The sequence below is a fragment of the Micromonospora sp. A202 genome (assembly GCF_006715105.1).
In the GTDB taxonomy this organism is placed as follows: Bacteria; Actinomycetota; Actinomycetes; order Mycobacteriales; family Micromonosporaceae; genus Micromonospora; species Micromonospora zamorensis.
In genome coordinates, this window is sequence record NZ_VFMP01000001.1 from 506,258 (window position 1) to 619,231 (window position 112,974).

A 112,974-nucleotide genomic window follows, 5' to 3' on the forward strand; every position below is an offset into this window, starting at 1 on the left:
GGCGCGCCGCGGCGTTTCGGAGATGGCGACCCGCAGAGCGGTGACCGCCTCGTTGATCTCGTCGGCGTCGGCCACCCCGTCGGCGGCGAGGTGCGCGGCGATGGCGTCCGCCGCGACCGACACCTCGCGGCCCCGGGCGACGGTGCCGCCGAGCATGCCCGGCTCGGGCAGCGCGTCCAGCACCGCCAGCGAGACCGGCTCGGCCGGGTCCGGGTATGCACGCAGGGCTGCCGGGTAGAGCTCGCGCAGGACCTCGCGCAGCGCCACGGCGGCGGAGTGTCGGCCGGTGGCCAGGGCGGCGTGCGCGGCGAGCACCGGCTTGTAGCCGGCGAGATCCCGGGGTGCCGGCAGGGTGACCGCGGAGAGCGCGCCCGCCTGCAACGCGCGGGCCAGACCGACGGCCCGTCGTTCGGCCGGAGGCGACTGCATCTCCTCCAGGGAGTCGTCGTCGGCGAACCGCTCGGCGAAGTCGTCCACCGAGTCGTCGTCGGCGATCGCCAGGGGCCGACCCGCCGCGCTCAACAGCGAGATGACCGTGTGGTCGTCGCTGTCGGCGGCGATGGCCGCACCGCTCGGCCCGCCCGACCGCTCCACGAGCAGCGCGACGAGCTGGGCGTAGCCAGCGGCCTCGTCGCTGATCTCGCAGACATGCAGCAGACGGCCTGCGTCGTCGACCACAGCGGACGTCAGCGTCGAACCGGCGGAGGCCGGTCGGTCAGCCGGATCCGCCGAGGCCAGACCGCAGTAAACGCGCACGAGCGCCACGGCGTCGTCCTCCTCCCGGGACAGGTCTTTCCTCTGCCAGCAACTGATGCTCCCCGGTACGGGTCAGTCGCGCCAGTCCACCACCGCAGAGATCTTGCCGACAATGGTGCGCCAACCCAAACTCGCGGTCTGCGCACCGATCTTCTTCAGCCGCCGCCGACCCATGAAAGCGCCGATCCCACCGTTGGCGGTGGCACGCAGCGCCTCGTCCAGGTCGTCGAGGCTGGAGCCGGCGGAGAGCATGTCGAGTACCGCAGGCAGCCGCAATGCGTACGAGAGGTCACGCGCGACCTCGCCGGCCTCGATCAGCAGGGTCGAATCCCAGGAGTCGTGCCCGCCGCGCAGGTTCTCCACGACGAGGTCGAGCTCGTAGGTGTCCTCGTCGAGGGGCGCGATATCCGCGGGCTCCACCCGTTCGGACAATTCATTCCAGCTGTCCAGTTGGGACAGATCGTTTGGCGCACCGGACCGGATGAAACTGACCAACGACTCTGGGGTCTTGAACAGCAGCAGCTTGCCCTGGTTGCTGAGGAAGACCGGCACCTCCTCGTCGTCGGCCTCGTCCGTGGCGTCCTCGTCGGCCTCGGCCTCGTCGTCGGCCGCGTCGGTGTCGGTGTCGGTGGCGCCGTCGCGTCGGCGGCGCTTCGACTCGTCCTCGTCGTCGGCGAACTCCTCGGCCAGGTCCTCGTCGAGGATGACGACGGTCTCGTCGTCCTCTTCCTCCTCGATCACCTGACGTCGGGCGAGGAACGGGTCGTCCAGGTCGCGCTCGGTCACGTCGGTCGGGGTCAGCGAGCTGGCCGGCCGGTATGCCCGCAGCGTGAAGCCGGTGCCGGCGGGCAGGGCGATCTCCACCGGGTCGATGCGCAGCTCGTCCCAGAGTGCACGGTCGACCGAGGCCGAGGGGCCGTCGGTCTCATCTGGCTCGACCGCGCCGGTGGTGTCGTCGAGCTCGGGCTCGTCGGCGTCGGGCCGTTGGGGCGACTGGCGGGCCACGCTGACCTCCGTGTGCTTCGGGTTGCCCACCCGCCGGGGTCTCTGACCGGCGAGTGACTCTGGGCACATACCCTAGTCGGCGGCCCTGGGTGACCGATGCCCGCACCCCGGTGGCCGGCTGGCGCACGGATTCGACCTGCTGGTGGTGGGCGCTGGCGATCTGACCGTTCGACAAGTAGCGTAGCTACGTATGAAGGCCCAGGCGTTGCACGGCCATCTCGACGCTCTGCTGCTCGCCGTTCTCGAACAGGGCGCGCTGCACGGCTACGCCATCATCGAGGCGTTGCGCGCGCGCAGCGACGGCACTCTGGATCTGCCCACCGGCACCATCTATCCGGCGTTGCGTCGGCTGGAACGCGCCGGGCACGTGGCGAGCACCTGGAGCACCGTCAACGGCAGGGAACGGCGGACGTACGAGCTCACCGATTCCGGCCGGGGAGCGTTGGCCGGGGAGCGCGCGGGTTGGCGCGACTTCCAGCTGACCGTCGGCCGGTTCCTCGACCCCGGCAGCCCGCCCACCACCCCGGCCTGATCCCGGTCGAGCTGGCGACCACCGGCGGGACCGGGGCACCCGCGACGTGGCTCAGTGGGCCGTGCTGGCGAGCGACTCCGCTCGGCGGGCGGTGGCCTGCAGCCAGCCGCGCACCGCACGGGCCAGTGAGAAGTACGCGCCGCCCACCAGCACCGCGCCGATGATCATCGGTGGCCAGCGCAGCGCGTCGTCCCAGAGAGTCATCGACCAGGCGAACAGGGCGCAGCCGGCGATCATGGCGAGAGCCAGCATGGCGGTCAGGCCGGCGCCCACCGCGCGTTGCACCAGGGCCAGACCCGGACGTGTCGAACGGGCGCTCGCCGCGACCACCAGCAGACCGGCCACTGCCAGCAGCAGCGAACCCATCCAGATCCAGTCGACCGAGCTGGCGAGCAGCTGGTAGCCGGCCGGTGGACGGGGGCCGCTGCTCCAGCTCGACCCCCGCCAGGTCAGATCCCCGGCGACCACCCCGACCCCGGCGATCGCCAGCATCCGCAGGGAGAGCCCGCGCAGAGCGCCCACCGCCAGCTCGGCCTGCCAGGAGGGAAGGACCTGCGCCGGCGAGCCGAACTCGACCACGGCCCGGCGCTGCGCCTCCGTGGACGGCACACCGCTCTCCCGGTACGCCTCCACGGCGTCCAGCAGCCCGTGCCGGGCCTCGGTGAGCAGGTCGGACTTGAGTCGCGCCGGCCCCTGCAACCGGGCGGCCAACTCACGCAGGTGCTCGTCGACCAACACGTCCTCACGCTGCGGCATGGCACCACCCTGCCACGGGTCAGGGAGCCCTGACGTCGGGGAGAACCCTGGTCCGTCCCCGAGCCCCGGTCAGGGGGCGAGGGCCAGGTAACCCCGTTCGGCCGCAGCCTGGAGCAGCCACTGGTCCCGGTACCAGCCCGGGGCGGCGACCAGGTCGGCGTGCCGGCCGCGCTGGATCACCCGGCCGCCGTCGAGGACGACGATCTCGTCCAGCTCGGCCAGCCCGCTGAGCCGGTGGCTGATCAGCAGAACCGAGTGCCCGGCGGGGGTGGCGGCGAGAGCGGACGCGAGCACCGCGTCGGCGGCGGCCGGATCAAGACCTTCGGTGGGCTCGTCGAGCACCAGCACCGGCGGCGCGGCGAGCAGGGCCCGCGCGAGCGCCAGCCGCTGCCGCTGGCCACCGGAGAGCTGCCCGCCCTCCTCGCCGACCAGCGTGTCCCAACCCGCCGGCTGGGCGCGTACCCAGTCCAGCAGGCCCGCGGCGGCGGTTGCCGCCGTCAGTGCCTCCTCGTCGGCCCCGGCCCGCCCGAGCAGCAGGTTCTCCCGCACCGTGGCGTGAAAGACGTACGCCTCGGCCAGCAGGCCGCCGACCGCCCGCGGCAGTGCCTCCTCGGCGTACGCCGAGAGGTCGTGACCGTCGAGGGTGACCCGCCCGGACACCGGTTGGACGGTGCCGGTCAGGACGGCGGCCAGGGTGCTCTTCCCGGCGCCGCTCGGGCCGACCACCGCGATCCTCCGCCCCGGCGGCAGGTCCAGGCTGACGCCGTCGAGGGCGGGTGCCGCACCGGCCCGGTACCGCACTGTCACGTCGACGAAGCGCAGCTCGTGGGGGCCGACCAGGTCCGTCATGCCGGCCGTGGGCGGGGAAGCCGGCGTGCCGGCGTCCAGCAGGTCGGCCACCCGGGCCAGACCGGGCCGCAACTGCGTCCACTGCCGGGCCGCCGTGACCAGTGCCAGCGTCACCTCGACGGCGGCCAGCGCGCCGACGGCCAGGACACCCACCAGCACCCCCGACACGTCGGCGGCCAGCGCTGCCAGCACCACCGCCGCGGCGGTCAGCCCGGCGGTCAGCACCCCGGCCGCGTCCACCGCGAACCCGGTGGCGGCCAGCCGACGTTCCAGGCGGGCCAGCCGGCGGGCCCGCTGCGAGGCCGCACGCAGTGTGACGTCGGTGGCCCCGAACGCGGCCAGCTCGGCTGCGCCGTGGGTCAGGTCGATCGCGTCGGTGGCCAGTGCGCCGCGCAGGGGTGCCACCTGGGCCGCGCTGCGGCGGGTGACAGCGGTGGCCAGTGCGGGCAGTGCCACCCCGGCGACCAGCAGCCCCACGGCGAGCGCACCGGCGGCAGGTGGTGAGATCAGCGCCGCCACGCCGACCGCCAGCACACCGACCAGGGCCGCCGCCGAGCCAGGGACCAGCACACGCAGCAGCAGGTCCTGGACGGCCTCGACGTCGGAGACCAGCCGGCTCAGCACGTCCCCCGAACGGTGCGCGGCGCCACGCCGGGCGGCGAGGGTGGCGAAGACCCGGGCCCGGACGTCGGTGATCATGCGGAGCACCGCGTCGTGCCCGGCGAGCCGTTCGGTGTAGCGGAACACGCCACGGCTGATCGCCAGCGCCCGGACCGCGACGATCGCCACTGTGAGCCGGTCCAGCGGAGGCTGGCCGGCGGCGCTCATCAACAGCCAGGTGGCGGTGGCCATCAGGGCGAGCCCGGCGAACTCGGTGGCGGCCGCGAGCAGCCCGGCACCGACCAGCCGACCCAGGTACGGGCGGGCCAGCCGCAGCACGGCGCGCTCGGCGGCGGTCCGCCGGCCCGATGCCACGCCGGCGACCGCGTCCGGCCCGTGTTCCGCGCTCATCGGGTCGCCTTCCCGGTCGGTTCGGGCGTCAGCTCGGTGACCCGACCGTCCTCGACCCGCAGGATCCGGTCGGCGTCGGCGAGCAGCGCCGGTCGGTGCGCGACCAGGAGCGCGGTGCGCCCGGCGACCAGGCGGCGGGTGGCGTCGAGCACCACCGCCTCGGCCGCGGTGTCCAGGCGGGCGGTGGGTTCGTCGAGCAGCACCACCGGGGCGGACCGCAGAAACGCCCGGGCCAGCGCCACCCGCTGCCGCTGCCCGCTGGACAGCCCGTGGCCGCGTTCGCCGAGCAGGGTGTCCAGGCCGTCCGGCAGACCGGCCACCACGTCGTCCAGAGCGGCGTCGTGCACCGCGGCGGCGAGCGCGTCGGGCGTGGTGTCCGGTGCGCCGAGCCGGATGTTGTCGGCCAGCGAGGCGGCGAAGAGATGGGCCCGCTGCGGCACCCAGGCGAGTTGCCGACGCCAGGCGTCCGGGTCGGCGGTGGCGAGGTCGACCCCGTCCACCGTGATCCGGCCGCTGGTCGGGGTCACGAAGCCGAGCAGCAGGCCGAGCAACGTGCTCTTGCCGGCGCCGCTGGGCCCGATGATGGCGACCCGTTCGCCGGCTCGGATGGTCAGGGTCACGTCACGCAGGGCGGTGGTCCGCTCGTACGCCACGGTCACCCCCTCGAACCGGATGTCACGTCGCGCGTCCGGGACGGTGGCGCCCTCGGCGGCCCGGGGAGCGGTGGGCGCGGCCGAGATGGTCAGCGCCTCGTCCAGCGCGGCGAGCCCTTCCATGCTGGCGTGGAAGCGGCTGCCGGCGGCCCGCAGTGGCAGGTACGCCTCCGGGGTGAGCAGCAGCACCAGCAGCGCTGTCTGCAGGGCCAGCCCGCCGCCGAGCAACCGGATGCCGACCGGCACCGCGACCAGTGCCACCGAGAGGGTGGCGACCAGCTCCAGCACCAGCGCGGAGAGGAACGCGATCCGCAGCGTCTTCATGGTGGCGACGCGGTGCCCGTCGGCCATCCGGCGCACCACCTCGGTCTGTGCCCGGGCCCGCCCGAACGCGCGCAGCGTGGGCAACCCGGCGACCATGTCCAGGAAGTGCCCGCCGAGCAGCGAGAGTCGCCGCCACTGCCGTTCGGTGGCGGCCTGGGCCTGCCAGCCGAGCAGCGCGCCGAAGACCGGGATCAGCGGCAGGGTCACCGCGATGATCACCGCCGAGCTCCAGTCGGCGAAGACGACCCGGGCGAGCACCGCCAGCGGCACGGTGACGCTGAGCACCAGCTGGGGCAGGTATCCGGTGAAGTAGGCGTCCAGCGCGTCCAGCCCGCGCCCGGCCAGGGTGGCGATCTGACCGGCCCGCTGCCCGGCCACCCAGCCGGGGCCATGTCGGCCGACCGCGCCGAGCAGGTCGGCCCGCAGCGTCGCCTTGACCGTGGCGGCGACCCGCGCCGAGACCGTGCCCTGTGCCCAGACCAGCGCCGAGCGGGCAGCGACCGCGACCATGAAGGCGCCCAGCGCCGGCCGATCCAGTCGACCGTCGATCGCCGTGGCCAGCACCGCCGCGAGGGCGGTGGCCTGCGCCACGATCAACCCGGCGGCGAGCACACCGAGGAGCGCGAGCACGGCAAGATCGCGCCGGGCCGCAGGGACCCGGCGCAGCAGACGCGGGTCGAACGGACGGCGTTTCACCAGTACACCGGTGCCCTGCCGTCGGTCCGTCCTCGGAAAACCCACCAACACATCGCCTGGAAGCCTAGTAGGGCCGGAAGTAGCGGCAGCGCCACCCAGCCGAGGAGCCGCAGCGTCGGTGCGCTCGCAGCGGCGTCGGTCACTGTCAGCGAGGCGCCCGGGTCGGTCGTGGACACCAGCACATAGGGCCAGAGAGCCGCCCCGACCAGCACCACCGGCAGCGCCAGGGCAGCGCCGGTTGCGGCCAGAGCCCACCCCGGCCGCCGCCGCGCCAGCGCCGCGCGGGCCGCCAGCAGCGCCGCCGCGAGCAGCAACGGCAGGAGTACGGCCACCGCCGGCCGCTGGACGGCGTCGCGTACCCGGGAGGAGAGCAGGCCCACGACGGTGGCCAGGGCGACCGCGGTGAGCGCCACCGGCACCAGCCGGCGGGCCGTGCGGCCCACCACGGCGGCGGCGTCGGCCGACAAGCGCAGCGCGAGGAAGGTCGCTCCGTGCACCGCGACCAGTGCGACCATGGCCAGCCCGACGGTGGCTGCGAACGGGGTGGCCAGGTGCGACACCCCGGCGACGTGCCCGTCGGCCTGACGGGGCACGCCCTGGAGCAGCGCGGCGAGCACCACCCCCCAGCCCACTGCGGCGAGTGCGCTGCCGATCATCACGACGCGGTCCCAGCCCGCGCGGATCCGTTGGTCGGCGGGCCGGCTGCGCAGCTGCACCCCGACGGTGACGAGGATGACGCCGACCAGGGCACCGGCCACGGCCGGATAGCAGCCGGAGAGCAACTCGCCCTCCAGCACCGGGAACGCGCCGAAGAGGATGCCCACGGCGGCCACCAGCCAGACCTCGTTGCCGAGGAAGAACGGGCCGAGCGCGGTGAGCGCCTCCCTCCGCAGAGCGGGGCCGCCACCGCGGGCGAGCAGCAGCCCGACGCCGTAGTCGTAGCCGGCGAGCACCAGGTAGCCGGTGAAGAAGAGGCCGAGCAGGGCGTACCAGGCGAGGTCCACGGTGTTCTCCTCAGTTCCTCGGTGCCTCAGACGAGCGCGGGTTCGGGGTGGGTCGACTCACTCGGCGGCGCTGGTGGGCGGCCGAGTGCCGGATCGGCCGCGCCCCGCGCCGCGTGCCGGGCGAGCAGCACCCAGTTGGTGACGGCGAGGGTGCCGAGCAGCAGGCTGAACCCGATCAGCGAGGCGAGCATCACCGGTGCGCCGACCGGGGACACGGCCTGCTCGGTGGGGAGCAGCCCGTACGCCACCCAGGGCTGGCGGCCGACCTCGCGGGCGATCCAGCCGAGGATCACCGCGACGAACGGCAGCGGCAGGGCGAGCAGGACCAGCCAGAGCGGGAAGCGCAGCCGGATGATCCAGTCCCGGAAGAGCAGGGGGAGCAGCAACCAGACGCAGCCGAGGGTGAAGCCGATCAGGATCATGAAGCCCAGCCCGACGCTGGCCAGCACCGGTGGCGTGTAGTCGCCGGGGCCGAACCGGGTGGTCCAGTCGGCGATCAGCGCCTGCGCCTCCGGGCTCTGGCCGCCGAACTTGGTCGGCTGCACGCCGCCGACCGGGCCGAACTGGGCGAAGCCGAAGCCCTGCACCAGGCTGATCGCCAGCGCCGAGGTGACCAGGCCGATCCGCAGCGAGGTGCGGAAGAGCACGAAGTCGGGAGTACGCCGGATCAGGTGCCAGGCGCTGACCGCCGCCATCAGCATCCCGCCGACCAGCAACGCGGCCGAGACCACGTGCCCGAACGCCATGCCGAGGCTGGGGTTGGAGAGCAGCGCGCCAAAGTCGGTGAGGTGGGCGATGCCGTCGCGCACCTCGTAACCGACCGGGTGTTGCAGCCAGGAGTTGGCCACCATGATCCAGAACGCCGAGGCGTACGCGGTGATGGCCACGCCCCAGAGCAGCGCGAGATGGACGCCCTTGCCGAGCCGGTGCCAGCCGAAGATCCACATCCCGAGGAACGTGGATTCGAGGAAGAACGCCACCAGCGTCTCGATGGCCAGCGGCGCGCCGAAGACGTTGCCGACGTAGCGCGACAGGCCGCTCCAGTTCAGCCCGAACTGGAACTCCATCACGATGCCGGTGGCGATGCCGAGCACGTAATTGATCACGTAGAGCTGGCCCCAGTAGCGGGTCAGCCGCTCCCACTTCGGGTTGCCGGTGAGCACCCAGGCGGTCTGCATCCCGACCAGCAGGGTGACCAGCCCGAGCGTGACGACCACGAAGAGGAAGTGGATCGAGGTGGTGGTGGCGAACTGCAGGCGGGCGAGGAGCAGGGTGTCCATGGCCGGCTCTCCGTAGTGTTGGCTCCCTTGTCGTAGCCACCCTACACGTAGCTTCTCTACACGTCCGTCTACTACGTAACGTCGTAGAACAGAGTACTACGGCACGTAGTAGTCATGGGTTTGGAAGATCGCGCGCTTGCGGCGGGACACGGCGGCGCGGCGCCCAGGCGGGGGCGCGGCGTGTGACGTGCTGGGGTCAGGTCAGGACAGGAAGAGGGTGATCGGGAGGGCGGCCAGCGTGCTGGCCACCGCGAGGGCGGTGGCGCCGAGCACCCGGGGCGGCCGGTCGGTGACCAGGAGGCGCTGGACCCGTACGTCGAGATCCCGATCGCCCATGCCCAGCGCGCCGGCCGGGGTGATCCGGTGACCGGCGGCGGCGAAGCGGCGCAGCGCTCCGGCCAGCGGCGCTTCCGCGTGCAGCTCACACGCCTTGTCGTCGGCGCGCATCTCGACCAGCAGGGCGACCCGTTCGTTGGCGTCGCGGACCCAGCCGAACCACGGCAACGCCCGGCACAGCGCGGTGAACGGCAGCAGCACCAGATCGTGCCGCTCGTGGGCGTGCGCGCGCTCGTGGCTGAGCACCGCGGCCAGCTCGGCGCGGTCGAGCAGGCTCAGTGTGCCGGCGCTGACCACCACCTGCGGCTTCACCCCGGGCAGGCAGTATGCGGCGGCGCTCGGATGATCCAGCACCAGCGCGCCGGGGGCGGCCGGATCGTCCCGGGCGACCAGGGAGAGCAGGTCCCGGTGCCGGCGCTGGGCGCGTACGGTGCCGTGGATGCTGCGGACGGTCGTGGCGACCAGCACCGCGCCGATGCCGAAGCCCACCCCGACGCCGGCGAGGTGGAAGGTGTTCACCCCGATCGGCAGTGTGCCGTGGGCGAGGTCGTTGGCCAGGGCGAGCAGCGCGCTGCCGGTCGGCAGGTCGTACGCGCTCAGCCCGAGCGCCATGGGCAGGCCCATCGCCGAGAGACCCACCGCCAACCCGACGGCCTGCCAGCAGATGATCGCCACCCGAGGGCTGCGCCACGTCCAGGTGGAGCGGGCCAGCACCTGAGCCGTCAGGTAGCAGGCCAGCATGGTGGCGGCGAAGTGCACGGCGTACGCCATGGCGTGGGTCCTACCGCTCCGCTGCCTCGCCGGCGGTTCGCCGGCCCGTCGGCCCGTCGAGGCGGTCGGTCAGCTCGGTGTCGCCCGGGTCGCCGCTGGTGGAACCCGGACCGGTCAGGCCGGCCTCGGTCCCCAGGGCCGCCCGCAGCACCTCGGCCTCGGTGCCGGTCACCGAACGGGCGAACCGCACGAGTGCGGCGTCCCGGCTGCCGCCCAGGTCGAGGGCGTCGAGCATGAGCTGAGCGATGTGCGCCTCACGGCTCGCCGCCGGCCGGTAGCGCCAGGCCCGACCCTCGCGCTCCCGCTGCACCATGCCCTTGCCGGCGAGCCGGTCCAGCACGGTCATCACAGTGGTGTACGCCAACTCGCGGCCGTCGAGCGCGTCGGCCACCTCGCGCACGGTCACACCGTCCGACGTGCCGGGGACCACGTCCCACAACACGTCCATCACCGCACGCTCAAGATCGCCCAACCGAGTCACGAAGCAATCCTACCCCCGGTAGTAGACCCCCCACGCCCCCGAGCCCATCCCACCCCGACCCCGACCAGGACCGCCGGACCCCCGGACCGCCCGAAGATCCGCACAAGAGCAGGGATATTGCTGCCTCCAAGGCGCTGGAGGCAGCAACATCCCCGAAGTTGCGCAGATCTTGACCGCGCCCACCCAACCCGAGGCAGGACCCGTGTGCTGGCCCACCCGACGAACCCGGCCCACGTCAGGTTTTCCGGGGGAGCCCGCCCACGCAGGGATCAAGCCTGACCGCCCGGAGTGGGCGGGCTCCCCCGGAAAACCCAAAGGGCCGAAAAAACGATCACACCCCCTTGGGATGCCACACAGTCTTCGTCTCCAGCAGCGCGGTCATCCGAGCCAGACCCGGGTCGACGGACCAGTCGTGGTCGGCCGGGGCCGGTCGGAGCACCCGCTTGAGGTTCTCCGCCGCCCTGACCTCCAGGTCGGTGGCGAGCGCGGTGTCGGTCACCCCCGTCAGGTCGATCGCGTTGACGTCCATGTGCGCCGCCAACGCCGGCGCGGTCTCGGTGATCGCGCCGGTGAGGATGTTGACCACCCCGCCGGGCAGGTCGGAGGTGGCCAGCACCTCGGCCAGCGTCACCGCCGCCAGTGGCTCGGAGGGCGATGCCGCCACGACCACCGTGTTGCCGCTGACGATCGCCGGGGCGATCACGCTGACCAGGCCGAGCAGCGCCGGGCGCTCGGGGGCGACGACGGCGATCACGCCGGTCGGTTCGGGCGCGGAGATGTTGAAGTACGGGCCGGCGACCGGGTTGGCGCCGCCGTACACCTGGGCGAGCTTGTCGGCCCAGCCGGCGTACCAGACCCAGCGGTCGACGGCGGCGTCCACCTCGTCGCCGGGCACACCCAGGGCGACGAACTGCTCGCGACGGCCCTCCAGCATCTCGGCGGCCCGGTAGAGGATCTGACCCCGGTTGTACGCGGTCGCGCCGGCCCAGCCCTTCACGGCGGCGCGGGCGGCGACCACCGCGTCCCGGGCGTCCTTGCGGGAGGCCAGTGACACATTCGAGGACTGCACGAGATACGACCGTCCCGACTCGCTGCGCGGGAACTTCCCGCCGATGAAGAGCTTGTACGTCTTACGTACTGCGACCCGCTCAGACATTGAGGTAGCCCTCCAGCCCGTGCCGGCCGCCCTCGCGACCGTAACCCGACTCCTTGTAGCCACCGAACGGCGAGGTGGGGTCGAACTTGTTGAACGTGTTGGCCCAGACCACACCGGCGCGCAGCCGGTCGGCCATCCACAGGATCCGGGAACCCTTGTCGGTCCAGATGCCGGCCGACAGCCCGTACGGCGTGTTGTTGGCCTTTTCGACGGCCTCGGCCGGGGTGCGGAACGTGAGCACCGACAGCACCGGGCCGAAGATCTCCTCGCGGGCGATCCGGTGGGCCTGGGTGACCCCGGTGAAGATGGTGGGCGCGAACCAGAAGCCACGGTCGGGTAGCTCGCACGGCGGTGACCAGCGCTCGGCGCCCTCGGCGGACCCGGCGTCGGACAGCTCGCGGATCCGCTCCAGCTGGGCGGCCGAGTTGATCGCGCCGACGTCGGTGTTCTTGTCCAGTGGGTCGCCGACCCGGAGCTGGGCCATCCGCCGCTTCAGCGACTCCAGCACGCGGTCGGCCACGTTCTCCTGCACCAGGAGTCGGGAGCCGGCGCAGCAGACGTGCCCCTGGTTGAAGAAGATGCCGTTGACGATGCCCTCGACGGCCTGGTCGATGGGCGCGTCGTCGAAGACGATGTTGGCGGCCTTGCCGCCCAGTTCCAGGGTGAGCTTCTTGCTGGTGCCGGCGACGGATCGGGCGATGGCCCGGCCGACCTCGGTGGAGCCGGTGAAGGCGACCTTGTCGACGCCTGCGTGCTCGACCAGTGCGCGGCCGGTGTCGCCGGCGCCGGTGACGATGTTGACCACACCGGCCGGCAGGTCGGCCTGCTGGCAGATCTCGGCGAAGAGCAGCGCGGTGAGCGGGGTGGTCTCGGCGGGCTTCAGCACCACCGTGTTGCCCGCGGCGAGCGCCGGGGCGATCTTCCAGGCCAGCATGAGCAGCGGGAAGTTCCATGGGATGACCTGCGCGGCCACGCCGATCGGCCGCGGGTTGGCACCGAAACCGGCGTGCGGAAGCTTGTCGGCCCAGCCGGCGTAGTAGAAGAAGTGCGCGGCGACCAGCGGCAGGTCGACGTCCCGGGACTCCCGGATCGGCTTGCCGTTGTCCAGGGATTCCAGGACGGCCAGCTCGCGGGAGCGCTCCTGGATGAGTCGGGCGATCCGGTACAGGTACTTCGCCCGGTCCCGGCCCGGCATCGGACCCCAGACCTTGTCGTACGCCTGGCGGGCGGCACGCACCGCGCGTTCCACGTCCTGAGCGCCGGCCTCGGCGATCTCGGCCAGCACCTCCTCGGAGGCGGGGTTGATCGACTTGAAGCTGCCACCGTCGGTCGGATCGACGAACGCGCCGTCGATGAACAGCCCGTACGAGGGTTTGAGGTCCACCACCGAGCGGGACTCGGGGGCGGGGGCGTATTCGAACATCGGCTATCAGTCCAGGGTGAAGTAGTCGGGACCGGAGTAGGTGCCGGTCGTCAGCTTGGTGCGCTGCATCAGCAGGTCGTTGAGCAGGCTGGACGCGCCGAAGCGGAACCAGTCCGGGTCGAGCCAGTCCGGGCCGACGGTCTCGTTGACCATCACCAGGTACTTGATCGCGTCCTTGGTGGTCTTGATGCCACCGGCGGGCTTCACGCCCACCTGCCGCCCGGTGGCCGCCCGGAAGTCACGGACAGCTTCCAGCATCACCAGGGTCACCGGCAGTGTCGCCGCGACCGGGACCTTACCGGTGGAGGTCTTGATGAAGTCGCCGCCGGCCAGCATGGCCAGCCAGGAGGCCCGCCGCACGTTGTCGTAGGTGGCCAGCTCGCCGGTCTCCAGGATCACCTTGAGGTGGGCGTCCCCGGAGGCCTCCTTGGTGGCCACGATCTCGTCGTAGACCTCCTTGTAGCGCCCGGCCAGGAACGCACCCCGGTTGATCACCATGTCGATCTCGTCGGCACCGGCCGCGACGGCGGCCCGGGTGTCGGCCAGCTTGATCTCCAACGGCGCCTGGCCGGACGGGAACGCGGTTGCCACGCTGGCCAGGTGCACGCCACTTCCGCGCAGCACCTCCGCCACGTGCGGAACCATCGCCGGGTAGACGCAGACCGCGCCGACGTGCGGGCAGGACGGGTCGGCCGGGTCCGGGCGCAGCGCCTTCGCGGCGAGCGCGCGCACCTTGCCCGGGGTGTCCGCCCCCTCCAGGGTGGTCAGGTCCACCATCCGGATCGCCAGGTCGATCGCCTGGGCCTTGGCGGTGGTCTTGATGGATCGGGTGCCGAGCTGTGCCGCCCGCTGCTCCGCGCCGACCTGGTCCACGCCGGGAAGCCCGTGCAGGAAGGTCCGCAGAGCGGTCTCGGATCGTCCCAGCTCGGAGAGCTCCGACCGGGCCGACGTCGTTGTCGCCGTCATGCCGAGAAGTCTACGCACCGGACGGACGAGTGATCTTGGTCACGGCGGGCTCGGCGTGAGCGGCGTCGCTGGTCCGACCGCACCGTCACCACGGCGCCGAACGGACCGGTAGGTTGAGCGATCGTGGACGTACACGTCATTGACCACCCGCTGGCCCAGTCTCGGCTGACCGCCATGCGGGACGCGCGCACCGATTCCTCGACGTTTCGGGCGGCGCTGCACGAACTGACCACCATGCTGGTGTACGAGGCGGCGCGCTCCTTCCCCGTCGAGCGGTACGAGGTGCAGACGCCGGTCACCGGCACCGAGGGCACCCGGCTGGCCAACCCGCCGCTGCTGGTGCCGGTGCTGCGGGCCGGCCTCGGCATGGCGGACGCCGCACTCGGCCTGCTGCCCGAGTCCTCGATGGGCTTCGTCGGCCTGGCCCGCGACGAGGAGACCTACGAGCCGCGCGCGTACATGGAGTCGCTGCCTCGCGACCTGTCCGGGCTGCCGGTGCTGGTGCTCGACCCGATGCTCGCGACCGGTGGCTCGCTGGAGCATTCCTGCCGGTTGCTCGCCGACCGTGGCTGCACCGACATCACAGTGCTCTGCGTCCTCGCCGCCCCGGTCGGCATCGAACGGCTGGAACGCTCCGGCCTGCCGTTGCGCCTGGTCACGGCCTCGATCGACCAGGGGCTCAACGACAGCATGTTCATCGTTCCCGGGCTCGGGGACGCCGGCGACCGCCAGTTCGGCGGCATGCCCCGGTTCTGAGTTCGACACCCGGTGGGTGCCGGGTCTGGCGGGTCCGTGCGCGGTGGTGCGCGGACCCGCTACCGTCTCGGGCCATGACTGGTGTTGCGCTCGCCGAGGAGTTGCTGCTCCTCGCCTACGACGACACGACCGGCAAGGCGACCATGCCGCGGATCAGCCTGGACCTCGGCATGGCCGCCGCGGTGCTGGTCGAGCTGGCCATCGCCGGCCGGATCGCGTACGCCGAAGGGTCGTTGACCGTGGCCGACCCGACGCCGACCGGCGAACCGGTCGCCGACGAGGTGCTGAGCCGGATCGCGGCCGACACCCCGCACACCCCGGCCTCCTGGGTGCAGCGCCTGCGGCACGGCCTGCGGGACCGGATCCTCGGTGACCTGTGCAGCCAGGGTGTGGTCCGCGACGTCGACGAGACCGAGCTGGGCTTCATCCACGTGCACCGTTACCCGGTGGTGGACGCCTCCGTCGAGGCGGAGACCCGGCAGCGCCTGGCCGAGGCCCTGACCGGCGCGGCGGCCCCGGACGAGCGGACCGCCGCGCTGGCCACTCTGGTGGTGGTGCTGCGGATGGAGTCGGCGCTCGGGGTGGACGGTGAGACCGCCGCCGACGCGCGCCGCAGGCTGGAGGCGATCGCCACCGGCGCCGGCTTCTCCGGCGAGGTGAGCACCGACGACTCGGTGGTCCGCCCGTCGGTCGGCCTGGTCGTCGCGGCCCTGGGTCGCGCCGTCGACCAGGCCCTCGGCCCTCGCCGCTGACCGTCGGCCCTCGCCGCTGGCCCCGCCGCTGACTCTCGGGACCCGCTCGACGGGCCCTTTGCTCTGCACCCACCCAGGCACCACGGTGCCGGGCCCTCGGCAGGAGTCGGGCGCGGAGGACCGCTGTTCATTCGTGGCGCTTCCGCGGGTGCAGAGCAAAGGGCGAACCTGTCATGGGTGGGCGCTGCGGGGTTCAGATGCCAAGGGCCGCGCTGACCTCAGCGCGGAGCGCGGCGACGGCCGACGCCGCCCTGCTGCGGGCCGTCCGGACGTCACCGTCCACGACCGGTTCCACCACCTCGAGGTACGCCTTGAGCTTCGGTTCCGTCCCGGAGGGCCGGATCACCACCCGGGCGGCCGCGGTACGCAGGATCACCACGTCCGACTCGGGCAACAGGTCCCGGACGCTGTCCACCGGCTGCCCGAGCAGGGTCGTCGGGGTGTCCGCCCGGATCCTGGCCATCGCGTCGGTGATCAACCGCAGGTCGTGCACCCGGGCGGAGAGCTGGTCGGTGTGGTGCACGCCGAACTCGGCGGCCAACTCGTCGAGCCGGTCGGTCAGCGTCCGACCCTGTGTCTTCAGGCCGGCGGCCAGCTCGGCCACTGTCAGCGCCGCCGTGATGCCGTCCTTGTCCCGCACGTGCGCCGGTGCGACGCAGTAGCCGAGCGCCTCCTCGTAGCCGAAGACCAGGGGCGTGCTCCCGCCGCCGGCCCGCACGATCCACTTGAAGCCGGTCAGCGTCTCGTCGTAGGGCAGGCCCCGGGCCGCGCACATCGCGCGCAGCAGTGACGAGGACACGATGGTGGTCGCGTAGAGCCCGGTCACCCCGCGCCGCATCAGGTGGTCGGCGAGCAGCACCCCCACCTCGTCGCCGCGCAGCATCCGCCAGCCGTCGTGCCCGTCGCGGACGACCACCGCGCAACGGTCGGCGTCCGGGTCGTTGGCGATGGCGAGGTCCGCGCCGGTGGAGTCGGCCAGGGCTATCAGCCGGTCCACCGCCCCCGGCTCCTCCGGGTTGGGGAACGACACGGTCGGAAACGCCGGGTCCGGCTCGGCCTGGTCGGGGACCACGCCGGGCACCGGGAAACCGGCGCGGGCGAAGGCGGCGGTGAGGACCGCCGCGCCCACCCCGTGCAGAGGGGTGTACGCCACCGTCAGGTCCCGTGGCCCTTCCGGGTCGATCACGGCGGTGGCCTGTTCGACGTACGAGGCGGTCAGGTCGTCGCCGAGCACCTGCCCGGGTGGGCCCAGCGGCACCTCAGTCAGCGGGCCGACCGATCGGATGGCCGCCTCGATGCCGGCGTCGGCGGGCGGCACGATCTGGGCGCCCCAGCCCAGTTCACCGCCCAGCTCCGCGCCGAGGTAGACCTTGTAGCCGTTGTCCTGGGGTGGGTTGTGGCTGGCCGTGACCATCACACCGGCGACTCCGCCGAGGTGGCGCACCGCGTACGCCAGCACCGGGGTGGGCAGCGGGCGGGGCAGCAGCAGCGCCGGTCGACCCGCCCCGGTGGCCACCTGGGCGGTGCGCTCGGCGAACTCCCGGGAGCCGTGCCGAGCGTCGTACCCGATCACCAGGGGGCCGGTGCCGCCCTGGGCCGCGAGCCAGCCGACCAGGCCGGCAGCGGCCTGGGTGACCACGGCGAGGTTCATTCCGTTCGGGCCGGCGCGCAGTGGGCCGCGCAGGCCCGCGGTGCCGAAGGTCAGCGGGCCGGCGAACCGGTCGGCCAGCTCCGGCGCGCTCGCCGGCAACCGGTCGAGCACCGCCGTCAGCTCGTCCCGGCTGGCCGGGTCGGGGTCGTCGGCCAGCCAGCGCCGGGCTTGCTCGCGAATGTCGTCGATGTCAGTCGTGTCCGCCGCCATGCCCCTTGATAGCACGGCGGCGGATCACCGCTGTCGGTTCCCTCCGGCTCAGCCGTCCCCGGTGAGCTGGAACGTACGCACCATCTCGTCGAAGATCGGCTTGCTCTCCGCGAACTTGGTGTCCGTCGAGGTCAGGTAGAACGAGTACGCCTTGCCGCCCTCGGCCACCCCACGCCAGACGCCGTGCCGCATGGCGTCGCCCTCGCCGCAGGTGTATTCGAACTCGGCGGCCGGCTTGCTGGCCAGCTCGGTCTCGGTGGCGCTGACCTGCTGGTACGGCTTGACGCAGGAGGTGCTCCTGGTCTTGAGGCCGTTCTCCGCCGTCTCCGCCCAGCGGTTGGAGTCGCTGGACCACTTCTCGGTGATGATGCGCACCTTGCGGCCGCTGTCCTCCGGGTCGATGTAGTCGGTGTAGGAACCGCCGGTGGCCTTCTTCCAGCCCTTCGGCACCATGAGCTGGATGCCGCGGGCGGTGTGTTCCTGCATCTCGACGCTCGGCACCGCTGCGGCGGACGGGGTGGGCTGCGCCTGGGGAGTGCTCGGCGGGGCGTCGTCGTCGCCGCCGGAGAGCGCCACCACGGTGAGCAGCAGCACGACGGCCAACCCGCCGGCCGCGGCGAGCTGCACCTTGCGTGGCCAACCCTTGACGGTGCTGACGAGCTGGCCACCGGTGGCGCGGACCTTGCCCAGAGCGCCGCCGCCGTCACCGGCGGAAGCGGCGGGCGACGTGGCCCAGGGTTGGCCGGTGCCCGGCACCGACCACTGGTTGCCGCCACCGTAGGTGCCGCCGATGCGCTGGGTGGCCTGCGGTGCGCCGCCGTAGCCGACCTGCTGAGTGGCACCGGCCGGGGTGCCGTAGGTGACCCGCTGGGTGGCGTCCGGGTGCGCGCCGGCGTCCACCCGCTGGGTGGCGTCCGCGTTGCCGCCGTAGGCGCGGCCAGCGGACTGTCGGCCGGGTGGGGGCATCGCGCCGGTGGGTGTGTGCAGCGGGCCGGCCAACGCGTCGGCGCTGGTCTCGTCGAGCCCGGTGGCGCCGGCAGTGCCGGTCGGCTCCGGGCGTTCGCCCCGGCTCAGCGCCGCCAGCCGGTCGGTCAGGGACTCACCGGGGGCCAGCATGGCGGGCCCGCCGATCTGGCTGTCCGGCTTCGACTCCGACTGGGGCGGCGGCAGGACGGGCACCGGGCGCTGCTGCACCGGCACCACGTTGTACGGGTCGGTGACCGAGTGCACGGCGGTCGCGGTGCTGCCCAACGGGCCGGCGAGCAGCTCGCGCAGCATGGCCCGGGCGGTGTGCACGTCCAACCGGCGCGCCGGGTCCTTTTCCAGCAGACCCATCAGCACCCGGGTCAGCGGGCCGCTGCGCTGCGGTGGGGCGGGCGGGTCCTCGACCACGGCGTGCATGGTCTCGATCGGGTCGCCCTTGTCGAACGGGGGGCGTCCCTCGACCGCTGTGTAGAGCGTCACACCCAGCGAGAAGAGATCGCTCGGTGGCCCGAACTCCTGACCCATGGCGCGCTCGGGCGAGATGAAGTGTGGTGAGCCGAGCACCATGCCGGGGGTGGTGAGCTGGACGTCGGTGGGCATCCGGGCGACCCCGAAGTCGGTCAGCACGCAGCGCCCGTCGGTGCAGATCAGCACGTTGGCGGGCTTCACGTCCCGGTGCAGCACACCGATCGCGTGTGCGACCTCCAACGCGCCGAGCAGCGCGATGCCGATCTTGGCGACGGCCCGGGGTGCCACCGGACCGTCCTCGATCACCATGTCGGCGAGGCTGCGGGCGTCCAGCAGCTCCATCACGATCCACGGCCGGCCGGCCTCGGTGACCACGTCGTACACCTGCACCACGGCGGGGTGCTGGATGGCGGCGGCGGCGCGGGCCTCGCGCAGGGTGCGTTCGTACATGGCGTCGCGGTCGCTGGGGGCCAGACCAGGAGGAAGGACGACCTCCTTCACCGCCACGTCACGGCGCAGCAGGGTGTCTGTGGCACGCCACACCGTGCCCATGCCGCCGTTGCCCACGGAGGACCGCAGCGAGTACCGGCCACCAATAGTGGTGCCGGGCGCCGCTCGTCCGTTGGCGGGACTAACTGGTCCGCCGCTCCACGTCGGGATCTGAGTCACAGAAAAGCCACCGGGGGAAATCGAGGGGGGCTGGGACACAACCCCCCTATCTTGCTGGTTCCGACGCCCGATGCGAAAGCTGACGCGGCGGACGTTTATCGAAGTCGACAGAACGTGCCCTGTCGTTCACCTGGTGTCGACCGGTCGGGACGCACTGTGCGGTATCCCTCACGCGAGGGTGTGGCCAGGCGTCCTACCATCCGGGGATGAGTGAACGGCGGTCAAGCGAGTCCGGTTTCCCGATCAACGGCGTCTACACCGAGGCCGACCTTCCGGAGGACCTGGACTCCCGGCTGGGCAGCCCCGGCGAGTTCCCGTACACCCGGGGGGTCTACCCCACGATGTACACCTCCCGTCCGTGGACCATGCGCCAGTATGCCGGCTTCGGCACCGCCACCGAGTCCAACGCGCGCTACCACCAGCTGTTGCGGGCCGGCACGATGGGCCTCTCGGTCGCCTTCGACCTGCCGACCCAGATGGGTTACGACTCCGACGAGCCGATCGCGCACGGCGAGGTCGGCAAGGTGGGCGTCGCCATCGACTCCATCGAGGACATGCGGCTGCTCTTCGCCGACATTCCGCTGGACAAGGTCTCCACCTCGATGACCATCAACGCGCCCGGCTCGGTGCTTCTGCTGCTCTACCAGCTCGTCGCCGAGGAGAACGGGGTGCCCGGCACGGCGCTCAACGGCACGATCCAGAACGACATCCTCAAGGAGTACATCGCCCGGGGGACGTACATCTTCCCGCCGAAGCCGTCGCTGCGCCTGGTGGCCGACACGTTCGCGTACTGCCGCAAGGAGGTGCCGAAGTGGAACACCATCTCCATCTCCGGCTACCACATGGCGGAGGCCGGCGCGACGCCCGCGCAGGAGATCGCGTTCACCCTGGCCAACGGCGTGGAGTACGTGCGGGCGGCGCTGGCCGCCGGGCTCGCCGTGGACGACTTCGCGCCCCGGCTGTCGTTCTTCTTCGTGGCCCGCACCACACTGCTGGAGGAGGTGGCGAAGTTCCGCGCCGCCCGGCGGATCTGGGCCCGGCTGATGCGCGACGACTTCGGCGCCAAGGATCCGAAGTCGATGATGCTGCGCTTCCACACCCAGACCGCCGGCGTGCAGCTCACCGCGCAGCAGCCGGAGGTGAACCTGGTCCGGGTGGCGGTACAGGGGTTGGGCGCGGTGCTCGGCGGCACCCAGTCGCTGCACACCAACAGCTTCGACGAGGCGATCGCTCTGCCCACCGAGAAGGCGGCCCGGCTCGCGCTGCGGACCCAGCAGGTGCTGGCGTACGAGACGGACCTGACCGCCACCGTCGACCCGTTCGCCGGCTCGTACGTGGTGGAGGCGATGACCGCCGAGATCGAGGCCGCCGCCGTCGAGTTGATGGAGCGGGTGGCCGACCACGGCTCGGCGGTGGACGCGATCGAGGCCGGGTTCCAGAAGCGGGAGATCGAGCAGTCCGCGTACCGGATCGCCCAGGAGATCGACTCGGGCGAGCGGGTGGTCGTCGGGCTCAACCGGTTCACCGTGGACGAGGAGGAGCCGTACGAGCCGCTGCGGGTCGACCCGACGATCGAGGCGGCCCAGGCTGACCGGCTGGCGCGGCTGCGCTCCGAGCGGGACGCCGACGAGGTGACCCGGACCCTCGCGGATCTGAGGGCCGCCGCCGAGGGCACCGACAACGTGCTCTACCCGATGAAGGCGGCGCTGCGGGCCCGGGCGACAGTGGGTGAGGTCTGCGGGACGTTGCGCGAGGTGTGGGGGTTGTACCGGCCCACCGATCGCTTCTGACCGTCGCTGGCCGGGACGGCGTGTGTCCGTCCGGTTCAGCGGGTACCCCTTCGGCCACGGACGCACACAGTGTGCGCCCGTGGTCGACGCGTGCGTGTGAGCGTCCTTATCCGGTCGTCGCGGAGTGTGGTCGGCTAATTGTCGGAGTGTCAGTTCACCACCCCGACTAATGCGACAATTTGCAACAGGTCCCGGAGTGGCCTCCGGAATCGCGACCGCCACGGTTGGTTACGCGTTGTAGGAGGTGAGGGGCGCATGACGGCATTCGAGCACGATCTACCTGCTATCCCGCACATCTCCGAGCGCCCTCAGCAGGGCATACGTGACGCTACGCGGTCTGATCATCACCGTAACGAGGTTGCGCAGCGTCACCGCCGGAGGTCTAGGCTGTCTGCTGTCCCCGATGATCCATCCATCTCTAGTGATCGAGAATTCGACGTGACGAGTGCGTTGACGCTGCCCACTGGTGGCCAGCTGGCGTCGTCCTGGCCGGAGACGCCAACCGGGTCCCAGCCCCTTCCCCGCGACCTGGACCACCTCCTCGCCCTCCGGGTACCGGGGCTCATCGCCACGCGCCGTCACCTCCACTCGCACCCCGAGCTCTCCGGCACGGAGTTCGAGACGGCGGCCCTGATCGCCCGGGAGCTCTCGCTGGCCGGGCTGCACCCTCGGCTGCTGCCCAAGGGCAACGGCGTGATCTGCGACATCGACGGCCGCCCCGACGGCCCGGTCGTCGCGCTGCGCGCCGACATCGACGCCCTGCCGCTGGACGACATCAAGGACGTGCCGTACCGCTCCACCGTGGAGGGCGTCTGCCACGCCTGCGGCCACGACGTGCACACCACGATCATGCTCGGCGTCGGTATGTTGCTGGCCCAGCTCGCCGACCTCGGCGAGCTGGACGGCCGGGTCCGGTTGATCTTCCAGCCGGCCGAGGAGATCCTGCCCTGCGGCTCGCTGGAGGTCATCGAGGCGGGCGGCCTGGACGACGTGGTGCAGATCTTCGCGCTGCACTGCGACCCGAACCTGCCGGTGGGTCAGGTCGGCCTGCGGGTCGGCCCGATCACGGCGGCTGCCGACAACGTCACGGTCCGGCTCTCCGGGCCGGGCGGTCACACCGCCCGTCCGCACCTGACCGTCGACCTGGTCGACGCGCTCGGCCGGTTGATCACCGAAGTGCCCGCCCTGGTCAGCCGCCGGGTGCCGGCCAACAGTGGCCTGCTGCTGGTTTTCGGCCACGCCTCGGCCGGCACCCGTTACAACGTCATCCCCTCCGAGGCGAGCGCCTCCGGCACCCTGCGGGTGATGGACCGCGACACCTGGGAGCAGGCTCCCAAGATCGTCGCTCAGGTCGTCCGGGACGTGATCGCCCCGACCGGCGCGACGGTCGACCTGGAATACCTTCGCGGCCGGCCGCCGGTGAGCAACGACTCGCGGGCCATCCAGGTGCTCACCGCCGCCACCGGCGCCGCGCTCGGCCCGCAAGGGATCGCCGAGACACCGCAGAGCATGGGCGGCGAGGACTTCTCCTGGTATCTGGAGTACGTCCCCGGCGCCCTCGCCCGCCTCGGTGTGGGCCGCTCCGGCCCCAACGTCGACCTGCACCGGGCAAGCTTCGACGTGGACGAGCGGGCCATCCCGGCCGGCGTACGCGTCATGGTGCAGACCGCGCTGCGGGCACTGGCGGCGGCGCGCTGACCGGACCGACCAGAGCCGGGATCTTCCGTCGCCGGCGCAACACCACCAGCAAGACCCCCAGGGGTACGCCGAGCGCCACCAGCCACGGCAGCAGCGCGCCCAGCACGGTCAGCAGGACGGTCAACGAGGCGACGAACGCCTTCCAGCCGCCCTTGAGCCCGACCAGGAAGCCGGTCTCGGCCTTCTCGTCGGCGGCCTTGGCGGCCGGCCCGGCCAGCGACACGGTGATCGTGGACAGGGCGGTCAGGTCGGCCAGGCGTCGCTTCTTGGCCTCCAGCGACGCCAGGTCGGCCTCCCGGCGACCCAGCTCGTTCTCCAACGACACCAGGTCGGTGATCGAGGTGGCGCGGGTCAGCAACCGGCGGGCGCTGTCCACCCGGGCCCGCTGACTGGTGATCCTGGCGTCCAGGTCGACGGTCTCCTCGGTGACGTCCTGGGTGTTGATCTCCCGGTTCTGCTGCCGACCCAGCTTCGCGACCTCCTCCACCACGCCGGCGAACTTCGGCGCCGGCACTCGCAACTGCAGCTCCGCCACCGCGTCGGCGTCGGCGCTGCGCCGCTGGTCGCCCCCGATGAAGCCACCGGCCCGAGTGGCTATGGCGGTGGTCTCGCGGGCCGCCGCGTCCACATCGTCCACCTGCACGCGCATCGTTCCGGTGTAGATGATCGCCCGTTGGTCGACCCGCAGGTCCGCTGCGCCGGCTCCGGCCGCACCCGCCGCGTCCGCGGCGGTGTCCCTGTTCGCCTCGCCGGCCTTTGCTGGCGCCTCGGCCGCCGAGCCCGCGGAATCCTTCGACCCGCTGTCGTCGCCGGCGCCGCATCCCGTCAGCACCAGCGTCGCCGCCAGCGTCGTCGCCGCCAGCAGTGTGCCGTGGCGTCGTACCACCTTTCCGTCCATCCCCGCTCCCATCGTCGTCATCCGGTGTGGCGATAGCTCGGACGCTGCGCACGCGTCGGCTGGTTCCGGCAGACTGCGCTGAGGACGTCACGATTCGATAATCGAGGAGTCACGATGCGGCTCACCAAGTACGCCCACTCCTGCCTCCGCGTGGAGCACGACGGGGGAGTGCTCGTCATCGACCCCGGCATGTTCAGCGATCCAGCGGTGGCTCTGGACGGTGCGGACGCGGTGCTGATCACCCACGAGCACCCCGACCACCTCGACCTGGCGGCGGTGCGCCTGCAGCTCGACCGGCAACCGTTCCCGATCCACGGGCCCGCCTCGCTCGCCGAGGCCCTGGGCGACGCGGCCGAGGCACTGCACCCGGTCACCGCCGGTCAGTCGTTCACCGCCGCCGGGGTCGCCGTCCGCGCGTACGGAGGGCGGCACGCGGTGATCCACCCGGACATCCCGGTGGTGGACAACCTCGGTTACCTGATCAACGACGCGGTCTACCACCCGGGCGACTCACTGGTGGTGCCCGACGAGACACCCGTCGACACGCTCTTCGCGCCGATCCACGCCCCCTGGTCGAAGTTCTCCGAGGTGCTCGACTTCATTCGGGCTGTCGCGCCGCGGCGCGCGTACGCCCTGCACGACGCCCTGCTCAACGAGAACGGGCTGGGTGTGCTCAACCGGCAGTACACGGCGATGTCCGGCACCGAGTACCAGCGACTGGAGCCCGGTAGCCGGGTGGACGTCTGACCCGATGCCCGGCCCCTCGACGGAGCTGGTGCAGCAGCTCTACCGCACCCCACCGGACCGGTTCGTGGCCGCCCGGGACGCCGCCGTGGCCGACGCCCGCCGAGCCGGCGACCCGAGCACCGCGCGACAGTTGGCCCGGCTCCGTCGCCCGACGGTGGCCGCCTGGCTGGTGAACCTGCTCGCCATCAGGCGCCCCGAGCTGGTCGCCGACCTGGTCGAGCTCGCCGACGAGCTGCGCACCGCCCAGCGGGAGCTGCGTGGCCCCCGGCTGCGGGAGTTGTCCGCGCAGCGTCGGGCGGTGGTCGGTGCCCTGGTCGCCGAGGTCCGCAAGCTCGCCGCGGCGGAGCCGGACGCGCCACCGGCGGGTCGACTGCCGCTGGCCGAGGTGGAGGCGACCCTCAACGCGGCGTTCTCCGACGCCGAGGTCGCCGAGCAGGTCCGGGCCGGCCGCCTGCTCCGGGCGGCCAGCTACGCGGGTTTCGGCGAGGTGCCCCGCCCACAACTGCGGCTGGTCACCGGCGACGACGAGGAGCCGGAGGAGGAGCGCCCGGCCCGCCGCCCCGGTGCCCAGCGGGCGCGCTCCGAGCCGGCGACCCGCACGGACCGGGCAGCACCGGGCACGGACCGGGCCGCCTCCCGCAAGGACCGGGCAGCGGGGCGCGCCGAGCAGGCCGAGCGGGCTGCGCAGCGGGCGGCCCGCGCCGAGCGGGCCCGGCAGCGCCGTGCCCTGGAACGGGAGCTGGCCCTGGCCCAGGCCGACCAGAAGCGCGTCGAGGCCGAGCTGACCGAGGCGACCGGGCAGGAGCGGGACGGCGTTGCCGTACTCGACGGGATCGAGGCCGAGCTGGCCGAGCTGGAGCGGCGGCGGGCGGTCGCCGAGCAGGATCTCAGCCGCGCCAAGCTGGCTCGGCGTGCCGCGGAACGAGCGGTCACCGTGGCTCGGCGGCGCGCGGGTGAGGTGGAGGGGGCCATCGAGGCGCTGGCGGCCGAAGAGGGGGATGCGGACGGGGGCGCTGGCGCGGCAGACTGACCATCGATGGACGACTACGGGTGTGCGGACCGTCCACGGCGGGTGACCCCGGATCGGGGAGTCGTCGTGGGCGACGGATCGGGCTGATCGACTGTGGTGCGCGAATGACACCGGAGCAGGCCGCTGCGGCCAGCAAGCCAGTCGTGCTCGACCTCGGCGACGCGTTCAGCCGGGACCCGGTCACGTTGCGCCGGGCCCGGTTGCTCGGCATCTCCGGCTGGGCCTTCTACATCGGTGGTCGGGCCGGTGCCCTCGGCGATGTGCGGGCCGAGACGGCCGCCGCCGCTCTCGGCTTCATCGCCCCGGACGCGGTCGCCGACGGTTGGGACGCCGCGGGCCGGGTCGTGCCCCCGTTCGAGGTGGCCGCCGCGAGCCTCGCCGAGTGCTGTCGGTGGGGGGCGCAGCAGCTCGGCGCTCTGCCCGGCACCGAACGCCTGGCGACACTCGTGGAGCGGGCGGTGGTCGCCGCGGACGCCAGCGGGATGCCGCTCTTCGCCGCGTGGCGGGCCATGCCCCTGCCGGACCTCTCCCCGGGTGCCCGCACCGCCGCCGGGCTGCGGCTGCTCCGCGAACACTTCACCGGCGCCTACCTGTTGGCGGTGCGCGCCGCCGGGATGACCCCGCTGGAGGCCGTGCTGTCCGGGCCGGAGGGGGAGGCCGGGGCGGTGGCCTGCGGCTGGTCGCCTCCGTACCCGCCGATCGGGCCGCTGGTGCGTCGACGACTCTGGGCGGAGGCCGTGACCAACAGACTGGCCGCGCCGGCGTTCACGGCCCTCGGCCCCGCCGACGGCAACGAGTTGGTCGAGTTGCTGCACCGCACCCGGGCCCACCTCGCCTGAGCCTCCCGCTGGCGAAAAAATGGGCGGCGCCCGACGGGGTCGGCTGCCAGGATGTTCTGCCGTGACTCTTCCCGCTGGTTGGACAACGCGCAGGCCCACCCTCGACGACGTGCCCGCGATCCTGGCGGTGGTGCACGCCGCCGACACCTTCGCCATTGGCCATCCCGACTTCGATGCCGAGGACGTCGCCGCGTCACTGACCGCCCCCTACTTCGACCCGGACCGGGATTCCTGGCTGGCGGTCGACCCGGAGGGCGATGTGGTCGGCTGGGCGACTGTGGACAACCCCACCGGGGTCGGCCGGGAGTTCGTGGAGATCTACGTCGACCCGGTACGCGCCGCGACCGTCCGGGCTCCGCTGCTGGCCCGACAACTGGACCGGGTCGCCGAGCGCGCCGCCGACCGGGGGCTGCCGTCGCTCACCGTCCGTTGCTCGGTCTTCGCGCCGGAACGTGACTGGGAACGGAGCCTGCGCGACGTCGGGTTCACCCTGGTCAAGAGGTACGTCCGGATGAGCGGGCCGCTGACCGACCTGCCCGAGCAGCCCGCCGGGCCGTCCGGTGTGACGGTGCGGCAGGTACGCCCCGACGACGAGGCCGACCTGCGGGAGTTCCACCGCATCACCGAGACCGCCTTCGCCGACACCGCCGATCACGAGCCGGTGTCGTACGAGCGGTGGCGGGCCCGGATCGGTGACCTGAACGCCTGGGACGAGTGGTTCGTCGCCGAGGTGGACGGGGTGCCGGTCGGCGCGTTGCAGTCCTCGGACCAGGCGCTCGACCAGCAGCAGGGCTGGGTGAAGAGCCTGTCGGTGCTGTCCGCGTACCGTCGCAGGGGTGTGGGTGCGGCGCTGCTGCGCCGCGCCTTCGCCCGCTACGCCGAGAAGGGGCGGCAGTCCGTCGGACTGGGTGTGGACCTCACCAACCCGACCGCCCCGTTGTCGTTGTACGAGTCGGTGGGCCTGCGCGAAACCCTGTGGATCGACATGTACGAGCTTTCCGTCCCGGCCGCCGGTGTGTGATTGACGACCCCGGTCGGGCCCGACCGACGATCCGGTCGACGGCGGTAGCAGACTGGGAGCGTGCGATACGCGCTGCTACGCCGATGCGGTGCCGGTGGGGCGGGACCGCAGCTCGGTGACGTAGTCGTCCGGGGCGCCCGCCTTCTCGGCGGCGTTCGCGATCTCGGACAGATACCACGAGGTCGGAAGGCCGCCCTCGTACCCGTTGAAGACGTAGATCCACGCGGTCACGTCCCCGTCGAGGGTGGAGACCCGGACGTGCAGCTTGCGGTACGTGCCGGCGGTCACCCCCTCGAGCTCGTCGAGCTGACCCGCGTCGTAGGGGTGGATGTCGTAGAGCGCCACGAAGACCCGGTCACCGGGAGACTCGACCAGGGTGCTCACCGCGCCCTCCCAGCCGATCACGTCAGCCCCGGCGAAGGTCAGCCGCCAGCCTTCCAACCAGCCGGTGCCCACCATCGGCGAATGCGGACAGTAGGCGCGCATCCGGGCGGGATCGAGATTTGAGCCGTAGGCGGCGTGATGACGCACGGCGATGACGATAGCCCGGCGGACGGGTGGGGGAGAATACGACAGTGCGTGTCGAATGCGCTCAGGAGAAGAAAGTCACTGTGAGCATGGACGAAGGGCGAACGCTGTGAGCCGGATCGTGATCATCGGTGGGGGGCCGGCCGGGTACGAGGCGGCCCTGGTCGCCGCCCAGCTGGACGCCGATGTCACAGTGGTGGAGGCCGACGGTGCCGGTGGGGCCTGCGTGCTCTCCGACTGTGTGCCGTCGAAGACCTTCATCGCCAGCTCGCAAGTGGTGACCGGTTACCGCGACACCGAGGAGTTCGGTGTGCACTCGGATGGCCTGGAGGCGGTCACCGTCGACGCCCGGGCGGTGCACGAGCGGGTCAAGCGGCTGGCGTTGGCGCAGTCCGCCGACATCCACGCCAAGCTGCTCAAGGCGGGCGTCACCTTCGTGGCCGGCACCGCGCGGCTCGGCGAGGATTCCCTCGGGCACACCCACCGGGTCGTCGTCACCCCCTCCGACGGGGGCGAGGAATACTCCATCGCCGCGTCGACAGTGCTGGTGGCCACCGGCTCGACACCCCGCCAGTTGCCCACCGCCGTACCGGACGGTGAGCGCATCCTGACCTGGCGCCAGGTGTACGACCTACCGGAGCTGCCCGAGCACCTGATCGTGGTCGGCTCCGGTGTGACCGGCGCGGAGTTCGCCAGCGCGTACCTGGCGATGGGGGTCCAGGTCACCCTGGTCTCCAGCCGGGACCGGGTGATGCCGCACGAGGACGCCGACGCCGCGTCCGCCATCGAGCGGGTGTTCCGCAACCGGGGCATGGAGATCCTCAACAACTCCCGGGCCGACGCGGTCCGGCGTACCGCCGACGGTGTCGAGGTGGAGCTCTCCGACGGCCGCAAGGTGACCGGTTCGCACGCGCTGATCACGGTCGGGTCGATCCCGAACACGGCCAACCTGGGCCTCGCCGAGTACGGGGTGGAGCTGGGCCGGGGCGGCTACGTGACAGTCGACCGGGCCTCCCGGACCAACGTGCCCGGCATCTACGCCGCCGGCGACTGCACCGGCGTGCTGCTGCTGGCCAGTGTCGCCGCCATGCAGGGCCGGATCGCCATGTGGCACGCGCTCGGCGAAGCCGTTCGCCCGCTGCGGCTGCGTACGGTCGCGGCGAACGTCTTCACCGACCCGGAGCTGGCGACCGTGGGTGTCTCGCAGGACGAGGTGGACGCGGGCAAGGTGCCGGCCCGGCAGGTGATGCTGCCGCTGTCCGGCAACGCTCGGGCCAAGATGGACGACCTCTCGGACGGCTTCGTGAAGCTGTTCTGCCGGCCGGCGAGCGGTCAGGTGGTCGGCGGTGTGGTGGTCGCCCCGAAGGCCAGCGAGCTGATCCTGCCCATCACCATGGCGGTGGAGAACAACCTGACGGTCAACGAGCTGGCCCAGACCATCACCATCTACCCGAGCCTCTCCGGCTCGATCACCGAAGCAGCACGCCAGCTGATGCTCCACGAGCTGGAGTAACCCGCCGGGTCTGGGTTACCGCCACCGTGGCCAGGACGGCTACCTCGGTGAGGATGAGGAGGCGTTCGGCCAGGCCGATGAGCATTCGGTCGCCGGGGTAGGCGGACCAGATCATCGCCGCCGCCAGGGCGAGGCTGAGCAGGACGAGGGTTCGTAGCGTCCGGGCGGCGGGGGTCAGGGCCGGCCGGCGGGCGAGCAGCCAACCGCTGACCGGGAGTGCCAGGAACGCGACGACCGAGGCGTACCGGTGCAGGTAGGCGGCGGTGGTCATGGCGGTGCCCGGCTCGTTCGTCGGCACCACGGCGGCCAGCAGCAGGCCACCCACCCATGCGCCGAGCAGCAGCTCGGCCGTTCGAGCCGAGCGCGATCGGGGTGGGTCGGCGCGGCGCAGCCCGTACAGCAGCGCCACAGTGGCGAGCGCGAGCACCACCATGGCGACGTCGATGACGCCGCCTCGGTCGGAGACCGCGAAGTCGCTGATGGTCAACGCCCACGGGTTGAGGTCGTCGTTGACCTCGAGGTGGCCGATCACGGTGAGCAGCGCCGCCAGGGCGATCCCGCCCAGGGCCAGCAGGCCGGTACTCCGGGTAACAGGCATGCCTCAGCCTGTCGCCGCGGGCACCCCAGCCGAATCCGGGACAGCCACCGAAATCGTCCCCCGGGACCACCCCTAGAGGCAACGGCGTCATTGGTCCCGTGCGGCGGCAAGCTCCGAGCCCTGAGATGACCTACACCAGGTCAAGCGACGTTCAGGTGGATGTTCCCGATGCGGGCGACGATGTCGAGGTGACCGCCCAGGCCGGTGACGTAGGCGCGGAGGGTTTCCAGGCTGGTGTGCTCGCCATTCTCGATCTGGCTGATCCTCGCCTGGGACAACCCCGCCGCTTCAGCTAGTTGGGTCTGCGTCATCCCCAGCTGCTTGCGGATCTCTGCCAGCTGCGCGCCGCTGACCGATGCCAGCATCTGCTCACGCTGCTGAGCCCGCCGGGCAGCCCGGTCCGGATGCTCCCAGGACGGATCGAGCTCCCGGGCCTTCGCCTTGACGTCCCGCCAGTCAGCTCCACCGGTCATCTTTGCGTTTCCTTCAGGCTGGAGAGGTGCTCCTGGAAGCGGTCATCCGCCAACGGCACCGCCGTCTTGTACCACATGCAGTCGATATAAGCAGAGCTTATACCCGTTGGTCTGGCGACACTCAGTCGATGGGGACTTTGACGACTGCTGCGGCGGCGCGGGCGTGGCGGGCGCTGACCAGTGTCATCGCCCATCCGGCTGCGGCGAACCCGCCTGCGGCGGCGGTGGCGATGATGGCCAACCGCCAGGCCGACTCGGTGAGAGCGGTGCCGCCCAGGTGCCCGACCATCGCGCCGTAGGTGGCCCAACCCAGCGCGGCGATCGCCTCGTAGAGCACGAACAGACGGTACGGGTAGCGGCTGCGCCCGGCCGAGAAGCAGGCCGCCATCCGGCCGCCGGGCACGAACCGGCAGAGCAGGATGACCAGCGGCCCGGGTTGTCGCAGCCCCTGGGTCACCCGACTGGCCACTCGGCGGGCGCGGCTCAGTTCGGCGTGCCGGGGTGGCCGCCGGTCCGGTGCGCTGCGCCCGAGCAGGTAGCAGGCCAGGTCGCCGGCGAACACGCCGAGCGCGCCGACGGCGATGGTGACCGGCAGGCTGAGCCCCCCGTAGACGGTGAGGGCGCCACTGGTGATCATGACGATCTGAGTGGGGATCACCGGCACGAAGGCGTCCGCGATCAGCAGAGCGAGCAGCACCAGGTACGCCCACGTCGGCGATGCGACGTCAGTCAGTAGTTCGGGCACGCCTGCCACCTCGCCGGATGCGGCCGATTGGGTGTCTTGAGCCTGACGGCGTGTCCGCCGTCACCGTGGACGGCCCTGGCCCGTCGTGACCGTCGACACGGCCAGGCCACCCAGGTACAACGAGGCGAACCGGCCTCGGGTGACGGGTCCGGTGGCCGTCCCAACCGTCCCGGAGCGGTCGGCGGATCGGCGTTCGTCGGCGTACCGTTGTCGGCGCGGCCACGCCCGTCGGGTCCCCCGTTCCTGACGTTTCGGGCCGCCAGGGCCGCCGGCGGGTCCCGCGCCGGCGGCCCACCCCCTGCGCGCTCTCCCGCTGTCGTAATTCAGGTGCGTCCTGGACCGCCTGAGACGTAGCATCGCGGCATGCGCAGTGCGGTAGTGGTGACCACGACGCCGGGTGTCCCCGGCGCGCCGCTCTGACGTAACCACCGTCGACCAGGCCCCGGGGCGATCCGCCCCGGATGGCCGCGCGGCGTTCGGTGTCCAGGTCGCCTCCGGGTCGTACCCGATCCAGGAGCCCGACATGATCGACCACCGCAGGCTCGGCCGTGAGCTGGACCTCTTCGTCTCCGATCCGCTGGCCGGCGCCGGCCTGCCGATCTGGCTGCCGGCCGGCGCCGCCGCCCGGCACGCCGTCGAGGAGTACGTCCGGGAGTTGGAGCGTCGCTCCGGCCACCAGCACGTCTACTCGCCGCCGTTGGGCAAACGCGAACTCTTCGAACTCTCCGGGCACCTCGGCTACTTCGCCGACGACATGTTCCCGCCGATGCGGCTCAGCGCCGACGACGAGTTCGTGCTCCGACCGGCGCTCTGCCCGCACCACGCGCTGGTGTTCCGGGCTCGGGGCCGCTCCTACCGGGAGTTGCCGCTGCGGATCGCGGAGCTGGGCGGGATGTACCGCTCGGAGCGCTCCGGGGTGCTCGGTGGGCTGTCCCGGGTACGCGCCATCTCGCTCAACGACGCGCACACCTTCTGCGCGCCCGAACAGGTGGGCGCGGAGGTCGCGGAGATCCTCGGGCTGATCCGTGCCGCGCACGCCGCGCTCGGCGTCCGACCGGCCGGGTTCCGGCTGTCGTTGCGCGGGCCGGGCGAGAAGTACGTCGGCGACGACGCGCAGTGGGCCCGTGCGGAGGACCTGCTCCGCGCCGCGCTGGCCGGGATGGCGTACGTCGAGGCGCCCGGGGAGGCCGCCTTCTACGGACCGAAGATCGACATTCAGATCGTGGACGCGGCCGGCCGGGAGTCGACCATCTCCACCATCCAACTCGACTTCGACAAACCCGAGCGGTTCGACCTGTCGTACACCGGTGCCGATGGCAACCGGCATCAACCGGTCATGCTGCACCGCAGCCTGGTCGGCAGCATGGAGCGGCTGTTCGCGTACCTCATCGAGGTGCACGAGGGCGCCTTCCCGGCCTGGTACGCGCCCGTCCAGCTGGTGTTGCTGCCGGTCGACGACGGTCAGGCGGACGCGGCGGCGGACCTGGCCCGGAGGGCCGCCGACGCCGGCCTGCGGGTCGAGGTCGACGCCGCCGGCTCGCTGGGTTCCCGGATCCGGGACGCGGCCCGCCGCCGCGTCCCGTACCTCGGGGTGTTGGGTGCCCGGGAGGCCGCCGATGGTCGTCTCGCGCTGCGCCTGCGCGGCGGCCGCGCCCTGGACCCGATGCCCGCCGAAGCCGCGCTCGCCCTGATCGGCGGGCAGGTCGCCGCTCGCGCGACCGACCTGCTGCCGTCGGACTGACCCGCCCACCGATCGTCTCGCGCGCACGGCCGCCCGACCTCAGACCGACGCCGGTTGGGCGGCCGGTTCCTCGTCGACCACCGCACCGGTGAACTGGGAGCGGTAGAGCCGGTGGTACGCGCCCTTGGCGGCGAGCAACTGCTCGTGGGTGCCCTGTTCGACGATCCGGCCGTTCTCCATCATCAGGATCAGGTCGGCGTCTCGGATGGTGGAGAGCCGGTGCGCGATGACGAAGCTGGTCCGGTCCGAACGCAGCGCGGCCATCGCCCGCTGGAGCAGCACCTCGGTGCGGGTGTCCACCGAGCTGGTGGCCTCGTCGAGGATCAGCAGGGACGGTTCGGCGAGGAACGCGCGGGCGATGGTGATGAGCTGCTTCTCGCCGGCGCTGACGTTGCTGCCCTCCTCGTCGATGACCGTGTCGTAGCCGTCGGGCAGGCTGCGCACGAACCGGTCCACGAAGGTGGCCCGGGCCGCCGCGAGGATCTCCTCCTCGGTGGCGTCCGGCCGCCCGTAGGCGATGTTGTCCCGGATGGTGCCGCCGAAGAGCCAGGTGTCCTGGAGCACCATGCCGATCCGGCCGCGCAGGTCGTCGCGGCGCATCGTCGTGATGTCCACCCCGTCGAGGGTGATCCGGCCGGCGTCCAGCTCGTAGAAGCGCATGACCAGGTTGACCAGGGTGGTCTTGCCGGCGCCGGTCGGGCCGACGATGGCCACCGTGTGCCCCGGCTCGGCGACCAGCGACAGGTCGTCGATCAGCGGCTTGTCGGCCTCGTAGCGGAACGAGACGTGCTCGAACTCGACCCGACCGTGCGGGTCGGCGACCCGGGCGGGTTCGACCGGGTCGGGCGTCTGCTCGTCGGCGTCGAGCACCGCGAACACCCGCTCGGCCGAGGCCACCCCGGACTGGAGCAGGTTGGCCATCGACGCGAGCTGGGTGAGCGGCTGGGTGAACTGGCGGGAGTACTGGATGAACGCCTGCACGTCGCCGAGGCTCATGGTCCCGGAGGCGACCCGCAGCCCGCCGACCACGGCGATCGCCACGTAGCTCAGATTTCCGATGAACATCATCGACGGCATGATGATCCCGGAGACGAACTGCGCCCCGAAGCTGGCGCGGAACAACTCGTCGTTCTTCGCGTGGAACGCGGCCTCCACCTCACGCTGCCGGCCGAAGACCTTCACCAGCTCGTGACCGGTGTACGCCTCCTCGATCTGACCGTTCAGCTCACCGGTGTGCGTCCACTGGGCGATGAACTGCTTCTGCGAGCGTTTGGCGATGCGCTGGGTGACCAGCACCGACAGGGGCACCGCGACCAGGGCCACCAGGGCCAGCAGCGGCGAGATCCAGAACATCACGGCCAGCACGCCGACCACGGTCAGCAGCGAGGTGAGCAGCTGGCTGAGGGTCTGCTGGAGGCTGGTGGAGATGTTGTCGATGTCGTTGGTGACCCGGCTCAGCAGCTCGCCGCGCGGCTGCCGGTCGAAGTAGGGCAGCGGCAGCCGGTTGAGCTTCTCCTCCACCTCGGCTCGCAGCCGCAGCACGGTGCGCTGGACCACTCCGTTGAGCAGCCAGCCCTGCCACCAGGAGAGCAGGCTCGCGGCCAGGTACAGCCCGAGGGCCAGCAGCAGCACCCGCTTCAGGGCGTTGAAGTCGATGCCCGTCCCGGGCACCACGTCCATCCGGGCCAGCATGTCGGCGAAGCTGTCGTTGCCGCTGGCCCGGGCCGCGGCAACGGCCTGGTCGGCGGTGGTGCCGGCGGGCAGTTGCCGGCCGATCACGCCCGTGAAGATCAGGTCGGTGGCGTGGCCGAGGATCTTCGGCCCGGCGACGCTGAACCCGACGCTCACCACCGCGAGCGTGATGATCGCGGCCAGGTGCAGCCGGTGTGAGCGCAGGCGGCCGAGCAACCGGCGGGCCGAGGGCCCGAAGTTCATCGACTTCTCGGCGGGCATCCCGGCGCTCATCCATCCCGGGCCACCGCGCTGACCGCCGGGTGGCAGCCGCTTCGGCGTCGCCGCGCCACCGCCGGTCTCCGGCGCGGTTTCCCCGCCGGGTTGCTGCGCGGGTCCCCCGCCGGGTTGCTGCGCGGTCTCATCCGGTGTCCGTCCGTCGCCGGCCGGCTTCTGACTGGGTACGGCCGGGGTACGCCTGTTGTCGGGCTCGCTCATGCCGCCACCTCCGCCGTCTGCTGGGAGGCCACGATCTCGGCGTACGTCGGGCAGGTCTCCAACAACTCGGTGTGTCGTCCCACTCCGACGACCCCTCCGTCCTCAAGAACGATGATCTGGTCGGCGTCGATGATCGTGGAGACCCGTTGGGCGACGATCACGACTGCGGACTGCGCGGTGACCGGCCGCAGTGCCGCTCTCAGCCGCGCGTCGGTGCCCAGGTCGAGCGCGGAGAACGAGTCGTCGAAGAGGTAGATCTCCGGTTGCCGGACCAACGCCCGCGCGATGGCCAGGCGCTGCCGCTGTCCACCGGAGACGGTGGTGCCGCCCTGGGCGATCGGTGCTTCCAGACCGCCCGGCATCTGGGCCACGAAGTCCCGGGCCTGGGCGATCTCCAACGCCGTCCAGAGTTCCTCGTCGGTGGCGTCGGGGTTGCCGTACCGCAGGTTGCTGGCGACCGTCCCGGTGAACAGGTACGGCCGCTGCGGCACCAGGCCGATACGCCGCCACAGCTCGTCCGGTGCCAACTCCCGCACGTCCACCCCGTCGACCAGCACCGCGCCCCCGGTGACGTCGACCAGACGGGGAATCAACGACAGCAGCGTCGTCTTGCCGGCGCCGGTGCTGCCGATGATCGCCGTGGTGGTGCCCGGGGTGGCCCGGAAGGAGATGTCCCGAAGCACCGGGTCGACCGCGCCCGGGTATTGGAAGCGCACCCCGCGCATCTCCAACTCGGCCCGGGTGGGCAGGTCGGTGACCGGCTCGGCGGCGGGGACCACAGAGGAGTCGGTGTCCAGCACCTCGGTGATCCGCTCGGCGCAGACCGCGGCCCGGGGCACCATCATCAGCATGAAGGTGGCCATCATCACGGCCATCAGGATCTGCATCAGGTATTGAAGGAACGCGGTGAGCGCGCCGACCTGGATGGCGCCGGAGTCCACGCGCTGTGCGCCGAACCAGAGCACCGCCACGCTGGAGACGTTCAGCACCAGCATGACCACCGGGAAGATCAACGCCATCAGCCGGCCGGTCCGCAGCGCGGTGGCGGTCAGGTCGGCGTTGGCGACGCCGAAGCGGTCCGTCTCGTACGGCTCGCGGACGAACGCGCGGACCACCCGGATGCCGGTGATCTGCTCGCGCAGCACCCGGTTGACCGTGTCGATCCGGGTCTGCATGAGCCGGAAGCCCGGCACCATCCGGCGGATGATCGCACCGAGCGTGATGGCCAGCACCGGCACGCTGACCAGCATCAGCCAGGACAGCCCGATGTCCTCGCGCAGCGCCATGAACACGCCGCCGACACTCATGATCGGCGCCGCGACGAGCATCGTGCAGCTCATCAGCACGAGCATCTGCACCTGTTGCACGTCGTTGGTGTTGCGGGTGATCAGCGACGGCGCACCGAACCGGGCCACCTCGCGGGCGGAGAAGCGGTTGACGTGCCCGAACAGCCTGGCGCGTACGTCCCGGCCGAAGCCCATCGCGACCCGCGCGCCGAGGTAGACCGCGGCGATCGAGCAGACGATCTGGATCAGGCTGACCAGCAGCATCCACCCGCCGGTGCGCACGATGTAGTCGGTGTCGCCGCGCGCCACGCCCTGGTCGATGATGTCGGCGTTGAGGCTGGGCAGGTAGAGCGAGGCCATGGTGCCCACGAACTGGAGCAGCACCACCGCCAGCAACGGTCGTTGGTAGGTGCGCAGTTGGCTGCGCAACAGTCGGATCAGCACGCCGGATCCTTCGGTTCGGTAGGGCGTCCGGTCATCCGCGGGTCGTCCCCGCTGCCGATGACCTCCAACAGGAACTCGCGGATCACCTGGGCCTTCACCGGGTCGGCGTCGACCGAGGTGAGCGGGCGTCCGGAGTGCATCAGTGCGCTGAGCGCGGACACTCGCTCCCGCCCGGCGGGGGTGAGGGCGAGTCGGACGCTGCGTCGGTCGCTGTCGTCGCGTTGCCGCTCGACGAGCCCTTCCCGGGCCAGCGTGTCCACGATGCCGGTGAGGGTCGCCGGGCGCACGAAGCCTTTCTCGGCGACCTCCCGGTGGGGCAGCTCGCCGTGTCGGGCGAGTGTCATCAGGGTGACCATGCCGGCCTGGGTGAGGCCATGCTCCTCGGCGAGGTAGCGGTTCCACCGCTGCCCGACCAGGTGCCCGGCCACCACCAGCAGCCGGCCGAGCGGCACGTCCTGGAGGGTCACGAGTTCCACGACCGGTAGATTAGCTCCCTGATAGTCAGGGCCCAAACGAAATTGCCGCAGCAGTGGTGACGAACACGATCTGCAGGACCGTGCGCTGTGCGAGCGGGGTGACGGGACGCCCGGCGAGGGTGAGCCTCCGGCGGGCGGCCGAGACGTTGGCCGGGAACATCGCCAGCATGAGCAGGGCGAGCCCGGCCGCCGCCACCCGGGCGGTCGCCGGGATCAGCAGGCCGACCGCGCCGACCAGCTCCAGCACGCCGGTGAGCGTGACCAGCAGATCCGGGCGGGGCAGCCGCGGCGGGACCATCGCGATCAGGTCCGCTCGGCGCTGACCGACGAAGTGCGCGACGGCGGTCAGCGCGAACATCACGGCCAGCCCGACCCGCAGTGCGGGATGCCAACCATCCAGTGCGGAGATGCCGGCCAGGCCGGCGAGTCGGGCCAGCGCGGTGCCGACGACCAGAGCGATCAGGGGTGCATCGAAAACCTCCTCGGTGAAACTTGTCAGTGACAAGATTGCGCGCCGGAGGAGCATCTTGTCAATGACAAGATAGGATTGGGGCATGACCGAGACGCGTGCGTACCATCACGGCGACCTGCGCCGCGCCCTGCTCGCCGCAGCTCTGGAGGCCATCGAGGAGGTCGGGCCCGCCGCGCTGAGTCTGCGCGACCTCGCCCGTCGGGCCGGTGTCTCGCACGCCGCGCCCGCGCACCACTTCGGCGACAAGGCGGGCCTGCTCACCGCGCTTGCCGCCCAGGGCTTCGACCTGCTGGCGCAGAAGCTCATCGAAGCGGACGACGTGCTGGAGGCCGGCGTCGCGTACGTCGACTTCGCCGTCACGCACCGCGCGTACTTCGAGGTGATGTTCCGGCCCGAGCTCTACCGGGCCGACGACGCCGAGCTGATCGCGGCCCGGGAGCGCTCCGGCGCCGCGCTCCGTTCCGGGGTGGCCACCCTGCCAACTGGTGGCGCCCCGGGTGACACCGACCGGGACGCGCTCGCCGCCTGGTCGATCGCGCACGGCTTCGCCACCCTCTGGCTGGCCGGCGCGCTGCCCGAGCGAGTGGGCGACAACCCCCGCACTGCGGCCCGCGAAGTCCTACGCCGCCTGGCCACCTAGCCCCTACCAGCGTCGATCATGGAGTTGAGGTGGGCGGTTCGCCCGTCGCTGCCCGTTCTGTGAGGCACCACAACTCCATGATCGACCCGGGTGGCCGGGGGTTACCAGCTTGTGGGGAGGGGCATTCCTTCGGTGAAGCCGGCGGCGCTCTGCACGCCGACGATCGCCCGGTCGTGGAACTGCGTCAGGTCCCGTGCGCCGGCGTACGTGAACGCGCTGCGTACACCGGCGATGATCTCGTCGATCAGGTCCTCGACGCCGGGTCGCGCCGGGTCCAGGTGCATCCGGGCCGAGGATATGCCCTCCTCGAACACCGCCTTGCGGGCCCGGTCGTACGGGCTGTCGTCGGCGGTACGGGCACTGACCGCCCGGGCCGAGGCCATCCCGAAGCTCTCCTTGTACCGCCGGCCGTCCGCGTCGGTGTACAGGTCACCGGGGGACTCGTAGGTGCCGGCGAACCAGGAGCCGATCATCACATTCGACGCCCCGGCGGCGAGCGCGAGCGCCACGTCCCGTGGGTGGCGCACCCCGCCGTCGGCCCAGACATGCCGGCCCAACTCGCGGGCGGCGGCGGCGCAGTCGAGCACGGCGGAGAACTGCGGCCGACCCACGCCGGTCATCATCCGGGTGGTGCACATGGCACCCGGCCCGACGCCGACCTTGATGATGTCCGCCCCGGCCTCGACCAGGTCGCGTACCCCCTCGGCGGTCACCACGTTGCCAGCCGCCACCGGCACCCCCGGGTCCAACTTGCGGACCGCCTGAAGCGCCGAGATCATCCGCGCCTGGTGGCCGTGCGCGGTGTCCACGACCAGCGTGTCCACCCCCGCCTCCAGCAGCGCGGCGGCCTTGCCGGTCACGTCACCGTTGATGCCGACCGCCGCGGCGATGCGAAGCCGACCGCGGTCGTCCACGGCCGGCGTGTAGAGGGTCGCGCGCAGCGCGCCCTGCCGGGTCAGCACCCCGACCAGGCGGCCCTCGGCGTCCACCACCGGAGCGAGCCGGCGACGGCCCGCCGAGAGCAGGTCGAAACCGGTACGCGGGTCCGCGTCCGCCGGCACTGTGTGCAGCTCGGTGGACATCACGTGCCGCAGCTGAGCGAACCGGTCCACGCCCGTGGTGTCCGCCTCGGTCACCACGCCCATCGGCCGGCCGGCGTCGTCGACCACGATCACCGCGCCGTGCGAGCGCTTGGGCAGCAGGTGGATGGCGTCGCCCACGGTCTCGGTGGGCCCCAGGGTGATCGGCGTGTCGTAGACCAGGTGCCGCTGCTTGACCCAGGCGACGACATTCGCCACCACCTCGATCGGGATGTCCTGCGGGATCACCGCGATCGCGCCCCGGCGGGCCACCGTCTCGGCCATCCGCCGGCCGGCGACCGCTGTCATGTTCGACACGACCAGCGGGATGGTGGTGCCGGTGCCGTCGCTGGTGGAAAGGTCGACGTCGAGCCGGGAGCCCAGGTCGGAGCGGGCCGGCGCCATGAAGACGTCGGTATAGGTCAGGTCGTGCGCGGGAGCCGCGCCGTGTAGGAACCGCACTCGGCCCATCATCCCCGCTCGTGGAGCGTCCCGCCGCCGGTGGTCGTGGAAAACACTCCCGTCGACGCGCGTCAGAGCTGGTCAGCCCACCAGGAGCGCCACGGCGAGCCCGGCCATCACGACGGCGATGACCGCGTCCAGCACCCGCCAGGCGCCGGCACGGGCGAGCAGCGGCGCGAGGCGCTGCGCGCCGACGCCGAGGGCGGTGAACCAGACCCCGCTGGCCAGGGCGGCTCCGGCGCCGAACACCCACCGGTGCGGGTGCTGCTGGGCCACCCCGCCGAGCAGCAGCACGGTGTCCAGGTAGACGTGGGGGTTCAGGTAGGTGAAGGCGGCGCAGGCGAGCAGGGTCGCCCCCAGCGTGGCCGGCGGACGCTCGGTGGGCAACAGGGCGCCGGGACGCAGCGCGCGGCGGGCGGCGAGCAGCGCGTAGCAGAGGAGGAACGCCGCGCCGCCCCACCGGATCGCCGCCAGGAGGCCCGGCCGACCCGTTACGAGCGTGCCGACCCCGGCCACGCCCGCCATGATCAGCAGCGCGTCCGACGCGGCGCAGGTCAGCACCACGGGTACGACATGCTCGCGGCGTAGGCCCTGACGCAGGACGAAGGCGTTCTGGGCGCCGATGGCGACGATGAGGGCGATGGAGATCGAGAAGCCGGCGACGGCGGAGGTGAGCACGGGTCGACGCTAGGGCTCTCGAAGTCCACCAGTCCAACTAAAGATTCTGACGCAACTTAAGCTCTGCTTATGGACGGTCTCGACTCGGCGCAGCTGCGCACGCTCGCCGCGGTGGTGTCGGAGGGCAGCTTCGACGCGGCGGCCCGGCTGCTGCACGTCACGCCGTCGGCGGTGAGTCAACGGATCAAGGCACTGGAGGAGACCGTCGGCCAGGTGCTGGTCCGCCGGGCCCGACCATGCGTGGCGACCGACGCTGGGCGCCCGCTGCTGCGCCTGGCCGGCCAGCTCACGCTGCTCGAACGGGAGGCACTGGCCGACGCCCGCGGCCCGCTGGCCGGTGGTGGCCGCGTCCGGGTCGCCGTGGTGGTCAACGCGGACTCACTGGCCACCTGGTTCCCCGCCGCGCTGGCCAGGTTGCCGCAGGAGGCCGGGCTCTCCTTCGACCTGCGGCAGGACGACCAGGACCACACCGCCGAGCTGCTCCGGGACGGTTCGGTGACGGCGGCGGTCACCGCCCAGCGGGAGGCCGTGCAGGGCTGTCGTGTGCTGCGGCTCGGGGCCATGCGCTATCGCGCGCTGGCCACCCCGGAGTTCGCGTCGTCCCACTTCGCCGGGGGTTTAACCGCGTCCGCGTTGGCGGTCACGCCGCTGATCGTCTTCGACCGGAAGGACCGGGTGCAGCACCGCTTCATCCGTGCGGTGGCGGGCCGACCGTTCGACCCGCCGGTGCACTACGTGCCGTCGGTGCCGGCCATCAGCGAGGCCCTCCGGCTCGGGTTGGGCTGGAGCCTGGTGCCGGAGCAGATCGCCGAGGCCGACCTGGCCACCGGTCGCTGCGTCGACCTCGTGCCCGGCCGACACCTGGACGTCCCGCTCCACTGGCAGCACTGGCGACTGGAGTCGGACGTGCTGAACGCCCTGACCGCCGCCGTCCGCGCGGTCGCCGCCGAGAGCCTGCGCTGACCGCCGGTCCCGTCTCACCCGGCACGTCGGGGCCGATCGCCCGCGGCAGCCGTCAGGGGCCTTCCGGGCAGTCGCTCAGGCGATGGTGCAGATGGGGGCGCCGGCGGTGATCACGGCACCGACCTCGGCCGCGAGCCCGCTGACCGTACCCGCCTTGTGGGCGTGCAACGGCTGCTCCATCTTCATCGCCTCCAACACCACGACCAGGTCACCCTCGGCCACTGTGTCGCCGTCCGCCACTGCGATCTTGACAATGGTGCCCTGCATCGGTGAGGCGAGAGTGTCGCCGCCGACCGGAGCGCCGGCCTTGGCACCGCCACCGCGCCGGCTCGCCTTGCGGGAGGCGGGTGCCGCGGTGGTCGTACTCCCGCCGAAGCTGGCGGGGAGGCTGACCTCGAGGCGCTTGCCACCCACCTCGACCACGACGGTCGCGCGTTCGGCCGGCGCCTCGGCGGCGCCGGCGGCGGCGGTGAACGGCGGCACGGTGTTGTGGAACTCCGTCTCGATCCACCGGGTGTGCACGCTGAACGGCTCGGCGGTGAACGCCTCGTCCCGCACGACCAGCCGGTGGAACGGCAGCGCGGTGGCCATGCCGTCGAGGACCATCTCGTCCAGGGCGCGACGGGCGCGCTCCAGCGCCTCGGTCCGCGTCTCACCGGTGATGATCACCTTGGCGAGCAGCGAGTCGAAGTTGCCACCGATCACGTCGCCGGCCGAGATGCCGGTGTCGACCCGCACGCCCGGGCCGGTGGGCAGCCGCAGTGCGGTGACCGTGCCCGGGGCCGGCAGGAAGTTGCGGCCCGGGTCCTCGCCGTTGATCCGGAACTCGATGGAGTGCCCACGCGGCGTCGGGTCCTCGGTGATCCGCAGCTTCTCACCGTCGGCGATCCGGAACTGCTCGCGGACCAGGTCGATGCCGGCGGTCTCCTCGGTGACCGGGTGCTCGACCTGAAGTCGGGTGTTGACCTCCAGGAAGGAGATGGTGCCGTCCACGCCGACCAGGTATTCGACAGTGCCGGCGCCGTGGTAACCGGCTTCGCGGCAGATCGCCTTGGCGCTGTCGTGGATCTGGGCCCGCTGGGCGTCGCTGAGGAACGGCGCGGGAGCCTCCTCCACGAGCTTCTGGTGCCGACGCTGCAACGAGCAGTCCCGGGTGCCGACCACGATCACGTTGCCGTGCTGGTCGGCGAGGACCTGCGCCTCGACGTGCCGGGGCTTGTCCAGGTAACGCTCGACGAAGCACTCGCCCCGGCCGAACGCCGCGACCGCCTCCCGGGTGGCCGACTCGAAGAGCTGCGGGATCTCCTCCATCGTCCGGGCGACCTTGAGGCCGCGTCCGCCGCCACCGAAGGCGGCCTTGATGGCGACCGGCAGGCCGTGGTCGACGGCGAACGCCATCACCTCGTCCGGGTTGGCCACCGGGTCCGGGGTGCCCGGCACCAGCGGAGCGCCGGCGCGCTGGGCGATGTGCCGCGCGGTCACCTTGTCGCCCAGGTCGCGGATCGCCTGCGGGGTGGGGCCGATCCAGGTCAGCCCGGCGTCGATGACAGCCTGGGCGAAGTCGGCGTTCTCGGAGAGGAAGCCATAGCCGGGGTGCACGGCGTCGGCGCCGGACCGGGCGGCGACGTCGAGCAGTTTGTCGATGCGCAGGTACGTCTCGGTCGCGCTGTCGCCGCCGAGCGCGTACGCCTCGTCCGCGAGGGTGGCGTGCAGGGCGTCACGGTCGGAGTCCGCGTACACGGCGACGCTGTCCAGACCGGCGTCGCGGCACGCACGAATCACCCGGACGGCGATCTCGCCGCGGTTGGCGATGAGTACCTTGCGCACCTTCGTGGCTCCTCCCGGGCAGGTTACTGACGGGGAGTGTATCGGCCACCCTGCCGGCCCTAACGATCGCTCAGTGTGGGATGCCGCACTGTGCCGCAACGCTCTAGTCAAACTTGTCTATTACGCTTGTGTGGTGTCTTCGACTCGATTGATGATCCTCGGTCTGGTGCGGTGGATGCAGCCCGTGCACGGCTACGACGTGCGCCGTGAGCTGCTGAGCTGGGGTGCCGACAAGTGGGCGAACGTGCAGCCCGGCTCGATCTATCACGCCCTGCGCAAGCTCAGCGAGGAAGGGCTGCTCAGGGCCGTTGCCACCGAGCAGGTCGGTGCCCGTCCGGCACGGACCACGTACGAGGTGACTCCGACGGGGGAGGACGAGTTCCAGACGCTGCTCCGCGGCTTCTGGTGGGGCCTGTCCGAGCCGCTGGACCCGTTCTCCGCGGCGTTCGGCTTCCTGCCCGCGCTGCCCCGCTCCGAGGCGGCGGCGGCCCTGCGGAACCGGGCCAACCTGCTGCGCGCCAGCGTCGCCTCGATGCGTGCCTCATTGGAGTCCGACTGGATGCGCAAGAGCAAGCCGGTGCACGTCGGTTGGTTGTTCGAACTCTGGTCGGAGCGGGCGGAGGCTGAGCTGGGCTGGTGCGAGCGGATCGCGGAACGGATCGAATCCGGTGTGTCGTACCTGCCTGCTGAGCTGGAGAACGCCGAAGGTTGGTCGGGTTGGGGGAACGACGGGGACCCGCCGGGCTCCAACGCGAAATAATCAACGTTGACCATAGAAGCTATATCGCGTTAGCCTGCTGACGGCACAGCGGGGGAGTGCGCCGTCCGGCGTCGTCCCACTCGGAGGTCGGCCCGGCCGACCCGAACGACCAGGAGCACAGATGATCGAGACCAGGGGGCTGCGGAAGTCCTTCCGCTCCCGCGCGGGTCGAGAGACGAAGACGGTGGACGCCGTGCGGGGCGTCGACCTCAAGGTCACCGAGGGCGAGATCTTCGGCTTCCTCGGCCCGAACGGCGCAGGCAAGACCACCACGCTGCGGATGCTCGCCACGCTGATCGAGCCGGACGGCGGCGACGCCACCATCGCCGGCGCCGACCTGCGCAAGGACCCGGCCGAGGTGCGCCGACGGATCGGCTACGTCCCGCAGGGCGGCAGCACCTGGGACGAGTCCACCGCCCGCGAGGAACTGGTGCTGCACGCCCGCATGTACGGCATCGGCAAGGCCGACGCGCAGCGCCGCGCCGCCCGCGCGCTGGACGCCTTCCAGCTCACCGAGTACGCCGACCGCAAGTGCAAGACCTACTCCGGTGGACAGCGCCGGCGGGTCGAGATCGCGCTCGGCATCATCCACGAGCCGAAGATCGTCTTCCTGGACGAGCCGACCACCGGCCTCGACCCGCAGAGCCGCGCACACATGTGGGACGAGATCCGGCGGCTGCGCAACGACGGGATGACCGTCTTCATCACCACGCACTACCTGGACGAGGCCGACGCGCTCTGCGACCGGATCGCGATCATGGACAACGGCGAGATCGTGGCCGAGGGCACCCCCGCCGAGCTCAAGCGGGAGATCTCCGGCGACGTCGTGCTGGTCGGCCTCGACCTGGCCGCCACCCCGCAGGCCGCCCAGTCGCTCGACGGCGAGGCGTACGTCAACAAGCTGGAAACCGTCGACGAGGGCGGCCTGCGCCTCTACGTCGACGAGGGCGCCACCGCCATCCCGCAGGTGCTGCGCCGACTCGACCACGCAGACCTGGAGCTGCGCTCGATCGAGCTGCACCGACCCAGCCTGGACGACGTCTTCCTCACCAAGACCGGCCGCTCGCTGCGCGAGTCCTGACCACCCGGAGACCTCATGAAATTCGCCCGTGACACGTGGCTGATCTTCCAGCGGCAGACCCAGTTGCTGCTGCGCAACCCGGTCTGGGTCTTCGTCGGCGTCTTCCAGCCGGTGATGTACCTGCTGCTCTTCGCCCCGCTGCTCAAGCCAGCCCTGAACGCACCCACCCAGGCCGCCGCCTACAAGATCTTCGTACCCGGTCTGCTCGTCCTGCTGGCCATCTTCGGTGGCCTGTTCCAGGGCTTCGGCCTCATCGCCGAGCTGCGAGCCGGGGTCATCGAACGCTCCCGGGTCACCCCGATCAGCCGACTCGCCCTGCTGCTCGGCCGCTCGCTGCGCGACGTGGTCTCACTTCTCGTGCAGGCCGTCATCATCACCCTGTTGGCGCTCCTGTTCGACCTGCGGGTGTTCATCGGTGACCTGCTGCTGGCGTACCTGATGCTGGCCCTCATCGCCCTCATGACCTCGGCCGTCTCCTACGGCGTGGCGCTCAAGGTCAAGAGCGAGGACGCGCTGGCCCCCCTGATGAACACCGTGGCACAGCCGGTGCTGCTGCTGTCCGGCATTCTGCTGCCGCTGACGTTCGCGCCCGGTTGGTTGCAGGGCATCGCCGACTGGAACCCGTTCTCCTGGGCGGTCGACGGCACCCGCGCGTTGTTCGCCGGTGACCTGGGCAGCGACAAGGTCTGGCAGGGCCTGAGCATCACCGCGGTGCTCGCCGTGCTGGGCGTCTACTGGGCGGCACGCCAGTTCGCCCGCAGCGTCCGCTAGAAGCTGGCCTGCCTGGCCTGCCTGGCCTGCCTGCCTGCCTGCCTGGCCTGCCTGCCTGGCCTGCCTGCCTGGCCTGCCTGCCTGCCTGGCGCTGGCCTGGCTTGCCTGCTCGCCCTTGATCGACTCGGTTTCCTGGAAGTCGGGGTGTCCTACCGCTTGGGATGCCGCAACTTCCAGGAACTCGAGTGGATCATTGTGCTCAGCGCACCCGGGCGAGGGTGAGGCCGTCCGCGATCGGCAGCATCACTGGGTCCACCCGTACGTCGGCGAGCACCTCGTCGTTGAAGGCGGCGATGGCACGGTCGCCTTCGTTCTGCGGCGCGAGGATCCGCCCGCCGCGCAGGACGTTGTCGACCGCGATCACTCCACCGGGTCGCATCCGGGGCACCAACTCGGCCCAGTAGACCGGGTAGCCCGTCTTGTCGGCGTCGATGAACGCAAAGTCCAGGTAGCGCTCGTGCGGCAACTCCCGCAACGTTTCCCCGGCCGGGCCGATCCGCAGGTCGATCCGGTCCTGCACACCGGCACGCGCCCAGTAGCGCTGGGCGATGCCGGTGAACTCCTCGGAGACGTCGAAGCAGGTCAGTTGCCCACCGTCGGGCAACCCGCGGGCGATCGCCAGCGACGACAGCCCGGTGAACGTGCCGACCTCGACGGCCTGCCGTACGTCGAGAAGCCGGGTGAGGAACGTCAGGAAGGCCGCCTGCTCCGGTGCCACCTGCATGGAGGCGTGCTCCGGCAACACCGACCGGGTTTCCTCGGCCAGGTCCTGGATGATCTCGTCCGGCGGAGCGCCGTGTGCGACAAGGTACGCGTGCAGCTCATCGGTGAGCGGGATCGACTTGGTGGTCATGACCGGACGTTACCGAGTGGCTCGACCGATTGGCCGCCCGGCGCGACCTTCGTCCAGAGGTCGGTGATCCGCAGATCGAGTTCGGCGAGGAGGCGGCGCAGCAGCGGCATCGACAACCCGACCACAGTGCCCGGGTCTCCCTCGATCCGCTCCACGAACGCCCCACCGAGCCCGTCGATCGTGAATGCGCCGGCCACGGCCAGCGGCTCGCCACTGGCCACGTACGCTGTGATCTCGTCGTCGCTGATGTCTGCGAAGTGGACGGTCGTCGACGCGACCGCCTCCGCGCGTCGCCCGGCGACCACGTCGATCAGGCAATGCCCACTGTGCAGAACACCGCTGCGCCCACGCATCCGCTGCCAACGCCGCGTCGCATCGGCCGGGTCCGCCGGCTTGCCGAGGATCTCCCCGTCGAACGCCAGCACCGAGTCGCAGCCGATCACCAACGTGCGTTGATCGCTGGCCACGCTCAGCCGGGTCAGCACCGCCTGTGCCTTGAGCCGCGCCAACTCCAGGCACAACTCCTCGGCCCGGTCGGTCACCACCAGGGATTCGTCCACCCCGCTGACCAGCACGTCCGGCTCGATGCCGGCGGCCTGGAGGGACTTACGACGGGCAGGGCTCGCCGAAGCGAGCACGAGGCGGAGCGGCAAAGAGTCAGACACGAGCCCGACGTTACCGGCAAGCCCTCCACCACGACCCAAGACCAACCGGGCTCGCCCTTGATCGACTCGGGTTCCTTGAAATCGCGGTGTCCTGCTGGTCTGGATACCGCGACATCAATAAAACCGAGTCGATCAGCCGGCCGCAGACCGATCAGCGACTAATTCTGGGCGGCGGATCATCGCTGCGGCGCCGACGCCGCGCCACCACCGCCCAAGCGACCCCGGCAGCCACGATCACGCCCAGAGTGGCCAGGCCACGTGCCGTCGCGCCGCTGCCATCATCACCCGGCCGCCGCCCGGCTGCCGTCGTAGACGGGCCAGCACCGGCTGGCGCGCTCACCGACTCAAACCCAAGCGGCGGTACGTCTGCCGTCAGTGCCGCCACCAGGTCGATCACGCCATAGCCGTACTCGTCGTCACGCCCGGGCGGACCCTTGTCGACGGCGGTCGCAGTGAGCCGGTGCGCTACCTCACGTGCGGGCAGATAGGGGTACTTCGACCTGATCAAGGCCGCCGCCCCTGCCACGATCGCCGTCGCGTCAGAGGTCCCAGTCCCTTTGCGGTACTTGCCGTCGATGCTCGTGCTGTAGATGTCGACCGCAGGTGCGACCACGTCAATCTCCGGTCCGGTAACGGAGACAGCAGCGCGGTTCCCATCCCGGTCGACTCCACCCACTGCGATGACGCCGGGATACGCCGCAGGAAATCTGACGAAGTCGTCGCGAGGTTTGTTGCCCGCCCCTGCAACCACGACGACGTTCGCCTGTATTGCCACCTCTATGGCGCGCTGTAGCCGAGTACTTGGTCCTGCGACCGATGAGATGCTGATAACTGCAGCACCGCGGGTAACGGCGTATTCGATTCCGAGTGCCAGTCGGTCGCTGTCGCCATCCTGATCTGTCTGGTTTGTTCGAATGGGCAGGATGCTGGCCCTTGGGGCGATACCTAATGCGCCCATCTCCCCCGATTGTCCATGAGCAGCGATTATGCCGGCCATTCCGGTGCCATGGCTATTCTCGTCCTGTTGGCCGTCGCCGCTGCTGGCTGCGGCAATATCGCTGCCGGTGAGAAGATTCTCGCGAAGATCGGGGTGAGGAGCCACGCCGGTGTCTGGCACAGCCACAATCACACCCTCGCCTTTATTGATTCTTTGCGCCTGGGCAACGTTAAGGTAGTTCAGATGCCATTGGTCTTTGCGTATTCTTTCAACTCCCGCCGGAGTCGGGTTGCCTAGCGCTTGCGTTGATGTGGGTGATAGTGCGGACGTCAGGCTGAGGCTCGCCAGCAGCATTCCGCAGGTTGCTAGGTTCAACGGTCCAAGCCGATGGCCGGGCCGGGATCGATGGGGCCGTCGTCGTTTGTCGGTCGAACAATTGGGGCGACGCCTTCGTCTGTCTCCCAAGGGTGGTCGGGGTCCCAGCGGCGCTGTTCCTCATTCGGTTTTGTCCGGACATTAGGTCCTAAAGATGCAATGCCGCCAGGACTTGTGCCGGTGCCGCCGTTGGAGCCGGAGCCAATGCCAAAAGGGGTTATGCCGTGGAGGCCGTTTGAGGCTCGGCCGCCCCCGGGGCGAGAGCCTGCGCCACCAGTGGGCCCCGTTCCGGCACCGCCGCCGCCGATTAGACCGCCAACCGGGTTAATGCGGCGAGGTTGGCTGGCGCTAGCCCCGGGTTGGCCGAGTCCCATCCCGGGCGCGCCGCCGATCACGCCCCCGGGTGGCATCGGACGGGGTGGGGTAGACGAATTTCCTTTAATACTTGAGCTGCCGCCCGGGGGGGTGGTCGGATGGGGCTGCGGGCGCGGTGCCTCCAAGCGATCGCCACGCGCAGAGGTAGCGGGTCGTAAGGGTGGCGCCCCGGCGAAGCCAGATGTGGAACTCGAAGGTGTTAGTGAGGTGGCGCTCGTTGGCGGGACCGAGGTTATGGGGCCAGAGGCGATCACACCACTTGCGCCGCCAAGAACTGGCCCAATACCGGTGCTTGTTGATGCTCCCGGCTGACTTGCGACGGCACTGGACCGAATTATCGAATCTGGTGGAAGTGGTACTGGGACTACGGGAGGAATCACAGGAGCAGTGAAAGAACCACTGTAGGCGTCCGAGTCGCCTTGATCGATGGCGGGATTGCTTCGCGGTGCTGGCGGTGGTTTTTGGAGCGTCGCTTGGGCTTGTTGCAGTTCTCCGCTGAGGCTGAACATCATGGCCCGTGCCTGCGAGTTTAGCCGTTCCAGCTCGCCATCCGTAACGGGCGCCTCGGTGACCCGGTTGCCCATCACGGCTTTCGGGTCGGCGGCCATCGAGTCGTACGCCTGCTTCTGCTGGAGCTTGGCCGCGTACTCCTCGTAGACCTTGCTGAGCGCGGCGCGGGTGGTGCCGATGGCCTGGGTGGCGGCGGACAGGGCGGTGTAGTTCGCGGCGGCGGCGTCGTGGGTGCGCCGCACCTTGTCGATCAGCTGGTCGAGTTCGGCGAGGTACGTGCTGGAGGCGGCGCTGGTCTCGGGTGGCCAGGCCTCGGCGAGCCCGCGCCGGTATTCCTGGAGGCGGCTGAGGTGGATCTGCGCCAGGTCGCAGACCTTGCGCCAGCCGGCGACCTGTTTCCAGTGGTTGGCGGTGTCGTGGTCGTGCAGGCAGGCCCACATGCTGTTGACGTCCATGAGCTGCCAGTCGGTGAGGCCGGAGGTGCGGCCGGTGCCCCGTTCGATCACGGCAGCACCACCGGCCCTTGGGCGTCGGGGCCGGTCGGGTCGGTCAGCATGGGTGTCGGGCGGCCGGGCAGGACGGTGCTCGGGTCGGCGAGGGCCCGTTGGACGTCGACGACGCGGGCGGCGGTGAAGGCGTCGCTGTCGGCGTAGTGGGTGGCGACCCGATCGGCGGCGGCGGCCAGGTGGCCGGTGGCGCCGCGGACGGCGTACACCATGTCGGCGGTGGCCTGCTGCGTCTCGTGGTGCGCGTGCAGGAACGTGACCAGTTCGACGAACGCGTCGCACGGGTTGGGCAGCTTGGCGGACATGTCCTCGGCGATGTACGACAGGTGCGGCGCGTAGTTGCTCTCCACCTCGGCGGCGAGCCGGTCGGCGAAGTCGCGGAGTTGGCTGATGTCGGCCTCGATGCCGCCGTAACCGCGCAGCCAGGGCGCTGGCCGGCCCTCTTCGGGGATCATGGATCCTCCCTACCTGTGACGGCACCGCTTCCCTGAGTGAGGGTAACGGCTGGGCGTGCCCCTGGCAGCCCCCGCCCGGGCGGGTCGGTTCAGCGGGGCAGGCCGGCGGCGCGCCACCCGCGGGAGCTGGCCGGTCGGCCGCTGCGCGCCCAGGCGGACGTGGTCGCCGGTGCGGGGGCCGTGGCCGGGCGGGAGTGGACGACGATCGCCCCCACGAGGGCGGCCAGTTCCTCGGCGGTGGGTACGCCGCGGACGACCCGGATCAGCGGCTCTTCGGCAGACATGACGCCAGGGTACGCGGGGCGAAGTTGCGGGAAGCGGACAGTGGCGTGCCGGCGGTGTGAGCGTCGGCGGGTCCGGGTACCGTCTCACCGATGTCGAACGCGCTTCCCCAACTTGTCGCTGACCGATACCGGCTTCTGTCGCCGCTCGGCCAGGGCGGCATGGGCCGGGTGTGGAAGGCGCGCGACGAGGTGCTGCACCGGGACGTCGCCATCAAGGAGTTGGTGCCGCCGCCCGGTCTCACCGACGAGGAGCGCCGCGAGATGCGGGAGCGCTCGTTGCGGGAGGCCCGGGCCATCGCCCGGCTCAACCACGCCAATGTCGTCCGCATCTTCGACGTGCTGCGCACGGATGGCGATCCGTGGATCGTCATGGAGTACGTGGCGTCGAAGTCGTTGCAGGACACTCTCGCCGAAGACGGCCCGGTGTCGGTGGCCCAGACGGTGGAGATCGGCCTCGGTGTGCTGGGTGCCCTGAGCGCCGCGCACAAGGCGGGCGTCATGCACCGCGACGTCAAGCCGGGCAACGTGTTGCTCGGTGACGACGGGCGGGTGGTGTTGACCGATTTCGGTCTCGCCACGATCCCGGGTGACCCCAATGTGACCCGCACCGGCATGGTCCTCGGCTCACCGGCGTACATCTCCCCGGAGCGTGCCCGCGACGGCACCGCCGGGCCGGAGGCCGACCTGTGGTCGCTGGGCGCGACGCTCTACGCGGCCGTGGAGGGCAAGTCTCCGTACGCTCGGCCGTCGGCGATCGGCACCCTGGCCGCGCTGGCCACCGAGCCGATCCCGCCGCCGAAGAACGCCGGCCCGCTCAAGGCCGTGCTCAACGGGCTGCTGCGCAAGGACCCGAACGAGCGGATCACCGCCGAGGTGGCGGAGCGGTTGCTGCGCCGCGCCGGGGGCAAGCGGGCGCGCGGGATTTCACTGCTCGATGGCGTACGCCGGCCGGGGCCGAACGGCCCGCGCGAGCCGCGCCTGCCGGTGGTGCCGGCGCCGCGACCTGCCGAGAGCGCCGACCGGCCGGTGTCGCCGCCGCCGGCCTCCGCCACAGCCTCGGTTGCCGCTGCTGCGGCCCCCGCTGGCGATGCCAAGCCGACGACCGTCGTCCCCTCCGGCGAGCATTCCGACCCGACCGCACCGGTGCCAGCCGACCCGACCGCGGTGGTGCCGGCCGAGCCGACCGCCACGATCGACAGCCCGTCCGATGCCGACCCGACCGCGAAGGTCACGGCCACGGCCGACACGACCGGCGACGGTACGACGAGCGTCGGCGACGGTACGGCGAACGTCGACGAAGAACCGACTGTGGTCGACGGACCGCCGGTGGCTCCGGAACAGCGCAAGCCGTCGACGCCGACGTCGCTCATGCCGCCGGTGAGTCCGGCCGGGCGTGCGGCGGTCCCGCCGTCGGACGGCACGAAGCCGAACAACACCCGACGCAACGTGCTGATCGGGGCGCTTGTGGCCCTGCTGCTGATCGGCCTCGTGGTGATCGTGCCGATGCTCACCAAGGGCGACGACAACGAGACCCCGCAGACCGGCCCGACGACCGGTGCGGCCGCGACGTCGGCGCCGGCGCAGTCCTCGGCTCCGGCGGCGCCTCCGGCCACCACGGGCGCACCGAGTGCGACGCCCTCGGCCACGCCGTCGATCGACCCGAACGCGCTGCCGGCGGGTTGGAAGCTGCACGAGGGGCCGACCTTCTCCATTCCGCTCCCACCCGGCTGGAGCGGCCGTCAGACCAGCTCGGACACGGTCGTCTTCAACCAGTCCGGCGGGCCTGGCAAGTTGCTGGTCCAGTGGACCCCCAACCCACTGAAGGACGCGGTCGCCGACTGGAAGGAAAAGGAACCGTTCCGTCGGAAGCGGGTCACCAACTATCAGTTGGTGGGCAGCATCAAGTCCTGCGACTGGTATCGGACCTGCGCCGACTGGGAGTGGCTGGAGAGCCGGGACGGCACCCGCATCCACGTGCGCAACCGGGGCTTCGTAACCGCCACCAACCGGGGTTACGCCATCCGGTGGGAGATCGCGGAGAAGGACTGGCAGGCCAACCTCGCCAACTTCGACCAGATCGTCAAGGGCTTCAAGCCCGATCGGGTCAACTGACAGGCGTTCCGCACCTGCGCGAACCTCTCTCGCATGTTCTTGCGTCGTTCGGGGTATCTGATCTCCAACGACGGAGGGAGGTGCGACATGGGTTACCGATACAGGAACGCCCGGCCCCGGCTGGCACTGTGGATGCTCGTCGCACTCGGCGATGTGGCACTGCTGCTGATCAGCGTTGGGCTTCCGGTACTCGTCGCGCTGTTCGGCGTCGTCGCCATCGCCGTTGGGGCGGTGGGCGTCCGGCGGCTCAGCCGGCGGGACGCGGTCGTCCGCGAGGACGCTCCGGTGATGGTGCCGGCGATGAGCCGACGGCGGGCCTGACCCGTACGCGGTGGCGTGGCGGCAGCCGGACCAATTGTCGACCGTGAGGTGACAGTCGATCCCGCTGCCGCCAACCGCCCGATCAGGTGTTGTTGGCCAACGCGATCAGTCGACTCCGGTCGCCGTTCCAGTAGTTGCGGTCCACGTTGCCGCTGATTCCCGAGACGGCCCCGGTGCTGGTGTACTGCCAGAAGCTCCACACCGACGCGCCTGCGGGTAGGGCACCCGGCGTGCTCGACCAGCGGGCCAGCCAGAGCGGGTGGTTCGCCCACGGGCCGGTCCAGCTGCCGGTGCACTGGTTCCACCAGCTGGCGGTGGTGTAGATGACCGCATACCGGCCGGTGCGGGAGCGGTAGGTGTTCAGGAAGTCCTGCACCCAGTTGCGCATTCCGGTCGTGCTGAGCCCGTAGCAGTAGCCGCCGGCGTACGGGTTGCCCTCGATGTCCAGGGCCGCCGGCAGGGTGCGGCTGTCCGCCGACCAGGCGCCACCGTTGGAGGCCAGGTAGTTGGCCTGGGTGGAGCCGGCGGAGATGTTAGGCCGGGCGAAGTGGTACGCCCCGCGGATCACCCCGGCGTTGTACGAGTTGACGTAGTTCGCGTTGAAGCGCGGGTCCTTGTAGCTGGTGCCCTCTGTCGCCTTGATGAAGGCGAACTGGATGCCCGCGTTGCGGACGCTGGTCCAGTTGATTGCGCCCTGGTAGTTGGATACGTCGACGCCCGGGGTGGTGGCGGCGGCCGCCGGTCCGGCGGTCGCGACCAGGGCCGCCGCCGCGGTGGCGAGGACGGTGAGGCCGGCCGCGAGTGCGCGGCGCAGCGGTGATCGGGTACGGGCCATGAGTGCCTCCAAGGATGTCGCTCTATCGACAACCATCTTTGGAGGTAAGTGCCCTAGATCGCAAGGCGAGCAGAGAAAAGCTTCATCGGCGGGTCGTGAAGGCCCCGTGGTCGTGGAGAGGGTGGTTCAGCGCAGAGTGGCCGGGTCGAGCTGCCAACGGAACGGTTCGACGACGGTCAGAGTCTCGCCCGGCTTTGCCACCTGGTCCTCGACGTAGTGCTCACCGTCCAGCCGGAACAGCCGCAACGAGTGACCGTCCCCGTCCTGCTCAACCAGCAGATACCAGGGGATTCGCGCAATGGCGTAGAGCTGCATCTTGACCAGCCGGTCGGCGGCGGCGTTGCCGGGCGAGACGATCTCGCAGACGAGCACCACCTCGGCAGCCTCCACCGCCATGCCCTCGTCGTCGGTGTCCGCGACAACCACATCGGGGATGACGATCCGATCCACCCCGAGCCGCACGTTGACCGCTCCGAAGACGGCGAGGCCGTCGGCCGCGCGCTCGACATGGTCGGCCAGCCGGCGCGATACCAACTGGTGGCGCTTACTCGGGACCGGGCTCAGAAGCAGGCTCCCGTCGAGCAGCTCGATCCGGTCCGGGGTTTCACCCAGGGCGAAGTAGTCGGCCTCGGTCCAGAGTCCGATGTGGTGTTCCAAGGACAACGACCCCATCTGTAATCACCTCTGCCTTCATGGCCACCCGATCCGTCTCAGGCACTACGAGCCGGTGCCTCGGGAGCGACACGGAACGCCGCCGGTAGGCTCGCGCCCCATGATGTCGATCGACGGGCTGGGCGACCTGTGGGACACGCTGTTCGGCGCGCAGCCGGACCCGCCCCCGCTGCTGGTGCTGATCACCGCGGCCGTCGCGCTGGTGGTGGTGTCCACCCGACTGCCCTGGCGGATCGCCCGTAACGCCATCACCATCGCCCACGAGGGCGGGCACGCGCTCGTCGCCCTGCTCACCGGCCGCAAGCTGCGCGGCATCCGGCTGCACTCGGACACCTCGGGGCTCACGCTCTCCGCCGGGCGCCCCACCGGTCCCGGCATGATCCTCACCTTGCTCGCCGGATACGTCGCCCCGCCCCTGGTCGGGTTGGCCGGTGCGTGGCTGCTCGGCGGCAACCGGATCACCCTGCTGCTCTGGGTCGCTGTGGCGCTGCTGCTCGCCATGCTCGTCATGATCCGCAACGCCTTCGGCGTGGTGTCGCTGCTGGTCACCGGCGCGCTGGTGTTCGCCGTCTCCTGGTACGCCACCCCGCAGGTGCAGGCCGCGTTCGCGTACGCCGGGGTGTGGTTTCTGCTGCTCGGCGGGGTGCGACCGGTGGTGGAGCTGCAACGGCTGCGGTCGCGCGGCCGGATGCCCGCCTCCGACGCCGACCAGCTCGCGGGGCTGACCCCGTTCCCGGCGTTCTTCTGGGTGACCGTCTTCGCCCTGGTCAACCTGGCCGCCCTGATCACAGGCGCCCTGCTCCTGACCGGCCCGATCCTCACCGATGCAGGCCTGACGCTCTGACCCCCGCCTCCGTCCGGGTCGATCAAGGAGTTGTGGTGGGCCGCGAAAGCCGCAATACCTCCGCAGCCAGGCACCACAACTCCATGATCGACGGCGGGAGGGGTGGCGGCGGGCAGAATGGGCGTCATGCGGTACGTGATCATTGGCGCGGGTGCGGTAGGCGGGACCATCGGCGTACGGCTCGCCGAGGCCGGCCGGGACGTGACACTGGTGGCCAGGGGCGCTCACCTGGACGCGATTCGTGCGCGGGGTCTGACCCTGCGGCAGCCCGACGGTGAGGTCACCGCCCGGCTCACCGCCGTGGACGGGCCCGACGAGCGGCCACTGCCTTCGGACACGGTGCTGGTGCTCACCGTCAAGTCGCAGGACACCGCCGGTGCGCTGGCCGCCTGGGTGGACGCCCCGGTGGTCGGCGGCGGTACGGCGGGCGAGCGGTTGCCGCTGGTGACCGCCCAGAACGGGGTGGCGAACGAGCGAGCGGCGCTACGCCTCTTCGCCGACGTGCACCCGGTCTGTGTCTGGCTGCCGGCCACCCATCTGGACCCGGGCGTGGTTGTCGCCAACGGCTACCCGCACCCCGGGATGCTCCACATCGGTCGCTACCCGGGCGGCGCCGACGACACCGACCGAGCCATCGCCGCGGATCTGGACGCCGCCGGTTTCGTCGCCCCGGTGCGCGCGGACGTGCTGCGCTGGAAGTACGGCAAGCTGCTCAGCAACCTCGGCAACGGCCTCCAGGCGCTGCTCGGGCAGGGCATCCCGGACGCGCTAGTTGAGCGGGTACGCGCCGAAGGTGCCGCCGCGCTCGCCGCCGCCGGGATCGCGCACACCTCGCCGGAGGAGGAGAAGGCCGAACGCGGTGACCTGGTGGGGCAGCGCCCGGTCGACGGCGAGGCCCGCTCGGGTGGCTCCACCTGGCAGAGCCTGGCCCGGGGCACCGGCTCGACCGAGGTTGACCACCTCAACGGCGAGATCGCGCTGCTGGGCCGGCTGCACGGCGTGGCGACGCCGGTCAACGTCGCCGTCCAGCGGGCCGTACGCCGGGCGGTCCGGGAGCGGATCGCGGCTGGCGCGTTCCCGCTCGTCGAGCTGGAGAAGATGATCGCCTGATCGGGGCAACCGACGACCCTGCCCGGCGCGTGTTCCCTGCGAGCGACACGGGGAGGTAGCGGGTGCCGGACGTCGACGGGTTCGACGAGTTCTACCGGGGGAGCCGTCAACGGCTGCTCGGGTTCGTCTACGCCCTCACCGGCGACCGGGGCGAGGCGCAGGACGCCGTGCAGGAGGCGTACATCAGGGCGTGGCAGCGCTGGTCGACGGTCAGCGCGTACGACGACCCGGAGGCGTGGGTCCGGGTGGTGGCCAGCCGCATCGCGGTCAGCCGGTGGCGCAGCCTGCGCAGTCGTGCTCGCGCGTACCTGCGACACGGGGCCGTCGAGACCGTTCCCGGCCCGGGCACCGACACCGTCGAGGTGGTCGCCGCGCTGCGTCTGCTACCCGAGGAGCAACGCGTCGCCATCGCCCTCTACTACCTGATGGGCATGCCGGTCGCCGAGGTGGCACGGGAGACCGCGGCCCCGGTGGGCACGGTCAAGGCTCGACTCTCCCGGGGGCGCGCCGCGCTCGCCGGTCTGCTCGCCGTCTCTGACCTGGAGGAGGCCACCGATGCGTGACGAACCGACCTTCGTCGAACACGTCCACCGGGACCTGCGTGACGTCAGGTGGCCGGAGCCGGAGGAGATCCGGGCGACGGCCCGCAGGCGTAGGCGTCGCACTGCCGCGCTCGCGGCGGTCGCGGTGCTCGCGGCGGTGACCGGCCCGGCATACGCCCTGACGGAGCGCACGTCGGCTCCGCCCACTGCCGCCGTGCCTGCGGCGACGCAGAGCCCCGCCCGGGCGGAGATCCCCCTCGACTCCCTGCTGACTGTCACCGAGGTGCCGGTGAAAGGCGCCGTGCTGCTCGGCGACGCCGGCCTCGGTGAGGTCGTCCGACTGGATCCAATGCTGCAGAGGTGCGGCGACGACCGTGGCGTGCCGGCGGTGCCCGCGTACTCCCGTTACTCGCGGTCGCAGACCCTGTTGTCGCCGACGAGGGCCGGCAGGGCACCGGCCCGGGTCGAACTCAGCCAGGACGTCTACCGGGTCGATCCGTTGGTGAGCGCGCGACTCTTCACTCACCTGAGGGCGCTGCTCGACGCCTGCCCCGAGTGGCACGTCGTCGAGAACGTCGTCGCCGCGGGCGAGACGACGCCCATCGAGAGCAAGCACGCCTGGGAGACGGCGGCGAGCAACTTCGCCGGTGACGAGTCGATTCTGGTGCGGCATGTGCCGTTCGCCCCCGGTGGCCCGGCCTCGCGAAGGACGCTCCAGCGTTCCAGCCCGGTGGAGATGACCGTCGTAGTCCGGGTCGGCGACCTGGTCACCGTGCTGGTGCCCGACCCGGGCCTGGGCCTGGGCGACGCGGATCTTGAGGCGCTGGGCCGGACGGCCGCTCGGCGACTGTGCCCCGCGGCCAACCCGGCCTGCTGACCCTTCTTGATCCACGCAACGTCAGGGATGTTGCTGCCTCCCGGTGGCCGGGAGGCAGCACGTTCCCCGAAGTTGCGCGGATCAGGGGCGATCAGGGGCCGCAGGGGCCGCCACAAGGGCTCAGAGCGGGATGTTGCCGTGCTTCTTGGGAGGCAGGGTCTCCCGCTTGGTGCGCAGGACGCGCAGCGCCCGGACGATCTGGGTGCGCGTCTCGTGCGGGGGGATCACCGAGTCGATGTACCCGCGCTCGGCCGCCACGTACGGGTTGGCCAGGGTGTCCTCGTACTCGGCGATCTTCTCGGCCCGGACCGCCGCCGGGTCGTCGGCGCCGGCCAGTTCGGAGCGGTAGAGGATGTTCACCGCGCCCTGCGCGCCCATCACGGCGATCTGGGCGGTCGGCCACGCGAAGTTCAGGTCCGCGCCGAGGTGCTTGGAACCCATCACGTCGTACGCCCCGCCGTACGCCTTGCGGGTGATCACAGTGACCTTGGGGACGGTCGCCTCGGCGTACGCGTAGATGAGCTTGGCGCCCCGGCGGATGATGCCGTCCCACTCCTGGCCGGTGCCGGGCAGGAAGCCGGGCACGTCCACGAAGGTCAGCACCGGGATGTTGAACGCGTCGCAGGTGCGGACGAACCGGGCGGCCTTCTCCGAGGCGGCGATGTCCAGGGTGCCGGCGAAGTGCATCGGCTGGTTGGCCACCACGCCCACCGGCCGTCCCTCGACCCGGCCGTAGCCGACCACGATGTTCTGCGCGTAGAGAGGCTGGACCTCCAGGAACTCCCCGTCGTCGAGGACGTGCTCGATCACCGTGTGCATGTCGTACGGCTGGTTGGCCGAGTCCGGGATCAGGGTGTCCAGCGCCCGGTCCTCGTCGCTGACGGTCAGGTCGGCGGGAGCCTCGAGGACCACCGGCTCGTCGAGGTTGTTCGACGGCAGGTACGACAGCAGTGCCTTGACGTAGTCGACCGCGTCCTCCTCGTCGCTGGCGAGGTAGTGCGCGTTGCCGCTGCGGGAGTTGTGCGTGCGTGCCCCGCCCAGCTCCTCCATGCCGACGTCCTCGCCGGTCACCGTCTTGATCACGTCGGGGCCGGTGATGAACATGTGCGAGGTCTGGTCGACCATCACGGTGAAGTCGGTGACCGCCGGGGAGTAGACGGCGCCGCCGGCGCAGGGCCCCATCACCAGAGAGATCTGCGGGATGACGCCGGAGGCCCGCACGTTGCGGAAGAAGATCTCACCGTAGAGGCCGAGCGAGACCACGCCCTCCTGGATGCGCGCGCCACCGGAGTCGTTGATGCCGACCACCGGGCAGCCGATCTTCATGGCGAGGTCCATCACCTTGACGATCTTCTGGCCGAAGACCTCGCCGAGCGAGCCGCCGAAGACAGTGAAGTCCTGGGCGAAGACGCACACCTGCCGGCCGTCCACCGTGCCGTAGCCGGTGACCACACCGTCGCCGTACGGGCGGTTCTTCTCCAGCCCGAAGGCCGTGGACCGGTGCCGGGCCAACTCGTCGAGTTCGACGAAGGAGCCCTCGTCAAGGAGCATCTCGATCCGCTCGCGGGCGGTTTTCTTGCCGCGCGCGTGCTGCTTCTCGACCGCGCGGGCCGACCCGGCGTGCACCGCCTCGTCGACCCGGCGCTCCAGGTCCGCCAGCTTGCCGGCAGTGCTGTGGATGTTGGTCCCGGTCTCGGTAGTCACCCAGGGAATATAACGATGGTTCAGGTCGGTGCCGCTGTGCAGTACGCCTCAGTGCCGCCGTGGCGACCGTCGTAGGCTGGCGGAATGTCGGGCTCCCCGTACACCAATCTGGACCGCCCGCCGCTGTCGGCGGCCCGGCTGAGCCGCGCGTTGATCGCGCCGAACGGGCCGTGGGCCCGGCTGGAGCTGCGCGCCGAGACCGGCTCCACCAACGCCGACGTGGCCGAGGCCGCCCGGGCCGGCGAGCCCGAGGGCCTGGTCGTGGTCGCCGAGCAGCAGACCGCCGGGCGCGGCCGGCGCGGTCGGGTCTGGCAGTCGCCTGCGCGGGCCGGCATCGCCACCAGCGTGCTGCTACGACCCGGCGAGGCCGTGCCGGACCGCAGCTGGCTGCCGGTGACACCCACGGGGTACGGGTGGCTGCCGTTGCTGGCCGGGGTGGCGCTGGTGGAGGCGGTGGCCCGGTTGGCCGAGCTGGAGGCCTCCCTGAAGTGGCCCAACGACCTGCTGATCGACGGCGCGAAGTGTGCGGGCGTGTTGGCCGAGGTCGTGCCGGGTCGTTCGCCTGACGAACCGCCGGCCATCGTGCTCGGCATCGGGCTGAACGTGACGCTGCGCGCCGACGAGCTGCCGGTCAACCCCACCGGGTTGCCGGCCACCTCGCTACAGCTGGCCGGCGCGGTGGCAACCGACCGGGACCCGCTGCTGCGGGCCCTGCTGCGCGCGGTGGCCGAGTGGTACGAACGTTGGCGTTCGGCGGGCGGCGACGCGGTGGCCAGCGGCCTGCGTGACGCCTACCTGGCGGCGTGCGGAACTGTTGGTCGTGAGGTGCGCGTCCTGCTCCCCGACGGGGAGGTTCTGACCGGCACTGCCACCGGCGTGGACCGGGATGGCCAGCTTCAGGTGGCCACCCCGACGGCCACCCGCACCCTGGCCGCTGGTGATGTCCTCCACCTGCGCTGATCCACCCTCTCGCGATCTTGCGGTCGCCGCCCACGCGCGACGGGCGAGAGCCGCAGGGCACCGGCCCGACGTGCATGTCGGGAAGAGCGGGGTGGGGCCGCGTGGCGGATGTTGTGGTGGGCCCTGGGGGGTTTACCGTCTGCGCGTCGAGAAGAAGGCGTTGGAGGTTCCCCGTGGCGTTTCCAGAAGACGTGCTCACCAAGGACGAGCACGTCGTGCTGCACCTGCATCCGCACTGGAAGGCACTGATCCGGCCGATCGTGGTGCTGGTGCTGGCCATCGCCGCGGTGGTGGTCGGCGTGCTCCTGCTGCCCGAGAGCAGCGGCGGGTCGATCGCGATCGCCGTGATCGGGGTGATCGCCCTGGTCGCGGTGCTCTGGCTCGGTCTGTGGCCGTTCCTGGTCTGGCGGACCACCCACTACCTGTTCACCAACGAGCGCGTGCTGCTCCAGCAGGGTGTCTTCTCCCGGGACCGGCGGGACCTCCCACTCACCCGGATCAACGACCACTCGATGAACCAGCACTTCTTCGAGCGGCTGCTCGGCTGCGGCACGCTGACCATCGAGTCGGCCGGCGAGCGCGGCCAGTCGGTGCTCGCCGACGTGCCGGGGGTCGGTCGGGTGCAGACCACCCTGTACGAGCTGGTCGAGGCACAGCACGACAAGCACTCGCTGGGTGACGGGGAGATGCGCGACATCCTCGCCGACATGCGCGAGGGAAAGCCGCTGCGCGACACCACGACCTGATCGTCCGCGCCGACTGAGGCCCGCCCTGGCCGGAGTCGGGGCGGGTCAGTCGTGTGGTTCGGCCTTCGCCGGGCCGCCTTCGGGCTGTTCGGGCCCGTCCGGGCTGGTTTCGGCCGGCCTGGTCTCGGCTGGGTCGGTCTCGGCTGGGTCGCTCGCGGGCTGGTCGGCGCCGGTCGGGCCGTGGTCGGGCCGGTCAGCCTCGGGCAGATCCGCCTCGGGTGGGTCGGCCGTGCCCGCTGGTTCGGCCGGGCCGGTTGGTTCCGCCGGGCCGGTTGGTTCGGCCGGGCCGGTTGGTTCGACTGGGCCAGCTTCGGTCGGTCGGGCGGCGAACCAGCCACGGAAGCGGGTCCGCAGCACCTCCTGCTCGGGCCGGTCGTCCGGGCCGAGGCGGAGCATGGTGCCGGTGAGGCTGACGGTGCCCAGCCCTGGGCGGGCGGTGGACGGCCGGGCGCCCATCACGTCGACCCGGACGGCGAGCCGGTCCCCGGCGCGCACCGGAGCGAGCCAGCGCAGCTCCTCCAGACCGGGGGAGGCGTCCGCGGCCGCCCGGGACAGTAGGTGGTCGACGTACGCGCGCATGAACAGGCTGACCGTGTAGAAGCCACTCGCGATCAACCCGCCGTGCCGGCTCTCCCCGGCCAGGTCGGTATCGACGTGGTACCACTGCGGGTCGAAGCGGCGGGCGAAGGCGACCATCTCGTCGCCGTCCACGGTGACCACGCCGAGATCGACGGTGAGCCCCGGGACGAGATCCTCGAAGAACAGCTCGGCGGGTTGCCCGGTGCCGGAGCGCGCGGCGGGTGTCGTCACCGGCGGGGCGAGCGGCGGGTGCCGACGTGCAGTTCCGCGGCGAGTTCCGCGTCCAGGTCGGCGGCGGGGCTGACGCCCAGCCGCGTGGCCCGACCCTGGGTGGGTGCGCCGGGCGGTAGGTCACGGCGTTGCACGGACTCCGCTTCCTCCAGCTCGGACACGGACTCGGCGAGCTCAGCGACCGGGTCCATCTCCGCCATGGTGTCCCACTCGTCGCGCGGGATGTCGTGCCAGGTGGAGTCGGGCTTCGTCTCCTCCTCGACCGGTGCGACGGGTTGGAAGACGAAGGTTCGGTAGGACCAGAACCGGAACAGCGTGGCCAGCAGGACACCGACGGTCTTGGCCACGTTCAGTGCCAGGAGGCCGTGTACGCCGAGGCCGTACTTGGCCGCGGCCACGGCACCAAGCTCAATGAGCAGGCCGGCACCGTTGAATAGGAAGAAAAGGAGGTATTCCCGGCGAAGTGCCGATTTCGGGCGATCCCGGTACGTCCAGTGCCGATTCATCAGGTACGACGTGATCGTGGCGACGATGGTCGCGATCACGGTCGCCTTCAACTGGCCATTGGCGAAAACAGTCAGTGCAAGGGCATTGAACACCGCGTAATTGATGACAGTGTTGATGCCGCCGACGATGCCGAACTTGAGCGCCTCGTGGATGAACTTCTGCCAGCGCTCAGGCAGCAGACGGACAAGACGCATGCGAAACACCTTAGGGCAGTCGGTGCGGCCGGTGATCACCGGCCGAACGAGGTGGGCGGCAGGTCACGCTCGGTGGTCACGCTCGGGCTTCACCTGCGGAAGAGTCGGGGTTCCCGCTTCGACGAAGACGAACCGCCGGTACGACCAGAATCGGAACAGCGTGCCGAGTCCCGTGCCGACGATGTAGCTGGCCACGTTGTCGGCCAGACGCGTCTGGAACACGGACGGCCAGATGCTGCCGAGCCCGTACCGGCTGAGCGCGAGGCAGGCCACCGCGATGCCGAGGCCGACCGCGTTGAACAGGAAGAACAGCGCGTACTCACGGGCCGGGTTGTTGCGTTGACGGTGTCGCCACGTCCAGAACCGGTTGCCGATGAAGGCGACGGAGGCCGCGATCACGGTGGAGATGGTCTTCGCCGTCAACTCCTCGACGCCGCGACTGCTCGTCAGGTAGTTGAAGAGCGCGAAGTCGATGATGAAGGCGATCCCGCCCACTGTGGCGAACTTGCTCATCTCGCGGACGAGGTGGCCGAAGCGGTCCAGCAGTTTGCCGACCAGACCCCGTCGGGTCTGCCGGGGTCCCGGTTGCTCCCCGGTCATCGTGGCGGCCACGGAGGGAGCCTACCGGCTGTCGACCAGTCAGAGGGGTAGCAACGGCGAGCAGGCGTGGTCGCTCGAAGAAGCCCATCACCCTGTGCGAAACCGTTGAACGCAGCGTAACCAATTGGGAGGACTGACGCGCCCCGGAACGGGAATCCACGCACCGGTCGGCGGGGCAGGTCAAGGTCCGACCGCAACAAGCGTCGGCCGGGGTGCACAACAAGATTTGCGTGAAACTGCGCGGGAAAGCGGGTATCAGCTCGTGATGCCGCAGCGTCGCCGTACCTTGTGCAGTTCTTCACAACCAGTCCCACTGACTCGGAAGGCTGCCCGGTTTACGCTGAGGCCAATCCCAGGTTTCCACGAAGGCGACGCATCGCGCCGCTGAGTCTCGTGCATCCCATAGATCGGTCAGCGTCGACCACAAGGAGATGTGTCATGGTTGCTCCGGCTGTTGTGCGGGGTATTGATCAGGCCCCGACGTCCCATCCGAAACTGCTCGCCTGGGTCCGTGAGGTCGCGGAACTGACCACCCCCGATCGTGTGGTCTGGGTGGACGGGTCCGACGACGAGTGGCGCCGCCTCACCGACGAGCTGGTCGAGGCCGGAACGCTCATCCGGCTGAACCCGGAGAAGAAGCCCAACTCGTTCTACGCGCGTACCGATCCGACGGACGTCGCCCGGGTCGAGGAGCGCACCTACATCTGCTCCGTCGACGAGGCGGACGCCGGCCCCACGAACAACTGGATGTCGCCGCCGGAGATGAAGCGGACGATGACCGATCTCTACCGCGGCTCGATGCGCGGTCGGACGATGTACGTCATCCCGTTCGTCATGGGCCCGGTCGAGGCCGAGTCCCCGATGTTCGGTGTCGAGATCACCGACAGCCCGTACGTGGTCGCCTCGATGCGGATCATGACGCGGATGGGCGCCCGGGTTCTCGAGGCGATGGGTGACGACGCGGACTTCGTGCACGCGCTGCACTCGATCGGCGCCCCGCTCGCGCCCGGCCAGCAGGACGTCGCCTGGCCGTGCAACGAGACGAAGTACATCTCGCACTTCCCGGAGACCCGGGAGATCTGGTCGTACGGCTCGGGTTACGGCGGCAACTCGCTGCTCGGCAAGAAGTGCTACTCGCTGCGGATCGCGAGCGTGATGGGTCGGGACGAGGGCTGGCTCGCCGAGCACATGCTGATCCTCAAGATCACCTCGCCGGAGGGCAAGACCTACCACATCGCCGGCGCGTTCCCCTCGGCCTGCGGCAAGACCAACCTGGCCATGGTCGAGCCGACCATCCCGGGTTGGAAGGTCGAGACGATCGGCGACGACATCGCCTGGATGCGGTTCGGCCCGGACGGCCGCCTCTACGCGGTCAACCCGGAGTACGGGCTGTTCGGTGTGGCGCCCGGCACCGACTGGAAGACCAACGCCAACGCCATGCGCACCCTGGACCGGGGCAACTCCGTCTTCACCAACGTCGGCCTCACCGACGACGGTGACGTCTGGTGGGAGGGCATGGGGGAGCCGCCGGCGCACCTGATCGACTGGAAGGGCAACGACTGGACGCCGGAGAGCGAGGGCCTCTCCTCGCACGCGAACAGCCGTTTCTGCACCCCGATCACCCAGTGCCCGATCCTCGCCGACGAGTACTTCGACCCGAACGGCGTGCCGATCGACGCGATCCTCTTCGGTGGCCGCCGCAAGGACACCATCCCGCTGGTGACCGAGGCCCGCGACTGGGTGCACGGCGTCTACATGGGTGCCACGCTCTCCTCGGAGACCACCGCTGCCGCGTCCGGCGCCGTTGGCGTGGTCCGGCGGGACCCGATGGCGATGCTGCCGTTCATCGGCTACAACGCCGGGGACTACTTCCGGCACTGGATCGAGATGGGCAAGGGCACCGACGGCGACGAGGCGAAGCTGCCGAAGATCTACTACGTCAACTGGTTCCGTAAGGACCCGGAGGGTTCGTTCCTCTGGCCGGGCTTCGGGGAGAACTCCCGGGTGCTCAAGTGGGTCGTCGAGCGGATCGAGGGCACGGCCGACGCGGTCGAGACGCCGGTGGGCATGGTTCCCGCACCCGACGCGCTGGACGTCGAGGGCCTGGACATGACCCCGGAGGACGTTCGGATCGCCCTGAAGGTCGACCCGGACGAGTGGCGCAACGAGCTTCCGATGATCACCGAGTGGTTCGAGAAGTTCGGTGACAAGCTGCCGGGCGTGCTCTGGGCCGAGCTGGACGCGCTGCGCGCCCGCCTCGACGCCGCACAGCCGCAGCGGTAGGTGTGAAGAGCGCCCCCTGCGGGCAACATCGGATCCCATGAGGACGGCCGCCGAGACCCAGGTCCGGCGGCCGTCCGCCGTCCGAGTGCTCACCATCCTGCTCGCGACGACGGCGGCGGCCACCGTCGTGGTCGAGCTGCTCAACTGGTGGTACGCCCCGGAGCAGGGTTTCGGGCTGGCCGTACGGACCGGCTGGGCCATGCTGCGCTCGTTCGGTTTCCTGCTGTTGATCGGGCACGTCCGGAAGGGCCGGACGGTCGCCCGCCCGTTCGGGCTGATCCTCGCGGTCACCACGATCTTCGCCGTCGGCCGGCTCATCGTGCCTCGGCAGGGGGTGCCGCCGCTGCCCGGCCTGCTCGGCTTCGCGATCCTCACAGCGCTCTGTGCCGCAGTGGTCTGGCTGCTCTACCGCTCGTCGGCGTTGGCCGGGCACCTGGTCCGGCACCGTCCACGCCTCGTCATCGACCGGGCCGGCATCTCCTGGCGGGAGACCCCTCCACGCCGACCGCAGGCCAGCGCCTGGCTGCTGACCAGCCGGGTGGCGGCGTTCACCTACAGCCCGTTGATGCTGGTGCCGGCCCTGGTGGCCGGGGGTTCCATCCTGGACGGGCGGCTGACCGCGGTGCCGGCCGTGCTGCTCTGGTTCGGTGCCGGCATCGCCGCCAGCTACGCGGTGCTGTTCTGCACCGCGTTCCTGATGCGGGGCAAGGACTGGGCGCGTGGGCTGCTGGTCGTCGTCACTGTGGCCGTACTCGCGGTGGACCTGCCGCTGTGCTGGTGGCTGTTGGGCGTGGACGGCCTGGTCCGCGACGGCGGCCCACTGCTCGCCGCGGCTGGGCTGGCCCTCTACGGTTTGCGCCGGGCTTCCCGCGCGGACGACGTCGCACCGGCCTGAAGGCGGCGCCATCCCGCGCCCGGCTGGCCGCCATCCCTCAGCTCTGACCAGGTAGTGACAGCCGCTGTAGAGCTGCCCCAGATATGGGGCGACCCGCGCTGAAGCCGCTCCCGCTCCGGGTCCGCTCCGCTCCGGGTCCTCTCCCGCTCCGCTCCGGCTCCGCTCCGGCCCGCACGAGCGGACAGAGGGCAGGATGGCGGGTGGCGCCGGTCACAACGGTCGGCGTGGGCGGCGCGGGTGGATCGTCGGGGCGGTGCGGGGACCGGCACGGCCGCACCGCGTTGGTCGGAGGGAGGCGCGGTGAGCGACGAGTTCGACGTGGTGGTGGTGGGAGCGGGGCCGGCAGGGGCGGCCGCCGCGCTGACGGCGCGACGGGCGGGTGCCAGTGTGCTGCTGCTGGACCGGGCCGACTTTCCCCGGGACAAGGCGTGTGGCGACGGGATCGCCGCGCATTCGGTGGACGTGCTCGCCGAGCTGGGGGTGACCGAGGCCGTGGAGGGTTACGCGCCGCTGCCCGCGCTGCGGATGATCGCGCCGGGCGGCGGCGCCGTGGCCCGGGCGCTGCCCCGACCCGCGTACACAGTGCCTCGGAAGGTCTTCGACGCGCGTCTGGTGGCGGCCGCAGTGGCGGCCGGCGCCCAGCTGCGCCGGCACACCGTGCGCCAGGTCGAAGCGCGCGCCGACCGGGTGGTGCTCGACGGCGAGTTGTCCGGCCGGGTGGTGGTGGGCGCGGACGGCGCCGGGTCGGTGGTCCGTCGGGCGCTCGGCCACCCGCAGAATCCCGACCGGCACCTGGCGCTGGCCATCCGGGGGTACGCTCCGGCGCTGCCCGGCCCGTCCGAGCAGCTCATCGTCACCTCGAAGGCCCGCTGGCCGGCGTACGCCTGGTCGTTTCCGATCGGTGACGGGCGGGCCAACGTCGGGTACGGGGAGGTGCTGCGCGGTGAGCCGTTGAGCCGGGCGTACCTGCTGGACCGGCTGGCCGCGCTGCTGCCCGGCACCGACCTGGCGACGGTGACCGCGTTGCGCGCCCATCACCTGCCGCTGTCCACCCACCGGCCGTCACCGGGTCAGGGGCGCACGCTGCTGGCCGGGGACGCGATGTCGCTGATCAATCCGTTCACCGGGGAGGGCATCTTCTACGCGCTGCTCTCCGGTGCGCTGGCCGGGGAGGCAGCGGCCAAGGCGCCGGAGACGGCTGCCCAGCGCTACGCCCACGGGTTGCGCCGCCGCCTCGGCACCCACCTGCGACACAGCTCGGTCGCGGCGTGGTTGGCCCGGCGGCGTCGGGTGGTGGATGCGGCGGTCCGGGCTGCCAGCCGGGACGACCGGGTGTTCTACGACGTGGTCGAGCTGGGGCTGGGTGACGGACGCCTCACGGCTCGCACGCTGGCAATGATCGGGATCAGTCTGCCCTGCGGGGATGGGGCTCCGAGGCGGTGATCTGGTCGAAGGGTCGCTACGCTGCTAGGTGATGACGCTGCGGAACCTTATCTACTCCGTCTACGAGCGCCGGCTCACGGCGAAGCTCGCGGGTAAGCCGGTGCCCCGACACGTCGGGGTGATGTGCGACGGCAACCGCCGTTGGGCGAAGGAAATGGGCTTCGTCGACCCGAACGACGGGCACCGGGTCGGCGCGGCGAAGATCAAGCATGTGCTCGGCTGGTGTGACCAGGCCGGCGTCGGCCACGTCACCCTCTATCTGCTGGCCACCGACAACCTGCGCCGTCCCGCGAGTGAGCTGGACCCACTCCTCAAGATCATTGAGGACCTGGCGGTGGAGTTGGCGGAGGAGGGCAACCCCTGGCGGCTGCGCATCGTCGGGGCTCTCGATCTGCTGCCGGCGCAGACCGCGGCGGCGCTCAAGGGCGCCGAGGAGCGCACCCGTGAGCGCACCGGCGGTGCGGAGGTCAACATCGCGGTGGGGTACGGCGGTCGCCGGGAAATCACCGACGCGGTCCGCTCGCTGCTGCTGGAGCACGCGGCCACCGGCGGCACGCTTGAGGAACTGGCCGAGGTGCTGGACGTCGAGCACATCGCCGAGCACCTCTACACCCGTGGCCAGCCCGACCCCGACCTGGTCATCCGCACGAGCGGCGAGCAGCGGCTGTCCGGCTTCATGCTCTGGCAGTCCGCGCACTCGGAGTTCTACTTCTGCGAGCTCAACTGGCCGGATTTCCGGCACATCGACTTCCTGCGGGCCCTGCGCTCGTACGCCACCAGACAACGCCGCTACGGCGTCTGAACGGGCGGCGACAGAGCTGTCGCCGCCCCGACCGGTCAGGGCAGGTGGGTCAGTGCCCGGGTGAGGAAGTCACCCAGCGCAGCCGGTGACTCGATCGTCAGGTCGGCGGCGTTCGCCACCTCCTGACCGGTCTCCGGGTTGGCAACGGCCACGCAGACACCGACGAAGTCCGGGTCGGCGGCGGCGCGGGTGCGCAGCGCCGCGAAGGCCTTGATGTCCGAGACGTCGTCGCCGAAGTACCAGGCGCCGGTCGCACCCTTGATCGCCTCGCCGATCACCATGCCCTTGTCCCGGTCGACCGGGGGCTTGAGCTCCAGCACCATCCGCCCGGCCTGCACCCGCAGCCCCAGCCGGTCGGCCTGCGCCTGCCCCCACTGCTGCACCGTGGAGCCGAGCTGCGGGGCGGTACGCCAGTGCAACGCCACGGAGAGCCGCTTGTACTCGACCAGCGTGCCGGGCGGCAGCTCCGCCCGGGCCTGGTCGGCCAGCTCCTGCATGGTCGGCACCCAGGGCAGCGCGGCTGGCTCGGTGACGGTTTCCCCGCCGCAGTGGCTGTGCTCCAGCCCGTAGAGGCCGTAGAGGTCCACGCCGGTGAGCCCGCCGAGCTGGTCCCGGAGGAACTCGACGGGCCGGGCGGACACGATCGCGACCCGCTGCACGATCGGGGCCAACGCCTCGATCGCGGCCAGCACCTTGGGCGCCGGGCGCACCGCGGTCGGATCGTCGTCGACGGGCGCGAGCGTGCCGTCGAAGTCGAAGAAGAGCACGGTCCCGGCCGCCCGGCTGGCGGTGGTCCGCCAGGCCTGGTCGGCGTTCAACGGGGTTCTCGGCTGCTGATTGCCCAGATTCAACGGCGGCACGCGCGTCAGCGTACCCCGGCGATGGGGGCTCATTCCTGGCCGAGCGGACCCGTTCGGCGGTACGAGATCAGCGTTCGGCGGCTCCTCGTCCGCGCCGGCCGAACGGCACCACCGCCGCCTCCTGGCCATGGCTCAACAGGTAGCCCTCCACGAACCCGGTATTGCGATCGCCGGTGTGGTTCTCGATCTCGTTGAGCCGTGCCACCAGAAACTCGGTGAGGGCGCTGATCCGGTTGTCGAGGCGCTCGTGCAGCTCGGCGACGACGGCCAGGATGACCGCGGTGCCGGCGGTGACGAGCGCAAAGAGATTGACGAGCAGCGGAAGCTGCCCACCTTCGACCGCGAGGGTCACCACGTTGCCGGTCGCCCACAGTGTCAACGACACCGTTGCGACCACGACTGCCAACCACTTCAGGGTCATGGACAGACCCCTCCTTCTGTCCCGCAGGGCTAGGTTCGGCCTTGTCCCGTCCCCCCGCCGATGACGAGCCCAAGCAGTACGAATAGGGACGCTAGCGTGCCCGTTCCTGCCCCGGAGGTAAACGAATGAACCCGACCAGGCGTTCTTTCGCTATCTGAGGAACTACCCTGCTTGATTGCCCCTTTTTCGGACATCGACCGGCAGCGTTGGGCGGTATGCGAGATATCTGATGGTTTCCCGGATGTGGAACTTCTCCGCGTCCGACACGTTCGGGTCGACCAGACGGCGCAGCAGTGCCTCGACATCGGGGTCCATCGGAGGGGCGGGTTGACCCGTGCGGGGGCCGGCCGTGGTGCGGTCCCAACCGAGCGCGGCGAAGGCGGCGGCCGGATTCAGCCCGAGGCCCTCGCAGAAGGCGACCACCCGTTCGGCTTCCGGGTCGCTGGCCCAGTCGCCCCGGACCCACCGGTTGATGGTCTGCCGGGAGACGCCGGTGCGCCGGGACACCTCGGTGCCACTCCAGGCCCGGGTCGCCCGTGCCTCGTCCAGGGCGCGTCGGACGAAGGTGGCGAAGGCGATCTTCCGCGCATTGGCCGTCTCGGTCACCCCGTGACGGTACGGCCAGCCGGCGACGGGCGCGCGCGCCGCCTCGCTGCTGTCACGCAGACGTGACGGGATCTTCGGGTTTCCGGTAAACGATTCAGCTTCACTGTTGAGGGGTGCCACGCGGGCAGAATAGATGCCCGTAGTGGCGAACGTAAGCGGACGAAAAGCTGATACTGTCACGCCCATGGGACAATCTACGGTGTGTCTCGTGCATGAGACGATTGGTGCTCACATGCGTCACCCCTCCGGTGCCAAGGGGGTGTGGTGACCGAGCTCGCCACCCGCGCCCAGGCCTTCGGGCTGATCGCTGAGGGAGTGGCCGCGGGGCTGACCGCCCCCTGGCGCCTCTACCTGGCCCGAGGCTGCCGCTACCTGTCGCTGAGCGTCGGCGATCGCATCGAGTGGAACGCCTGGCGTACCCATCTCGGCTGCCCTGAGCTGAGCGTTCGCGTCTACGACGCCGGCGGTGAGATCCGCAGGTCCTCGGTGGCCGAGGTCGTGCTGGACGGCTGCCGGATCAGCGTCGAGCTGGTCGAGGAGGTCAGCACCGACGACCTGGACCGGCTGCTCGTCGCGGATCCCACCACCATCGAGCCGGAGGAGCGATGACCTGCCGTCCTGGCCGGGCCGGAGCTGCCCGATGAGCCCTTTTCTCGCGGTCTTCCTCGTCTTGGTGCTCGGTGCCACCAGCTATGCGGCCGGCCGGCTGCACGGGCAGCTCAGCTACCGCATCGGCTACCGCTTCGGTTACCGGCAGGGCTACTTCGACGGTGATCGGGGCGCCTGGAACAGGCGTCGCCGTGACGCTCAGGCGGCGATCGCCTCGGCCCTGTCGGTCGCCCCGGCGAGCGTGACCCGCTCGGCCAGCACCGTCGCCCGCCCGGGCACCACGTACACCGGCTCGTCGTTCACCGCGCCGGCCGCCCCGATCACCGGGCGGCACCCGACCGGCACGCTCGTCCGACGTACCGGTTGAGGTCGGTCGGCGGGCGTACACCCGCCGACCGACGCCACGAACGCGGTGCGTCGTCCGCGGCGGACACGCACCGTCGGGCCCCGTCAGACCGGTGACGGTGGCCCCACCGGCCGGGATGCGCGCAGGGGGCATGCATCCCGGCCGGTTCCGCCGCGTCCACCGCCGGCATCCGCGCTGCTGAGGGGCCAGGCCAACCGGTGTGCGCACACCCGACTTGGGAGATCCACGTCCGACCTCTAGCCGGAAGGGTCCGGCGGGGCTAGCGTCTAGGCATGGCACGGGGTTCTCCCGAGCCAGCCGGTCCGCCCGGATCTGCGACCTCGCGCATGGGGTTCCGCATCCGACCCCGTGTCCCCGGGCACCGGAGGAGGCGGAACACGGGTGGCGGGTGCCCATCCGTCGGAGCAGGCCTGTGACGACTCGCCGTACCACCGCCGGTGCCGACCAGACCCCGGCCGCGACTGCCACGACCCGCCGCGCCACCAGGAGCCGCCGTACGGCGGCCGCCGCGCCGGCCGACCCGAAGGAGCCGCGACCAGCCGGCCAGGCCTTTGTCCTGGACACGTCAGTGCTGCTCTCCGATCCGGCGGCGTTCCATCGGTTCGCGGAGCACGAGGTGGTGCTGCCCCTGGTGGTCATCACCGAACTGGAGGGCAAGCGGCACCATCCGGAGCTGGGCTGGTTCGCCCGGCAGTCGCTGCGGATGCTCGACGAGCTGCGGGTTCGACATGGTCGACTCGACCGGCCGGTGCCGGCCAACGACGTCGGGGGCACCCTGCGGGTGGAGCTCAACCACACCGACGACGGGGTGTTGCCGCCCGGTTTCCGCACCGAGAGCAACGATGCCCGGATCCTCTCCGTCGCGCTCAACCTCGCCGGCGAGGGCCGGGAGGTGACCCTGGTCAGCAAGGACATGCCGCTTCGGGTCAAGGCGGCGTCGGTGGGCCTGCGCGCCGACGAGTACCGCCACGGTCAGGCCAGCGACCCGACCTGGACCGGCATGTCCGAGATGGATCTGACCGATGAGCAGATCGGTTCGCTGTACGCCGGCGAGACGCTCGACCTCGACGAGGCGGCCGGGCTGCCCTGCCACACCGGCCTGGTGCTGCACTCGGGGCGTGGTTCGGCGCTCGGTCGGGTGCTGCCGGACAAGTCGGTCCGATTGGTCCGGGGCGACCGCGAGGCCTTCGGGTTGCACGGCCGCTCGGCCGAGCAGCGCATCGCCCTCGACCTGCTGCTCGACGAGTCGATCGGGATCGTGTCGATGGGCGGTCGGGCGGGCACCGGCAAGTCGGCGCTGGCGCTCTGCGCCGGGCTGGAGGCGGTGATGGAGCGCCGCCGGCACAAGAAGGTGATCGTGTTCCGCCCGCTGTACGCCGTCGGCGGCCAGGAGTTGGGCTACCTGCCGGGCTCCGAGTCGGAGAAGATGTCGCCGTGGGCCCAGGCGGTCTTCGACACGCTCGGCGCGGTGGTCCACGAGAACGTGCTGGAGGAGGTCACCTCGCGGGGCATCCTTGAGGTGCTGCCGCTGACTCACATCCGCGGGCGCAGCCTGCACGATGCCTACGTGATCGTGGACGAGGCCCAGTCGCTGGAGCGCGGGGTGCTGTTGACCGTGCTGTCCCGGATCGGGCAGGGCTCCCGGGTGGTGCTCACCCATGACGTGGCCCAGCGGGACAATCTGCGGGTCGGCCGGCACGACGGGGTGACGGCCGTCATCGAAGCGCTCAAGGGTCATCCGCTCTTCGCGCACGTCACGCTCAGCCGTTCGGAGCGGTCGCCGATCGCCGCGATGGTGACGGATCTTCTGGAGGACATCCCGATCTGATGTCGTTATATGGGGGTTTGTCCGCATTCTAGGTGTGGCACAGATCACAAACAGGTCGGTTGGTTTCCCATCAGCCTCACTGTGCGCAATCGTGTCCCACGAGCGTCCACGCACCATGAGCATCGTTGATGATCGTTCGTCCTGGGATGGGCGGCATCGGCGGCGGTCGGTGCGTCGGCGCGACCGGCAACCGGTCGGGGCGCTCGTGGCACGGCTGACGGCCCACCTGTGGCCGGCCGCGCCGCGTCCTTGCCCCCGACGAAGGGACCACTTCGTGAGTCGGCTGTGGAGCCGGTTGGGTGCCCGTACAGCCGCCGTGGCGCTGCTCTCCGTGGGCGTAGCCGGCGGCTTCTATCTGGGCGAAGACCGTGAAACCCAGCAACAGGGCCTGACCGAGCAGGTCAGCGTCGAGGTCGACCGTGCCGATTTCGCGTACCAGCGCGAGCGGCAGTCGGCCCACCAGGTGAAGTTCGCCCAGCAGCGGGCCGCCGAATACCAGGCCAAGCTGCGTGCGGCGCAGGCCGCCAAGGAAGCCGCCGAGCGGGCCCGCAAGGCCGAGGCCGCCGCGGCGTCCCGTAAGCGCGAGCGCGAGCGCGAGGCCGCCGCCAACGCGCCCGCCAAGCCGTACACCGGGCCGATCCCCGCGTCCTGCGAGGAGTACAGCGGCAACCGCAAGACCGGCTGCGCCATGACGATCGACGCCGGCTTCGGCATCTCCGAGTTCCCCTGCCTGGAGAAGCTCTGGACCAAGGAGAGCGGCTGGAACCACAAGGCCCGCAACTCCTCGACCGGCGCGTACGGCATCCCTCAGGCATACCCGGGCAACAAGATGAGCTCCGTCGCGTCCGACTGGCAGACCAACCCGGCCACCCAGATCAAGTGGGGGCTGGGCTACATCAAGGGCAGGTACAAGACGCCCTGCGGTGCCTGGACCTACTTCCAGAACAACAACACCTACTGACGGTTCAGCGGCGGGGCAGGTGGGCGACCACCTGCCCCGCCGTCGCGCGTACGCCGGGCTGCTCGGACGGGACGCGAGTGGCGGTAGGCCGATTTTGCTGATAGCAGTTGTACGGTGACTCTGCACCCGTCAAGCGGCGACCCCTTCCGGTTCGGCACCGAGGCGTTCTACGCCGCGCTCGGCCGAGCCTTCGTCGCCATGTGTGCGGTGGTCCCGTTCCTCTTCCTCATCGAGGCCGTCGACCAGGGTCTCGCGTTCGGCCTGGACGCCACCGCCGGCATCATCCCGCAACGCATCGACGGGCTGGACGGGGTCTTCTTCTCCCCGTTCCTGCACCACGGCTTCGACCACCTCTACAGCAACAGCATCCCGCTGATCCTGCTGGGCACGTTCGTCCTGGCCGCCGGAGCCCGCCGGTTCCTCTGGTCGACCCTGGTCATCATCCTGGTCAGCGGCCTCGGCGTCTGGTTCACCGGCTCACCCAACTCGGTGGTGGTCGGCGCCAGCGGCGTCATCTTCGGCTACCTGGGCATCCTGCTCACCCGGGGCATCGTCGAGCGCAGCTGGTGGAACTTCGCCGTCTTCCTCCTGGTCGGCCTGCTCTACGGCTGGCAACTGGTCGGCATCCTCCCCACCGACGAGCGCATCTCCTGGCAGGGTCACCTGTTCGGGCTGCTCGGCGGGGTGGTCGCGGCGATCCTGTTCCGCCGGCGGCGGCCGGCCGTGGACGGGCCGGACTACTCGGGTGACACACTCCGCCTGCCCTGACCGATTCGCCGGCGCGCCACTGGGACGTGCTTGCCGGACCGTCATCGCCCGCCTACGGTCGAGATCAGCAAGCGTTGATCCGTGAGCGGAAAGCGACGGTACGCCATGCGTGAGGTCGATGTCGCCGTGATCGGGGCCGGCCCGGCCGGTCTCTTCGCCGCGTACTACGCGGGGTTCCGGGGGTTGTCGGTGGCGGTGATCGACGCGCTGCCGGAACCGGGCGGCCAGGTCACCGCGATGTACCCGGAAAAGTTGATCCTCGACGTGGCCGGCTTTCCCGCCGTCAAGGGTCGCGACCTGGTGGCCAATCTGGTCGCCCAGGCAGCCCCGTTCAATCCGCAGTACCTGCTCGGCACGCGCGCCGAGAAACTCTCGTACACCGATGGGCGTCCGGTGCTCGGCCTGGCCGGCGGCGAGCAGCTCGGCTGCGGCGCGGTCGTGGTCACCGGCGGGCTCGGCAGCTTCAGCCCTCGGCCGCTGCCGTGCGCCGACGGCGCCCCCGGCTCGGGGATCGTCTACTTCGTCACCGAGCCCGCCGAGTTGGCCGGCCGGGACGTGCTGATCGTCGGTGGCGGCGACTCCGCCTTCGACTGGGCGCTGGCGCTACAGCCGTTGGCCCGTTCGGTGACCCTGGTGCACCGACGGGAGAAGTTCCGAGCGCATGCCTCGACGGTGGCCCGGGTGCTGTCGCTGCCGGTGCGGGTGGTGGTCAACGCCGAGGTCAGCCGACTGATCGGGGACGGCACGGTGACCGGCGCCGAGGTGACCGTACGCGGTGGTGCGGCCGAGACGCTGCCGGTGGACGTCGTGGTGGCAGCCCTCGGCTTCACCGCCGATCTGGGGCCCCTCGCCGAATGGGGGCTACAGCTCGACCGCCGGCACATCCTGGTGGACAGCGCGATGGCGACGAACCTGCCGAGGGTCTTCGCGGCGGGTGACATCACCGAATACCCGGGCAAGGTCCGGCTGATCGCGACCGGCTTCGGCGAGGCCGCCACGGCGGTCAACAACGCGGCCGTGGCCATCGACCCGAGCGCGCACCTCTTCCCGGGGCACTCCTCCGACGCCGGCTGACCCTCGGTATCGAGGACAGACCGGCTCGTGTCCGGATCGAGACGGCGCCTGGCGCTTCCCGGTCAGCGCCGGGCGGGCGGTGCCAGCGCGGCGATCAGCACGGCCACCATGGTCAGCGCGGCCCCGAGCAGGGTGTTCAGGCCGGGGTGCGAGGCGGCTGTGGGCGAGACCAGGTCCAGCAGGACCGCTCCCACGATCTGGCCGGCGATGGTGGCCAGACCGAGCAGCAGTACCCCGGTGAAGCGCACGATGGCCGCCGCGATGGCGATGAACACGATGCCGATCGGCCCGCCCAGGTAGAGCCACGGCTCGGTGGGGAGGTGACCGGTCGGCCAGCCGCGCACCGCGAGGTCGATCGCGAATGCCACGAGCAGGGTGACCGTGCCGACGAAGAAGTTGACCAGCGTGGCGGTCAACGCGCTGTCGGCCGCCGCCCGGACCCGGCCGTTCACCGCCTGCTGCCAGGCGGTGCCCACCCCGGCGACCAGGGGCAGCAGGGCCAGCGCCAACATGCCCGGGTCCTTGAGTCGGTCACCGACCGCGAGGCCGACCGCCAGCACGGTGAGCACCGCACCGGCGAGCCGTTGTCGGGTGACCGGCTGCCGGCCCGTCGGTCCGATTCCCGCCCGGTCCACGGCGAGGCTGCTGCCGCTCTGGCCGGCCACCACCGCCACGGTGAAGACGGCCACGCCCAGCGAGCCGATGGTCAGGCCCTGGGAGGCCACCAGGAACGCCCCGCACATCCCGCCGAGGCACTGCCACGGCCGCAGCGCGCCCCTCGCGAGCGCGCCCCGCAACGCGACCAGGCCACGCCGTCCACCGGGGGTGAGCGGCACCAGCACCAGGAGCACCACCAGGCCGCCGCCGAAGGAGACCACAGCGGCCGCGAAGCCGTCGGCCAGGCGTTCCCCCAGCTCGCCGTTGATGCGGGACTGCACCGCCACCGCGACCCCGGAGATCGATGCCAGCGCGACACCGGTGATCCGGCGGGCGGCGGACAGGACCGGTGGGGTCGCTGTGTCGGTGATGGTCACTCCTGTTCGGCCAGCGGACGACCGTCGAAGTCGATCGCGGAGTAGAGCGCCAACTTCTCCAACCGGTGGTACGAGTCGATCACCCGGATGGTGCCGCTCTTCGAGCGCATCACGATCGACTGCGTGTACGCGCCGCCGGCCCGGTAGCGCACCCCGCGCAGCAGATCCCCGGAGGTGACCCCGGTCGCCACGAAGAAGCAGTTGTCGCCAGTTACCAGATCATCGGTGCTCAGCACCCGGTCCAGGTCGTGCCCGGCGGCGATCGCCTTCTCCCGCTCCTGCTCGTCGCGAGGCCAGAGCTTGGCCTGCATCGCACCGCCCATGCACTTCAACGCGCAGGCGGAGATGATGCCCTCCGGGGTGCCGCCGATGCCCATCAGCACGTCGACATCCGACTCGCCCCGGGCGGCCGCGATGGAACCCGCGATGTCACCGTCGGAGATGAACCGGATGCCCGCCCCGGTCCGGCGGATCTGCGCGACCAGGTCGTCGTGGCGGCTCCGGTCCAGCACGCAGACGGTCACCTCGGAGACGTCGGTGCCCTTGACCTTGGCGATCCGGCGCAGGTTCTCCGCCACACCGGCGTTGATGTCGATCACGTCGGCGTACACCGGACCGACGGCGAGCTTCTCCATGTAGAACACGGCGCTGGGGTCGAACATCGCGCCGCGCTCGGATACGGCCAGCACCGCCACGGCGTTCGGCATGCCCTTGCTCATCAGCGTGGTGCCGTCGACCGGGTCGACGGCGACGTCCACCTCCGGGCCGGTGCCGTCGCCGACGTGTTCGCCGTTGAAGAGCATCGGGGCGTTGTCCTTCTCGCCCTCGCCGATCACCACCACGCCGCGCATCTGGATCGAGTTGATCAGCTTGCGCATCGCGTCGACAGCGGCTCCGTCGCCGCCCTCCTTGTCACCCCGGCCCACCCAACGGCCGGCGGCCATCGCCGCGGCCTCGGTGACCCGGACCAGGTCGAGGGCAAGGTTTCGGTCGAGATCCTGTGGGATCCGCGTCCTGGTGTTCGTCATGACGGCTACTCCTCCTCGCGACGGTGCGGGGACGACCGACGTCGGGGAGGCCCCCACTGCCGGCTTTGTCGCTGATCCTCACACGATGGCCGACCCGGGGTCGGCGCGGGGCGGTGATGGCCCGGATACCGCCGGTCGGGCGGCTGCGAAGATGGTGGGGTGGAACCCGCACAGCCAGCCGACCGCGTCCCCGCCGACCGCACGCCGCCCGACGGTCAGCCGCCGGTCGACGTCCCCAGCGGCCCCGGTGGTGAACCCGCCGCGAACGACCCGACGCCACCGCCTCCGCTGAAGTCCGGCAAGTCCGAACGCTCGCCGAAGGACATGGCGATCTCGTTGCTGGTGCTGCTCGTCCCGATCGCCCTCCTGCTGGCGTTCTACCGGGGATTTCTCGGCGGCGACGAGCCCACCACCGTCGATCCCGCCCCCGCGATCGAGCAGGCCCGGTCGGCGAACGTGTTTCCGGTGAGCCAACCGCAGGGCCTCGGCTCCGACTGGTCGACGGTCAGCGCCCGCTACCAGACCGTCGAGGGCGGCGCGAACCTGCGGCTCGGCTACCTCACGCCGGAGGGGCGGGGCGTCCAACTCCTGCAGAGCAACGTGCCGGCGGAGCGGTTGCTCCCCGCGGAGCTGACCAGTCAGGGTCAGCCCCAAGGCCCCACCGAGCTGGGCGGGCGCACCTGGCAGCTCTACACGGCCCGGGGAAACCAGCAGGCGCTGGTGCTGCTGGAACCGACCCGGACGGTGATCGTGATCGGCGATGCCCGGGACAACGAACTGCGCGAACTGGCCGGCTCGCTGCGCTGAGCGGGCTCGGTCGATCGACGGCCCTGGTGGTGGCCGGAAAGGGCAACCGGACAGAAGGGTGATTGTCCGACCCGTCAACAGGGAACAGAGAGGGAGTGATCCGGGCGCGCTGTTCGGCCCGGGTCGCGCGGCGCAGCCGACGGTGCTGCTGCGTCGCCCGGTTTCCGGCGCCGTCCAGGTCGTCGGGTGACCCTCTTGGGAGACACGCATGACTGTTCGACGACTCGGCGCCGGCCTGGTAGCCGCCGCTCTGTTCACGCCCGCCCTCGCTGCCTGCGGCGACGGGACGACCGGCACCGCCGGATCGACCGCGTCCCCGACAGCGAGCTCCTCCGTCGCGCCGAGCGCGGCCAGCGGTACGCCCGTGCCGGGCGATGCCAAGCAGGCACTGCTCGACTCCACCAAGGAGATCAGCAACGGCAACTTCCGGTTCGCCCTCACCGCCGTCGGCTCGACGGTGGAGGGGCAGGTGCACCAGCCGAGCCAGAGCGCGGCCATGAAGATCGCCATCGGTGGGCCCTCGTCCGACCTGGCGATGAAGCTCGACGTGATCCACTACAAGCCGGACAGCTGGGTCAAGCTGGAGCTGACCGGCCCCACCGCCAACAGCCTGCCAGCCATCAAGCAGCTCAACCTCGGTAAGTACCAGCACCTGGACCAGGCCCGGATCAAGGGCAACCGCAACCTCGGCTTCGACTTCGACAAGGTCGACCCGGCCGGCAGCGCGGTGCTGACCCAGGGCATCACCGAGGTACGCAGCACCGGCACCGGCGCGTACGCCGGCACCATCGACGTCACCAAGGCCGCCGAGGCGGGCTCGCTGAACGCCGCCACGATCGCCGCGCTGGGCACCCAGGCGAAGACGGTCCCGTTCACCGCGAAGGTGGACCCGCAGGGCCGCCTCAGCGAGCTGGTGTTGCAGTTGCCGGCCGCCGGGCAGACCGCCGCCCAGGAGATCAAGATGACGTACTCCGACTACGGCACCGCCACCGCCGCGCAGAAGCCGCCGGCGGACCAGGTCGTCGAGGCGCCGGCCGAGCTGTACAGCCTGTTCAACTGACGTACGTGGGTGGGGGCGGCTCCGGCCGCCCCGCCCGCGGTCAGGAAGCGGGCTCCTGCCGGGCAGCGTCGATCCGTGCCCGCGCCCCATCCAGCCACCGTTGGCAGATCACCGCCAGCGCCTCGCCGCGCTCCCAGAGCGCCAGCGACTCCTCCAGGGACGTGCCGCCGGCTTCCAGCCGCTCAACCACCGAGGCCAACTCGGCGCGGGCCTGCTCGTAACTGAGCCGCTCGTCCGGCCCGGCCTTCGTGTCGTCGCTCATCCGTACCATCCCATCACACCGGGCCTGGCGACATCGCAGGCGCTGGTGCACGACGTGCGGCCGACAGTAGCTGGTTGTCCAGCCGACACCGCCGAGGAGCGCTCGTGGACCGACGTGCCGGTACGTTCCGATTGCTCAGACAAGCTGCTGGGCGGACGGGTTTCGCCGAGGTGAGGGTGAAGATCGGCTGGGACCGCGCGGGTCAGCCCGGGGTGGTCTGGGGGGTCGACCCGCTGGACGACACCTCTGTCCAACCTGAGCGGGACCCCGAGCTGGCCCGGGCGGCGGTGGAAGGCGCCATTATCGGGCTGCGCGCCATCGCGGCGATGGGATTCGACGTTGCGTCTACAACGGTTCACCTCACGTGGATCGGGATGAACGTGGTGGATACGGAAGCCACAGCGGTGAGAGCAGCGGCTTGTGCTGCCACCGCGGATGCCTTCGGCCTGCTTAATCGATTCGAGGTGTCTGGTGATGCCCAGGGGTGGCGGTGCGAACCGACACGGCAGTGAGCAGACCAGGCGGACCCCTTCTGTCAGCCGTCGACGGTGGCGGCCAGCTCGCCGTCGGCCAGCCGTACCCGCAGCGGGTCGCCCTTGCCCACCTCGGCCGCCGCCCGCACCACGTGCCCGTCGGCGCGCTGCACGATGGCGTACCCCCGGTCGAGGGTGGCGGCGGGGGAGAGGGCGCGCAGCCGGGCGAGGGTGTGCCGCAGCTCGTCGTCGGCGGCGGCGAGCCGGTGGTCCAGGCAGCGTCCGGCCCGTTGCCGCATCGCGGTCAGCTCGGTGGCGCGCTGGTCGACCATCACCTGGGGCCGGGCCAGCACCGGCCGGGAGCGCAGCAGGTCGAGGCGGTGGGTCTCCCGGTCGACGAGGTTGCGGACCGCCCGTTGCAGCCGGGAGCGGGCCTGGCCGATGAGGCGTACCTCCTCGGTGAGGTCGGGGACGATCCGCTTGGCCGCGTCGGTGGGGGTGGAGGCCCGCAGGTCGGCGACGTAGTCGATCAGTGGCGCGTCGGTCTCGTGGCCGATGGCGCTGACCACCGGGGTGCGGCAGGCGAAGACGGCCCGGCAGAGTGCCTCGTCGGAGAACGGGAGCAGGTCCTCGATGCCGCCACCGCCCCGGGCGATGACGATCACCTCGATGCTCTCGTCGGCGTCGAGCACCTTGAGCGCCGCGACGATGTCGGGCACCGCGGCGGGTCCCTGCACGGCCACGTTGACGGTGCGGAACTCCACTGCCGGCCAGCGCCGCCGTGCGTTGGTCAGCACGTCCCGCTCGGCCGCCGACGCGCGACCGGTGATCAGCCCGATCCGGCCGGGCAGAAACGGCAGCCGGCGCTTGCGGGACCGGTCGAACAGCCCCTCGGCGGCGAGCAACTTCTTGAGCTTCTCCAGCCGGGCCAGCAGCTCACCGAGCCCCACCTGGCGGATCTCGTCGGCGCGGAGGCTCAGCGTGCCCCGGGCGGCGTAGAACTCCGGCTTGGCGTGCAGCACCACGCGGGCGCCCTCGCGTAGCTCCGGCGCGCCGGCGTCCAGTACGTCCCGGTTGGTGGTGACGGTCAGGCTCAGGTCGGCCGACGGGTCACGCAGGGTGAGAAAGACGGTGCTGGCCCCAGGACGGCGGCTGATCTGCGCCACCTGCCCGTCCACCCACACCCAGCCCAGCTTGGCGATCCATGCCCCCACCTTCTGGCTGACCACCCGCACGGGCCAAGGCTCCTCCGCGCTGCTCCGCGCCCCCTCGGTCACCCGCCCACCCTACGGACCCCCGCGGTGATCAAGAAGTTTGCGTCAGCATCGGGCGCGTTTCTGACGCAAACCTCTTGATCACTGGGTCAGTCCGGGGGTCGTGGGCCGGTGGCCGTGGGGGAGTCGGCACGTACGATGGACGGGTGACTGAGGCTGAGGCGACTCCCCGGACCGGCAAGCGCGTGCTCCTGGCGAAGCCGCGCGGCTACTGCGCTGGCGTCGACCGTGCGGTGCAGACCGTCGAGGAGGCGCTGAAGCTCTACGGCGCCCCGATCTACGTGCGCAAGCAGATCGTGCACAACAAGCACGTCGTGCAGACCCTGGAGGCCCAGGGTGCGATCTTCGTGGAGGAGAACGAGGAGGTGCCCGAGGGGTCCACCGTCATCTTCTCCGCGCACGGTGTGGCTCCCGAGGTCTACGAGCAGGCGAAGCAGCGCTCGCTGAAGGCGATCGACGCGACCTGCCCGCTGGTCACCAAGGTGCATCACGAGGCGAAGCGGTTCGCCGCCGAGGACTACGACATCCTGCTCATCGGGCACGAGGGGCACGAAGAGGTCATCGGCACCGCCGGTGAGGCCCCCGCGCACATCCAGCTGGTGGACGGCCCGGACGGCGCCGACAAGGTCACCGTCCGCGATCCGGAGAAGGTGGTCTGGCTGTCCCAGACCACGCTGTCGGTCGACGAGACGCTGGAGACGGTCGCCCGGCTCAAGCAGCGACTGCCGCTGCTCCAGTCGCCGCCCAGCGACGACATCTGCTACGCCACCTCCAACCGGCAGCACGTGGTCAAGGAGATCGCCCCCGAGTGCGACGTGGTGATCGTCGTCGGCTCGACGAACTCCTCGAACTCGGTCCGCCTGGTCGAGGTCGCCGTGGACGCGGGTGCCCGTGCCGGTCACCTGGTCGACTTCGCCCACGAGATCGACGACGCCTGGCTGGAGGGGGCCACCACGGTCGGTCTGACCTCCGGCGCGAGCGTGCCGGACGACCTGGTCCAGGACGTGCTGACCCACCTCGCCGCACGGGGCTTCGCCGACGTCGAGGAGATCACCACCGCCAACGAGCGGCTGATCTTCTCGCTGCCGCAGGAGCTGAAGCGGGACATGAAGGCCGCGGCGGCGCGCGGCTGAACACGGGAACGAACTCGGACCGGCGTACGTCAGATCAGCCATGAGGACATTTCGGCTCGCCGTTCCCGTGCTGGCCGTCTGCGTGGCGCTGAGTGCCTGCGGCAGTCAGGACACCGGAGGCGGCACACCCAGCCCGACCCCGACGGGAGCGCAGCCGGTGACCAGCCAGCCCACGCCCGACCCGACTGCCCTGCCGCCGACCGTCGACCCCACCCCGCCCTCGGGCCCGAAGACTCCGAAGCCACCGAAGCCCGGCGGCCCCAGCACGCCCCCGGGTGTGGGTGCCACGACCCTGACCGGCACCGTGCAGGGCGGCGTGGAGCCCAACTGCGTGCTGCTCGACGGCTACCTGCTCGTCGGCGGTCCGCGTGACGTGCTGACGCCCGGTGCGCGGGTCGAGGTCACCGGTCGGGCCGAGCCCGGCATGATGACCACCTGCCAGCAGGGCACCCCGTTCGTCGTGACGGCCGCCCGCCCGACCTGACACCTCCGAACGCGAAGGAGCCCGCCCCGAACTCGGGGACGGGCTCCTTCGGTGTTGCGGACGGATCAGTTCACGGCGACGGCCGGTGCGGTGAACGTGCCCAGCGAGGCGGACGCACTCTCACATGACTGACTAGCGGGCCGAGACCTCGCCGGCCGGGTCGGCCAGCTCAGGCGCCTGCGGCTGCCGGGGCGCCAACTCGACCTGCGGGGGCGTCGCCAACTCCTCGTCCGACACTCCCATCTCGGCGAGCTTTCGGGCGCTGACCAGCACCCGCGCCTCCAACGAGCCGACCGCACGGTTGTACGCGGTCACGGCGCCGGCCAGCGACGACCCGAGCTTGCCGACGTGGTCGCCCAGAGTGGAGAGCCGCCCATACAGCTCCCGGGCGAGGGTGTGCACCGCGAGGGCGTTGCGGGCCAGCGCCTCCTGCCGCCACGAGTAGGCCACAGTGCGGAGCAGGGCGACCAGTGTGGCCGGCGTGGCCAGCACCACGTTGCGGGTGAAGGCGTGCTCCAGCAGCGACGGGTCACGCTGGAGGGCGACGTCGAGGAACGGGTCGGCGGGGACGAACAGCACCACGAAGTCGGGCGAGTTGTCGAACGCCGACCAGTACGACTTGGCGGCCAGCGCGTCGACATGCCCGCGCAGGTGGCGGGCGTGCGCGTCGAGGTGGGTATCCCGGCCGCGCTCGTCGCGGGACTCCATGGCCGTCAGGTACGCGTCGAACGGCGCCTTGGCGTCCACCACCACCGACCGGCCGCCGTGCAGCCGGACCACCAGGTCGGGGCGGACAACCTGCCCGTCGTTGTCGGCGGTGACCTGCTCGGAGAAGTCGCAGTGCTCCAGCATCCCGGCCGCCTCGACGATCCGGCGCAACTGGTGCTCGCCCCAGCGGCCCCGCACCTGTGGTGCCCGCAGCGCCGCCACCAACTGTTTGGTCTCGGTGCGCAGCTCACCGGAGACGGCGCTCATCGAGCGCACCTGTTCGCGCAGCTCGGCGTACGCGTCGACCCGGTCGTGCTCCAGCTCGGCCACCCGCTGCTCGTAGCGGCGCAGGGAGTCGTGCAGCGGGGCGACCGCGCGGGCCACAGCCTCCTGGGACTGCGCGGTCGCCTCGTAGCTCAGGGCCCGCATGGACTGCTCCAGCCGGCCCTCACCCTCTCGGGTGGCGGCCAGGGTGGCATCGAGGCGGGCGATGTCGGCCGCCGAGCGGGACCGGGCCGCGAGCCAGCCCACCGCCCCGCCGGCGCCGAGGCACACGATCACCACAAGCAGCGTCGAGACGTCCATCACCGGAGCTTGCCAGACGGATATGACGCGACACCCGGGGGTACGTTCGATGACATGGAACTTGTGCTCTGCCTCGCTGTCGTGCTGGTCGGCGCACTGGGCGCCGCAGCGCTCATCCGCGCCCAGGCCGGCGCCCGCAGGCGTACCGAGCTCGGCGACGCCCGCGCGGAGGCGCAACGGTGGTACGAGCGTCTCGGCGGCCAGTTGATGAACCTGCAGGGCGAAGAGCCGGCGGTCCGCCAGGCGCTGGCCGACGCCGGTGAGCGCTACAACGCGGCCGGCTCACAGCTGGAGCAGGCGCGTACGGCACACCAGTTCACGCTGGCTCGGGAGACCGCCCTGGAAGGGCTCGCGTACATCCGGGCGGCGCGTACGGCGTTGGGCATCGACCCGGGCCCCGAGGTGCCGGCGCTGGCCGCCGCCCGTGGCGTGGGCCAGCTCACCAAGGAGCGCGAGGTCGACGTGCAGGGGCAGACGTTCCGGGCCGGCCCCCAGCCCGGCCGGGAAACGCCCTACTACTACCCGGGTGGGCGTTATCAGGGTCGGCCGGTGCCGGCGGGGTGGTATTCGACGCCCTGGTGGAAGACGGCGCTGGGTGCCGGCGCCGGTGTGCTCGGCGGCATCCTGATCGCCGACGCGCTGTTCTCGCCCGCCTTCGCCGACCCCGGCTACGGCTACGACGCCGGCTACCAGGAGGGCTTCGGTGACGGCGTCGACCAGGGCGGGGACGTCGGCGACCAGGACTTCGGCGGCGGCGCCCAGGGCGGCGGCGATTACGCCGGTGGCGGCGACTACGCGGGCGGCGATTTCGGTGGCGGCGACTTTGGTGGCGGAGACTTTGGTGGCGGCGGCGGCGACTTCTGACCTGCCCCCGATCCCCGCCCCCAACCCGGTCGATCATGGAGTTGTGGTGCCTGCTTCGCCCTTTCTGGCGGCTTTTGCGGGACACCACAACTGCATGATCGACGCGGCTGGGTTGGTGGCCTGATTTGCCGTTCGGGTCGATCAGCCGGTGTTGCGCATTCCGGCGGCGATGCCGTTCACCGTCGTGAGCAGCGCCCGCTCCAGGGCGGTGCCGTCGCTCGGCGCACGTCGGCCACCCGGAGCGGTGGCCACCGCCCGCCCGGCAGCCCCGGACTCCCGGTACTGCCGCAGCAGGGCCACCTGGAGGTGGTGCAGCGGCTCCAGGTAGGTGTCGCGGACGGCCAGGGTGCGCTGGAGCACCGGCGAGTTTTCCAGCAGGGCCGGTGAGGCGGTGACCGCCAACAGCTCCCGCTTGGTCAGCTCGTACTCCTGCTCGATCTGCTCGAAGATCGGGTGCAGCTTCTTCGGCACCAGCGTCTCGACGTACCGACGGGCGATGCTCAGGTCGGTCTTGGTCACCATCATCTCGACGTTCGACAGGAACGTGCGGAAGAAGTGCCAGTTACGGTGCATCTCGGCCAGCACGTCAGCCAGTCCGGCCTCACGCGCGGCGGCCAGGCCGGAGCCGACGCCGAACCAACCCGGCACGATCTGCCGGGTCTGCGTCCAGCCGAACACCCACGGGATGGCCCGTAGACCGGACAAGCCCGCGCCGGTGTTCGGGCGCTTCGCCGGCCGGGAGCCGATGTTGAGTGCGCCGAGCAGCTCGGTTGGGGTGGACGCCCAGAAGTACGCCGGCAGGTCCGGGTCCTCGACGAGCGACCGGTAGGAGCGGAACGCGGACTCGGAGACCACGTCCATGGTCGCGTCCCAGCGTTCCAACATCTCGGCCGGTTGCCGGGGCGCGGTGTGCAGCAGGGTCGCCTGGAGCACCGCCGCGAGGGTGAGCTCCAGGTTTTCCCGGGCCAGTGACGGCAGGGTGTACTTGTCGGAGATCACCTCGCCCTGCTCGGTCACCTTGATCGCGCCGTCCATCGTCCCGTACGGCTGGGCCAGGATCGCCTCGTGCGTCGGCCCGCCGCCACGACCGACCGTGCCACCCCGTCCGTGGAACAGCCGCAGGTGCACCCCGTGCCGGGCCGCCACGTCACGCAGCGCGCGCTGCGCTCGGTGGATCGACCACTGGCTGGTGGTGATCCCGGCTTCCTTGTTGGAGTCGGAGTAGCCGAGCATGACCTCCTGCACGTCGCCTCGGGCGCTCACCAACGCCCGGTAGGCGGGCAGCGACAGCAGCTCGTCGAGGAGCTCACCGCCGGCGTTCAGCTCGGCCGGGGTCTCCAGCAGCGGCACGAACCCGACCCGGGCCCGCCCACTGTGCACGTCCACCAGGCCGGCCTCGCGTGCCAGCACCACGGCGGCCAGCACGTCGTCGACACCCAGGGTCATCGAGATGATGTACGACTCGATCACCTCGGAGCCGAACCGGTCCTGTGCCTCCCGGATGGTGCTGAACACGTCGAACGTCTTACGGGTTGGCTCGGTCAGCGCCGTGTCCACTGTGGACAGCGGCCGGCGGCCGGTCAGCTCGTCGGCGAGAAGCTTGGTGCGCTCCAGGCGGGTCAGCGCCGGATAGTCGGAGACCTCGCCGACGGCCTCGTAGAGCTGGGCGAGCACCGCGTGGTGCGCCTCGGCGTGCTCCCGGACGTCCATCGTGGCCAGGTGCAGGCCGAACGCGGACACCGTACGGATGGTGGAGGCCAGCCGGCCGACGGCGGTGAGCTGCCCGGAGTTGCGGGCCAGCGAGGCGCGCAGCAGATCCAGGTCGGCGATCAGCTCGGCGGAGCCGCGGTAGTCCCGGCCCGGTACGTGCGCGGTGCCCTGGCGCAACCTCTGCCGGGTGTTGGCGAGCTTCGCCTTCACGCAGCGTGCCTTGAGCCGGTACGGCTCCTCCGCGTTGACCCGCCGGAACCGCGTCGCCACCTCGGGCAGTGCGTCCAGGTCGGCGGCGAGGCTGGCGGAGAGGTCCAGGGAAACCCCGCGCAGCCGGCGGGAGACCGACACCTCGTTGATCAGGTGGTCCATGGCCTTCTCGGTGGCCGCGATGCCGTGCTCGTGCTGGATGGTCAGCACCTCACGGGTGACCGCCGGGGTGACGAACGGGTTGCCGTCGCGGTCACCGCCGATCCAGGTGCCGAAGCTCAGCGGCCGGGCCGTCGGTGAGGTCTCCACACCGAGGGTGCGCAGCGTGTCGGCCAGGTCGTCGAGCACCTGCGGAGCGGCCTCGGCGTACAGGTCGCGCAGGTAGTAGATGGCGTTGCGGGCCTCGTCGGTCGGGTCCGGCCGGTCGAGTCGCAGCTCGTCGGTCTGCCACATCAGGTCCAGCAGCTCGGCCAGGCGGCGGTTGGCGGGGCCCTCGTCGCTGGCGCCGTAGAGGATCGCGTTGGCGGTCTCGGTGTCCAACTCGTCGGCGATCGCCCGCAGCTTGGACAGGATCGAGCGGCGGGCCGCCTCGGTGGGGTGCGCGGTGAAGACCGGACGGACCGCCAACCGGCGGGCCGCGTTGGCGATCTCCTCGGCGGGCACCCCGCGCTCGGCGATCATCTTGGCCGCCTGGTCCAGCCACCCGCCCTGCACCGCTCGGCGGCGGCGCAGATCCCGTGCGCGGTGCACCTGCTCGGTGATGTTGGCCAGGTGGAAGTAGGTGGAGAAGGCGCGCGCCAGCTTGGTGCCGGTGGTCACGTCGAGCCCGCCGAGGCGCTGGGCGGCCGCCGGTGCGTCGGTGCGGACCTGGGCGCGGATCTCCTCGACGAGGTCGAGCAGTGGGCGACCCTCCTGGCGGGCCAGCGTCTGCCCGAGCAGGGTGCCGAGCCGGCGGATGTCGGCACGCAGCGCGGCATCCGGGCCGTCGTGGTCATGCTGATCGGTCACGGTGCGCTCCCTTACGTGGGTACGAAGGACAGCGCTGTCCGACTCACTGGATGGTATCCGCGTGCACCGGATGTCTGGAGGACCCCCGGGCGATCCAGTGCCCCTGGAACGGTGTTTTCGGACGTGATCTCAACCACCGTCGCCGGCGGGAGCGGGGCCGGGGCGGGTCGGGCCGGAGTCGGAGGTGACGGCCCGGCGACCGCGGACGAGGCTCGCGCCGAGCAGACCCAGCCCGCCGAGCACCGCCCAGAGCGCGAGGGCGAAGGCCGGCCAGCCGGCCGATCGCCAGTCGAAGTAGACCGCCGCCTTGCTCAGGTCGTTGGCGAGGCCGGGGATGTTCCACCGGTGCATGCCGCGCAGCACGCCGGGCAGAAACTCGGGCGCGTAGATGCCGCCGGAGCCGGGGTTGCCGAGCACCACCAGAAGCAGGATGACCAGCGCGGTGCCCGCGACGCCGAGCCAGCCCTGGATGGCGCTGGCGAACATCGCGGCGGCGAAGACGGCCAGCGCGCCGATCGCAGCGATCGTCGGTACGTCGTGGTGCCAGATGTTCAGCACCGGTCCGACCACGACCGCGCCGGCGATGCCGAGCAGCACGCTGTAGACGGCCAGGGCGGCGATGCGCAGCCCGGCCCGCCGCACCGTGCGTGGGGTGGTGCCGGCGGATATCCCGAGCACTGTCGAGGCCAGGTAGCCGCCGAGCACGTAGCCGACGTTCAGGTAGAAGGGCACCACCCCGCGCGGGTCGGCCGAGGTGACCGGCACCTCGTCGACGACCTGTAGCGGGGTGCCGCTGCGGGTGGTGGCGGTGGTGAGCACCTCCTTGATCGCGCTGGTGGCGGAGGGGCCGGAGGCGCTCGCGATGGTGAGGAGCAGGCCGTTGTCGGGGCCGGTGCTGAGCACGGCGTACACCGCGCGGCTGAGCAGCCCGTGCTCGGCGGCGCTCGCGTCGTCGTACCCGACGGATTTGATGATGTTGGTCTGACCGCGCACGGCGTCGAGCGTCGCCTGGGCGCGCTGGTCGCCGAGGGCGACGCCGACCGGCAGATCGCGGGGTGTGGGCTGATGCAGTGCGCCGACGTAGGCCGCGATGAACGCGGTGGCGAGCACCAGGGTGCCGAGAAGCAACCCGATGCTGCGCGGCGCCCAGTCCCGGCCTCGGCCCTGCGATGCGGTGTCCACGTTGTGAGCCTATGGCTGGTTTTGTGATCGGCAGGGCGGAAACCGGTTGGCCGGACCGTTAGCGTTCGATCATGGTGTCGCTGAAATACCCGCCCAAACCCCGGCCTGGCGACCGGGTCGCGGTCGTCTCACCCTCCGCCGGCCTGCCAGCCGTCTTCCCCCACGTGTACGAGTTGGGGCTTCGCCGGCTGCGCGAGGAACTCGGCCTGGAGCCGGTGGAGTATCCGACCACCCGGGTCCTGGGGGCCGACCCGCGCGACCGGGCCCGCGACCTGACCGCAGCCTTCGCCGACCCGAGCATCACCGCGGTGCTCGCCACGGTCGGCGGCGACGACCTGATCACGGTCACCCCGCACCTCGACAATGACGTGCTGCGGGCCAACCCCAAGCCCTACTTCGGCTACTCCGACAACACCAACGTGCTCAACCACCTCTACCGGCTGGGCATCGTCGCCTACCACGGTGGGTCGGTGCTGGTGCATCTCGGCCGGCCCGGCTCGCCGCACCCGCTGACCTTCGCCTCGCTGCGCGCGGCCCTGTTCACCACCGACTGGTACGAGTTGACGCCCGCCCATGACTGGGGGGACCGGCCGAACCCGTGGACCGAGCCGGAGACGCTGGCCCACGAGCCGGAGATGCTGCCCGGCGCGGGTTGGCGCTGGCAGGGCCCGCAGCGGGAGGTGCGGGGGCGCACCTGGGGCGGCAACCTGGAGATCCTGCACTGGTTGCTGGCCACCGACCGGGTGCCCACCGCCGCCGAGCTGGACGGGTCAGTGCTTCTCGTCGAAACCTCCCAGGAAATGCCCGGCGCACAGGAGGTGTTTCGGATCGTGCGGAACATGGGGGAGCGGGGCCTGCTCGCCGCCTTCCCGGCCATCGTCGTCGGTCGCCCCAAGGCCTGGGACTTCGACAAGCCGCTGTCAGTGCCGGAACGGCAGGCGTGGGGCGACGCCCAGCGGGAGGCGATCACCCGCGCGCTCGCGCCGTACAACCCGGACGTGGTGGTGGTCTTCGACGTCGACCTCGGCCACACCGACCCGCAGTTGATCATCCCGTACGGCGGGGAGATCCGGGTGGACGCTGTGGCGCGCAGGATCTCGGTGCGCTACTGACCGGCCGACCGCGCGTTGCCGCTGCGGGTGGCGTCAGGGGTTGACGGCTGCGCGTTGCCGCCGCGGTCGGAGGCGTCAGGGGTTGACGACGGCGAAGGCCCGGACCGGGAAGGTGCCCATGCCGGCCACCCTCGGTGGGGCTGCGGTGAACCGGAACCCCGTCGGGGGCAGCGCGTCCAGGCCGGTCAGGTGCTCCACGATCGGGATGCCGCCGGCGAGCAGCGTGCTGTGCGCGGGGCGCTGCCCTCCGGCCGCCGGGCTCATGTCGTCGATGTTGATCGAGTCGATGCCGACCAGGGTCGCGCCCGCGTCAACCAGCGCCTGGGCTGCGTCCCCGGTCAGGTACGGCGCCTCCGGCGCGCCGTACCGCTCGGTGCCGAAGTGCGCATCCCACCCGGTGTGCAGCAGGACCGCGCGCCCGGCCACCTCGTACGGGGCCAGCATCAACCGGTCCACGGCCCGAACGCCGGCCGGCACCCGGACCACCACCCCGGGCAGGTCGGCGAGGTTGTCCAGCGACACCCCGGTCAGGTCGTCGCCGCCGGCCCAGCGATGGGCGGGAGTGTCCACGTACGTGCCGGTGTTGGCGATCAGGTCGATCTGCGCCACGCGGAACTCGGTGCCCGGCGCGTACCGCTCGCGGGATGCCGCGAACGTCAGCCAGTCGGTGATCCGCGGCCCCGGCCAACCCGGCAGGGTGATCATCCCGTCGCTGATCACGTGGCTCAGCTCGACCAGCCTGCGGGCGGGCGCCGGCCGGTCAACGGCAACGCCCCGGCCGCCCTTGTGCGGTTCTTCGATGATCGTCTTCGCGCTGATCCGCACCTCGGCGACCATCAGCAACCCAAGGTGCCGGACGAACAACGCCGCCAGGTCGTCGTCGCTGATCTCCTGACCGGGGATGTCCAGCCGGAACCCCTCGGTGCGCAGCCCGCCGCCGTTGGCGAAGCTCACCTCCGCGTCGAACTGTGCCCGCCACTGCTCATCCACCCCGAAACCCGACCATGTCAGAAGCCCGCCGGTCAAGATCTATCTCCCGTTTCCGACCGCCTCGGGCTGCCGGGTTCGGGCTCCCGCCCCGAGATCCGCACAACATCAGGGAAAGTGCTGCCTCCCGCGCCCCGGAAGCAGCAACTTCCCCGAAGTTGCGTGGATCTTGGGGTGGTTCACGGGCCCGCGCGGGCGTGGCGCGGGCCTGGGTTGAGGGTGCGGGTCGTGGGGGTGTGGGGCGTGGGGGTGTGGGGCGTGGGGGTGGGCCGTGGGGGTGTGGGGCGTGAGGCGCGGGCCTGGGCTGAGGGTGCGCGGCGCGGGGTGCGGGTCGTGGGGGTGTGGGCCGTGGGGGTGTGGGCAGTGGGGGTGTGGGCAGTGGGGTGTGGGGCGCTGACCTGGGCGAAGGCGGCGTGCGCGGGCTTGGGTGCGGGGCGTGGACCTGGGTCGAGGGGGTGCGCGGGCGGGGTGCCGCGCGCCGCGCGGCGTGGACCTGAGCGGAAGGGGGTGTGTGTCGGTGGACGGGGATAGGCTTGTCGTCGTGCACCCCCCGTCCGGCTGGACGAGGGGCCGCCGTCGTGTGCGTCGATCCCCGGGAAGGATTCCCTTGCTCACCGGTCTGTTCTCCGCCGCCCTGGCCGACCCCGGGCTGACCCGGGCGCGTGACCTGGCGCGCTCCGGTGCCGCCCAGGTCGACGGCCTCGACATAACCGCCCCTGCGGCGTTGCGCCCATTCGCGGTCGCTGCGGTCGCGGCCGACCCCGACGGCACCGGGGGTGGGGCCGGGCGACCCGTGCTCGCGGTGACCGCCACCAGCCGGGAGGCCGACGACCTGGCCGCCGCGCTGGGTGGGTTGCTGCCGGCGGAGCAGGTGGTGGTCTTCCCCTCCTGGGAGACGCTGCCGCACGAGCGGCTGTCGCCACGCTCGGACACGGTGGGCCGACGGCTGGCCGTGCTGCGCCGGTTGGCGCACCCGGAGGCTGCCGACGCGCACGGGAGCGCCGGGCCTCTGCGGGTGGTCGTGGCTCCGGTCCGTTCGCTGCTCCAACCGCAGCTCAAGGGGCTCGGCGATCTGGAGCCGGTGCAGCTCGCCGCCGGTGAGGAGGCCGACCTGGAGGAGGTCGCCCGCCGGCTGATCGACATGGCGTACGCCCGGGTCGACCTGGTCACCAAGCGCGGCGAGTTCGCCGTGCGCGGCGGCATCCTGGACGTCTTCCCGCCCACCGACGAGCACCCGTCCCGGGTCGAGTTCTGGGGCGACGAGGTGGAGGAGATCCGCACCTTCGCCGTCGCCGACCAGCGGACCATCGAGCAGGTTCCGCTGCTGTGGGCACCGCCCTGCCGGGAGTTGCTGCTGACCCCGGAGGTCCGTGACCGGGCCGCCGCGCTGGCCGAGCAGCACCCCGAGTTGGCGGAGATCCTCGACAAGCTGGCCGAGGGCATCCCGGTGGAGGGGATGGAGTCGCTGGCGCCGGTGCTGGTCGGTCCCGACTCGCTGGAGCTGCTGCTGGACGCGATGCCGTCCGGCACCCACGTGCTGCTCTGCGACCCGGAGCGCATCCGCACCCGGGCGCACGACCTGGTGCGTACCTCGGAGGAGTTTCTCCAGGCCAGCTGGGCCGCCGCTGCGGTCGGCGGCCAGGCCCCGGTGGACGTCGGCGCCGCCGCCTTCCGCACTCTCGGCGAGGTGCGCGCCACAGCCGGCAAACTCGGCCAGCCGTGGTGGACGCTGTCCCCGTTCGGGCTTGTGGACGACCCTCATTCGGTCCGGAGTGCCGGCTCCCGGCGCGGAGGCCGAATTATGGTCGAGGCGGAGACCGCGGAGACGCGGCAGCCCTGGGAGGACGCGCCGGAGCAGGCTGCGGTCACCCCGGACGACGCCATCGCTGTGACCCTCGCCGCCCAGCCGGCCCCGCTCTACCACGGCGAGACCAGCCGGGTGGTCGACGACCTCAAGCGCTGGGCCGGCGAGGGCTGGTCGATCGCGCTGGTCTTCGAAGGCCACGGCCCCGCCCAGCGGGCGGTGGAGGTGCTGCGCGACGCCGGGCTGGGCGCCCGGTTGACCGAGGAGGTGCCGACTGCGCCGGTCGCCGGTGAGCTGGTGGTCACCTGCGGTGCGCTGAGCAGCGGGTTCGTCGACGAGGCGTCCCGTTTCGTGCTGTTGACCGGCAACGACGTGACCGGCGGTCGGGGCACCTCGACGCGGGACATGCGCAAGATGCCGAGCCGGCGGCGCAACACCATCGACCCGCTGGAGCTGAAGGCCGGCGACCACGTCGTGCACGAGCAGCACGGCATCGGCCGCTACGTCGAGCTGGTGCAGCGCACCGTCAACGGGGCCAGCCGCGAATACCTGGTGATCGAGTACGCGGCCAGCAAGCGTGGTCAGCCCGGCGACCGCCTGTTCGTCCCCACGGACCAGCTCGACCAGCTCTCCCGTTACGTGGGCGGCGAGCAGCCGACACTGCACAAGATGGGCGGCTCGGACTGGCAGAAGTCCAAGGCCCGGGCCCGTAAGGCGGTGCGGGAGATCGCCGCGCAGCTCATCCAGCTCTACGCCGCCCGCAAGGCGTCCAAGGGCCACTCGTTCGGCCCGGACACCCCCTGGCAGCGGGAGTTGGAGGACGCCTTCCCCTGGCAGGAGACGCCGGACCAGCTCGCCGCGATCGACGAGGTCAAGCGGGACATGGAGCAGACCGTCCCGATGGACCGGCTGATCTGCGGCGACGTCGGCTACGGCAAGACCGAGATCGCGGTCCGGGCGGCGTTCAAGGCCGTGCAGGACGGCAAGCAGGTGGCGGTGCTGGTGCCGACCACGCTGCTGGTGCAGCAGCACTACAACACGTTCGCCGAGCGGATGAGCCAGTTCCCGGTGGAGATCCGGCAGCTGTCGAGGTTCCAGACCCCGAAGGAGACCGAGCGGACGCTGGAGATGGTCGCCGACGGCACCGTCGACATCGTCATCGGCACCCACCGGCTGCTCCAGACCGCGACCCGGTTCAAGCAGTTGGGCCTGGTGGTCGTCGACGAGGAGCAGCGCTTCGGTGTCGAGCACAAGGAGCACCTGAAGACGCTGCGCGCGTCGGTCGACGTGCTGAGCATGTCGGCCACCCCGATCCCGCGCACCCTGGAGATGGCGATCACCGGCATCCGGGAGATGTCCACCATCGCCACCCCACCGGAGGAGCGGCACCCGGTGCTCACCTTCGTCGGCGCGCAGGACGACCGGCAGGTGGCGGCGTCCATCCACCGCGAGTTGCTCCGCGACGGGCAGGTCTTCTACCTGCACAACCGGGTCGAGTCGATCGACCGGGCGGCGCGGCGACTGCGGGAGCTGGTGCCCGAGGCGCGGGTCGCGGTGGCGCACGGCCAGATGGGTGAGGACGCTCTGGAGAAGGTCATGGTCGGCTTCTGGGAGAAGGAGTTCGACGTCCTGGTCTGCACCACGATCGTGGAGTCGGGCATCGACATCCCCAACGCCAACACGCTGATCGTGGAGCGGGCCGACCTGCTCGGCCTGGCCCAGCTGCACCAGATTCGTGGCCGGGTCGGCCGGGGCCGGGAGCGGGCGTACGCCTACTTCCTCTACCCGCCGGAGAAGCCGCTCACCGAGCACGCCCACGAGCGGCTGGCGACCATCGCGCAGCACACCGAGTTGGGCGCCGGCATGTACGTGGCGATGAAGGACCTGGAGATCCGCGGCGCCGGCAACCTGCTCGGCGGTGAGCAGTCCGGGCACATCGAGGGCGTCGGCTTCGACCTGTACGTGCGGATGGTCGGCGAGGCGGTCTCCGCGTTCAAGGGTGAGCGGTCGGAGGACGAGCCCGACGTCAAGATCGACCTGCCGATCGACGCGCACCTGCCGCACGACTACGTGAGCGTGGAGCGGCTGCGCCTGGAGATGTACCGCAAGCTCGCCGAGGCGCGGGACGAGGAGCGGCTGACCGAGGTGGTCGCCGAGATGACCGACCGGTACGGCGAGCCGCCGGCCCCGGTGCAGAACCTGGTGGAGGTGGCCCGGTTCCGCCTGCTGGCCCGCCGGTACGGCCTCACCGACGTGTCGATGCAGGGCAAGCACGTGCGGTTCGGCCCGTTGCCGTTGCCGGATTCGAAGCAGATGCGGCTCAAGCGCTACCACCCGGACGCCGTCTACAAGCAGGCCACCGACCAGGTCAGCGTGCCTCGGCCGAGCACCCGTCGGATCGGCGGGGAGCCGCTGCGTGACCAGGCGCTGTTGCAGTGGTGCGCGCAGTTGCTCTCCGATGTGCTCGGTGCCCCCGCTCCGCTCGCCGTCGCGGCCGGGTCAGGTGCGGCCGGGTGACGCGCCGCGGTGAACTGGAAGCTCGGTGAGGTGGGGGCCGTCACAGCACGGGAGAGGGCATGAGAGAGTGACGGGCATGCGTGCTCGCCGTGTGATCGCCGCCGCCAGCGTCGCGGCCCTGGGTGTCCTCTCCCTCGCTGCCTGCGGTAAGTCCGCACCGGGGGTCGCCGCGTACGTCGGTGACACCACTTATTCGGTGCAACGGGTCGACGAGATCCACGCCGAGGCCCAGGCGAAGTACGAGACGACCGCCCGGGCGGCGTTCCAGCAGCAGAACGGGCCGTCCGCGTCTCCCTCGCCGGAGATGCTCCGGATCGACGCGACCCCACAGGACATGCTCAACCTGCTCGTCGGCATCGACCTGGCCAAGCGGATCGTCGCGGAGAAGAAGATCCCGGTCCAGGACCAGCTCAAAGCCGACGAGTTGGGCAAGAGTTTCGGAGCTCCTGGCTCCGAGTACGCGAAGCTCGCCGCTGACTGGTACAACCTCTTCCTCGCCCTCCAGGCGGGTCTGCCGCCGGCCGAGCTGACCGACGAGCTGCGGTCGGTCGTCTACGCCAAGATGGTGGAGGGCGAGGTGGCCCCGGCCGGCTGGACGGTCGAGCAGCAGCGTTCGGCGTTCGCCGATCCGGCCATCGCCCCGCAGGTGGCCGCGGTGGTGGCCCTCAGCGCGGCGTTCGAGGCAGAGGTGGAGCGGGAGGACGTCTCGCTCAACCCGCGCTACTCCGCGCTGGAGATTCCGGCCCTGCTCCAGGTGCCGAACGGGGGCTTCGGCAGGTACAGCCTTCCCTACCTGGAGAAGTCGGGCACCGTCACCGACATCTCCACCCCGGATCCGCTTCCGTCGGGTGCCAACCCGAGCGACGACGCAACGGCCCCGAGCGACGCGGCCACGCCCCCGAGCGACGAGGGCACGGCCAGCTGAGCATGTCGGCACGGATCGTCCTCCTGGTCACCTCACCCCGGTTGCCCGCCGGCCTGCTGACCTCCGCCGCCTGGGATGTCGTACGCCAGCACCCGGTGTTGACCGGCGCGGAGACCGAGCTGGTCACGGCCGTGCGCCAGGCGGGCGCCGAGGTCACAGTGGTGGACGGGCCGGCGACGCAGCCGTTGCTGGATGCGGTGGCGACGCACGGCACTGTGGTGTGGTTGGCCGGTCCGGCGGGCGACGAGGCGCTGGCCCGTGAGTTGGGTCTGCGGTTGGCCCGGCAGCCGGGGTTGGCCGAGATGGAGCTGATGTACGGCTCGTGGGATCCGCCGGGCGCCCGACTGCTCGACGCGGTGGCCGTGATGGACCGCCTGGCCTCCCCGGGCGGCGACCCGTGGAAACGCGCGCAGACGCACCGCAGCCTCGCCGGTTATCTGCTGGAGGAGAGCTACGAGGCGTACGACGCGATCAGCGCCGACGACACCGACGCGCTCCGCGAGGAGTTGGGTGACGTCCTGTTGCAGGTGGTGCTGCACGCGCGGCTCGCCGAGGAGTTGCCCGAGGACGAGCGGTGGACCATCGACGACGTGGCCGGTGGCCTGGTCGACAAGATGATCCGGCGCAATCCGCATGTCTTCGCGGGTGCCGAGGCGGGCACTCTGGAGGACATCACCGAGAACTGGGAGCGGATCAAGCGCGCTGAGAAGGCACGCGACTCGGTGCTGGACGGCGTGGCCCTGAGCCAGCCCGCCCTGGCCCTGGCCGCACAGATCCTGAAGCGCGCCGCCCGCAGGGGCATCGAGGTCCCACCGCCGTTGGCGGACACCCAGGTGGACGCCGAAGCAAGGTTGGGCGCGAGCCTCCTGGCAACGGTAGCGGCGGCCCGCGAGGCGGGCATCGACCCGGAAGCGGCCCTGCGCCGCGCCACCCTGGCCTACGCAGAGGCCATCCGAACCGCCGAAAGCCCACCCACCTAAACCCCCACCCCCCACCCCCCACCCCCCAGACCCGCGTTGATCATGAAGTTGTTGCCACGACACGCCGAGGTCGACGGCAATAACTTCATGATCGACGTAACAGGTGGCTGTGGGTGGGCCGGTCGGTAGGGTGGGCCGGGTGGAGGCGTTTGGGGTATTAGCTGAGCGGGTTGTCGAGGCACTGCTGGAGTCACGGCCGGGGGTTGCCACCGCTGCCGGGGACCACCGGTTCGACGACCGGCTGCCGGACCTGTCCGTCGACGCGCTGGCCGCCGACCGGGCGATGCTCTCCGACGCGGCCAACGCCCTGTCCGAACTGGACCCGGACTCGCTCGACGTGGAAGAGCAGGTCGACCACGCGCTGCTCAGCTCATTCGTGGACCGGGAGCTGTTCGAGCTGACCGAGATCCGGTCGCACGAGTGGGATCCGCTGCGCCACAACCCCGGCGCGCTCCTGCACCCGCTGCTGGCCCGCCCGTACGCCCCGGCGGAGGTGCGGCTGACCCAGCTGGCCGGCCGGCTCGCCGCCGTACCGGACGCCCTCGCCACCGCCCGCGCGACGCTGCGGGACATGCCGCGGATCCACGCGGAGACGGCGGTAGGCCAGTTCGCCGGCACGGCCGCGCTGATCCGCGACGAGCTGCCGCCGCTGCTCGCCCAGGCCCCGAGCGCCCTCGACCGGGTCGAGCCGGCGGCCACGGCGGCGATCGCCGCGCTGGAGGAGTTCGTCGCGTGGCTACGCGCCGGCCTGGCCGCCGACGGCGGCCCGGGGCGGGACCCGCGGCTGGGCCGCCGCCGCTGGGAGGCCCGGCTCTGGCACACCCTCGACACCGAGCTGGGCGCCGCCGAGATCCAGCGCCGCGCCTGGGCCAACCTGGACCGGGTCACCGCGGAGATCCGCGAGGCGGCCGTCGAGCTGGTCGGCGGCCCGGCCGACGACGCGGCCGTCCGCCGGGCGCTGGACGTGCTCGCCGCCGAACACCCGGACGACGCGACGATCGTCGACCTGGCGGGGGTGACCTTGGACGAGGCGACCGACTTCGTCCGCGCGCACGACCTGGTCACCCTGGTCGACGACCGGTGCGTGATCCAGGAGATGCCGGAGTTCGCCCGGGGTGTCGCGGTGGCCTACTGCGACGCGCCCGGCCCGTTGGAGACCGCGGCCGTGCCCACCTTCTACTGCATCGCGCCCACCCCATCGGACTGGCCGGCGCAGCGGGTGGAGTCGTTCTACCGCGAGTACAACGACCACATGATCCGCAACCTGACCGTGCACGAGGCGATGCCGGGGCACTTCCTCCAGCTCGCCCACGCCCGCCGCTACGTCGGTGGCACCCGGGTCCGGGCCCTGGCCGAGTCCGGCCCGTTCATCGAGGGCTGGGCGGTCTACACCGAGGAGCTGATGACCGGCCTCGGCTACGGCGGTCTGCCGGTGCGGTTGCAGCAGCTCAAGATGCAGCTCCGGATGACCATCAACGCCCTGCTCGACCAGTTGGTGCACGCCGACGACCTGCCAGAGGCCGACGCGATGGCGTTGATGACCGGGCGCGGCTTCCAGGAGGAGGGCGAGGCGGCCGGCAAGTGGCGCCGGTCGTTGCTCACCTCCACCCAGCTCTCCACCTACTTCGTCGGGTACAGCGAGATGGCCGAGATCGCCGCCGCCCGCCCGGTCGGCGTGTCGGTGCGCGACTGGCACGACGCGATGCTCGCCCACGACTGCCCGCCCCCGCGCCACCTGCGCACCCTGCTCGGGGTCTGAGCAACACCGGCGCCCGCGCCGGTCACCGCGTCCCGCCTCAAGCTCCGCACAACTTCTCGGATGTTGCTGCCTTCAGCGCCCCGGAGGCAGCAACTTCCCCGAACTTGTGCGGATCTTGAGACCGCGGTCACGATCCGCCTGGGCGGCGGTCCACGACGCCGGCGCCGGCCGGCGGGTCGAACGCGTCCTTGTCCACGGTCGCGGAGTAGCGGCTCAGCGTCAGCTCCATCGGCTTGCCGTCGACCGGCCCGGTGAAGCTGCCCAGCACGCCCTCAGTGGTCACGCAGGCGGTGAAGTCGCCGGACGAGCCCTGCACCTCGACGCAGGCGGCGTGGTGCCCTGCGACGGTGGTGTCGCTCTGCTTGATGACCGCCTGCGGGTCGAGAGCGGCGGCGGTCAGCAGCCCGATCACCACCGGCGGCGTGACCAGACCCTGCTGGTTGGCCTCACCGAAGAGGGTCACTGTGGGTTTGCCACCCGGGGTGGGCGGGGCGACGACCGTGCACTGCGGGCGGGCGCCGGTCGTCGTACACCGGGTGACGGCCTCGGGGGTGACGGTGAGTCGACCTCCGGGGTAGGTGTACGCGGAGCGGGCCGGGTCCTGCGCCTGCGCGATCGCGGCGCTCTGGCCGCCGGGCAACTGGTAGTCGGCCGAGTAGGTCAACTCCAGCGCGCGGTCGAGGCGGGCGGCGAGGTCGTTGACGAGTTCCGAGCGACCCATGGCGACTCCGGCGTCCTCGAATGTCTGACAGCCGGTGACCGTGAGCGACGCGATGACCGACACGGCGAGCATGCGGAGGGTGGTCGAGGCGGCGGGCATGGCGACCAGCCTGGTGGATACGGTCCGCGCAGCGCAAACCCGTTGCCGGTTGACGCCCGGAAATCCGGGAATGTCCGTCAGTGCGGGCCGACTCGGGTGCGCGGGCGACGCCGTGCCCGTTCGCGCCGCCCGATACGCTGCGTTCAACACCTGCCTCAGCCGCACCGTCGCGGCCCACCCACGGACCGGATCACAACAACGAGGAGCGACTCAGTGGCAACCATCGAGGGAATCGTCGCCCGGGAGATTCTCGACTCGCGGGGCAACCCGACGGTCGAGGTCGAGGTCGGCCTGGACGACGGCACGGTGGCCCGCGCGGCCGTGCCCTCCGGCGCCTCCACCGGCGCCTTCGAGGCGATCGAGCTGCGCGACGGTGACGCCGACCGCTACCAGGGCAAGGGCGTGGAGAAGGCGGTCTCCAACGTCGAGGACAAGATCGTCGACCAGATCATCGGGTACGAGGCCAGCGAGCAGCGGCTCATCGACCAGAAGATGCTCGACATCGACGGCACCGACAGCAAGTCGGAGCTGGGCGCGAACGCCATCCTCGGGGTTTCCCTCGCGGTGGCGAAGGCCGCTGCCGGCAGCGCCGAGCTGAGCCTCTTCCGTTACCTGGGCGGCCCGAACGCGCACCTCCTGCCGGTGCCGATGATGAACATCCTCAACGGTGGCGCGCACGCCGACTCGAACGTCGACATCCAGGAATTCATGGTCGCCCCGATCGGCGCCCCCACCTTCCGTGAGGCGCTGCGCTCCGGCGCGGAGGTCTACCACGCCCTCAAGTCGGTGCTGAAGAAGAAGGGCCTGTCCACCGGGCTCGGCGACGAGGGCGGCTTCGCCCCGAACCTGCCGACCAACGCGGCGGCCCTGGACCTGATCGCCGAGGCGGTCGAGAAGGCCGGTTACCGGCTGGGCACCGACATCGTGTTCGCGCTCGACGTGGCAGCCACGGAGTTCTTCGACAACGGCACCTACACCTTCGAGGGTTCCGCGAAGTCCGCCGAGGAGATGAGCAACTACTACACCAAGCTGGCCGGTGACTACCCGATCGTGTCGATCGAGGACCCGCTGGCCGAGGACGACTGGAGCGGCTGGCAGACGCTGACCGCCTCGATCGGCGACCGGGTGCAGATCGTCGGCGACGACCTGTTCGTGACCAACCCGCAGCGCATCGCCCGCGGCATCGCGGAGAAGTCGGCGAACGCGGTCCTGGTCAAGGTCAACCAGATCGGCTCGCTGACCGAGACGCTGGACGCGGTGGACCTGGCCCACCGGGCCGGCTTCAAGTGCATGATGAGCCACCGTTCCGGCGAGACCGAGGACACCACCATCGCCGACCTGGCGGTGGCCACCGGCTGCGGCCAGATCAAGACCGGCGCGCCGGCCCGCTCGGACCGCGTCGCGAAGTACAACCAGCTGCTCCGGATCGAGGAGGAGCTGGCCGACGCGGCGCGCTACGCCGGCGCCGGCGCGTTCCCGCGCTACCGTTCGGCCTGAGACGCGCGAAGCCTCGGGGGAGGGGTGTGACGATGCAGCAGCGCCGCACACCGGGTGGTCAGCGTCCCGCCCGCCGACCGGGTCAGTCCGGTCGGCCGGGTGGTGGCCGCGCCACGCGGGGATCGGTCCGGGAGGCCGGCGTACGCGCCGACCCCCGCGCCGCTGGTCGGGCGCCGGGTGCTGCCCGGGGCGCCGAGGGCGTTCGCTCGGCGAATCGTCCGGCCGCCGCTCGGCGTACCGCAGCCGGCGCAGGCGTGAAGCGGCTCGCCGCGCCCCACCCCCGTCGCTTCACCGGCCGGGCCACAGTGCTGTTCGCGGTCCTGATCGCGCTCGCGCTGGCCTACACGTACCCGGTCCGGGTCTACCTGGACCAGCAGGCCGACATCGAGCGGATGGAGGCGGCCCAGGCGGTGCAGGCGGCGGAGATCGCCAAGCTCGAGGCCGAGGCTGCCAACTGGAACGACGACGAGTACATCAAGACGCAGGCTCGGGAGCGGTTCTTCATGGGCGAGCCGGGCGAGAAGATGATGGTGGTGCTGCACGACCCGGAGGGCGCCGCCCGGGACGCCGGGAAGTCGGCCGGTTCGGCCGCCCCGGCGGGACCGTCGACCTGGTACGACACGCTCTGGTCGAGCGTGCAGGCAGCCGACAGCCAGCAGCCGGGCAAGTGATCCACCGATCGACGCACCAGGAGAGACCGTGACTGTCGTACCACCGTCGGAGCCGGCGGCGGATTCCGTACCTCTGCCGCAGCGGGAGCCGGCCACGGAGGCCGACCTGGCCGCGGTGGCCGCGCAGCTCGGCCGGACGCCCCGGGGCACCCGGGCGGTCGCCCACCGATGCCCGTGCGGCCTCCCGGACGTGGTGGAGACGACCCCCCGCCTCGCCGACGGCACCCCGTTTCCGACGCTTTTCTACCTGACCTGCCCCCGGGCCACCGCGGCGTGCAGCCGGCTGGAGTCGGCGGGGCTGATGAAGGAGATGGTGGACCGGCTGACGACGGACCCGGAGCTGGCCGCGCACTACCGTGCCGCGCACGAGGACTACCTCGCCCGCCGGGAGGCGGTCGGTGAGGTGCCGGAGATCGCCGGAATCTCGGCCGGCGGGATGCCGGGCCGGGTGAAGTGCCTGCACGTGCACCTGGGGCACGCCCTGGGCGCCGGCCCGGGCGTGAACCCGTTCGGCGACGAGACGTTGGCGCTGGTCGAGCCGTGGTGGTCGGCCGGTCCGTGCGTGGACGTCCCGGCGGGCGAATGAACGCGCCGGCCGAGTCCTCGGCGTCCGAGAGTCAGATCGTGGTGCGGCGGGCCCGCACCGGGGACGTACGGGGCATCCGGCGGCTGGTGGACACCTACACCGACGACCGTCGGCTGCTGAGCAAGGCCACCGTCACCCTCTACGAGGACGTGCAGGAGTTCCGGGTGGCGGTCCGCGCCGACGACGGCGTCGTGGTGGGCTGCGGCGCGCTGCACGTGATGTGGGAGGACCTGGCCGAGATCCGCACTGTCGCTGTGGACCCGTCCTGCCGGGGCCAGCGGATCGGGCACCGGCTGGTGGGGGAGCTGATCGACGCGGCCCGGGAGCTGGGCGTGGCCCGGATCTTCGCGCTCACCTTCGAGACGCGGTTCTTCGGCGCGTTCGGCTTCCAGGAGATCGACGGCGCACCGGTGCCTCGCCAGGTGTACGAGCAGTTGCTGCGCTCGTACGACGAGGGTGTCGCGCAGTTCCTGGACCTGGAGCGGGTCAAGCCGAACACGCTGGGCAACACCCGGATGCTGCTGCGCCTGTAGGTCAGGCCTTGCGGGGGTGCGTCGCGAAGAACTCCCACATCAGGTCGGTGGCCGACAGCCCGGCGGAGGACGCGGCGAGCTGACCGGCTGTCGCCCCCGGCCAACTGTGGCCCATCTCGGGCAGGGTCCAGACGCTGACCTCGCTGCCGTCCGCGCAGCTCGCCACCGTGTGCGTCACACCCGGCACCCCGGCCGCCTTCGGGCTCGGCCGGCAGGAGAGCCGCTGCTGCCAGGTCTGCACGCCGGTCTGGAAGGTCGACGCGTACCGGTCCTGGCCGCCGATGAAGGTGATCACGGAGACGGGGCTCTTCGGCACGTAGCTGTCGGCCGTGGTCAGCTTCCCGCTGTAACCGCCGCTGACCACCCCGATCGCGGCGTACGTGCCGGTGCTCTCCACCGCCGCCCGGAAGCTCATGTCGCCGCCGTTGGAGATGCCGGTGAGGAAGACCTGGTTCGGGTCCGCGTGCCAGGTCTGCACCAGGTGAGCGGTGAGAGCGGTGAGGAACCCGACGTCGTCCTGGCTGCCGCAGCAGACCAGCGCGTTGAAGCCTCCGCCCACGCCGTCGGGGTACGCGACCAGCACGTTGTCCTTGTCAGCCTTGGCCTCAAGGCCCGCCAGCTCCCTCATCGCAGAGCCGGTCCCGGGATAGAAGTGCAGCGCGATGACCAGCGCGGACGGCCTGCCCGGGTCGTAGCCGGGCGGTGCGTGCAGCAGGTAGGTGCGCTCGACCCCGTTGTGCGTCAGAGTGAGCTCGTGGTCGCCCGCCGCCGGGCGTTTGGTCGACGCGGAGGGAGCGGCGGTCGGGGCCGACGAGGGTTGCCCCCGCTCACCACAAGCCGCGGCCACGACCATGAGGCAGAGCCCCGTCAACACTGCCACCGTCCGCCGCACGCCGGCCACCCCCCGTCGACCCCGCCGTCCACCCTGGAGGGCGTCGGATTGTGGATCAACCCTTTCGGTCCTGGGCGAAGGACGGCAGGCTGTTTTCCATGCTTCGCCTCCATCTCGGGCCGGCGGATCTCTGCCGGGTGCGGTTCGGTGCCCGGCTGCACCCGGTTGGCACCGCGCTGCTGGCCGGCCAGTGGCTGCGGGATCCGACGGTGGCGGCGATGGCGCCGACGCTGGCCGAGCGGGCGGCAGCGCTGGAGAGCACAGGAGCCGCCCAGGCCGCCACCGCGGTTCTGCGGCACCTGCTGCCGGCACGGGGGCGCCTGCCGGACTTCGTCACCCCCTTCGCCGGTGCGGAGTCGGTCGCCGCCGGTCTGGAGGCGATTCAGGCGACCCCGGCACGACGGGTACGCGCCGAGGTCGGCGCGGCGTACGCGGACGTGGCCGCCACCCCGCTGCGGCGGCGGTTCGCCGCAGCCGACCCGGAGATGCTCGACCTGTTCGGCGGGGCCGTCCGCACCTGGTTCGACGCCGTCCTCGCGCCGCACTGGCCCGATCTGGTGTCCGCGTACCGCCAGCAGGTGACCTGCGCCAGTCAACGGCTGGCGCAGCACGGCCTGGCCAGCCTCTTCGCGGGCCTGCACCCGGCCATCCGGTGGCGGGAGCCGGTGCTGGAGGTGCGGACGTGGTGGGACGGCGAACTGCCCGGCACCGGCCACGGGCTCATCCTGCTGCCCTCCCCGCTGGCCGGCCCCCGGCCCCGGGTGCTGGTCGAGCCGGATCGCCCGATCCTGCTCGTCTACCCGGCGCTGATGCCTCCGCGCGGGGCCACCGCCGAGGGCGATCCCCTCGGCCGGTTGCTCGGCGCCACCCGGGCGCTGGTCCTGCGCCAACTCGCGGCCGACGGCGGGATGACCACCACGGTGCTGTCCCGGGCCGTCGGGATCAGCCTCTCCTCGGCCTCGGAGCACGCCACCGCGCTGAGGGCCACCGGCCTGGTGGCCAGCGAGCGGGACGGCGGGTCGGTGCGACACCACCTGACGGCGCTCGGCGCGAACCTGCTGCGAGGGCTGCCGGGCGACACGTCCGAGGCGGGTCCGTCGGCCGCCCAGGCAGCCGGGTGGCCGCCCGCCCTGCCGTAAGGTTGCTGCCGTGACGACGCGAGTGGCGGCCATCGACTGCGGGACCAACTCGATCCGACTGCTGGTCGCCGACCTGCCCGGGGAGTCGGCCGGGCCGCAGGCGCCGCTGGTCGACCTGACCCGCCGGATGGAGATCGTCCGGCTCGGCCAGGGTGTGGACCGCACCGGTCGGCTGGCACCGGAGGCGATCGAACGGACCCGGGTGGCGCTCGCGTCGTACGCCGCCGACATCGAGAAGTTGGGTGCCGAGCGGGTCCGCATGTGTGCCACCTCCGCCTCCCGCGACGCCGCCAACGCCGCCGACTTCACCGAGATGGTGCAGCGCACCCTCGGCGTCGCGCCCGAGGTGGTCACCGGCGACGAGGAGGCCCGACTGTCGTTCACCGGCGCGGTGCGCGGGCTCCCGGCCGACGCGAAGGCGCCGTTCCTGGTCGTCGACATCGGCGGAGGCTCCACCGAGTTCGTGGTCGGTGACCGGGCCGCCGGCGTGCGCGCGGCCATCTCGGTGGACATCGGCTGCGTCCGGATGACCGAACGGCACCTACCCGGTGACCCGCCGACGCCCGAGCAGGTCGCCGCCGCGCAGGCCGACATCGCGGCCGCCGTCGACCGGGCGCTCGCCGTGGTGCCCGGCCGCGAGGCGGCAACCCTGGTCGGTCTCGCCGGGTCGGTCACCACAGTGGTCGCCCTCGCGCAGGGCCTGCGGGAGTACGACCCGGAGCGCATCCACCACGCCCGGGTGTCGTACGAGGCGGTCGCCCAGGTGACCGCGGAGCTGCTGAGCCAGACCCGTGAGCAGCGGTTGGCGAACCCGGTGATGCACCCGGGCCGGGCCGACGTGATCGGCGCCGGCGCGCTGGTGCTTCGCGTGATCATGGAGCGGGCCGGGATGCCGTCGGTGGTCGCCTCCGAGCACGACATCCTCGACGGCATCGCCTGGAGCCTGGCCATTTGATCGACTCGGTTTCCTGAAAGTCGCGGTGTCCCAGCAGGGCGGATACCCCGATTTCCAGGAAGTCGAGTCGATCAAGGTCTCGGTAGGACCGCGCCCCCTCACCTGCGTGTCGGGGCGGAAACGTTGACGCTACTGTGCATTGCGCACTAGTCTGCAATGCGTGGACACCACACAGTTGCTGAAGGGCGTGCTCGACCTGGCCGTCCTGGCCGTGCTCCGAGAGGAGGACGGCTACGGTTACGACATCCTGCGCCGGTTGCGCGAGGCCGGCCTGGAGGAGGTCGGCGACGCCTCGGTCTACGGGACGCTGCGCCGCCTCTTCGCCGCCGGCCTGCTCACCACGTACGTCGTGCCGAGCGAATCCGGGCCGCACCGCAAGTACTACTCACTCAACGCCGCGGGGCGTGACCAGTTGACCCGCTCCGGCAAGCTCTGGCGCTCGTTCGCCACCACCATGGACAGTCTGCTCGACGATCGGGGGATGGCGGCATGACCGTCACGGAGCAGGAGATCACCGACTACGTGGCGCGGGTCCGGGCCGCTCTGGCCGACCTGCCACCCACCCAACGCGACGAGCTGACCGAGGATCTCGCCGACCACCTCACCGAGGTCGCGGCCGAGGCCGAGGGCACTCTCGTCGAGCGGCTGGGCGAGCCCGAGACGTACGCAGCCGAGCTGCGCGCCGCGGCCGGCGCCGCCGCCGGGGGCGGTGGGCGGAATCTCGACCAGCGGGTCGCCGCCGCGCTGGTCGGGGTCCGCAGCCGCCTACGCGCTGTCGACACCCGACTGGGCCCACCCCTGGGGTACGAGACGGCGAGCGACTTCCTCCGGTTGTTGCGCCCGGGCTGGTGGGTGCTGCGCGGCTACCTGGCGGCGATGCTGGTCACGGTCATCTCCAACGGCGGCAACTATTACAACCTGCTGCCCCGGTTCGGTGGGGAGTTGCTCGCCGGCCTGATCATGCTGGTCGGCTTCGTGCTCGCCTCCATCTGGATTGGCCGCCGCTCCGCCCGGCTGACGCGTTGGCCCCGCTCGGCGGTGCAGGTCGGCAGCGCGGTGCTGGCGGTCTTCGCGTTGGCCGCGCTGGTCAACACCGAGGACCGGCTCGGCCGTGACTACTACTACGACCAGACCTCGGTCGACAGCCAGTACGGCCAGATCCGGGACGTCTTCGTCTACGACAGCGAGGGCCGGCTGGTGGAGAACGCCCGGCTCTTCGACCAGAACGGCAATCCGATCCGGCTGGGCTACCCGGACTGCGGTGGCCGCATCGACGAGTACGGCAACCCGCTGCTGCGGCCGTATCCGTACTGCCCGGAGCAGGCGCCGTTCGGGCCCCGGGCCCCGGGTGCGCCCCTCGCTCCCACGCCGCCCGCGACCACGCCAGACCCGAGCGGCACGCCGGAGCCGAGCACCACACCCGGTCCGACCGGGACGCCCACCGGCCAGCCCACGGCCGACAGCACCGTGACGCCGAGCGACGCACCGACTCCGACCCCGACGAGCTGAGTCGCGGTGTGAACTGGATCATGCTGCTGAAGCTGGGAAATAACTGAACGGACGAGGCGAGCGGGACGGCACCGTAAATCAATGATCGTTACGGTGTCGTCTGCTCATCAACCCCTCGGAAGGACCCCCCGTGTCAGACCAGGTCGCACCGCCCTCCGCGCCCGACGCCGCAGCACCCCAGCCGGCCGTCGAGACGCCGCAGCCGACGCCGGCCCAGCCGCAGTCGGCGACGTCAGATGCGGCCGAGCCGCTGGCGGCCAAGCCGGGTGCGGCCGACCCGCAGGCCGCCATGCCGGAGGCGGCGGACCCGCAGGCGGCCACGTCGGGTGCCGCCGACCCGCAGGCGGCCACGTCGGATGCGGCCGTGCCGCCCGCGACCGCCACGGCGACGGCCGAGCCGGAGGCGAAGAAGTCCGGTACGAAGAAGGCTCTGGGCATCGTCGGCGCGATCCTCGCGATCGTCGTCGTCGCTGGCCTGAAGTTCGGCCTCGTCTCGGCGATCGGCGGCTTCTTCAACAAGGACGAGACCGCCGACGCCAAGGCCGGCGACTGCATCGCCGAGCTGCCGGAGGTCACGGGGACCGGGCAGGAGAAGGTCGACGGCGCCAAGGTCGTCGAGTGCACCTCGACCGACGCGGCGTACACCGTGGTTGGTCGGGTGAACGACCAGAGCGAGGCGCAGGCCAAGGCCGGCACCGCCTGCGACTCGTTCTTCCAGAATGACGAAGAGGGCTACATCTTCTCCAGCGTCGAGCCGGGCAAGTCGGGCTACGTGCTCTGTTTGACCAAGAAGGCCTGACCGGCGCGCCAGGCCAGCATCGACGGCGGCGGGAGCAGACCCCGCCGCCGTCGGCGTACCCGCAGTCACCGGCCGGCGAACAGGAGGTGAATGCCACTGTTCCGGCGTCTTCCGGACGGCCGCGTGGCGTGGCAGGCTACCGGCACGTAGGACCACTGGGCGACCAGCCAACGATGACTGACCGCTAGGAGGACGGCCCATGGGCGAAATGGTGAGCTACCGCAGCAACGGGGGCATGAGCGAGGGGTATCTCGCGATACCCGCCAGCGGCATGGCCAGCCCTGCCGTCATCGTCATCCAGGAGTGGTGGGGCCTCGTCCCGCACATCCGATCGGTGGCGGACCGGTTCGCCGAGGCTGGTTTCGTCGCCCTCGCGCCCGACTTCTACCACGGTGAGACGACCAGCGAGCCGGACGAGGCGCAGCGGTTGCTGATGGCGATGCGGATGGACGAGGCGGCGAAGGACATCGCCGGTGCGGCCGACTATCTCGCGGGGCGTCCGGAGGTGACCGGTAAGGTCGGTGCCGTGGGCTTCTGCGCCGGTGGCAGCCTCGCCCTCTGGTCAGCCACCATCTCCGAGCGGATCGTCGCGACCGCCGGCTTCTATCCCGTGCTGCCGTGGGAGTCGATGCGCCCCGACTGGGCCGACTATGCCGGCAAGGCCGCGGTCATCCACTGCTCCGAAGAGGACGGCACCTCGGCCGCCGAGGGCGTACAGACCGCCCGTCGGGCCATCGAGGAGGCCGGCGGTGACTGCCACCTCTACGACTACCCGGGCACCTCGCACGCCTTCTTCAACGACGACCGGCCGGAGGCGTTCGACCAGCGCGCCGCGTCCAGCGCCTGGGCTCGCACCCTGGAACTCTTCCGGGCCAAGCTTGGCTGAGTCGCGTACCCCCGAGGAGGTGGTCGCCCGCGCAGCGCGGGCGCCCGACCTGGCGGACCTCGACGCGGGTGTCAGCGACTGTTTTGCCTGCCCCCGGCTGGTCCGGTGGCGGGAGGAGGTGGCCCGCACCCGCCGGGCCGCCTTCCGCGACCAGGAATACTGGGGCCGGCCGGTGCCGGGTTTCGGCACCGCCGACGCGCGGATCGCCATCCTCGGGCTGGCGCCCGCCGCGCACGGCGGCAACCGCACCGGCCGGATCTTCACAGGTGACCGGTCCGGCGACGTGCTGTTCGCCGCGCTGCACCGGGCCGGGCTGGCCAACCAGCCGACCAGCGTCGCCGCCGACGACGGGCTCGCCCTGCAGGACATCCGGATCTTCTCGGCCGTCCGATGTGCGCCGCCGGACAACAAGCCGACGCCGCAGGAGCGGGACACGTGCGCACCCTGGCTGCATCGGGAGGTCACGCTCATCCGGCCCACGCTGCGCGTCGTGGTCGCGCTCGGCGCGTTCGCCTGGGCCGCGTGGTGGCCGGTGCTCCGTCAGGTGTACGGGCTGCGCCCGCCCAGCCCGCGACCGGCGTTCGGTCATGGGGCACACTGGTCCGGCACGGACGCGCCGGACCTGTTGGGCTGCTACCACGTCAGCCAGCAGAACACCTTCACCGGGCGGCTGACACCAGAGATGCTGGACGATGTCTTCGGCCAGGCTAAACAGCTGGCCGGGGTGGACTGAGACGCGTGGGGCGGTGGCGATGACAGACGGAACACGCCCGCCCACGCCGTCCCCTGCCGCCGAGCAGGGGGTGTTGCGCCCGGCCCTCGGGTTGCTTCGCCGGTGGTGGCCGGTCGGTGCGGTCGCCGCGTTGCTCGTCGGTGCGGCGCTGGCGTCCGCCAACTCGTCAATCGGGGCCAGTCGGATCCCGCCAGCCGCGGAGAACGTCCCCTGGGTGCCCGAGTACCCGACCGCCGAGCCGCCGCCGTCGATTCCGGTCGAGCCGCGCGACGCCGGTGAGGCCACCCAGGCGCACATACCGCAGTGGATCGCCACCGTGGCGATGGTCCTGCTCGGGCTCGCCATCTTCGCCGCCCTCGGTTACCTGACCTGGATCCTGATCCGGGGTGCGTTGCGCCGCACCACCCGGAATCTGCCCACGCAGCGGGCCCGGCGTAGCGCCGAGGGCACCGCCCGGGAGGTGGTCGCGGCCCTCGACGCCGGCCTGGTGGAACTCGACGACCGGGACACCGACCCCCGGGTGGCGGTGATCGCCTGCTGGGTACGCCTGGAGGAGACCGCCGCTGCGGCCGGTGTGCCACGGCTCGCCGGGGACACCCCCACCGACCTGGTCAGCCGGCTGCTGCACGGTGACCCGGCGGCCGGCGTGCCGGCGATCGTCAGCACCGATGTGCTGAACGAGTTCGCACACGTCTACCGGGAGGCCCGGTACGCGACCCGCCCGATCGACGAACGCACCCGCGACCAGGCGCGCGCCGCGCTGCGCCGACTGCGCGGCGAACTCACCGCGGTGGTGACCCCGTGAGCGCGAGGAGTGAGTCGGGTCTGCGAGCCCCGCAGTCGCGAACCAGAGGTGCAGCGCATGAGTAGCACCAGCATCGACGACCTGCTCGCGTTCGAGGAGGAGGCGGCGCCGGCGGGCCCCCAGGCGCGCCGTTCCCGGATCCGCCCGGTGCTGCGATCGCTCGCGTGGGCCGCCGCGGTGGTCGCGGTGCTGCTCGTCGGCCTGCGCGCTGTCGGCCTCCAGGTCTCGCTGCCCGTGCTGATCGCCGGGGTGCTGGCCGTGCTGGCCGTCCGCCGGGTCACCGCCCTGCTCGCGCCGCCACCCCCGCCGCCAGC

The 112,974-nt window shown here is 71.4% G+C and carries 109 protein-coding genes (2 of these 109 only partly in view); 58 read left to right on the forward strand and 51 right to left on the reverse strand.

Annotation, left to right across the window (positions count from 1 at the left end):
* Both FBZ33_RS02460 and FBZ33_RS02465 read right to left on the reverse strand, forming a co-directional pair.
* On the reverse strand, window positions 1-789 hold the beginning of the coding sequence (locus FBZ33_RS02460) for a transposase (RefSeq protein ID WP_141907854.1). Its footprint begins 1,782 nt before the window's first position; only the first 789 of its 2,571 coding nucleotides appear in the window; the start codon lies at window positions 787-789; the stop codon falls past the left edge of the window.
* Between the two features lie 39 nt (window positions 790-828).
* Complete coding sequence (locus FBZ33_RS02465; protein WP_141907855.1) at window positions 829-1,791, reverse strand: DNA primase; 963 nt, start codon at window positions 1,789-1,791, stop codon at window positions 829-831.
* Between the two features lie 160 nt (window positions 1,792-1,951).
* On the opposite strand from FBZ33_RS02465, the gene FBZ33_RS02470 reads away from it, so the two are divergent.
* Window positions 1,952-2,293 carry a PadR family transcriptional regulator gene (locus tag FBZ33_RS02470; protein ID WP_088946152.1) on the forward strand — a complete coding sequence of 114 codons (342 nt, stop codon included), beginning with the start codon at window positions 1,952-1,954 and terminating at the stop codon, window positions 2,291-2,293.
* Window positions 2,294-2,344: 51 nt separating this feature from the next.
* Here FBZ33_RS02470 and FBZ33_RS02475 read toward each other — a convergent pair whose 3' ends face one another.
* The 10 genes from FBZ33_RS02475 to deoC all read right to left on the reverse strand — a co-directional run bounded on the left by FBZ33_RS02475 (window position 2,345) and on the right by deoC (window position 13,999).
* The gene (locus FBZ33_RS02475) at window positions 2,345-3,049 is read right to left on the reverse strand and encodes a permease prefix domain 1-containing protein (protein WP_141907856.1); all 705 of its coding nucleotides are present in this window, start codon (window positions 3,047-3,049) and stop codon (window positions 2,345-2,347) included.
* A gap of 69 nt (window positions 3,050-3,118) precedes the next feature.
* Window positions 3,119-4,909, reverse strand: coding sequence for a thiol reductant ABC exporter subunit CydC (gene cydC / locus FBZ33_RS02480; RefSeq protein ID WP_141907857.1), 1,791 nt, complete (start codon window positions 4,907-4,909; stop codon window positions 3,119-3,121).
* Window positions 4,906-6,582 carry a thiol reductant ABC exporter subunit CydD gene (gene cydD / locus FBZ33_RS02485; protein WP_141907858.1) on the reverse strand — a complete coding sequence of 559 codons (1,677 nt, stop codon included), beginning with the start codon at window positions 6,580-6,582 and terminating at the stop codon, window positions 4,906-4,908. Before cydD ends, cydC begins: the two co-directional genes overlap by 4 nt.
* On the reverse strand, window positions 6,579-7,586 hold the full coding sequence (locus tag FBZ33_RS02490) for a cytochrome d ubiquinol oxidase subunit II (RefSeq protein WP_141907859.1): 1,008 nt from the start codon (window positions 7,584-7,586) through the stop codon (window positions 6,579-6,581). Before FBZ33_RS02490 ends, cydD begins: the two co-directional genes overlap by 4 nt.
* A 26-nt stretch (window positions 7,587-7,612) precedes the next feature.
* Entirely contained in the window at window positions 7,613-8,866 is a 1,254-nt protein-coding gene (locus tag FBZ33_RS02495; protein WP_141907860.1) for a cytochrome ubiquinol oxidase subunit I, read from the reverse strand.
* A 201-nt stretch (window positions 8,867-9,067) separates the two neighbouring features.
* The gene (locus tag FBZ33_RS02500; RefSeq protein WP_141907861.1) at window positions 9,068-9,973 is read right to left on the reverse strand and encodes a M56 family metallopeptidase; all 906 of its coding nucleotides are present in this window, start codon (window positions 9,971-9,973) and stop codon (window positions 9,068-9,070) included.
* A 10-nt stretch (window positions 9,974-9,983) separates the two neighbouring features.
* Window positions 9,984-10,454: a BlaI/MecI/CopY family transcriptional regulator gene (locus FBZ33_RS02505; protein WP_141907862.1), complete on the reverse strand. Its 471-nt coding sequence runs from the start codon at window positions 10,452-10,454 to the stop codon at window positions 9,984-9,986.
* A gap of 331 nt (window positions 10,455-10,785) precedes the next feature.
* On the reverse strand, window positions 10,786-11,610 hold the full coding sequence (locus FBZ33_RS02510) for an aldehyde dehydrogenase family protein (protein ID WP_088946159.1): 825 nt from the start codon (window positions 11,608-11,610) through the stop codon (window positions 10,786-10,788).
* Window positions 11,603-13,033, reverse strand: a complete 1,431-nt coding sequence (locus FBZ33_RS02515; RefSeq protein WP_141907863.1) for an aldehyde dehydrogenase family protein — start codon at window positions 13,031-13,033, stop codon at window positions 11,603-11,605. The genes FBZ33_RS02510 and FBZ33_RS02515 overlap by 8 nt, the downstream gene beginning before the upstream one ends.
* Window positions 13,034-13,039: 6 nt before the next feature.
* On the reverse strand, window positions 13,040-13,999 hold the full coding sequence (deoC, locus tag FBZ33_RS02520; RefSeq protein ID WP_088946161.1) for a deoxyribose-phosphate aldolase: 960 nt from the start codon (window positions 13,997-13,999) through the stop codon (window positions 13,040-13,042).
* A 123-nt stretch (window positions 14,000-14,122) separates the two neighbouring features.
* On the opposite strand from deoC, the gene upp reads away from it, so the two are divergent.
* Together upp and FBZ33_RS02530 are read left to right on the forward strand one after the other, a co-directional pair.
* Entirely contained in the window at window positions 14,123-14,755 is a 633-nt protein-coding gene (gene upp, locus FBZ33_RS02525) for a uracil phosphoribosyltransferase (RefSeq protein ID WP_088946162.1), read from the forward strand.
* Window positions 14,756-14,829: 74 nt separating this feature from the next.
* Window positions 14,830-15,507, forward strand: a complete 678-nt coding sequence (locus FBZ33_RS02530; protein ID WP_088946163.1) for a GPP34 family phosphoprotein — start codon at window positions 14,830-14,832, stop codon at window positions 15,505-15,507.
* A gap of 193 nt (window positions 15,508-15,700) precedes the next feature.
* Here FBZ33_RS02530 and FBZ33_RS02535 read toward each other — a convergent pair whose 3' ends face one another.
* Both FBZ33_RS02535 and FBZ33_RS02540 read right to left on the reverse strand, forming a co-directional pair.
* On the reverse strand, window positions 15,701-17,368 hold the full coding sequence (locus FBZ33_RS02535) for a phospho-sugar mutase (RefSeq protein ID WP_141907864.1): 1,668 nt from the start codon (window positions 17,366-17,368) through the stop codon (window positions 15,701-15,703).
* Between the two features lie 48 nt (window positions 17,369-17,416).
* Window positions 17,417-19,489, reverse strand: coding sequence for a serine/threonine-protein kinase (locus FBZ33_RS02540; protein WP_141907865.1), 2,073 nt, complete (start codon window positions 19,487-19,489; stop codon window positions 17,417-17,419).
* Between the two features lie 206 nt (window positions 19,490-19,695).
* Between FBZ33_RS02540 and FBZ33_RS02545 the strand changes: the two genes are divergently transcribed.
* On the forward strand, window positions 19,696-21,279 hold the full coding sequence (locus FBZ33_RS02545; protein ID WP_088946165.1) for a methylmalonyl-CoA mutase: 1,584 nt from the start codon (window positions 19,696-19,698) through the stop codon (window positions 21,277-21,279).
* 438 nt (window positions 21,280-21,717) lie between these two features.
* Window positions 21,718-22,977 (forward strand): amidohydrolase, encoded by a 1,260-nt coding sequence (locus FBZ33_RS02550; protein ID WP_141907866.1) that lies wholly within the window; start codon window positions 21,718-21,720, stop codon window positions 22,975-22,977.
* Here FBZ33_RS02550 and FBZ33_RS02555 read toward each other — a convergent pair.
* On the reverse strand, window positions 22,934-23,896 hold the full coding sequence (locus tag FBZ33_RS02555; RefSeq protein ID WP_141907867.1) for a DUF4349 domain-containing protein: 963 nt from the start codon (window positions 23,894-23,896) through the stop codon (window positions 22,934-22,936). The two genes, FBZ33_RS02550 and FBZ33_RS02555, sit on opposite strands and share 44 nt — an antisense overlap.
* Before the next feature lie 93 nt (window positions 23,897-23,989).
* Between FBZ33_RS02555 and FBZ33_RS02560 the strand changes: the two genes are divergently transcribed.
* From FBZ33_RS02560 to FBZ33_RS02575, 4 genes are all read left to right on the forward strand, one after another.
* A complete protein-coding gene (locus FBZ33_RS02560; RefSeq protein ID WP_099850457.1) occupies window positions 23,990-24,622 on the forward strand; it encodes an MBL fold metallo-hydrolase in 633 nt (210 codons plus the stop codon).
* A gap of 4 nt (window positions 24,623-24,626) precedes the next feature.
* Window positions 24,627-25,652 carry a hypothetical protein gene (locus tag FBZ33_RS02565; protein WP_141907868.1) on the forward strand — a complete coding sequence of 342 codons (1,026 nt, stop codon included), beginning with the start codon at window positions 24,627-24,629 and terminating at the stop codon, window positions 25,650-25,652.
* Window positions 25,653-25,756: 104 nt separating this feature from the next.
* Window positions 25,757-26,491, forward strand: coding sequence for a hypothetical protein (locus FBZ33_RS02570; RefSeq protein WP_088946170.1), 735 nt, complete (start codon window positions 25,757-25,759; stop codon window positions 26,489-26,491).
* Between the two features lie 61 nt (window positions 26,492-26,552).
* A complete protein-coding gene (locus FBZ33_RS02575) occupies window positions 26,553-27,512 on the forward strand; it encodes a GNAT family N-acetyltransferase (protein ID WP_141907869.1) in 960 nt (319 codons plus the stop codon).
* Window positions 27,513-27,587: 75 nt separating this feature from the next.
* Here the strand turns inward: FBZ33_RS02575 and FBZ33_RS02580 are convergent, their stop codons facing one another.
* Window positions 27,588-28,043 carry a gamma-glutamylcyclotransferase gene (locus FBZ33_RS02580; protein WP_088946172.1) on the reverse strand — a complete coding sequence of 152 codons (456 nt, stop codon included), beginning with the start codon at window positions 28,041-28,043 and terminating at the stop codon, window positions 27,588-27,590.
* A 106-nt stretch (window positions 28,044-28,149) separates the two neighbouring features.
* Between FBZ33_RS02580 and FBZ33_RS02585 the strand changes: the two genes are divergently transcribed.
* Window positions 28,150-29,553, forward strand: a complete 1,404-nt coding sequence (locus FBZ33_RS02585; RefSeq protein WP_141907870.1) for an NAD(P)H-quinone dehydrogenase — start codon at window positions 28,150-28,152, stop codon at window positions 29,551-29,553.
* Here the strand turns inward: FBZ33_RS02585 and FBZ33_RS02590 are convergent.
* From FBZ33_RS02590 to FBZ33_RS02605, 3 genes are all read right to left on the reverse strand, one after another.
* Entirely contained in the window at window positions 29,510-30,151 is a 642-nt protein-coding gene (locus FBZ33_RS02590) for a DUF998 domain-containing protein (RefSeq protein WP_088946174.1), read from the reverse strand. The genes FBZ33_RS02585 and FBZ33_RS02590 overlap by 44 nt on opposite strands.
* Window positions 30,152-30,291: 140 nt before the next feature.
* A complete protein-coding gene (locus tag FBZ33_RS02595; protein WP_141907871.1) occupies window positions 30,292-30,624 on the reverse strand; it encodes a helix-turn-helix domain-containing protein in 333 nt (110 codons plus the stop codon).
* A gap of 121 nt (window positions 30,625-30,745) precedes the next feature.
* On the reverse strand, window positions 30,746-31,369 hold the full coding sequence (locus FBZ33_RS02605) for a DedA family protein (RefSeq protein WP_141907872.1): 624 nt from the start codon (window positions 31,367-31,369) through the stop codon (window positions 30,746-30,748).
* 523 nt (window positions 31,370-31,892) lie between these two features.
* Here FBZ33_RS02605 and thrS point away from each other — a divergent pair.
* Window positions 31,893-33,110 (forward strand): threonine--tRNA ligase, encoded by a 1,218-nt coding sequence (thrS, locus tag FBZ33_RS02610; protein ID WP_141907873.1) that lies wholly within the window; start codon window positions 31,893-31,895, stop codon window positions 33,108-33,110.
* 39 nt (window positions 33,111-33,149) lie between these two features.
* Here thrS and FBZ33_RS02615 read toward each other — a convergent pair whose 3' ends face one another.
* The 4 genes from FBZ33_RS02615 to FBZ33_RS02630 all read right to left on the reverse strand — a co-directional run bounded on the left by FBZ33_RS02615 (window position 33,150) and on the right by FBZ33_RS02630 (window position 37,984).
* Window positions 33,150-35,075 (reverse strand): ABC transporter ATP-binding protein, encoded by a 1,926-nt coding sequence (locus tag FBZ33_RS02615; RefSeq protein WP_370453068.1) that lies wholly within the window; start codon window positions 35,073-35,075, stop codon window positions 33,150-33,152.
* A gap of 200 nt (window positions 35,076-35,275) precedes the next feature.
* Window positions 35,276-37,009 carry an ABC transporter ATP-binding protein gene (locus FBZ33_RS02620; RefSeq protein WP_088946176.1) on the reverse strand — a complete coding sequence of 578 codons (1,734 nt, stop codon included), beginning with the start codon at window positions 37,007-37,009 and terminating at the stop codon, window positions 35,276-35,278.
* Entirely contained in the window at window positions 37,003-37,485 is a 483-nt protein-coding gene (locus FBZ33_RS02625) for a MarR family winged helix-turn-helix transcriptional regulator (protein ID WP_088946177.1), read from the reverse strand. Before FBZ33_RS02625 ends, FBZ33_RS02620 begins: the two co-directional genes overlap by 7 nt.
* Window positions 37,486-37,510: 25 nt before the next feature.
* Window positions 37,511-37,984, reverse strand: a complete 474-nt coding sequence (locus tag FBZ33_RS02630; protein ID WP_255509101.1) for a DoxX family membrane protein — start codon at window positions 37,982-37,984, stop codon at window positions 37,511-37,513.
* Between the two features lie 55 nt (window positions 37,985-38,039).
* Here FBZ33_RS02630 and FBZ33_RS02635 point away from each other — a divergent pair, with 55 nt between their 5' ends.
* Window positions 38,040-38,597, forward strand: coding sequence for a TetR/AcrR family transcriptional regulator (locus tag FBZ33_RS02635; RefSeq protein ID WP_141907875.1), 558 nt, complete (start codon window positions 38,040-38,042; stop codon window positions 38,595-38,597).
* Window positions 38,598-38,698: 101 nt separating this feature from the next.
* On the opposite strand, the gene FBZ33_RS02640 is transcribed toward FBZ33_RS02635, so the two are convergent.
* Window positions 38,699-40,138, reverse strand: a complete 1,440-nt coding sequence (locus FBZ33_RS02640) for a GuaB1 family IMP dehydrogenase-related protein (protein WP_099850479.1) — start codon at window positions 40,136-40,138, stop codon at window positions 38,699-38,701.
* A gap of 81 nt (window positions 40,139-40,219) precedes the next feature.
* Window positions 40,220-40,816, reverse strand: a complete 597-nt coding sequence (locus tag FBZ33_RS02645) for a LysE/ArgO family amino acid transporter (RefSeq protein WP_099850481.1) — start codon at window positions 40,814-40,816, stop codon at window positions 40,220-40,222.
* Between the two features lie 69 nt (window positions 40,817-40,885).
* Between FBZ33_RS02645 and FBZ33_RS02650 the strand changes: the two genes are divergently transcribed.
* Entirely contained in the window at window positions 40,886-41,779 is an 894-nt protein-coding gene (locus FBZ33_RS02650) for a LysR family transcriptional regulator ArgP (protein WP_141907876.1), read from the forward strand.
* Window positions 41,780-41,854: 75 nt separating this feature from the next.
* On the opposite strand, the gene FBZ33_RS02655 is transcribed toward FBZ33_RS02650, so the two are convergent.
* Entirely contained in the window at window positions 41,855-43,606 is a 1,752-nt protein-coding gene (locus FBZ33_RS02655; RefSeq protein WP_141907877.1) for a biotin carboxylase N-terminal domain-containing protein, read from the reverse strand.
* Window positions 43,607-43,754: 148 nt separating this feature from the next.
* On the opposite strand from FBZ33_RS02655, the gene FBZ33_RS02660 reads away from it, so the two are divergent.
* From FBZ33_RS02660 to FBZ33_RS02670, 3 genes are all read left to right on the forward strand, one after another.
* On the forward strand, window positions 43,755-44,366 hold the full coding sequence (locus FBZ33_RS02660) for a PadR family transcriptional regulator (protein WP_141912358.1): 612 nt from the start codon (window positions 43,755-43,757) through the stop codon (window positions 44,364-44,366).
* Between the two features lie 121 nt (window positions 44,367-44,487).
* Entirely contained in the window at window positions 44,488-45,447 is a 960-nt protein-coding gene (locus tag FBZ33_RS02665) for an ATP-binding cassette domain-containing protein (RefSeq protein ID WP_141907878.1), read from the forward strand.
* 15 nt (window positions 45,448-45,462) lie between these two features.
* On the forward strand, window positions 45,463-46,218 hold the full coding sequence (locus FBZ33_RS02670) for an ABC transporter permease (RefSeq protein ID WP_088946186.1): 756 nt from the start codon (window positions 45,463-45,465) through the stop codon (window positions 46,216-46,218).
* A gap of 199 nt (window positions 46,219-46,417) precedes the next feature.
* Here FBZ33_RS02670 and FBZ33_RS02675 read toward each other — a convergent pair whose 3' ends face one another.
* From FBZ33_RS02675 to FBZ33_RS02700, 6 genes are all read right to left on the reverse strand, one after another.
* Window positions 46,418-47,071, reverse strand: a complete 654-nt coding sequence (locus tag FBZ33_RS02675; protein ID WP_141907879.1) for an O-methyltransferase — start codon at window positions 47,069-47,071, stop codon at window positions 46,418-46,420.
* Window positions 47,068-47,736 carry a nucleoside triphosphate pyrophosphatase gene (locus FBZ33_RS02680; protein ID WP_141907880.1) on the reverse strand — a complete coding sequence of 223 codons (669 nt, stop codon included), beginning with the start codon at window positions 47,734-47,736 and terminating at the stop codon, window positions 47,068-47,070. The genes FBZ33_RS02675 and FBZ33_RS02680 overlap by 4 nt, the downstream gene beginning before the upstream one ends.
* A 151-nt stretch (window positions 47,737-47,887) precedes the next feature.
* Complete coding sequence (mycP, locus tag FBZ33_RS02685) at window positions 47,888-49,027, reverse strand: type VII secretion-associated serine protease mycosin (RefSeq protein ID WP_141907881.1); 1,140 nt, start codon at window positions 49,025-49,027, stop codon at window positions 47,888-47,890.
* Window positions 49,028-49,044: 17 nt separating this feature from the next.
* Window positions 49,045-50,439 carry a hypothetical protein gene (locus FBZ33_RS02690; protein WP_255508697.1) on the reverse strand — a complete coding sequence of 465 codons (1,395 nt, stop codon included), beginning with the start codon at window positions 50,437-50,439 and terminating at the stop codon, window positions 49,045-49,047.
* On the reverse strand, window positions 50,436-50,894 hold the full coding sequence (locus FBZ33_RS02695) for a hypothetical protein (RefSeq protein ID WP_141907882.1): 459 nt from the start codon (window positions 50,892-50,894) through the stop codon (window positions 50,436-50,438). Before FBZ33_RS02695 ends, FBZ33_RS02690 begins: the two co-directional genes overlap by 4 nt.
* An 89-nt stretch (window positions 50,895-50,983) precedes the next feature.
* Window positions 50,984-51,178, reverse strand: a complete 195-nt coding sequence (locus tag FBZ33_RS02700; RefSeq protein ID WP_141907883.1) for an acyl-CoA carboxylase subunit epsilon — start codon at window positions 51,176-51,178, stop codon at window positions 50,984-50,986.
* 90 nt (window positions 51,179-51,268) lie between these two features.
* Here FBZ33_RS02700 and FBZ33_RS02705 point away from each other — a divergent pair, with 90 nt between their 5' ends.
* Together FBZ33_RS02705 and FBZ33_RS02710 are read left to right on the forward strand one after the other, a co-directional pair.
* A complete protein-coding gene (locus FBZ33_RS02705) occupies window positions 51,269-53,290 on the forward strand; it encodes a serine/threonine-protein kinase (RefSeq protein WP_141907884.1) in 2,022 nt (673 codons plus the stop codon).
* Between the two features lie 87 nt (window positions 53,291-53,377).
* A complete protein-coding gene (locus tag FBZ33_RS02710; protein ID WP_141907885.1) occupies window positions 53,378-53,611 on the forward strand; it encodes a hypothetical protein in 234 nt (77 codons plus the stop codon).
* A gap of 82 nt (window positions 53,612-53,693) precedes the next feature.
* Here FBZ33_RS02710 and FBZ33_RS02715 read toward each other — a convergent pair whose 3' ends face one another.
* The gene (locus tag FBZ33_RS02715; protein WP_088946193.1) at window positions 53,694-54,446 is read right to left on the reverse strand and encodes a GH25 family lysozyme; all 753 of its coding nucleotides are present in this window, start codon (window positions 54,444-54,446) and stop codon (window positions 53,694-53,696) included.
* Between the two features lie 126 nt (window positions 54,447-54,572).
* Window positions 54,573-55,118, reverse strand: a complete 546-nt coding sequence (locus tag FBZ33_RS02720) for a Uma2 family endonuclease (RefSeq protein WP_141907886.1) — start codon at window positions 55,116-55,118, stop codon at window positions 54,573-54,575.
* A gap of 100 nt (window positions 55,119-55,218) precedes the next feature.
* Between FBZ33_RS02720 and FBZ33_RS02725 the strand changes: the two genes are divergently transcribed.
* The 4 genes from FBZ33_RS02725 (at window position 55,219) to FBZ33_RS02740 (ending at window position 58,491) form a co-directional block, all read left to right on the forward strand.
* Window positions 55,219-55,962, forward strand: a complete 744-nt coding sequence (locus FBZ33_RS02725; RefSeq protein ID WP_099850507.1) for a M50 family metallopeptidase — start codon at window positions 55,219-55,221, stop codon at window positions 55,960-55,962.
* A gap of 126 nt (window positions 55,963-56,088) precedes the next feature.
* Window positions 56,089-57,072 (forward strand): ketopantoate reductase family protein, encoded by a 984-nt coding sequence (locus FBZ33_RS02730; RefSeq protein ID WP_141907887.1) that lies wholly within the window; start codon window positions 56,089-56,091, stop codon window positions 57,070-57,072.
* Window positions 57,073-57,134: 62 nt separating this feature from the next.
* Window positions 57,135-57,635, forward strand: coding sequence for a SigE family RNA polymerase sigma factor (locus tag FBZ33_RS02735; RefSeq protein WP_141907888.1), 501 nt, complete (start codon window positions 57,135-57,137; stop codon window positions 57,633-57,635).
* Window positions 57,628-58,491 carry a hypothetical protein gene (locus tag FBZ33_RS02740; RefSeq protein WP_141907889.1) on the forward strand — a complete coding sequence of 288 codons (864 nt, stop codon included), beginning with the start codon at window positions 57,628-57,630 and terminating at the stop codon, window positions 58,489-58,491. Before FBZ33_RS02735 ends, FBZ33_RS02740 begins: the two co-directional genes overlap by 8 nt.
* A gap of 120 nt (window positions 58,492-58,611) precedes the next feature.
* On the opposite strand, the gene FBZ33_RS02745 is transcribed toward FBZ33_RS02740, so the two are convergent.
* On the reverse strand, window positions 58,612-60,195 hold the full coding sequence (locus FBZ33_RS02745) for an acyl-CoA carboxylase subunit beta (RefSeq protein ID WP_099850515.1): 1,584 nt from the start codon (window positions 60,193-60,195) through the stop codon (window positions 58,612-58,614).
* Between the two features lie 84 nt (window positions 60,196-60,279).
* On the opposite strand from FBZ33_RS02745, the gene FBZ33_RS02750 reads away from it, so the two are divergent.
* Entirely contained in the window at window positions 60,280-61,155 is an 876-nt protein-coding gene (locus tag FBZ33_RS02750; RefSeq protein ID WP_141907890.1) for a biotin--[acetyl-CoA-carboxylase] ligase, read from the forward strand.
* A 173-nt stretch (window positions 61,156-61,328) separates the two neighbouring features.
* Window positions 61,329-61,901 carry a PH domain-containing protein gene (locus FBZ33_RS02755; protein ID WP_088946200.1) on the forward strand — a complete coding sequence of 191 codons (573 nt, stop codon included), beginning with the start codon at window positions 61,329-61,331 and terminating at the stop codon, window positions 61,899-61,901.
* A gap of 45 nt (window positions 61,902-61,946) precedes the next feature.
* Here the strand turns inward: FBZ33_RS02755 and FBZ33_RS02760 are convergent, their stop codons facing one another.
* The 3 genes from FBZ33_RS02760 to FBZ33_RS02770 form a co-directional block, all read right to left on the reverse strand.
* Window positions 61,947-62,711, reverse strand: a complete 765-nt coding sequence (locus FBZ33_RS02760) for a MaoC/PaaZ C-terminal domain-containing protein (RefSeq protein WP_141907891.1) — start codon at window positions 62,709-62,711, stop codon at window positions 61,947-61,949.
* A complete protein-coding gene (locus tag FBZ33_RS02765; protein ID WP_099857008.1) occupies window positions 62,708-63,412 on the reverse strand; it encodes a GtrA family protein in 705 nt (234 codons plus the stop codon). The genes FBZ33_RS02760 and FBZ33_RS02765 overlap by 4 nt, the downstream gene beginning before the upstream one ends.
* A gap of 63 nt (window positions 63,413-63,475) precedes the next feature.
* Entirely contained in the window at window positions 63,476-64,012 is a 537-nt protein-coding gene (locus FBZ33_RS02770) for a GtrA family protein (protein WP_099857010.1), read from the reverse strand.
* A 438-nt stretch (window positions 64,013-64,450) separates the two neighbouring features.
* On the opposite strand from FBZ33_RS02770, the gene FBZ33_RS02780 reads away from it, so the two are divergent.
* The 4 genes from FBZ33_RS02780 (at window position 64,451) to FBZ33_RS02795 (ending at window position 69,435) form a co-directional block, all read left to right on the forward strand.
* On the forward strand, window positions 64,451-66,295 hold the full coding sequence (locus FBZ33_RS02780; RefSeq protein WP_088946203.1) for a phosphoenolpyruvate carboxykinase (GTP): 1,845 nt from the start codon (window positions 64,451-64,453) through the stop codon (window positions 66,293-66,295).
* A 37-nt stretch (window positions 66,296-66,332) separates the two neighbouring features.
* Window positions 66,333-67,190, forward strand: coding sequence for a hypothetical protein (locus FBZ33_RS02785; protein ID WP_141907893.1), 858 nt, complete (start codon window positions 66,333-66,335; stop codon window positions 67,188-67,190).
* A 300-nt stretch (window positions 67,191-67,490) separates the two neighbouring features.
* Window positions 67,491-68,633 carry an NAD(P)/FAD-dependent oxidoreductase gene (locus FBZ33_RS02790; protein ID WP_141907894.1) on the forward strand — a complete coding sequence of 381 codons (1,143 nt, stop codon included), beginning with the start codon at window positions 67,491-67,493 and terminating at the stop codon, window positions 68,631-68,633.
* Window positions 68,634-68,664: 31 nt separating this feature from the next.
* Entirely contained in the window at window positions 68,665-69,435 is a 771-nt protein-coding gene (locus tag FBZ33_RS02795) for an isoprenyl transferase (RefSeq protein ID WP_088946206.1), read from the forward strand.
* A gap of 35 nt (window positions 69,436-69,470) precedes the next feature.
* Here the strand turns inward: FBZ33_RS02795 and otsB are convergent, their stop codons facing one another.
* The 3 genes from otsB to FBZ33_RS02810 all read right to left on the reverse strand — a co-directional run bounded on the left by otsB (window position 69,471) and on the right by FBZ33_RS02810 (window position 71,322).
* Window positions 69,471-70,295, reverse strand: coding sequence for a trehalose-phosphatase (gene otsB / locus FBZ33_RS02800; protein WP_088946207.1), 825 nt, complete (start codon window positions 70,293-70,295; stop codon window positions 69,471-69,473).
* Between the two features lie 67 nt (window positions 70,296-70,362).
* A complete protein-coding gene (locus FBZ33_RS02805) occupies window positions 70,363-70,716 on the reverse strand; it encodes a hypothetical protein (RefSeq protein ID WP_088946208.1) in 354 nt (117 codons plus the stop codon).
* 162 nt (window positions 70,717-70,878) lie between these two features.
* Complete coding sequence (locus FBZ33_RS02810; RefSeq protein WP_088946209.1) at window positions 70,879-71,322, reverse strand: XRE family transcriptional regulator; 444 nt, start codon at window positions 71,320-71,322, stop codon at window positions 70,879-70,881.
* 264 nt (window positions 71,323-71,586) lie between these two features.
* Between FBZ33_RS02810 and FBZ33_RS02815 the strand changes: the two genes are divergently transcribed.
* The 6 genes from FBZ33_RS02815 (at window position 71,587) to FBZ33_RS02840 (ending at window position 76,929) form a co-directional block, all read left to right on the forward strand.
* Window positions 71,587-71,931: a hypothetical protein gene (locus FBZ33_RS02815; protein ID WP_088951461.1), complete on the forward strand. Its 345-nt coding sequence runs from the start codon at window positions 71,587-71,589 to the stop codon at window positions 71,929-71,931.
* A 31-nt stretch (window positions 71,932-71,962) separates the two neighbouring features.
* Window positions 71,963-72,298: a hypothetical protein gene (locus FBZ33_RS02820; RefSeq protein WP_088946210.1), complete on the forward strand. Its 336-nt coding sequence runs from the start codon at window positions 71,963-71,965 to the stop codon at window positions 72,296-72,298.
* 412 nt (window positions 72,299-72,710) lie between these two features.
* Complete coding sequence (locus tag FBZ33_RS02825) at window positions 72,711-74,126, forward strand: PhoH family protein (protein WP_088946211.1); 1,416 nt, start codon at window positions 72,711-72,713, stop codon at window positions 74,124-74,126.
* Window positions 74,127-74,400: 274 nt separating this feature from the next.
* Entirely contained in the window at window positions 74,401-75,087 is a 687-nt protein-coding gene (locus FBZ33_RS02830) for a lytic transglycosylase domain-containing protein (RefSeq protein WP_141907895.1), read from the forward strand.
* A 114-nt stretch (window positions 75,088-75,201) separates the two neighbouring features.
* Window positions 75,202-75,855 (forward strand): rhomboid family intramembrane serine protease, encoded by a 654-nt coding sequence (locus FBZ33_RS02835; protein ID WP_099850536.1) that lies wholly within the window; start codon window positions 75,202-75,204, stop codon window positions 75,853-75,855.
* A gap of 105 nt (window positions 75,856-75,960) precedes the next feature.
* Window positions 75,961-76,929, forward strand: a complete 969-nt coding sequence (locus FBZ33_RS02840) for an NAD(P)/FAD-dependent oxidoreductase (protein WP_141912361.1) — start codon at window positions 75,961-75,963, stop codon at window positions 76,927-76,929.
* 62 nt (window positions 76,930-76,991) lie between these two features.
* Here the strand turns inward: FBZ33_RS02840 and FBZ33_RS02845 are convergent, their stop codons facing one another.
* Window positions 76,992-77,957, reverse strand: coding sequence for a DMT family transporter (locus FBZ33_RS02845; protein WP_370453069.1), 966 nt, complete (start codon window positions 77,955-77,957; stop codon window positions 76,992-76,994).
* Window positions 77,958-77,959: 2 nt separating this feature from the next.
* Window positions 77,960-78,991, reverse strand: a complete 1,032-nt coding sequence (glpX, locus tag FBZ33_RS02850; protein WP_088946216.1) for a class II fructose-bisphosphatase — start codon at window positions 78,989-78,991, stop codon at window positions 77,960-77,962.
* Between the two features lie 159 nt (window positions 78,992-79,150).
* On the opposite strand from glpX, the gene FBZ33_RS02855 reads away from it, so the two are divergent.
* Window positions 79,151-79,798: a DUF4245 domain-containing protein gene (locus tag FBZ33_RS02855; RefSeq protein WP_141907897.1), complete on the forward strand. Its 648-nt coding sequence runs from the start codon at window positions 79,151-79,153 to the stop codon at window positions 79,796-79,798.
* A 208-nt stretch (window positions 79,799-80,006) separates the two neighbouring features.
* Window positions 80,007-80,858 carry a hypothetical protein gene (locus FBZ33_RS02860; RefSeq protein WP_099850542.1) on the forward strand — a complete coding sequence of 284 codons (852 nt, stop codon included), beginning with the start codon at window positions 80,007-80,009 and terminating at the stop codon, window positions 80,856-80,858.
* Window positions 80,859-80,898: 40 nt separating this feature from the next.
* Here the strand turns inward: FBZ33_RS02860 and FBZ33_RS02865 are convergent, their stop codons facing one another.
* Complete coding sequence (locus FBZ33_RS02865) at window positions 80,899-81,120, reverse strand: exodeoxyribonuclease VII small subunit (protein ID WP_141907898.1); 222 nt, start codon at window positions 81,118-81,120, stop codon at window positions 80,899-80,901.
* Window positions 81,121-81,224: 104 nt separating this feature from the next.
* Between FBZ33_RS02865 and FBZ33_RS02870 the strand changes: the two genes are divergently transcribed.
* Window positions 81,225-81,632, forward strand: coding sequence for a hypothetical protein (locus tag FBZ33_RS02870; protein ID WP_141907899.1), 408 nt, complete (start codon window positions 81,225-81,227; stop codon window positions 81,630-81,632).
* 23 nt (window positions 81,633-81,655) lie between these two features.
* Here the strand turns inward: FBZ33_RS02870 and xseA are convergent, their stop codons facing one another.
* Window positions 81,656-82,870, reverse strand: a complete 1,215-nt coding sequence (xseA, locus tag FBZ33_RS02875; protein WP_141907900.1) for an exodeoxyribonuclease VII large subunit — start codon at window positions 82,868-82,870, stop codon at window positions 81,656-81,658.
* A gap of 143 nt (window positions 82,871-83,013) precedes the next feature.
* Between xseA and FBZ33_RS02880 the strand changes: the two genes are divergently transcribed.
* Window positions 83,014-84,000 carry a 4-hydroxy-3-methylbut-2-enyl diphosphate reductase gene (locus tag FBZ33_RS02880; RefSeq protein ID WP_088946220.1) on the forward strand — a complete coding sequence of 329 codons (987 nt, stop codon included), beginning with the start codon at window positions 83,014-83,016 and terminating at the stop codon, window positions 83,998-84,000.
* Between the two features lie 40 nt (window positions 84,001-84,040).
* Entirely contained in the window at window positions 84,041-84,484 is a 444-nt protein-coding gene (locus tag FBZ33_RS02885) for a hypothetical protein (RefSeq protein ID WP_088946221.1), read from the forward strand.
* Between the two features lie 132 nt (window positions 84,485-84,616).
* On the opposite strand, the gene FBZ33_RS02890 is transcribed toward FBZ33_RS02885, so the two are convergent.
* Complete coding sequence (locus FBZ33_RS02890) at window positions 84,617-85,777, reverse strand: DNA recombination protein RmuC (RefSeq protein WP_141907901.1); 1,161 nt, start codon at window positions 85,775-85,777, stop codon at window positions 84,617-84,619.
* A gap of 54 nt (window positions 85,778-85,831) precedes the next feature.
* On the opposite strand from FBZ33_RS02890, the gene FBZ33_RS02895 reads away from it, so the two are divergent.
* Window positions 85,832-86,641: a hypothetical protein gene (locus FBZ33_RS02895; RefSeq protein WP_141907902.1), complete on the forward strand. Its 810-nt coding sequence runs from the start codon at window positions 85,832-85,834 to the stop codon at window positions 86,639-86,641.
* Between the two features lie 141 nt (window positions 86,642-86,782).
* Here FBZ33_RS02895 and ppc read toward each other — a convergent pair whose 3' ends face one another.
* Both ppc and FBZ33_RS02905 read right to left on the reverse strand, forming a co-directional pair.
* Window positions 86,783-89,569 (reverse strand): phosphoenolpyruvate carboxylase, encoded by a 2,787-nt coding sequence (ppc, locus tag FBZ33_RS02900; RefSeq protein ID WP_141907903.1) that lies wholly within the window; start codon window positions 89,567-89,569, stop codon window positions 86,783-86,785.
* A gap of 129 nt (window positions 89,570-89,698) precedes the next feature.
* Window positions 89,699-90,751 carry a hypothetical protein gene (locus FBZ33_RS02905; protein WP_141907904.1) on the reverse strand — a complete coding sequence of 351 codons (1,053 nt, stop codon included), beginning with the start codon at window positions 90,749-90,751 and terminating at the stop codon, window positions 89,699-89,701.
* Window positions 90,752-90,822: 71 nt separating this feature from the next.
* On the opposite strand from FBZ33_RS02905, the gene FBZ33_RS02910 reads away from it, so the two are divergent.
* The gene (locus tag FBZ33_RS02910; RefSeq protein WP_141907905.1) at window positions 90,823-91,863 is read left to right on the forward strand and encodes a S66 peptidase family protein; all 1,041 of its coding nucleotides are present in this window, start codon (window positions 90,823-90,825) and stop codon (window positions 91,861-91,863) included.
* Window positions 91,864-91,938: 75 nt separating this feature from the next.
* On the opposite strand, the gene FBZ33_RS02915 is transcribed toward FBZ33_RS02910, so the two are convergent.
* Entirely contained in the window at window positions 91,939-92,853 is a 915-nt protein-coding gene (locus tag FBZ33_RS02915) for a cyclase family protein (protein ID WP_141907906.1), read from the reverse strand.
* Window positions 92,854-93,457: 604 nt separating this feature from the next.
* Between FBZ33_RS02915 and mfd the strand changes: the two genes are divergently transcribed.
* The 4 genes from mfd to FBZ33_RS02940 all read left to right on the forward strand — a co-directional run bounded on the left by mfd (window position 93,458) and on the right by FBZ33_RS02940 (window position 100,835).
* Complete coding sequence (gene mfd, locus FBZ33_RS02925) at window positions 93,458-97,171, forward strand: transcription-repair coupling factor (protein ID WP_141907908.1); 3,714 nt, start codon at window positions 93,458-93,460, stop codon at window positions 97,169-97,171.
* A 76-nt stretch (window positions 97,172-97,247) separates the two neighbouring features.
* Window positions 97,248-98,096, forward strand: coding sequence for a hypothetical protein (locus FBZ33_RS02930; RefSeq protein WP_141907909.1), 849 nt, complete (start codon window positions 97,248-97,250; stop codon window positions 98,094-98,096).
* Window positions 98,097-98,098: 2 nt separating this feature from the next.
* Window positions 98,099-99,076 carry a nucleoside triphosphate pyrophosphohydrolase gene (locus FBZ33_RS02935; protein WP_141907910.1) on the forward strand — a complete coding sequence of 326 codons (978 nt, stop codon included), beginning with the start codon at window positions 98,099-98,101 and terminating at the stop codon, window positions 99,074-99,076.
* A gap of 139 nt (window positions 99,077-99,215) precedes the next feature.
* Complete coding sequence (locus FBZ33_RS02940) at window positions 99,216-100,835, forward strand: DUF885 domain-containing protein (RefSeq protein ID WP_141907911.1); 1,620 nt, start codon at window positions 99,216-99,218, stop codon at window positions 100,833-100,835.
* A gap of 127 nt (window positions 100,836-100,962) precedes the next feature.
* Here FBZ33_RS02940 and FBZ33_RS02945 read toward each other — a convergent pair whose 3' ends face one another.
* Entirely contained in the window at window positions 100,963-101,655 is a 693-nt protein-coding gene (locus FBZ33_RS02945) for a hypothetical protein (RefSeq protein WP_141907912.1), read from the reverse strand.
* Between the two features lie 213 nt (window positions 101,656-101,868).
* On the opposite strand from FBZ33_RS02945, the gene eno reads away from it, so the two are divergent.
* The 4 genes from eno to FBZ33_RS02965 are packed head-to-tail and all read left to right on the forward strand — an operon-like array spanning window position 101,869 to window position 104,942.
* Window positions 101,869-103,152, forward strand: a complete 1,284-nt coding sequence (eno, locus tag FBZ33_RS02950; protein ID WP_088946234.1) for a phosphopyruvate hydratase — start codon at window positions 101,869-101,871, stop codon at window positions 103,150-103,152.
* A 32-nt stretch (window positions 103,153-103,184) separates the two neighbouring features.
* Window positions 103,185-103,823, forward strand: a complete 639-nt coding sequence (locus FBZ33_RS02955; protein WP_099857014.1) for a septum formation initiator family protein — start codon at window positions 103,185-103,187, stop codon at window positions 103,821-103,823.
* Between the two features lie 28 nt (window positions 103,824-103,851).
* Window positions 103,852-104,409: a DUF501 domain-containing protein gene (locus tag FBZ33_RS02960; RefSeq protein WP_141907913.1), complete on the forward strand. Its 558-nt coding sequence runs from the start codon at window positions 103,852-103,854 to the stop codon at window positions 104,407-104,409.
* Window positions 104,406-104,942 (forward strand): amino-acid N-acetyltransferase, encoded by a 537-nt coding sequence (locus tag FBZ33_RS02965; protein WP_088946236.1) that lies wholly within the window; start codon window positions 104,406-104,408, stop codon window positions 104,940-104,942. The genes FBZ33_RS02960 and FBZ33_RS02965 overlap by 4 nt, the downstream gene beginning before the upstream one ends.
* 1 nt (window position 104,943) lies before the next feature.
* On the opposite strand, the gene FBZ33_RS02970 is transcribed toward FBZ33_RS02965, so the two are convergent.
* Window positions 104,944-105,834, reverse strand: a complete 891-nt coding sequence (locus FBZ33_RS02970) for a PHB depolymerase family esterase (protein ID WP_255508699.1) — start codon at window positions 105,832-105,834, stop codon at window positions 104,944-104,946.
* Between the two features lie 98 nt (window positions 105,835-105,932).
* On the opposite strand from FBZ33_RS02970, the gene FBZ33_RS02975 reads away from it, so the two are divergent.
* The 9 genes from FBZ33_RS02975 to FBZ33_RS03015 form a co-directional block, all read left to right on the forward strand.
* A complete protein-coding gene (locus FBZ33_RS02975) occupies window positions 105,933-106,973 on the forward strand; it encodes a helix-turn-helix transcriptional regulator (RefSeq protein ID WP_141907914.1) in 1,041 nt (346 codons plus the stop codon).
* Between the two features lie 22 nt (window positions 106,974-106,995).
* Window positions 106,996-107,928 carry a Ppx/GppA phosphatase family protein gene (locus FBZ33_RS02980; RefSeq protein WP_141912365.1) on the forward strand — a complete coding sequence of 311 codons (933 nt, stop codon included), beginning with the start codon at window positions 106,996-106,998 and terminating at the stop codon, window positions 107,926-107,928.
* A gap of 160 nt (window positions 107,929-108,088) precedes the next feature.
* Window positions 108,089-108,421, forward strand: coding sequence for a PadR family transcriptional regulator (locus tag FBZ33_RS02985; RefSeq protein ID WP_074316865.1), 333 nt, complete (start codon window positions 108,089-108,091; stop codon window positions 108,419-108,421).
* Window positions 108,418-109,437: a hypothetical protein gene (locus tag FBZ33_RS02990; protein WP_141907915.1), complete on the forward strand. Its 1,020-nt coding sequence runs from the start codon at window positions 108,418-108,420 to the stop codon at window positions 109,435-109,437. Before FBZ33_RS02985 ends, FBZ33_RS02990 begins: the two co-directional genes overlap by 4 nt.
* A gap of 130 nt (window positions 109,438-109,567) precedes the next feature.
* Window positions 109,568-110,236, forward strand: coding sequence for a hypothetical protein (locus FBZ33_RS02995; protein WP_255508700.1), 669 nt, complete (start codon window positions 109,568-109,570; stop codon window positions 110,234-110,236).
* A gap of 199 nt (window positions 110,237-110,435) precedes the next feature.
* Window positions 110,436-111,122 carry a dienelactone hydrolase family protein gene (locus FBZ33_RS03000; protein ID WP_099850582.1) on the forward strand — a complete coding sequence of 229 codons (687 nt, stop codon included), beginning with the start codon at window positions 110,436-110,438 and terminating at the stop codon, window positions 111,120-111,122.
* Window positions 111,115-111,855 carry a uracil-DNA glycosylase gene (locus tag FBZ33_RS03005; protein ID WP_370452954.1) on the forward strand — a complete coding sequence of 247 codons (741 nt, stop codon included), beginning with the start codon at window positions 111,115-111,117 and terminating at the stop codon, window positions 111,853-111,855. Before FBZ33_RS03000 ends, FBZ33_RS03005 begins: the two co-directional genes overlap by 8 nt.
* Window positions 111,856-111,874: 19 nt before the next feature.
* Entirely contained in the window at window positions 111,875-112,660 is a 786-nt protein-coding gene (locus FBZ33_RS03010) for a DUF4129 domain-containing protein (protein WP_141907917.1), read from the forward strand.
* A gap of 57 nt (window positions 112,661-112,717) precedes the next feature.
* Window positions 112,718-112,974: the beginning of a hypothetical protein gene (locus FBZ33_RS03015; protein WP_141907918.1), read on the forward strand. 328 nt of this gene lie beyond the right edge of the window; only the first 257 of its 585 coding nucleotides appear in the window; the start codon lies at window positions 112,718-112,720; its stop codon lies beyond the right edge, outside the window.

Excerpts from the sequence above, each read along its gene's own strand:
- FBZ33_RS02470 (WP_088946152.1), top strand. The coding sequence starts at position 1,952 with ATGAAGGCCCAGGCGTTGCACGGCCATCTCGACGCTCTGCTGCTCGCC.
- FBZ33_RS02475 (WP_141907856.1), bottom strand. The coding sequence starts at position 3,049 with ATGCCGCAGCGTGAGGACGTGTTGGTCGACGAGCACCTGCGTGAGTTG.
- cydC (WP_141907857.1), bottom strand. The coding sequence starts at position 4,909 with ATGAGCGCGGAACACGGGCCGGACGCGGTCGCCGGCGTGGCATCGGGC.
- FBZ33_RS02495 (WP_141907860.1), bottom strand. The coding sequence starts at position 8,866 with ATGGACACCCTGCTCCTCGCCCGCCTGCAGTTCGCCACCACCACCTCG.
- FBZ33_RS02500 (WP_141907861.1), bottom strand. The coding sequence starts at position 9,973 with ATGGCGTACGCCGTGCACTTCGCCGCCACCATGCTGGCCTGCTACCTG.
- FBZ33_RS02510 (WP_088946159.1), bottom strand. The coding sequence starts at position 11,610 with ATGTCTGAGCGGGTCGCAGTACGTAAGACGTACAAGCTCTTCATCGGC.
- FBZ33_RS02515 (WP_141907863.1), bottom strand. The coding sequence starts at position 13,033 with ATGTTCGAATACGCCCCCGCCCCCGAGTCCCGCTCGGTGGTGGACCTC.
- deoC (WP_088946161.1), bottom strand. The coding sequence starts at position 13,999 with ATGACGGCGACAACGACGTCGGCCCGGTCGGAGCTCTCCGAGCTGGGA.
- FBZ33_RS02530 (WP_088946163.1), top strand. The coding sequence starts at position 14,830 with ATGACTGGTGTTGCGCTCGCCGAGGAGTTGCTGCTCCTCGCCTACGAC.
- FBZ33_RS02535 (WP_141907864.1), bottom strand. The coding sequence starts at position 17,368 with ATGGCGGCGGACACGACTGACATCGACGACATTCGCGAGCAAGCCCGG.
- FBZ33_RS02545 (WP_088946165.1), top strand. The coding sequence starts at position 19,696 with ATGAGTGAACGGCGGTCAAGCGAGTCCGGTTTCCCGATCAACGGCGTC.
- FBZ33_RS02555 (WP_141907867.1), bottom strand. The coding sequence starts at position 23,896 with ATGACGACGATGGGAGCGGGGATGGACGGAAAGGTGGTACGACGCCAC.
- FBZ33_RS02560 (WP_099850457.1), top strand. The coding sequence starts at position 23,990 with ATGCGGCTCACCAAGTACGCCCACTCCTGCCTCCGCGTGGAGCACGAC.
- FBZ33_RS02565 (WP_141907868.1), top strand. The coding sequence starts at position 24,627 with ATGCCCGGCCCCTCGACGGAGCTGGTGCAGCAGCTCTACCGCACCCCA.
- FBZ33_RS02570 (WP_088946170.1), top strand. The coding sequence starts at position 25,757 with ATGACACCGGAGCAGGCCGCTGCGGCCAGCAAGCCAGTCGTGCTCGAC.
- FBZ33_RS02590 (WP_088946174.1), bottom strand. The coding sequence starts at position 30,151 with ATGCCTGTTACCCGGAGTACCGGCCTGCTGGCCCTGGGCGGGATCGCC.
- FBZ33_RS02595 (WP_141907871.1), bottom strand. The coding sequence starts at position 30,624 with ATGACCGGTGGAGCTGACTGGCGGGACGTCAAGGCGAAGGCCCGGGAG.
- thrS (WP_141907873.1), top strand. The coding sequence starts at position 31,893 with ATGATCGACCACCGCAGGCTCGGCCGTGAGCTGGACCTCTTCGTCTCC.
- FBZ33_RS02615 (WP_370453068.1), bottom strand. The coding sequence starts at position 35,075 with ATGAGCGCCGGGATGCCCGCCGAGAAGTCGATGAACTTCGGGCCCTCG.
- FBZ33_RS02635 (WP_141907875.1), top strand. The coding sequence starts at position 38,040 with ATGACCGAGACGCGTGCGTACCATCACGGCGACCTGCGCCGCGCCCTG.
- FBZ33_RS02650 (WP_141907876.1), top strand. The coding sequence starts at position 40,886 with ATGGACGGTCTCGACTCGGCGCAGCTGCGCACGCTCGCCGCGGTGGTG.
- FBZ33_RS02665 (WP_141907878.1), top strand. The coding sequence starts at position 44,488 with ATGATCGAGACCAGGGGGCTGCGGAAGTCCTTCCGCTCCCGCGCGGGT.
- FBZ33_RS02670 (WP_088946186.1), top strand. The coding sequence starts at position 45,463 with ATGAAATTCGCCCGTGACACGTGGCTGATCTTCCAGCGGCAGACCCAG.
- FBZ33_RS02675 (WP_141907879.1), bottom strand. The coding sequence starts at position 47,071 with ATGACCACCAAGTCGATCCCGCTCACCGATGAGCTGCACGCGTACCTT.
- mycP (WP_141907881.1), bottom strand. The coding sequence starts at position 49,027 with ATGCTGCTGGCGAGCCTCAGCCTGACGTCCGCACTATCACCCACATCA.
- FBZ33_RS02695 (WP_141907882.1), bottom strand. The coding sequence starts at position 50,894 with ATGATCCCCGAAGAGGGCCGGCCAGCGCCCTGGCTGCGCGGTTACGGC.
- FBZ33_RS02700 (WP_141907883.1), bottom strand. The coding sequence starts at position 51,178 with ATGTCTGCCGAAGAGCCGCTGATCCGGGTCGTCCGCGGCGTACCCACC.
- FBZ33_RS02705 (WP_141907884.1), top strand. The coding sequence starts at position 51,269 with ATGTCGAACGCGCTTCCCCAACTTGTCGCTGACCGATACCGGCTTCTG.
- FBZ33_RS02710 (WP_141907885.1), top strand. The coding sequence starts at position 53,378 with ATGGGTTACCGATACAGGAACGCCCGGCCCCGGCTGGCACTGTGGATG.
- FBZ33_RS02715 (WP_088946193.1), bottom strand. The coding sequence starts at position 54,446 with ATGGCCCGTACCCGATCACCGCTGCGCCGCGCACTCGCGGCCGGCCTC.
- FBZ33_RS02720 (WP_141907886.1), bottom strand. The coding sequence starts at position 55,118 with ATGGGGTCGTTGTCCTTGGAACACCACATCGGACTCTGGACCGAGGCC.
- FBZ33_RS02725 (WP_099850507.1), top strand. The coding sequence starts at position 55,219 with ATGATGTCGATCGACGGGCTGGGCGACCTGTGGGACACGCTGTTCGGC.
- FBZ33_RS02730 (WP_141907887.1), top strand. The coding sequence starts at position 56,089 with ATGCGGTACGTGATCATTGGCGCGGGTGCGGTAGGCGGGACCATCGGC.
- FBZ33_RS02740 (WP_141907889.1), top strand. The coding sequence starts at position 57,628 with ATGCGTGACGAACCGACCTTCGTCGAACACGTCCACCGGGACCTGCGT.
- FBZ33_RS02750 (WP_141907890.1), top strand. The coding sequence starts at position 60,280 with ATGTCGGGCTCCCCGTACACCAATCTGGACCGCCCGCCGCTGTCGGCG.
- FBZ33_RS02765 (WP_099857008.1), bottom strand. The coding sequence starts at position 63,412 with ATGCGTCTTGTCCGTCTGCTGCCTGAGCGCTGGCAGAAGTTCATCCAC.
- FBZ33_RS02770 (WP_099857010.1), bottom strand. The coding sequence starts at position 64,012 with ATGACCGGGGAGCAACCGGGACCCCGGCAGACCCGACGGGGTCTGGTC.
- FBZ33_RS02780 (WP_088946203.1), top strand. The coding sequence starts at position 64,451 with ATGGTTGCTCCGGCTGTTGTGCGGGGTATTGATCAGGCCCCGACGTCC.
- FBZ33_RS02785 (WP_141907893.1), top strand. The coding sequence starts at position 66,333 with ATGAGGACGGCCGCCGAGACCCAGGTCCGGCGGCCGTCCGCCGTCCGA.
- FBZ33_RS02795 (WP_088946206.1), top strand. The coding sequence starts at position 68,665 with ATGACGCTGCGGAACCTTATCTACTCCGTCTACGAGCGCCGGCTCACG.
- FBZ33_RS02805 (WP_088946208.1), bottom strand. The coding sequence starts at position 70,716 with ATGACCCTGAAGTGGTTGGCAGTCGTGGTCGCAACGGTGTCGTTGACA.
- FBZ33_RS02820 (WP_088946210.1), top strand. The coding sequence starts at position 71,963 with ATGAGCCCTTTTCTCGCGGTCTTCCTCGTCTTGGTGCTCGGTGCCACC.
- FBZ33_RS02840 (WP_141912361.1), top strand. The coding sequence starts at position 75,961 with ATGCGTGAGGTCGATGTCGCCGTGATCGGGGCCGGCCCGGCCGGTCTC.
- glpX (WP_088946216.1), bottom strand. The coding sequence starts at position 78,991 with ATGACGAACACCAGGACGCGGATCCCACAGGATCTCGACCGAAACCTT.
- FBZ33_RS02860 (WP_099850542.1), top strand. The coding sequence starts at position 80,007 with ATGACTGTTCGACGACTCGGCGCCGGCCTGGTAGCCGCCGCTCTGTTC.
- FBZ33_RS02865 (WP_141907898.1), bottom strand. The coding sequence starts at position 81,120 with ATGAGCGACGACACGAAGGCCGGGCCGGACGAGCGGCTCAGTTACGAG.
- FBZ33_RS02885 (WP_088946221.1), top strand. The coding sequence starts at position 84,041 with ATGAGGACATTTCGGCTCGCCGTTCCCGTGCTGGCCGTCTGCGTGGCG.
- FBZ33_RS02890 (WP_141907901.1), bottom strand. The coding sequence starts at position 85,777 with ATGGACGTCTCGACGCTGCTTGTGGTGATCGTGTGCCTCGGCGCCGGC.
- FBZ33_RS02895 (WP_141907902.1), top strand. The coding sequence starts at position 85,832 with ATGGAACTTGTGCTCTGCCTCGCTGTCGTGCTGGTCGGCGCACTGGGC.
- FBZ33_RS02910 (WP_141907905.1), top strand. The coding sequence starts at position 90,823 with ATGGTGTCGCTGAAATACCCGCCCAAACCCCGGCCTGGCGACCGGGTC.
- FBZ33_RS02930 (WP_141907909.1), top strand. The coding sequence starts at position 97,248 with ATGCGTGCTCGCCGTGTGATCGCCGCCGCCAGCGTCGCGGCCCTGGGT.
- FBZ33_RS02935 (WP_141907910.1), top strand. The coding sequence starts at position 98,099 with ATGTCGGCACGGATCGTCCTCCTGGTCACCTCACCCCGGTTGCCCGCC.
- FBZ33_RS02945 (WP_141907912.1), bottom strand. The coding sequence starts at position 101,655 with ATGCCCGCCGCCTCGACCACCCTCCGCATGCTCGCCGTGTCGGTCATC.
- FBZ33_RS02955 (WP_099857014.1), top strand. The coding sequence starts at position 103,185 with ATGCAGCAGCGCCGCACACCGGGTGGTCAGCGTCCCGCCCGCCGACCG.
- FBZ33_RS02965 (WP_088946236.1), top strand. The coding sequence starts at position 104,406 with ATGAACGCGCCGGCCGAGTCCTCGGCGTCCGAGAGTCAGATCGTGGTG.
- FBZ33_RS02975 (WP_141907914.1), top strand. The coding sequence starts at position 105,933 with ATGCTTCGCCTCCATCTCGGGCCGGCGGATCTCTGCCGGGTGCGGTTC.
- FBZ33_RS02990 (WP_141907915.1), top strand. The coding sequence starts at position 108,418 with ATGACCGTCACGGAGCAGGAGATCACCGACTACGTGGCGCGGGTCCGG.
- FBZ33_RS03000 (WP_099850582.1), top strand. The coding sequence starts at position 110,436 with ATGGGCGAAATGGTGAGCTACCGCAGCAACGGGGGCATGAGCGAGGGG.
- FBZ33_RS03010 (WP_141907917.1), top strand. The coding sequence starts at position 111,875 with ATGACAGACGGAACACGCCCGCCCACGCCGTCCCCTGCCGCCGAGCAG.